This window comes from Bacillus sp. PAMC28571, assembly GCF_014250435.1.
Lineage (GTDB): Bacteria > Bacillota > Bacilli > Bacillales > Bacillaceae > Bacillus > Bacillus safensis.
Window position 1 is genome coordinate 3,623,174 of record NZ_CP060191.1, and the last position, 114,276, is coordinate 3,737,449.

122 protein-coding genes, 7 tRNA genes, 3 rRNA genes, 1 pseudogene and 1 riboswitch (2 of these 134 only partly in view) are annotated in these 114,276 nt (G+C 42.4%); of the genes and pseudogenes, 105 read left to right on the forward strand and 28 right to left on the reverse strand.

Annotated elements, in window-relative coordinates:
* The 45 genes and pseudogenes from rpsG to H7F25_RS18535 all read left to right on the forward strand — a co-directional run.
* Positions 1–460 carry the 3' portion of a 30S ribosomal protein S7 gene (gene rpsG, locus H7F25_RS18325; protein ID WP_008356520.1) on the forward strand. The gene continues 11 nt to the left of window position 1, outside the view, so the window shows 460 of its 471 coding nt (coding positions 12–471); the start codon falls outside the window, past its left edge; it ends in the stop codon at positions 458–460.
* 54 nt (positions 461–514) lie between these two features.
* The gene (fusA, locus tag H7F25_RS18330; protein WP_024425594.1) at positions 515–2,593 is read left to right on the forward strand and encodes an elongation factor G; all 2,079 of its coding nucleotides are present in this window, start codon (positions 515–517) and stop codon (positions 2,591–2,593) included.
* A gap of 118 nt (positions 2,594–2,711) precedes the next feature.
* Positions 2,712–3,902: an elongation factor Tu gene (tuf, locus tag H7F25_RS18335; protein WP_034283892.1), complete on the forward strand. Its 1,191-nt coding sequence runs from the start codon at positions 2,712–2,714 to the stop codon at positions 3,900–3,902.
* Positions 3,903–4,011: 109 nt separating this feature from the next.
* Entirely contained in the window at positions 4,012–4,971 is a 960-nt protein-coding gene (locus H7F25_RS18340; RefSeq protein ID WP_122632212.1) for an alpha/beta fold hydrolase, read from the forward strand.
* A 218-nt stretch (positions 4,972–5,189) separates the two neighbouring features.
* On the forward strand, positions 5,190–5,498 hold the full coding sequence (gene rpsJ, locus H7F25_RS18345) for a 30S ribosomal protein S10 (RefSeq protein WP_003156464.1): 309 nt from the start codon (positions 5,190–5,192) through the stop codon (positions 5,496–5,498).
* A gap of 37 nt (positions 5,499–5,535) precedes the next feature.
* Positions 5,536–6,165 (forward strand): 50S ribosomal protein L3, encoded by a 630-nt coding sequence (gene rplC / locus H7F25_RS18350; RefSeq protein WP_024425597.1) that lies wholly within the window; start codon positions 5,536–5,538, stop codon positions 6,163–6,165.
* Positions 6,166–6,192: 27 nt separating this feature from the next.
* Positions 6,193–6,816 (forward strand): 50S ribosomal protein L4, encoded by a 624-nt coding sequence (gene rplD / locus H7F25_RS18355; RefSeq protein ID WP_024425598.1) that lies wholly within the window; start codon positions 6,193–6,195, stop codon positions 6,814–6,816.
* Positions 6,816–7,103 carry a 50S ribosomal protein L23 gene (rplW, locus tag H7F25_RS18360; protein WP_003217016.1) on the forward strand — a complete coding sequence of 96 codons (288 nt, stop codon included), beginning with the start codon at positions 6,816–6,818 and terminating at the stop codon, positions 7,101–7,103. Before rplD ends, rplW begins: the two co-directional genes overlap by 1 nt.
* A gap of 28 nt (positions 7,104–7,131) precedes the next feature.
* Complete coding sequence (gene rplB / locus H7F25_RS18365; RefSeq protein ID WP_024425599.1) at positions 7,132–7,965, forward strand: 50S ribosomal protein L2; 834 nt, start codon at positions 7,132–7,134, stop codon at positions 7,963–7,965.
* A 57-nt stretch (positions 7,966–8,022) separates the two neighbouring features.
* Positions 8,023–8,301 (forward strand): 30S ribosomal protein S19, encoded by a 279-nt coding sequence (gene rpsS, locus H7F25_RS18370; RefSeq protein ID WP_003216920.1) that lies wholly within the window; start codon positions 8,023–8,025, stop codon positions 8,299–8,301.
* A gap of 17 nt (positions 8,302–8,318) precedes the next feature.
* On the forward strand, positions 8,319–8,660 hold the full coding sequence (gene rplV, locus H7F25_RS18375; protein WP_007496316.1) for a 50S ribosomal protein L22: 342 nt from the start codon (positions 8,319–8,321) through the stop codon (positions 8,658–8,660).
* 3 nt (positions 8,661–8,663) lie between these two features.
* Positions 8,664–9,320 carry a 30S ribosomal protein S3 gene (gene rpsC / locus H7F25_RS18380; protein ID WP_003217241.1) on the forward strand — a complete coding sequence of 219 codons (657 nt, stop codon included), beginning with the start codon at positions 8,664–8,666 and terminating at the stop codon, positions 9,318–9,320.
* A 1-nt stretch (position 9,321) separates the two neighbouring features.
* Positions 9,322–9,756 carry a 50S ribosomal protein L16 gene (gene rplP / locus H7F25_RS18385; protein WP_003156478.1) on the forward strand — a complete coding sequence of 145 codons (435 nt, stop codon included), beginning with the start codon at positions 9,322–9,324 and terminating at the stop codon, positions 9,754–9,756.
* Entirely contained in the window at positions 9,746–9,946 is a 201-nt protein-coding gene (gene rpmC, locus H7F25_RS18390; protein WP_003217155.1) for a 50S ribosomal protein L29, read from the forward strand. The genes rplP and rpmC overlap by 11 nt, the downstream gene beginning before the upstream one ends.
* Before the next feature lie 25 nt (positions 9,947–9,971).
* Complete coding sequence (gene rpsQ / locus H7F25_RS18395) at positions 9,972–10,235, forward strand: 30S ribosomal protein S17 (protein WP_003216906.1); 264 nt, start codon at positions 9,972–9,974, stop codon at positions 10,233–10,235.
* Between the two features lie 39 nt (positions 10,236–10,274).
* Positions 10,275–10,643, forward strand: coding sequence for a 50S ribosomal protein L14 (gene rplN / locus H7F25_RS18400; RefSeq protein WP_003216882.1), 369 nt, complete (start codon positions 10,275–10,277; stop codon positions 10,641–10,643).
* A gap of 35 nt (positions 10,644–10,678) precedes the next feature.
* Positions 10,679–10,990: a 50S ribosomal protein L24 gene (gene rplX, locus H7F25_RS18405; protein ID WP_008356538.1), complete on the forward strand. Its 312-nt coding sequence runs from the start codon at positions 10,679–10,681 to the stop codon at positions 10,988–10,990.
* Positions 10,991–11,015: 25 nt separating this feature from the next.
* Complete coding sequence (gene rplE, locus H7F25_RS18410) at positions 11,016–11,555, forward strand: 50S ribosomal protein L5 (RefSeq protein WP_024425600.1); 540 nt, start codon at positions 11,016–11,018, stop codon at positions 11,553–11,555.
* 22 nt (positions 11,556–11,577) lie between these two features.
* On the forward strand, positions 11,578–11,763 hold the full coding sequence (gene rpsN / locus H7F25_RS18415) for a 30S ribosomal protein S14 (RefSeq protein ID WP_008356542.1): 186 nt from the start codon (positions 11,578–11,580) through the stop codon (positions 11,761–11,763).
* 31 nt (positions 11,764–11,794) lie between these two features.
* Entirely contained in the window at positions 11,795–12,193 is a 399-nt protein-coding gene (gene rpsH, locus H7F25_RS18420; RefSeq protein WP_007496327.1) for a 30S ribosomal protein S8, read from the forward strand.
* A gap of 31 nt (positions 12,194–12,224) precedes the next feature.
* Positions 12,225–12,761, forward strand: coding sequence for a 50S ribosomal protein L6 (rplF, locus tag H7F25_RS18425; RefSeq protein WP_024425602.1), 537 nt, complete (start codon positions 12,225–12,227; stop codon positions 12,759–12,761).
* 32 nt (positions 12,762–12,793) lie between these two features.
* Entirely contained in the window at positions 12,794–13,156 is a 363-nt protein-coding gene (gene rplR, locus H7F25_RS18430; protein ID WP_008356544.1) for a 50S ribosomal protein L18, read from the forward strand.
* Positions 13,157–13,180: 24 nt separating this feature from the next.
* Positions 13,181–13,681 carry a 30S ribosomal protein S5 gene (rpsE, locus tag H7F25_RS18435; RefSeq protein WP_007496332.1) on the forward strand — a complete coding sequence of 167 codons (501 nt, stop codon included), beginning with the start codon at positions 13,181–13,183 and terminating at the stop codon, positions 13,679–13,681.
* A gap of 13 nt (positions 13,682–13,694) precedes the next feature.
* Complete coding sequence (gene rpmD, locus H7F25_RS18440; RefSeq protein WP_003217067.1) at positions 13,695–13,877, forward strand: 50S ribosomal protein L30; 183 nt, start codon at positions 13,695–13,697, stop codon at positions 13,875–13,877.
* 30 nt (positions 13,878–13,907) lie between these two features.
* Positions 13,908–14,348, forward strand: a complete 441-nt coding sequence (gene rplO / locus H7F25_RS18445; protein ID WP_003216888.1) for a 50S ribosomal protein L15 — start codon at positions 13,908–13,910, stop codon at positions 14,346–14,348.
* A 1-nt stretch (position 14,349) separates the two neighbouring features.
* Positions 14,350–15,642 carry a preprotein translocase subunit SecY gene (gene secY / locus H7F25_RS18450; RefSeq protein WP_007496334.1) on the forward strand — a complete coding sequence of 431 codons (1,293 nt, stop codon included), beginning with the start codon at positions 14,350–14,352 and terminating at the stop codon, positions 15,640–15,642.
* A 55-nt stretch (positions 15,643–15,697) separates the two neighbouring features.
* Positions 15,698–16,351 (forward strand): adenylate kinase, encoded by a 654-nt coding sequence (locus H7F25_RS18455; protein WP_024425604.1) that lies wholly within the window; start codon positions 15,698–15,700, stop codon positions 16,349–16,351.
* Positions 16,348–17,094, forward strand: a complete 747-nt coding sequence (gene map, locus H7F25_RS18460) for a type I methionyl aminopeptidase (protein ID WP_003217210.1) — start codon at positions 16,348–16,350, stop codon at positions 17,092–17,094. Before H7F25_RS18455 ends, map begins: the two co-directional genes overlap by 4 nt.
* Positions 17,095–17,121: 27 nt before the next feature.
* Positions 17,122–17,428: pseudogene (locus tag H7F25_RS19425) on the forward strand (RNA-binding protein).
* Positions 17,406–17,624 (forward strand): translation initiation factor IF-1, encoded by a 219-nt coding sequence (gene infA, locus H7F25_RS18465; protein WP_003217190.1) that lies wholly within the window; start codon positions 17,406–17,408, stop codon positions 17,622–17,624. The pseudogene H7F25_RS19425 and the gene infA overlap by 23 nt, the downstream one beginning before the upstream one ends.
* A gap of 31 nt (positions 17,625–17,655) precedes the next feature.
* Positions 17,656–17,769, forward strand: a complete 114-nt coding sequence (rpmJ, locus tag H7F25_RS18470; RefSeq protein WP_003156543.1) for a 50S ribosomal protein L36 — start codon at positions 17,656–17,658, stop codon at positions 17,767–17,769.
* Positions 17,770–17,790: 21 nt separating this feature from the next.
* Positions 17,791–18,156: a 30S ribosomal protein S13 gene (gene rpsM / locus H7F25_RS18475; RefSeq protein ID WP_003217023.1), complete on the forward strand. Its 366-nt coding sequence runs from the start codon at positions 17,791–17,793 to the stop codon at positions 18,154–18,156.
* Between the two features lie 20 nt (positions 18,157–18,176).
* Complete coding sequence (gene rpsK, locus H7F25_RS18480; protein WP_003217231.1) at positions 18,177–18,572, forward strand: 30S ribosomal protein S11; 396 nt, start codon at positions 18,177–18,179, stop codon at positions 18,570–18,572.
* A 175-nt stretch (positions 18,573–18,747) separates the two neighbouring features.
* The gene (locus H7F25_RS18485; RefSeq protein WP_003217009.1) at positions 18,748–19,692 is read left to right on the forward strand and encodes a DNA-directed RNA polymerase subunit alpha; all 945 of its coding nucleotides are present in this window, start codon (positions 18,748–18,750) and stop codon (positions 19,690–19,692) included.
* A 75-nt stretch (positions 19,693–19,767) separates the two neighbouring features.
* Positions 19,768–20,130 (forward strand): 50S ribosomal protein L17, encoded by a 363-nt coding sequence (rplQ, locus tag H7F25_RS18490; RefSeq protein WP_003216944.1) that lies wholly within the window; start codon positions 19,768–19,770, stop codon positions 20,128–20,130.
* 126 nt (positions 20,131–20,256) lie between these two features.
* Positions 20,257–21,099, forward strand: coding sequence for an energy-coupling factor ABC transporter ATP-binding protein (locus tag H7F25_RS18495; protein ID WP_008356549.1), 843 nt, complete (start codon positions 20,257–20,259; stop codon positions 21,097–21,099).
* Positions 21,075–21,944: an energy-coupling factor ABC transporter ATP-binding protein gene (locus H7F25_RS18500; protein WP_024425606.1), complete on the forward strand. Its 870-nt coding sequence runs from the start codon at positions 21,075–21,077 to the stop codon at positions 21,942–21,944. Before H7F25_RS18495 ends, H7F25_RS18500 begins: the two co-directional genes overlap by 25 nt.
* The gene (locus H7F25_RS18505) at positions 21,941–22,738 is read left to right on the forward strand and encodes an energy-coupling factor transporter transmembrane component T family protein (RefSeq protein ID WP_024425607.1); all 798 of its coding nucleotides are present in this window, start codon (positions 21,941–21,943) and stop codon (positions 22,736–22,738) included. Before H7F25_RS18500 ends, H7F25_RS18505 begins: the two co-directional genes overlap by 4 nt.
* Positions 22,739–22,749: 11 nt before the next feature.
* Positions 22,750–23,493: a tRNA pseudouridine(38-40) synthase TruA gene (gene truA, locus H7F25_RS18510; protein WP_133745009.1), complete on the forward strand. Its 744-nt coding sequence runs from the start codon at positions 22,750–22,752 to the stop codon at positions 23,491–23,493.
* Positions 23,494–23,658: 165 nt separating this feature from the next.
* Complete coding sequence (gene rplM, locus H7F25_RS18515; protein ID WP_003217042.1) at positions 23,659–24,096, forward strand: 50S ribosomal protein L13; 438 nt, start codon at positions 23,659–23,661, stop codon at positions 24,094–24,096.
* Between the two features lie 20 nt (positions 24,097–24,116).
* Positions 24,117–24,509, forward strand: a complete 393-nt coding sequence (gene rpsI, locus H7F25_RS18520; RefSeq protein ID WP_007496354.1) for a 30S ribosomal protein S9 — start codon at positions 24,117–24,119, stop codon at positions 24,507–24,509.
* A 177-nt stretch (positions 24,510–24,686) separates the two neighbouring features.
* Positions 24,687–25,211 (forward strand): GNAT family N-acetyltransferase, encoded by a 525-nt coding sequence (locus H7F25_RS18525; protein WP_185854034.1) that lies wholly within the window; start codon positions 24,687–24,689, stop codon positions 25,209–25,211.
* A gap of 189 nt (positions 25,212–25,400) precedes the next feature.
* Entirely contained in the window at positions 25,401–25,811 is a 411-nt protein-coding gene (locus H7F25_RS18530) for a GNAT family N-acetyltransferase (protein WP_221899241.1), read from the forward strand.
* A gap of 171 nt (positions 25,812–25,982) precedes the next feature.
* On the forward strand, positions 25,983–26,306 hold the full coding sequence (locus tag H7F25_RS19430) for a serine hydrolase (RefSeq protein WP_260627224.1): 324 nt from the start codon (positions 25,983–25,985) through the stop codon (positions 26,304–26,306).
* 14 nt (positions 26,307–26,320) lie between these two features.
* The gene (locus H7F25_RS18535; RefSeq protein ID WP_260627225.1) at positions 26,321–26,998 is read left to right on the forward strand and encodes a serine hydrolase; all 678 of its coding nucleotides are present in this window, start codon (positions 26,321–26,323) and stop codon (positions 26,996–26,998) included.
* Between the two features lie 36 nt (positions 26,999–27,034).
* On the opposite strand, the gene H7F25_RS18540 is transcribed toward H7F25_RS18535, so the two are convergent.
* Complete coding sequence (locus H7F25_RS18540; RefSeq protein WP_044333887.1) at positions 27,035–27,604, reverse strand: DUF4825 domain-containing protein; 570 nt, start codon at positions 27,602–27,604, stop codon at positions 27,035–27,037.
* Positions 27,605–27,756: 152 nt separating this feature from the next.
* On the opposite strand from H7F25_RS18540, the gene H7F25_RS18545 reads away from it, so the two are divergent.
* The 3 genes from H7F25_RS18545 (at position 27,757) to H7F25_RS18555 (ending at position 30,134) form a co-directional block, all read left to right on the forward strand.
* A complete protein-coding gene (locus H7F25_RS18545) occupies positions 27,757–28,200 on the forward strand; it encodes a DUF2521 family protein (RefSeq protein WP_044333888.1) in 444 nt (147 codons plus the stop codon).
* A 58-nt stretch (positions 28,201–28,258) separates the two neighbouring features.
* Positions 28,259–28,972, forward strand: coding sequence for an N-acetylmuramoyl-L-alanine amidase CwlD (cwlD, locus tag H7F25_RS18550; protein ID WP_024425615.1), 714 nt, complete (start codon positions 28,259–28,261; stop codon positions 28,970–28,972).
* A 103-nt stretch (positions 28,973–29,075) separates the two neighbouring features.
* Positions 29,076–30,134, forward strand: a complete 1,059-nt coding sequence (locus H7F25_RS18555) for an Mrp/NBP35 family ATP-binding protein (RefSeq protein ID WP_024425873.1) — start codon at positions 29,076–29,078, stop codon at positions 30,132–30,134.
* Positions 30,135–30,175: 41 nt separating this feature from the next.
* Here H7F25_RS18555 and gerD read toward each other — a convergent pair whose 3' ends face one another.
* Positions 30,176–30,760: a spore germination lipoprotein GerD gene (gerD, locus tag H7F25_RS18560; RefSeq protein ID WP_024425617.1), complete on the reverse strand. Its 585-nt coding sequence runs from the start codon at positions 30,758–30,760 to the stop codon at positions 30,176–30,178.
* A gap of 90 nt (positions 30,761–30,850) precedes the next feature.
* Between gerD and H7F25_RS18565 the strand changes: the two genes are divergently transcribed.
* A complete protein-coding gene (locus H7F25_RS18565) occupies positions 30,851–31,453 on the forward strand; it encodes a KinB-signaling pathway activation protein (RefSeq protein ID WP_185854035.1) in 603 nt (200 codons plus the stop codon).
* Here the strand turns inward: H7F25_RS18565 and pdaB are convergent.
* Positions 31,446–32,210, reverse strand: coding sequence for a polysaccharide deacetylase family sporulation protein PdaB (gene pdaB, locus H7F25_RS18570; protein WP_024425619.1), 765 nt, complete (start codon positions 32,208–32,210; stop codon positions 31,446–31,448). The genes H7F25_RS18565 and pdaB overlap by 8 nt on opposite strands.
* 376 nt (positions 32,211–32,586) lie before the next feature.
* On the opposite strand from pdaB, the gene H7F25_RS18575 reads away from it, so the two are divergent.
* From H7F25_RS18575 to H7F25_RS18605, 7 genes are all read left to right on the forward strand, one after another.
* Positions 32,587–34,135, forward strand: a 16S ribosomal RNA gene (locus tag H7F25_RS18575).
* Positions 34,136–34,317: 182 nt separating this feature from the next.
* Positions 34,318–37,248: ribosomal RNA gene (locus H7F25_RS18580) — 23S ribosomal RNA — on the forward strand.
* Positions 37,249–37,309: 61 nt separating this feature from the next.
* Positions 37,310–37,425: ribosomal RNA gene (gene rrf / locus H7F25_RS18585) — 5S ribosomal RNA — on the forward strand.
* Together the 16S, 23S and 5S rRNA genes with 2 tRNA genes alongside form the textbook arrangement of a ribosomal RNA operon.
* A 42-nt stretch (positions 37,426–37,467) precedes the next feature.
* Positions 37,468–37,542, forward strand: a tRNA-Asn gene (locus H7F25_RS18590).
* A gap of 1 nt (position 37,543) precedes the next feature.
* Positions 37,544–37,616: transfer RNA gene (locus tag H7F25_RS18595), tRNA-Thr, on the forward strand.
* A gap of 355 nt (positions 37,617–37,971) precedes the next feature.
* Positions 37,972–39,411 carry a SulP family inorganic anion transporter gene (locus H7F25_RS18600; RefSeq protein ID WP_185854036.1) on the forward strand — a complete coding sequence of 480 codons (1,440 nt, stop codon included), beginning with the start codon at positions 37,972–37,974 and terminating at the stop codon, positions 39,409–39,411.
* 62 nt (positions 39,412–39,473) lie between these two features.
* Positions 39,474–40,439 (forward strand): bile acid:sodium symporter family protein, encoded by a 966-nt coding sequence (locus tag H7F25_RS18605; RefSeq protein WP_024424456.1) that lies wholly within the window; start codon positions 39,474–39,476, stop codon positions 40,437–40,439.
* 43 nt (positions 40,440–40,482) lie between these two features.
* Here the strand turns inward: H7F25_RS18605 and H7F25_RS18610 are convergent, their stop codons facing one another.
* The 6 genes from H7F25_RS18610 to murQ are packed head-to-tail and all read right to left on the reverse strand — an operon-like array spanning position 40,483 to position 48,212.
* Positions 40,483–41,688, reverse strand: coding sequence for an exo-beta-N-acetylmuramidase NamZ family protein (locus H7F25_RS18610; protein ID WP_395960813.1), 1,206 nt, complete (start codon positions 41,686–41,688; stop codon positions 40,483–40,485).
* A 50-nt stretch (positions 41,689–41,738) separates the two neighbouring features.
* Positions 41,739–43,658, reverse strand: a complete 1,920-nt coding sequence (locus H7F25_RS18615) for a glycoside hydrolase family 3 protein (protein ID WP_185854038.1) — start codon at positions 43,656–43,658, stop codon at positions 41,739–41,741.
* A 13-nt stretch (positions 43,659–43,671) separates the two neighbouring features.
* Positions 43,672–45,027, reverse strand: coding sequence for a penicillin binding protein PBP4B (pbp4b, locus tag H7F25_RS18620; protein ID WP_103132666.1), 1,356 nt, complete (start codon positions 45,025–45,027; stop codon positions 43,672–43,674).
* A gap of 13 nt (positions 45,028–45,040) precedes the next feature.
* Positions 45,041–46,420, reverse strand: coding sequence for a PTS transporter subunit EIIC (locus H7F25_RS18625; RefSeq protein WP_024424453.1), 1,380 nt, complete (start codon positions 46,418–46,420; stop codon positions 45,041–45,043).
* Complete coding sequence (locus H7F25_RS18630; RefSeq protein ID WP_185854039.1) at positions 46,417–47,286, reverse strand: MurR/RpiR family transcriptional regulator; 870 nt, start codon at positions 47,284–47,286, stop codon at positions 46,417–46,419. The genes H7F25_RS18625 and H7F25_RS18630 overlap by 4 nt, the downstream gene beginning before the upstream one ends.
* Before the next feature lie 14 nt (positions 47,287–47,300).
* Positions 47,301–48,212, reverse strand: coding sequence for an N-acetylmuramic acid 6-phosphate etherase (gene murQ / locus H7F25_RS18635; protein WP_024424451.1), 912 nt, complete (start codon positions 48,210–48,212; stop codon positions 47,301–47,303).
* A gap of 220 nt (positions 48,213–48,432) precedes the next feature.
* On the opposite strand from murQ, the gene H7F25_RS18640 reads away from it, so the two are divergent.
* The 12 genes from H7F25_RS18640 (at position 48,433) to glmS (ending at position 57,499) form a co-directional block, all read left to right on the forward strand.
* Positions 48,433–48,507 (forward strand) — tRNA-Glu (locus tag H7F25_RS18640).
* Between the two features lie 6 nt (positions 48,508–48,513).
* A tRNA-Val gene (locus tag H7F25_RS18645) sits at positions 48,514–48,589 on the forward strand.
* Positions 48,590–48,592: 3 nt separating this feature from the next.
* A tRNA-Thr gene (locus H7F25_RS18650) sits at positions 48,593–48,665 on the forward strand.
* Positions 48,666–48,693: 28 nt separating this feature from the next.
* A tRNA-Tyr gene (locus H7F25_RS18655) sits at positions 48,694–48,778 on the forward strand.
* Positions 48,779–48,782: 4 nt separating this feature from the next.
* A tRNA-Gln gene (locus H7F25_RS18660) sits at positions 48,783–48,854 on the forward strand.
* A 136-nt stretch (positions 48,855–48,990) separates the two neighbouring features.
* Positions 48,991–49,902, forward strand: a complete 912-nt coding sequence (gene rocF, locus H7F25_RS18665; RefSeq protein ID WP_185854040.1) for an arginase — start codon at positions 48,991–48,993, stop codon at positions 49,900–49,902.
* Between the two features lie 184 nt (positions 49,903–50,086).
* Entirely contained in the window at positions 50,087–50,650 is a 564-nt protein-coding gene (gene sigW, locus H7F25_RS18670) for an RNA polymerase sigma factor SigW (protein ID WP_024424449.1), read from the forward strand.
* Between the two features lie 14 nt (positions 50,651–50,664).
* Entirely contained in the window at positions 50,665–51,291 is a 627-nt protein-coding gene (gene rsiW, locus H7F25_RS18675; protein ID WP_024424448.1) for an anti-sigma-W factor RsiW, read from the forward strand.
* A gap of 217 nt (positions 51,292–51,508) precedes the next feature.
* A complete protein-coding gene (cdaA, locus tag H7F25_RS18680; RefSeq protein WP_008344027.1) occupies positions 51,509–52,330 on the forward strand; it encodes a diadenylate cyclase CdaA in 822 nt (273 codons plus the stop codon).
* Positions 52,323–53,750 (forward strand): CdaR family protein, encoded by a 1,428-nt coding sequence (locus H7F25_RS18685; protein ID WP_185854041.1) that lies wholly within the window; start codon positions 52,323–52,325, stop codon positions 53,748–53,750. The genes cdaA and H7F25_RS18685 overlap by 8 nt, the downstream gene beginning before the upstream one ends.
* Positions 53,751–53,775: 25 nt before the next feature.
* The gene (gene glmM, locus H7F25_RS18690; protein ID WP_034284242.1) at positions 53,776–55,122 is read left to right on the forward strand and encodes a phosphoglucosamine mutase; all 1,347 of its coding nucleotides are present in this window, start codon (positions 53,776–53,778) and stop codon (positions 55,120–55,122) included.
* Between the two features lie 574 nt (positions 55,123–55,696).
* Positions 55,697–57,499, forward strand: coding sequence for a glutamine--fructose-6-phosphate transaminase (isomerizing) (gene glmS / locus H7F25_RS18695; RefSeq protein ID WP_007498541.1), 1,803 nt, complete (start codon positions 55,697–55,699; stop codon positions 57,497–57,499).
* Positions 57,500–57,556: 57 nt separating this feature from the next.
* On the opposite strand, the gene H7F25_RS18700 is transcribed toward glmS, so the two are convergent.
* Complete coding sequence (locus H7F25_RS18700; protein ID WP_185854042.1) at positions 57,557–60,988, reverse strand: nSTAND3 domain-containing NTPase; 3,432 nt, start codon at positions 60,986–60,988, stop codon at positions 57,557–57,559.
* Between the two features lie 171 nt (positions 60,989–61,159).
* Here H7F25_RS18700 and H7F25_RS18705 point away from each other — a divergent pair, with 171 nt between their 5' ends.
* The 14 genes from H7F25_RS18705 to H7F25_RS18770 all read left to right on the forward strand — a co-directional run bounded on the left by H7F25_RS18705 (position 61,160) and on the right by H7F25_RS18770 (position 72,273).
* On the forward strand, positions 61,160–61,516 hold the full coding sequence (locus H7F25_RS18705) for a DUF2200 domain-containing protein (RefSeq protein ID WP_039176057.1): 357 nt from the start codon (positions 61,160–61,162) through the stop codon (positions 61,514–61,516).
* 162 nt (positions 61,517–61,678) lie between these two features.
* Complete coding sequence (locus H7F25_RS18710; protein WP_185854043.1) at positions 61,679–61,870, forward strand: PLD nuclease N-terminal domain-containing protein; 192 nt, start codon at positions 61,679–61,681, stop codon at positions 61,868–61,870.
* A 15-nt stretch (positions 61,871–61,885) separates the two neighbouring features.
* On the forward strand, positions 61,886–62,803 hold the full coding sequence (locus tag H7F25_RS18715; protein WP_185854044.1) for an ABC transporter ATP-binding protein: 918 nt from the start codon (positions 61,886–61,888) through the stop codon (positions 62,801–62,803).
* Positions 62,800–63,564: an ABC transporter permease gene (locus tag H7F25_RS18720; RefSeq protein WP_076839389.1), complete on the forward strand. Its 765-nt coding sequence runs from the start codon at positions 62,800–62,802 to the stop codon at positions 63,562–63,564. The genes H7F25_RS18715 and H7F25_RS18720 overlap by 4 nt, the downstream gene beginning before the upstream one ends.
* Positions 63,565–63,666: 102 nt before the next feature.
* Positions 63,667–64,059 (forward strand): RidA family protein, encoded by a 393-nt coding sequence (locus H7F25_RS18725; protein ID WP_185854045.1) that lies wholly within the window; start codon positions 63,667–63,669, stop codon positions 64,057–64,059.
* Between the two features lie 231 nt (positions 64,060–64,290).
* Complete coding sequence (locus tag H7F25_RS18730) at positions 64,291–65,013, forward strand: ABC transporter ATP-binding protein (protein WP_185854046.1); 723 nt, start codon at positions 64,291–64,293, stop codon at positions 65,011–65,013.
* Entirely contained in the window at positions 65,006–66,427 is a 1,422-nt protein-coding gene (skfF, locus tag H7F25_RS18735; RefSeq protein WP_172881172.1) for a sporulation killing factor system integral membrane protein, read from the forward strand. Before H7F25_RS18730 ends, skfF begins: the two co-directional genes overlap by 8 nt.
* A gap of 19 nt (positions 66,428–66,446) precedes the next feature.
* Positions 66,447–66,962, forward strand: a complete 516-nt coding sequence (locus tag H7F25_RS18740) for a HEAT repeat domain-containing protein (RefSeq protein WP_122631571.1) — start codon at positions 66,447–66,449, stop codon at positions 66,960–66,962.
* Between the two features lie 157 nt (positions 66,963–67,119).
* The gene (locus H7F25_RS18745; RefSeq protein WP_024427480.1) at positions 67,120–67,320 is read left to right on the forward strand and encodes a hypothetical protein; all 201 of its coding nucleotides are present in this window, start codon (positions 67,120–67,122) and stop codon (positions 67,318–67,320) included.
* Between the two features lie 140 nt (positions 67,321–67,460).
* The gene (locus H7F25_RS18750; protein WP_185854047.1) at positions 67,461–68,588 is read left to right on the forward strand and encodes a DUF418 domain-containing protein; all 1,128 of its coding nucleotides are present in this window, start codon (positions 67,461–67,463) and stop codon (positions 68,586–68,588) included.
* 168 nt (positions 68,589–68,756) lie between these two features.
* Positions 68,757–69,128: a GntR family transcriptional regulator gene (locus H7F25_RS18755; RefSeq protein ID WP_003217079.1), complete on the forward strand. Its 372-nt coding sequence runs from the start codon at positions 68,757–68,759 to the stop codon at positions 69,126–69,128.
* Positions 69,129–69,133: 5 nt separating this feature from the next.
* Positions 69,134–70,009, forward strand: coding sequence for an ABC transporter ATP-binding protein (locus tag H7F25_RS18760; protein WP_133744686.1), 876 nt, complete (start codon positions 69,134–69,136; stop codon positions 70,007–70,009).
* On the forward strand, positions 69,993–70,598 hold the full coding sequence (locus tag H7F25_RS18765) for an ABC-2 transporter permease (RefSeq protein WP_185854048.1): 606 nt from the start codon (positions 69,993–69,995) through the stop codon (positions 70,596–70,598). The genes H7F25_RS18760 and H7F25_RS18765 overlap by 17 nt, the downstream gene beginning before the upstream one ends.
* 286 nt (positions 70,599–70,884) lie before the next feature.
* Positions 70,885–72,273 carry an amino acid permease gene (locus H7F25_RS18770; RefSeq protein WP_034621697.1) on the forward strand — a complete coding sequence of 463 codons (1,389 nt, stop codon included), beginning with the start codon at positions 70,885–70,887 and terminating at the stop codon, positions 72,271–72,273.
* Positions 72,274–72,312: 39 nt separating this feature from the next.
* Here the strand turns inward: H7F25_RS18770 and H7F25_RS18775 are convergent, their stop codons facing one another.
* The 5 genes from H7F25_RS18775 to fabF all read right to left on the reverse strand — a co-directional run bounded on the left by H7F25_RS18775 (position 72,313) and on the right by fabF (position 79,204).
* Positions 72,313–73,194 (reverse strand): glycerophosphodiester phosphodiesterase, encoded by an 882-nt coding sequence (locus H7F25_RS18775; RefSeq protein WP_185854049.1) that lies wholly within the window; start codon positions 73,192–73,194, stop codon positions 72,313–72,315.
* Between the two features lie 92 nt (positions 73,195–73,286).
* Positions 73,287–74,621, reverse strand: coding sequence for a glycerol-3-phosphate transporter (glpT, locus tag H7F25_RS18780; protein ID WP_048238228.1), 1,335 nt, complete (start codon positions 74,619–74,621; stop codon positions 73,287–73,289).
* Between the two features lie 224 nt (positions 74,622–74,845).
* The gene (locus tag H7F25_RS18785) at positions 74,846–75,616 is read right to left on the reverse strand and encodes a SurA N-terminal domain-containing protein (protein ID WP_024424429.1); all 771 of its coding nucleotides are present in this window, start codon (positions 75,614–75,616) and stop codon (positions 74,846–74,848) included.
* 152 nt (positions 75,617–75,768) lie between these two features.
* Positions 75,769–77,832 carry a thioredoxin domain-containing protein gene (locus tag H7F25_RS19480; RefSeq protein WP_185854050.1) on the reverse strand — a complete coding sequence of 688 codons (2,064 nt, stop codon included), beginning with the start codon at positions 77,830–77,832 and terminating at the stop codon, positions 75,769–75,771.
* 139 nt (positions 77,833–77,971) lie between these two features.
* On the reverse strand, positions 77,972–79,204 hold the full coding sequence (gene fabF, locus H7F25_RS18795; RefSeq protein WP_073203570.1) for a beta-ketoacyl-ACP synthase II: 1,233 nt from the start codon (positions 79,202–79,204) through the stop codon (positions 77,972–77,974).
* 103 nt (positions 79,205–79,307) lie between these two features.
* Between fabF and H7F25_RS18800 the strand changes: the two genes are divergently transcribed.
* The gene (locus H7F25_RS18800; protein WP_151863103.1) at positions 79,308–80,144 is read left to right on the forward strand and encodes a helix-turn-helix transcriptional regulator; all 837 of its coding nucleotides are present in this window, start codon (positions 79,308–79,310) and stop codon (positions 80,142–80,144) included.
* A gap of 131 nt (positions 80,145–80,275) precedes the next feature.
* On the opposite strand, the gene H7F25_RS18805 is transcribed toward H7F25_RS18800, so the two are convergent.
* Together H7F25_RS18805 and H7F25_RS18810 are read right to left on the reverse strand one after the other, a co-directional pair.
* On the reverse strand, positions 80,276–80,884 hold the full coding sequence (locus tag H7F25_RS18805) for a transglutaminase-like domain-containing protein (RefSeq protein ID WP_025092498.1): 609 nt from the start codon (positions 80,882–80,884) through the stop codon (positions 80,276–80,278).
* A gap of 40 nt (positions 80,885–80,924) precedes the next feature.
* A complete protein-coding gene (locus H7F25_RS18810) occupies positions 80,925–81,431 on the reverse strand; it encodes a hypothetical protein (RefSeq protein ID WP_073203579.1) in 507 nt (168 codons plus the stop codon).
* 183 nt (positions 81,432–81,614) lie between these two features.
* On the opposite strand from H7F25_RS18810, the gene H7F25_RS18815 reads away from it, so the two are divergent.
* The 7 genes from H7F25_RS18815 (at position 81,615) to H7F25_RS18845 (ending at position 85,691) form a co-directional block, all read left to right on the forward strand.
* Positions 81,615–81,875 (forward strand): metal-sensitive transcriptional regulator, encoded by a 261-nt coding sequence (locus H7F25_RS18815; RefSeq protein ID WP_003217059.1) that lies wholly within the window; start codon positions 81,615–81,617, stop codon positions 81,873–81,875.
* Between the two features lie 124 nt (positions 81,876–81,999).
* Positions 82,000–82,482 (forward strand): DsrE/DsrF/DrsH-like family protein, encoded by a 483-nt coding sequence (locus H7F25_RS18820; protein ID WP_149126054.1) that lies wholly within the window; start codon positions 82,000–82,002, stop codon positions 82,480–82,482.
* Positions 82,483–82,494: 12 nt separating this feature from the next.
* Positions 82,495–82,848, forward strand: coding sequence for a rhodanese-like domain-containing protein (locus H7F25_RS18825; RefSeq protein ID WP_025092501.1), 354 nt, complete (start codon positions 82,495–82,497; stop codon positions 82,846–82,848).
* A 47-nt stretch (positions 82,849–82,895) separates the two neighbouring features.
* Entirely contained in the window at positions 82,896–83,450 is a 555-nt protein-coding gene (locus H7F25_RS18830; protein WP_024424423.1) for a sulfurtransferase TusA family protein, read from the forward strand.
* 14 nt (positions 83,451–83,464) lie between these two features.
* Positions 83,465–84,592 (forward strand): MBL fold metallo-hydrolase, encoded by a 1,128-nt coding sequence (locus H7F25_RS18835; protein WP_149126053.1) that lies wholly within the window; start codon positions 83,465–83,467, stop codon positions 84,590–84,592.
* A 33-nt stretch (positions 84,593–84,625) separates the two neighbouring features.
* Positions 84,626–84,856 (forward strand): sulfurtransferase TusA family protein, encoded by a 231-nt coding sequence (locus H7F25_RS18840; RefSeq protein WP_041106141.1) that lies wholly within the window; start codon positions 84,626–84,628, stop codon positions 84,854–84,856.
* 58 nt (positions 84,857–84,914) lie between these two features.
* Positions 84,915–85,691 (forward strand): sulfite exporter TauE/SafE family protein, encoded by a 777-nt coding sequence (locus H7F25_RS18845; protein ID WP_135033020.1) that lies wholly within the window; start codon positions 84,915–84,917, stop codon positions 85,689–85,691.
* A 35-nt stretch (positions 85,692–85,726) separates the two neighbouring features.
* Here H7F25_RS18845 and H7F25_RS18850 read toward each other — a convergent pair whose 3' ends face one another.
* Complete coding sequence (locus tag H7F25_RS18850; protein ID WP_162860209.1) at positions 85,727–85,903, reverse strand: hypothetical protein; 177 nt, start codon at positions 85,901–85,903, stop codon at positions 85,727–85,729.
* A 144-nt stretch (positions 85,904–86,047) separates the two neighbouring features.
* A complete protein-coding gene (proS, locus tag H7F25_RS18855) occupies positions 86,048–87,481 on the reverse strand; it encodes a proline--tRNA ligase (RefSeq protein ID WP_151040762.1) in 1,434 nt (477 codons plus the stop codon).
* A 388-nt stretch (positions 87,482–87,869) separates the two neighbouring features.
* A riboswitch (purine riboswitch) is annotated at positions 87,870–87,969 on the forward strand.
* A 77-nt stretch (positions 87,970–88,046) separates the two neighbouring features.
* Between proS and H7F25_RS18860 the strand changes: the two genes are divergently transcribed.
* A complete protein-coding gene (locus H7F25_RS18860; protein ID WP_185854051.1) occupies positions 88,047–89,219 on the forward strand; it encodes an MFS transporter in 1,173 nt (390 codons plus the stop codon).
* A 53-nt stretch (positions 89,220–89,272) separates the two neighbouring features.
* On the opposite strand, the gene H7F25_RS18865 is transcribed toward H7F25_RS18860, so the two are convergent.
* Positions 89,273–90,040 carry a GNAT family N-acetyltransferase gene (locus H7F25_RS18865; protein WP_185854052.1) on the reverse strand — a complete coding sequence of 256 codons (768 nt, stop codon included), beginning with the start codon at positions 90,038–90,040 and terminating at the stop codon, positions 89,273–89,275.
* Between the two features lie 201 nt (positions 90,041–90,241).
* Here H7F25_RS18865 and H7F25_RS18870 point away from each other — a divergent pair, with 201 nt between their 5' ends.
* The 7 genes from H7F25_RS18870 (at position 90,242) to H7F25_RS18900 (ending at position 96,034) form a co-directional block, all read left to right on the forward strand.
* Positions 90,242–90,700: a MarR family transcriptional regulator gene (locus H7F25_RS18870; protein WP_024424416.1), complete on the forward strand. Its 459-nt coding sequence runs from the start codon at positions 90,242–90,244 to the stop codon at positions 90,698–90,700.
* 110 nt (positions 90,701–90,810) lie between these two features.
* Entirely contained in the window at positions 90,811–91,041 is a 231-nt protein-coding gene (locus H7F25_RS18875; protein ID WP_029706600.1) for a hypothetical protein, read from the forward strand.
* Positions 91,038–91,499: a 2-thiouracil desulfurase family protein gene (locus H7F25_RS18880; protein WP_125587564.1), complete on the forward strand. Its 462-nt coding sequence runs from the start codon at positions 91,038–91,040 to the stop codon at positions 91,497–91,499. The genes H7F25_RS18875 and H7F25_RS18880 overlap by 4 nt, the downstream gene beginning before the upstream one ends.
* Positions 91,500–91,528: 29 nt before the next feature.
* Complete coding sequence (locus tag H7F25_RS18885; RefSeq protein WP_185854053.1) at positions 91,529–91,945, forward strand: DUF5301 domain-containing protein; 417 nt, start codon at positions 91,529–91,531, stop codon at positions 91,943–91,945.
* 81 nt (positions 91,946–92,026) lie between these two features.
* The gene (locus tag H7F25_RS18890; RefSeq protein WP_034283114.1) at positions 92,027–92,854 is read left to right on the forward strand and encodes an aldo/keto reductase; all 828 of its coding nucleotides are present in this window, start codon (positions 92,027–92,029) and stop codon (positions 92,852–92,854) included.
* Positions 92,855–93,102: 248 nt separating this feature from the next.
* Entirely contained in the window at positions 93,103–94,071 is a 969-nt protein-coding gene (locus H7F25_RS18895) for an oxygen-dependent tRNA uridine(34) hydroxylase TrhO (RefSeq protein ID WP_024424412.1), read from the forward strand.
* Positions 94,072–94,414: 343 nt separating this feature from the next.
* Positions 94,415–96,034, forward strand: coding sequence for a glutamate/serine transporter AimA (locus H7F25_RS18900; protein WP_034283122.1), 1,620 nt, complete (start codon positions 94,415–94,417; stop codon positions 96,032–96,034).
* A gap of 35 nt (positions 96,035–96,069) precedes the next feature.
* On the opposite strand, the gene H7F25_RS18905 is transcribed toward H7F25_RS18900, so the two are convergent.
* A complete protein-coding gene (locus H7F25_RS18905; RefSeq protein WP_024424410.1) occupies positions 96,070–96,270 on the reverse strand; it encodes a hypothetical protein in 201 nt (66 codons plus the stop codon).
* Positions 96,271–96,455: 185 nt separating this feature from the next.
* Here H7F25_RS18905 and licT point away from each other — a divergent pair, with 185 nt between their 5' ends.
* The 4 genes from licT to H7F25_RS18925 all read left to right on the forward strand — a co-directional run bounded on the left by licT (position 96,456) and on the right by H7F25_RS18925 (position 102,183).
* Positions 96,456–97,292: a BglG family transcription antiterminator LicT gene (gene licT / locus H7F25_RS18910; RefSeq protein ID WP_024424409.1), complete on the forward strand. Its 837-nt coding sequence runs from the start codon at positions 96,456–96,458 to the stop codon at positions 97,290–97,292.
* Between the two features lie 235 nt (positions 97,293–97,527).
* The gene (locus H7F25_RS18915) at positions 97,528–99,387 is read left to right on the forward strand and encodes a beta-glucoside-specific PTS transporter subunit IIABC (protein ID WP_044333459.1); all 1,860 of its coding nucleotides are present in this window, start codon (positions 97,528–97,530) and stop codon (positions 99,385–99,387) included.
* Positions 99,388–99,406: 19 nt separating this feature from the next.
* On the forward strand, positions 99,407–100,828 hold the full coding sequence (locus H7F25_RS18920) for a glycoside hydrolase family 1 protein (protein ID WP_041106167.1): 1,422 nt from the start codon (positions 99,407–99,409) through the stop codon (positions 100,826–100,828).
* A gap of 617 nt (positions 100,829–101,445) precedes the next feature.
* The gene (locus H7F25_RS18925; protein ID WP_103132631.1) at positions 101,446–102,183 is read left to right on the forward strand and encodes a hypothetical protein; all 738 of its coding nucleotides are present in this window, start codon (positions 101,446–101,448) and stop codon (positions 102,181–102,183) included.
* 15 nt (positions 102,184–102,198) lie between these two features.
* On the opposite strand, the gene H7F25_RS18930 is transcribed toward H7F25_RS18925, so the two are convergent.
* Complete coding sequence (locus tag H7F25_RS18930) at positions 102,199–102,534, reverse strand: hypothetical protein (protein WP_024424405.1); 336 nt, start codon at positions 102,532–102,534, stop codon at positions 102,199–102,201.
* A 406-nt stretch (positions 102,535–102,940) separates the two neighbouring features.
* Between H7F25_RS18930 and arr the strand changes: the two genes are divergently transcribed.
* Positions 102,941–103,357, forward strand: coding sequence for an NAD(+)--rifampin ADP-ribosyltransferase (gene arr / locus H7F25_RS18935; RefSeq protein ID WP_122631549.1), 417 nt, complete (start codon positions 102,941–102,943; stop codon positions 103,355–103,357).
* Positions 103,358–103,414: 57 nt separating this feature from the next.
* Here arr and H7F25_RS18940 read toward each other — a convergent pair whose 3' ends face one another.
* Genes H7F25_RS18940 through H7F25_RS18965 form a run of 6 tightly spaced genes read right to left on the reverse strand, consistent with a single transcriptional unit; the run spans position 103,415 to position 110,965 of the window.
* A complete protein-coding gene (locus H7F25_RS18940; RefSeq protein ID WP_122631548.1) occupies positions 103,415–105,334 on the reverse strand; it encodes a BglG family transcription antiterminator in 1,920 nt (639 codons plus the stop codon).
* Positions 105,331–106,215: an ROK family protein gene (locus H7F25_RS18945; RefSeq protein ID WP_185854054.1), complete on the reverse strand. Its 885-nt coding sequence runs from the start codon at positions 106,213–106,215 to the stop codon at positions 105,331–105,333. The genes H7F25_RS18940 and H7F25_RS18945 overlap by 4 nt, the downstream gene beginning before the upstream one ends.
* Before the next feature lie 56 nt (positions 106,216–106,271).
* A complete protein-coding gene (mngB, locus tag H7F25_RS18950) occupies positions 106,272–108,935 on the reverse strand; it encodes a mannosylglycerate hydrolase (RefSeq protein WP_185854055.1) in 2,664 nt (887 codons plus the stop codon).
* Positions 108,936–108,963: 28 nt separating this feature from the next.
* A complete protein-coding gene (locus H7F25_RS18955) occupies positions 108,964–110,082 on the reverse strand; it encodes a PTS fructose transporter subunit IIC (protein ID WP_024424401.1) in 1,119 nt (372 codons plus the stop codon).
* A gap of 35 nt (positions 110,083–110,117) precedes the next feature.
* A complete protein-coding gene (locus tag H7F25_RS18960; RefSeq protein WP_024424400.1) occupies positions 110,118–110,447 on the reverse strand; it encodes a PTS fructose transporter subunit IIB in 330 nt (109 codons plus the stop codon).
* Positions 110,444–110,965 carry a PTS sugar transporter subunit IIA gene (locus H7F25_RS18965; protein ID WP_226340863.1) on the reverse strand — a complete coding sequence of 174 codons (522 nt, stop codon included), beginning with the start codon at positions 110,963–110,965 and terminating at the stop codon, positions 110,444–110,446. The genes H7F25_RS18960 and H7F25_RS18965 overlap by 4 nt, the downstream gene beginning before the upstream one ends.
* A gap of 179 nt (positions 110,966–111,144) precedes the next feature.
* On the opposite strand from H7F25_RS18965, the gene H7F25_RS18970 reads away from it, so the two are divergent.
* On the forward strand, positions 111,145–113,811 hold the full coding sequence (locus H7F25_RS18970; protein WP_103132628.1) for a S8 family peptidase: 2,667 nt from the start codon (positions 111,145–111,147) through the stop codon (positions 113,809–113,811).
* Between the two features lie 107 nt (positions 113,812–113,918).
* Positions 113,919–114,276, forward strand: partial view of an Ig-like domain-containing protein gene (locus tag H7F25_RS18975; protein ID WP_024427435.1) — the 5' portion only. The gene runs 125 nt beyond the window's last position; 358 of the gene's 483 nt are visible here — the first part of the coding sequence; the start codon lies at positions 113,919–113,921; its stop codon lies off the right edge, out of view.

A 114,276-nucleotide genomic window follows, 5' to 3' on the forward strand; every position in this document is an offset into this window, starting at 1 on the left:
AGGTCCTGTAGCAAAAAGAGACGTATTGCCAGATCCAATTTACAATTCTAAACTTGTATCTCGTTTGATCAACAAAATGATGATCGACGGTAAAAGAGGAAAAGCACAAACAATTCTCTACAAGTCATTTGATATCATCAAAGAACGTACTGGTAATGAAGCGATGGAGGTTTTCGAACAAGCCTTGAAAAACATCATGCCAGTTCTTGAAGTTAAAGCACGTCGTGTAGGTGGAGCTAACTACCAAGTTCCTGTAGAAGTTCGCCCAGACCGTCGTACTACTTTAGGTCTTCGCTGGTTAGTAAACTACGCTCGTCTTCGTGGAGAAAAAACGATGGAAGAGCGTCTTGCTAACGAAATCCTTGACGCAGCTAACAACACTGGTGCAGCTGTTAAGAAACGTGAAGATACACACAAAATGGCAGAAGCGAACAAAGCATTCGCTCACTACCGCTGGTAGGATTTATACCAAACTAAAAAAACTATTCCCTAATGAGGAAGGAGAAATTACCCAATGGCAAGAGAGTTCTCCTTAGACAAAACTCGTAATATTGGTATCATGGCTCACATCGATGCCGGTAAAACGACAACGACTGAGCGTATCTTATACTACACTGGTCGTATCCATAAAATTGGTGAAACTCACGAAGGAGCTTCACAAATGGACTGGATGGAGCAGGAGCAAGAACGTGGTATTACAATCACTTCTGCTGCTACTACAGCACAATGGAAAGGTTACCGTGTAAACATCATCGATACACCAGGACACGTAGACTTCACTGTTGAAGTTGAACGTTCTTTACGTGTACTTGATGGTGCGGTTGCTGTTCTTGATGCACAATCAGGTGTAGAGCCACAAACTGAAACAGTTTGGCGCCAAGCAACAACTTACGGAGTACCTCGTATCGTATTCGTTAACAAAATGGATAAAACCGGTGCGGACTTCCTTTACTCTGTAAGCACATTAAGAGATCGTCTTCAAGCGAACGCTCATGCAATTCAATTGCCGATCGGCGCTGAAGATCAATTCGAAGGAATCATCGACCTTGTAGAAAACGTAGCATACTTCTACGAAGATGATCTTGGAACTCGCTCTGATGCTAAAGAAATCCCTGCTGAGTATAAAGACAAAGCTGAAGAGCTTCGCAGCAGCCTAATTGAAGCTGTCGCTGAGCTTGATGAAGAGCTTATGGAAAAATACCTTGAGGGTGAAGAAATCACAATTCCTGAATTGAAAGCTGCAATCCGTAAAGGAACATTGAATGTTGAATTCTACCCAGTTCTTGTTGGATCTGCTTTCAAAAACAAAGGTGTTCAGCTTGTACTTGACGCTGTGCTTGACTACCTTCCTGCACCAACTGATGTTGCTGCAATCAAAGGTATCCTGCCAGATTCAAATGAAGAGGTTGTTCGTGAGTCTACTGATGACGCACCATTCGCAGCTCTTGCATTTAAAGTTATGACTGACCCTTATGTTGGGAAACTAACTTTCTTCCGCGTATACTCTGGAACACTTGATTCTGGTTCATACGTGAAGAACTCTTCTAAGAACAAGCGTGAACGTGTTGGACGTATCCTTCAAATGCACGCAAACAGCCGTGAAGAAATCTCTACTGTATATGCAGGGGATATCGCAGCAGCTGTAGGTCTTAAAGATACTTCTACTGGTGACACTCTTTGTGACGAGAAAAATCTTGTTATCCTTGAGTCTATGGAATTCCCAGAGCCAGTAATCGATGTAGCTATCGAGCCTAAATCTAAGGCTGACCAAGATAAAATGAGTATCGCTTTAGCTAAACTAGCTGAAGAGGATCCAACATTCCGTACACAAACAAACCCTGAAACTGGTCAAACGATCATCTCTGGTATGGGTGAGCTTCACCTTGATATCATTGTTGACCGTATGAAGCGTGAGTTCAAGGTTGAAGCTAACGTAGGTGCTCCTCAGGTTGCGTACCGTGAAACATTCCGTTCTGGTGCAAAAGTTGAAGGTAAATTCGTACGTCAGTCTGGTGGACGCGGTCAGTTCGGACACGTTTGGATCGAGTTCGAACCAAACGAAGAAGGCGCAGGATTCGAGTTTGAAAATGCAATCGTCGGTGGGGTTGTTCCACGTGAATACATCCCAGCAATTCAAGCGGGTCTTGAAGATTCACTTGAAAATGGTGTATTAGCTGGATTCCCATTAATCGACATCAAAGCAAAATTATTTGATGGATCTTACCACGATGTTGACTCTAACGAAATGGCGTTCAAAATTGCTGCATCTATGGCATTGAAAAATGCTGTCAGCAAATGTAACCCAGTTCTACTTGAGCCAATGATGAAAGTGGAAGTTGTTATCCCAGAAGAATACATGGGAGACATCATGGGTGATATCACATCTCGTCGTGGACGTGTAGAAGGTATGGAAGCTCGCGGTAACGCTCAAGTTGTTCGCGCTATGGTTCCACTTTCTGAAATGTTCGGATATGCTACTGCACTCCGTTCTAACACACAAGGACGCGGTACTTTCACTATGCACATGGATCACTACGAAGAAGTGCCTAAGAGCATCAGTGAAGAAATCATCAAAAAAAATAAAGGTGAATAATTGATTTTGCCTTTAAACTAAAGTATAACTACTATTGAAGATCAGAAAGTGAGAGGTAACTCTTCACTTTCTATCACTCTATACCAAATACAATGAACCTTTAAGGAGGATTTTTAGAATGGCTAAAGAAAAATTCGACCGTTCCAAATCGCATGCTAACATTGGTACAATTGGACACGTTGACCATGGTAAAACAACTCTAACTGCTGCTATCTCAACAGTTCTTCATAAGAAATCTGGTAAAGGTACAGCTATGGCTTATGACCAAATCGATGGTGCTCCAGAAGAGCGCGAGCGTGGAATCACAATCTCAACTGCACACGTTGAGTATGAAACTGAAACTCGTCACTATGCACACGTAGACTGCCCAGGACACGCTGACTATGTTAAAAACATGATCACTGGTGCTGCTCAAATGGACGGCGCGATCTTAGTAGTATCTGCTGCTGATGGTCCAATGCCACAAACACGTGAGCACATCCTACTTTCTCGTAACGTAGGTGTACCATACATCGTAGTATTCCTTAACAAATGTGACATGGTTGACGATGAAGAGTTACTTGAACTTGTTGAAATGGAAGTTCGTGACCTTCTTTCTGACTATGACTTCCCTGGTGACGATGTACCAGTTATCAAAGGTTCTGCTCTTAAAGCTCTTGAAGGAGATGCTGATTACGAAGCAAAAATCTTTGAACTTATGGATGCGGTTGATGAGTACATCCCAACTCCAGAGCGTGACACTGAGAAGCCATTCATGATGCCAGTTGAGGACGTATTCTCAATCACTGGTCGTGGAACAGTTGCTACTGGTCGTGTTGAGCGTGGACAAGTTAAAGTCGGTGACGAAGTTGAAATCATCGGTCTTCAAGAAGAAAACGGTAAAACAACTGTTACAGGTGTTGAAATGTTCCGTAAACTTCTTGACTATGCTGAAGCTGGTGACAACATCGGTGCACTACTTCGTGGTGTATCTCGTGAAGATATCCAACGTGGTCAAGTACTTGCTAAACCAGGTACAATCACTCCACACAGCCGTTTCAAAGCTGAAGTTTATGTACTTTCTAAAGAAGAGGGTGGACGTCATACTCCATTCTTCGCTAACTACCGTCCGCAGTTCTACTTCCGTACAACTGACGTAACTGGTATCGTACATCTTCCAGAAGGTACTGAAATGGTAATGCCTGGCGATAACACTGAGATGGAAGTTGAACTTATCTCTACTATCGCTATCGAAGAAGGAACTCGTTTCTCTATCCGTGAGGGTGGACGTACTGTAGGTTCTGGTGTCGTTTCAACTATCATTAAGTAATAAACATACAAAAGAGACTCCTTGCAAAAGGGTCTCTTTTTTTGCTTTTCCAGATCAGAACGGCTACTATAAGCTATAGAATCTAAATGGAACCGAGAGGATCGCTGGAATGGCAAAGACATATTTGAAAAAATGGTCGATCGGTGGAATTGACCAATGGATTAGCATGAAAGAAGATCAGACGAGTGAAACGAAGCCTGTACTTTTATTTTTACACGGTGGGCCCGGCTCAGCTCAAATCAGTTATATTGATTCCTTTCTCGAGGAACTTGACCAAGACTTTACAGTTGTCCATTGGGATCAGCGTGGCGCAGGACTTTCCTATCAAGAGAATCTTCCCGATGCATCGATGACCATTCAGCAATTTATTGAAGACACGATTGAATTGACAGAGAAGATCCTATCTTATCTAGGTCATTCAAAATTGTATATCGCAGGATACTCGTGGGGATCATTAATTGCCATACAAGCAGTACATAAGCGTCCGGATCTTTATCATGCTTATTATGGGATTAGTCAGGTAGTAGATGTGTTAAAGGAAGATATCGTATCGTACGAGCTCCTTTTGAAGAAATACCATCGCAATCGGCTGTTTGCTGGGTGTCTGCGATTACTGACGCCTCCCCCATGGAAACGGACATCAGCTCATGCCTTATTTTCTCTATATAAAGAGTTTGCGAGCGTAGGTCTCACACATAGATGGAAGCCGGTTTTTCAAATACTAAAAGGGTTTCTTTTTAGTAAGCAATATCAGCTGAAAGATAAATGGAAGTTCATAAAAGGGCAGAAGTTTAGTCAAGACAAATTATGGGATCAGCTCATGAATGAGAGTATTCAATACCGAGTTTCTACTATATTAATACCGTGCTACTTTCTCATTGGCGATCACGACATGATTACACCAGCTGCTGTATCAAAACCATATGTTGATCAATTAAAAGCACCAATCAAAGAATGGTTTACCTTTAAAGACTCTGCACATTCTCCGCATATCGAAGAGCCAGATGAATTTATACGTATCATAAGAAAGACTGCTATACATCATCTTCAGGGAAAGCTTGATTTATAGGCTGAATCCCTGTATAATATGAAAAGTGTGCAAATCATAAATTTATCCGATTTATTATTGCAACACGCAGGCCAATTTGGTACAATAGTGCATGTTGGTCTTTGACTGCGATGAAGTGAGAGGTTGCTGACACACCCGGCCGCTTTGCCATGGCGAGGTGATCAGGTTTTTCTCACGGAGAACTGTCTAACGTAAGTAGGCGAAAAGGAGGGAAAATAATGGCAAAACAAAAAATTCGTATTCGTTTAAAAGCATATGATCATAGAATTCTTGATCAATCTGCTGAGAAGATTGTTGAAACGGCTAAGCGTTCTGGTGCTAGTGTATCTGGTCCAATCCCGCTTCCAACTGAAAAATCAGTTTACACAATCCTTCGTGCGGTGCATAAGTACAAAGATTCTCGTGAGCAATTTGAGATGCGTACTCACAAACGTCTAATCGACATCGTGAATCCAACTCCGCAAACAGTTGATGCACTTATGCGTTTAGATTTACCATCTGGTGTAGATATCGAAATCAAACTTTAATTCAAATAGAAAACACATATTATAGGAGGTGTGACTAATGACCAAAGGAATCTTAGGTAGAAAAATTGGTATGACGCAAGTATTCGCAGAAAACGGTGATCTTATCCCTGTAACTGTTGTTGAGGCTGCTGCTAACGTTGTTCTTCAAAAGAAGACTGTTGACACGGATGGCTATGAAGCAATCCAAATCGGTTTTGATGACAAACGTGAAAAGCTTTCTAACAAACCAGAGAAAGGCCACGTTGCTAAAGCGGAAACTGCTCCTAAGCGCTTCGTAAAAGAATTACGCGGTGCGGAGTTAGATGCGTATGAAGTTGGTCAGGAAGTCAAAGTTGATATTTTCGCAAATGGAGATATCGTAGATGTAACAGGAACATCAAAAGGTAAAGGATTCCAAGGGGCTATCAAACGCCACGGACAATCACGCGGACCAATGACTCACGGTTCACGTTACCACCGTCGTCCTGGTTCAATGGGACCTGTTGATCCAAACCGTGTATTCAAAGGTAAACTTCTTCCAGGTCGTATGGGCGGAGAGCAAATCACTGTCCAAAATCTTGAGATCGTTAAAGTTGATGCAGAACGCAATCTTCTATTGATCAAAGGAAACGTACCAGGAGCTAAAAAATCTCTAGTAACTGTAAAGAGTGCAGTTAAATCTAAATAACTCTCTTAGGAAAGGAGGAAACAAGTCATGCCAAAAGTAGCATTATATAACCAAAACGGTTCTACTAACGGTGAAATCGAATTAAACGCTTCTGTGTTTGGAATCGAGCCAAACGAAAGCGTAGTATTCGATGCTATTCTTATGCAAAGAGCTTCCTTACGTCAAGGAACTCACAAAGTAAAAACTCGTTCTGAAGTACGTGGCGGAGGTCGTAAGCCTTGGAGACAGAAGGGTACAGGTCGTGCTCGTCAAGGTTCTATCCGTTCACCACAATGGCGCGGAGGCGGTATCGTATTCGGTCCAACACCACGCAGTTATTCTTATAAATTACCTAAAAAAGTTCGCCGCTTGGCTATCAAGTCAGTATTGTCTTCTAAAGTAATCGACAACAACATCATCGTTCTTGAAGATCTGACTCTTGATGCAGTGAAAACGAAAGAATTCGCAGGCATCCTTAAAGGATTATCTGTTGAGAAGAAAGCGTTGATCGTCACTGCGGATGCAAACGAAACAGTTGCTTTATCTGCTCGTAACATCCCTGGAGTAACAGTTGTTGAAGCTAACGGTATCAACGTTCTTGACGTTGTCAACCACGACAAACTTCTGATCACTAAAGCAGCGGTTGAAAAAGTAGAGGAGGGACTTGCATAATGAAAGATCCTCGTGATGTTCTAAAGCGCCCTATCATTACTGAACGTTCTGCTGATCTAATGACAGAGAAGAAGTACACGTTCGAAGTTGATGTCAGAGCTAACAAAACAGAAGTGAAAGACGCTGTTGAAGAAATCTTTGGAGTGAAAGTTGAGAAAGTCAACGTTCAAAACTACAAAGGAAAATCAAAACGCGTTGGACGCTACACTGGTATGACTAGCCGTCGCAGAAAAGCGATCGTGAAATTAACTGCTGACAGCAAAGAAATCGAAATTTTTGAAGCGTAAATCTTAAAAAGAAGGAGGGAAATTCAAAATGGCGATTAAAAAGTATAAACCAACCAGTAATGGTCGTCGTGGCATGACTACTTCAGATTTTGCTGAAATCACGACTGACAAACCAGAAAAATCGTTGCTTGCACCGCTACACAAAAAAGGCGGACGTAACAACCAAGGTAGATTAACTGTTCGTCATCAAGGTGGCGGTCACAAACGTCAATACCGTATCATCGACTTTAAGCGTGATAAAGACGGTATACCTGGACGCGTTGCTACAATCGAGTATGATCCAAACCGTTCAGCTAACATCGCTCTTGTAAACTATGCAGATGGTGAGAAACGTTACATTCTTGCTCCGAAAGGAATCCAAGTTGGTACTGAAGTTACTTCTGGACCAGAAGCTGACATCAAACCAGGTAATGCTCTTCCACTTATCAACATCCCAGTTGGTACAGTTGTGCATAACATTGAATTAAAACCAGGTAAAGGTGGACAATTAGTTCGTTCTGCTGGTACTTCTGCTCAAGTTCTAGGTAAAGAAGGTAAATACGTTCTTGTACGTTTGAACTCAGGAGAAGTTCGCATGATTCTTTCTGCTTGCCGTGCGACTATCGGTCAAGTTGGAAACGAGCAACACGAATTAATCAACATCGGTAAAGCTGGACGTTCTCGCTGGAAAGGCGTACGCCCAACAGTTCGTGGTTCTGTAATGAACCCTAACGATCACCCACACGGTGGTGGTGAAGGACGCGCTCCAATCGGACGTAAATCACCAATGTCTCCATGGGGTAAACCGACTCTTGGATTCAAGACTCGTAAGAAAACCAACAAGTCTGATAAATTCATTGTACGTCGTCGTAAAAACAAGTAACGGGGTTGTCTACGGTTCATTTAGGACCGTAGTTCAATCACGAAGGGAGGTTCCACAATGGCTCGCAGCTTAAAAAAAGGACCATTTGTTGATGATCATTTGATGGCTAAAGTCGAGAAATTGAATGAAACTGACAAAAAGCAAGTCGTAAAAACTTGGTCTCGTCGTTCTACAATTTTCCCACAATTCATCGGTCACACAATCGCTGTCTATGACGGACGCAAACATGTACCTGTTTTCATTTCTGAAGATATGGTAGGTCACAAATTGGGCGAATTCGCACCAAGCCGTACTTACAAAGGTCATGCTAGTGACGATAAAAAAACAAGACGCTAATGAGAGGAGGCTTTTAAATGCAAGCTAAAGCTGTCGCAAGAACAGTCCGTATTGCTCCTCGTAAAGCACGTCTAGTAATGGACCTGATCCGAGGTAAGCAAGTAGGAGAAGCAGTTTCTATCTTAAACCTTACACCTAAGGCTGCTTCACCAATTATTGAAAAAGTATTAAAATCTGCTATCGCAAACGCTGAGCACAACTACGAGTTGGACGCTAACAGCCTAGTGATTACTCAAGCATTCGTTGACGAAGGTCCAACACTTAAGAGATTCCGTCCACGTGCTATGGGTCGTGCGAGCGCAATTAACAAACGTACTAGCCACATTACAATCGTTGTATCAGAAAAGAAGGAGGGATAATCCGTGGGTCAAAAGGTAAATCCAGTAGGTCTTCGTATTGGCGTCATTCGTGATTGGGAATCTAAATGGTTCGCAGGAAAAGATTACGCTGACTTCTTACATGAAGACTTGAAAATCCGTGAATTCATCAGCAAGCGTTTGTCTGACGCGTCTGTTTCTAAAGTAGAAATCGAACGTGCTGCAAACCGCGTAAATATCACAATCCACACGGCTAAACCAGGTATGGTAATTGGTAAAGGCGGATCTGAAGTTGAAGCACTTCGTAAAGCTCTTAACAGCCTAACTGGCAAACGTGTACACATCAACATTCTTGAAATCAAGAGAGCAGATCTTGATGCTCAGCTAGTTGCTGAAAACATCGCTCGTCAACTTGAAAACCGTATTTCATTCCGTCGTGCACAAAAACAAACAATCCAACGCACAATGCGTGCTGGAGCACAAGGAATCAAAACAATGGTTTCTGGTCGTCTTGGCGGTGCAGATATTGCTCGTTCTGAATATTACAGTGAAGGTACTGTTCCATTGCACACACTTCGTGCTGACATCGACTATGCTACTGCTGAAGCTGACACTACTTATGGTAAGCTTGGCGTAAAAGTATGGATCTATCGTGGAGAAGTCCTTCCAACTAAGAAGAATACTGCGGAAGGAGGAAAATAATATGTTATTGCCAAAACGCGTGAAGTATCGCAGAGAACATCGTGGAAAAATGCGTGGTCGTGCAAAAGGCGGTACTGAAGTACATTTCGGTGAGTACGGTATCCAGGCTCTTGAAGCTTCTTGGATCACAAACCGTCAAATCGAAGCTGCTCGTATTGCTATGACTCGTTACATGAAACGTGGCGGTAAAGTTTGGATTAAAATTTTCCCTTCTAAGCCATACACAGCTAAACCTCTAGAGGTCCGCATGGGTTCCGGTAAAGGTGCTCCAGAAGGATGGGTAGCTGTAGTAAAACCGGGCAAAGTTTTATTTGAAATTTCTGGTGTGTCTGAAGAAGTTGCTCGTGAAGCTCTTCGTCTTGCATCTCACAAATTGCCAATTAAAACGAAGTTCGTAAAACGTGAAGAAATTGGTGGTGAATCAAATGAAAGCTAATGAAATTCGTGACCTTACCACTGCTGAAATTGAACAAAAAGTAAAGTCTCTTAAAGAAGAACTTTTCAATCTTCGTTTCCAATTAGCGACTGGGCAGCTTGAAAACACTGCTCGCATTCGTGAAGTGCGTAAATCAATCGCACGCATGAAAACTGTGATTCGTCAAAGAGAAATCGCTGCTAATAAATAATAATTAGAGGGGAGGCCCCGCAAACATGAGCGAACGTAACCAACGTAAAGTGTATCAAGGTCGTGTTGTTTCTGACAAAATGGATAAAACCATCACTGTTGTAGTTGAAACATACAAAAAGCATTCACTTTATGGCAAACGTGTAAGATACTCTAAAAAGTTCAAAGCACATGATGAAAACAACCAAGCAAAAATCGGAGACATCGTAAAGGTCATGGAAACTCGTCCTTTATCTGCGACTAAACGCTTTCGTCTAGTTGAAGTTGTCGAAGAAGCCGTTATTATCTAATAAAGTTCGGATTTCTTTTTCCGAAAGGAGGTAACATTAATGATTCAACAGGAGACTCGTTTAAAAGTAGCTGACAACTCTGGCGCACGCGAAGTACTAACGATTAAAGTTCTTGGTGGCTCTGGACGTAAAACGGCTAACATCGGTGATGTCATTGTTTGTACGGTTAAACAAGCAACACCTGGAGGCGTTGTCAAAAAAGGTGAAGTTGTGAAAGCAGTTATCGTTCGTACTAAGAGCGGAGCTCGCAGAAACGATGGATCTTACATCAGTTTCGACGAAAATGCATGTGTCATCATCCGTGACGACAAGAGCCCACGTGGAACTCGTATCTTCGGACCAGTAGCACGTGAACTTCGTGAAAACAACTATATGAAAATTGTTTCTCTAGCACCAGAAGTACTTTAATGAATACAATCCGCGACTCAAGGAGGTGCGATTAAATGCATGTTAAAAAGGGCGATAAAGTAGTGGTTATCTCTGGTAAAGATAAAGGTAAACAAGGTGTCATCCTTGCTGCTTTCCCTAAAAAGGAACGTGTTTTAGTAGAAGGTATTAACCTTGTGAAAAAACACTCTAAACCAACCCAAGCTAACCCTCAAGGCGGAATTTCTGAACAAGAAGCGCCGATCCACGTATCAAACGTAATGCCGCTTGATCCTAAAACGGGTGAAGTGACACGTGTTGGGTATAAAGTTGAGGACGGAAAGAAAGTCCGTGTAGCGAAAAAATCTGGGCAAGTTCTAGATAAATAGTAAATAAGGAAGGGAGGTCTTTCTCATGAACCGCCTTAAAGAAAAGTATGTAAAAGAAATTACACCTGCATTAGTTTCTAAATTTGAATACACTTCAGTAATGCAAGTGCCAAAAATCGAAAAAATCGTGATCAACATGGGTGTTGGTGACGCTGTTCAAAACGCTAAAGCAATCGATACTGCTGTTGAAGAATTAACGTTTATCGCTGGTCAAAAACCTGTCGTTACTCGTGCGAAGAAGTCTATTGCTGGATTCCGTCTACGTGAAGGAATGCCAATCGGTGCGAAAGTAACACTTCGCGGAGAGCGCATGTATGATTTCCTTGATAAACTTATTTCTGTGTCTTTACCACGTGTACGTGACTTCCGCGGGATTTCTAAGAAATCTTTCGACGGTCGTGGAAACTACACGCTTGGTATTAAAGAACAGTTAATCTTCCCAGAAATTGATTACGATAAAGTAACAAAGGTCCGCGGTATGGATATCGTTATCGTTACTACTGCCAATACGGACGAAGAAGCACGTGAGTTATTAACTCAAGTAGGTATGCCGTTCCAGAAATAATCAATGAAAGGGAGGCGAAATCGTGGCTAAAAAGTCTATGATTGCGAAACAACAACGCAAACAAAAGTTTAAAGTTCAAGAGTATACGCGCTGCGAACGTTGTGGACGTCCACATTCAGTTATTCGTAAGTTTAAACTTTGCCGTATTTGTTTCCGCGAACTTGCATATAAAGGACAAATTCCTGGCGTTAAAAAAGCCAGCTGGTAATCCCCATAAATGGGAAGGAGGTTATTAAATAATGGTTATGACAGATCCGATTGCAGATTTGCTGACTCGTATTCGCAATGCGAACATGGTACGTCATGAGAAGCTAGAAGTACCGGCTTCAAAAATCAAAAGAGAAATTGCTGAAATCTTAAAGCGTGAAGGTTTTATCCGTGACGTTGAGTACGTCGAAGACAGCAAACAAGGAATTATCCGTTTGTTCCTTAAATACGGCCAAAACAACGAACGTGTTATCACTGGTCTTAAAAGAATCAGTAAACCTGGTTTACGCGTATATGCGAAATCAAATGAAGTACCACGTGTACTTAACGGACTTGGAATCGCAATTATTTCTACATCACAAGGTGTTTTATCGGACAAAGAAGCCCGTGCTAAACAAGCTGGTGGAGAAGTACTTGCTTACGTATGGTAAAAAAAGTTTAAGATGAATGGAGGTGCTTGGTATGTCTCGTATAGGTAAAAAACTAATCGAGATCCCTTCAGGAGTAACTGTGACAAACAACGATAACACAGTGACAGTAAAGGGACCAAAAGGTGAACTAACTCGTGCATTTCACCCTGATATGGAAATTAAAATTGAGGACAACGTCTTAACTGTAAGCCGTCCGTCTGAAAATAAAGAACACCGTGCATTACATGGTACAACACGTAGCTTGATTGCAAACATGGTTGAAGGTGTATCTAAAGGTTTCGAAAGAGGTTTAGAACTTATCGGTGTCGGTTACCGTGCAGCTAAATCTGGAAACAAACTTGTTCTTAACGTTGGATACTCTCATCCAGTTGAAATCGTTCCTGAGGCTGGAGTTGAAATCGAAGTTCCATCTCAAACGAAAGTAATCATTAAAGGTATCGATAAAGAGCGTGTAGGAGCTCTAGCTTCTAACATCCGCGCTGTCCGTGCTCCAGAGCCTTACAAAGGTAAAGGAATTCGTTACGAAGGTGAATTCGTTCGCCGTAAAGAAGGAAAAACTGGTAAGTAAGATCGCTTAAAGTGAAGAAAGGAGTGACTCGGATGATTACGAAAACTAGCAAAAACGCTACTCGTCTTAAAAGACATGCTCGTGTTCGTGCGAAACTTTCAGGTACTGCTGAAAGACCTCGCCTTAACGTTTTCCGTTCTAACAAGAATATCTACGCTCAAGTAATTGATGATGTTAACGGTGTAACACTTGTAAGTGCTTCTACTCTTGATAAAGAGTTAAAGATCGAGAATAGTTCTGACACTGCAGCTGCTACAAAAGTTGGCGAACTTGTTGCAAAACGTGCTGTTGAAAAAGGAATCTCTAACGTGGTATTTGACCGCGGAGGATACCTATATCATGGACGTGTAAAAGCTCTAGCTGAAGCTGCTCGTGAGGCTGGACTTAAATTTTAATAAAAGAAGGAGGGACACATCCGAATGAGTCGTATTGACCCAAGCAAATTAGAGTTAGAAGAACGCTTAGTTACGGTTAACCGCGTAGCGAAAGTTGTTAAAGGTGGACGTCGTTTCCGTTTTGCAGCTTTAGTTGTTGTCGGTGACAAAAACGGTCATGTAGGTTTCGGTACTGGTAAAGCACAAGAAGTACCAGAAGCGATCCGCAAAGCTGTTGAAGATGCGAAAAAGAATTTAATTGAAGTACCAATGGTTGGAACTACAATTCCACATGAAATCATCGGTCGATTCGGTGCAGGAAACGTTCTATTGAAGCCTGCTTCAGAAGGTACAGGAGTTATCGCTGGAGGCCCAGTGCGTGCGGTACTTGAGCTTGCTGGTCTAGCTGATATCCTTTCTAAATCTCTAGGTTCTAATACACCGATCAACATGATCCGCGCAACACTTCAAGGTTTAAGTGAGCTTAAACGTGCTGAAGATGTAGCGAAGCTTCGTGGAAAATCTGTAGAAGACCTGTTAGGATAAGGAGGGAACAATAATGGCAAATAAATTAGAAATTACCCTCAAACGCAGTGTAATCGGTCGCCCTGAAGATCAGCGTGTCACTGTTCGTACTCTTGGTCTTAAGAAAACAAACCAAACAGTCGTACATGAAGACAATGCAGCGATCCGCGGCATGATTAACAAGGTGTCTCATTTAGTTTCTGTTAAAGAACAATAAAACATTTTTAATCGATAAGGAGGTGCCCAAATGAAACTTCATGAATTGAAGCCTTCAGAAGGTTCACGTAAAGTACGCAACCGTGTTGGTCGTGGTATTGGATCAGGTAACGGTAAAACTTCTGGTAAAGGTCATAAAGGTCAAAACGCTCGTTCTGGCGGCGGTGTACGCCCTGGTTTCGAAGGTGGTCAGATGCCTTTATTCCAACGCCTTCCAAAACGTGGTTTTACAAACATCAACCGTAAAGATTACGCGGTAATCAACTTAGACAGATTAAACAGTTTTGACGAAGGAACGGAAGTAACTCCTGAACTTCTTCTAGAGACTGGTGCAATAAGCAAGTTAAAAGCAGGAGTAAAAATTCTTGGCAACGGTAAATTAGAAAAAAAATTAACTGTAAAAGCCAATAAATTCTCTGCTTCTGCGAAAGAAGCGATTGAAGCTGCTGGCGGTACAGCCGAGGTGATCTAACTTGTTTAAGACAATCTCCAATTTTATGCGCGTGAAAGATATACGGAATAAGATTATATTCACACTTTTAATGTTAGTCGTCTTTCGTATAGGTGCTTTCATCCCTGTGCCTAATGTGAACGCCGAAGTTCTCCAGGCACAGGATCAAATGAGTGTTTTCGGAATCCTCAACACGTTTGGGGGCGGGGCACTTTTCCAATTCTCCATTCTTGCAATGGGGATTATGCCGTATATCACTGCTTCGATCATCATTCAGCTCTTGCAGATGGATGTTGTTCCGAAGTTTACTGAGTGGTCAAAGCAAGGAGAGGTTGGCCGCCGAAAATTAGCACAATTCACAAGGTATTTTACAATTGTTCTAGGATTTATCCAGGCGCTAGGAATGTCATATGGATTCAACAATATGGCAGGAGGCATGCTGATTGAAAACCCTGGTGTTTCAACGTATCTCTTAATTGCGGTCGTACTCACTGCGGGAACAGCATTTTTAATGTGGCTGGGTGAGCAGATTACTGCTCACGGTGTTGGTAATGGTATTTCGATTATTATCTTTGCCGGTATCATCGCTGGTATCCCTCAAACATTAAAACAAGTGTACGCTCAACAATTTGTAGGTGGAGATGGACAGCTGTTCATGCAAATCCTTAAAATTGCCCTTATTGTCATTGCCATTCTTGTCATTGTTATCGGTGTTATTTACATTCAAATGGCAGTGAGAAAGATTGCAATTCAATATTCAAAAGGAACTGGCCGTGCACAAATGTCTGCTAGCCAAGCAACGCACCTTCCATTGAAAGTGAATCCAGCAGGGGTGATTCCAGTTATCTTTGCCGTTTCTTTCATTATTACTCCGCAGACGATCGCATCGTTCTTCGGAACCAATAATGTGACAACTTGGATAACCAACAACTTTGACTATACTAAGCCAATCGGTATGACGATTTATGTAGCACTGATTGTTGCTTTCACATATTTTTATGCCTTTGTCCAAGTCAATCCTGAACAAATGGCTGAAAATCTGCAAAAGCAGGGTGGCTATATCCCGGGAGTTCGTCCAGGGAAAATGACTCAAGATAGAATTACGAGCATTTTGTACCGACTCACGTTTGTGGGCGCCATTTTCTTAGCCGTGATTTCAATACTTCCTATCTTTTTCATTCAATTCGCTGGATTACCTTCCGCTGCACAAATTGGCGGCACAAGTCTTCTCATTGTTGTAGGTGTTGCACTTGAAACAATGAAACAGCTTGAAAGCCAATTAGTGAAACGAAATTACCGTGGATTTATGAAATAAAACAGAGGGCTGGGCAGCTGCCCAACCTCTCTAAGTAAGGAAGGGGAAATCCGAAATGAACTTAGTCTTAATGGGGCTTCCGGGTGCTGGTAAAGGCACTCAGGCAGAACGAATTGTTGATGATTATGGGATCCCTCATATCTCAACAGGAGATATGTTCCGCGCTGCTATGAAAGAGGAGACACAACTTGGGCTCGAAGCAAAATCCTTTATCGATAAAGGAGAGCTTGTTCCTGATGAGGTCACAATCGGTATTGTTAGAGAAAGACTTGGCAAAAATGATTGTGAACAAGGTTTTCTTCTGGACGGATTTCCGCGAACAGTCGCTCAGGCTGAAGCTTTAGAAGAAATTCTAAAGGACCTTGGCAGAACGATTGATTATGTCATTAATATTAAAGTCGATAAAGATGCTTTGATGGAGCGTCTGACTGGCCGAAGAATTTGCAAAAATTGCGGAGCAACATATCATTTAGTATTCAATCCACCTGCGAAAGAAAATGTTTGCGACAAGTGCGGAGGCGAGCTTTATCAACGTGCAGATGATAATGCAGAAACCGTTTCGACTAGACTTGAAGTAAACTTAAAGCAGACTGAACCTTTACTGAACTTCTATTCAGAAAAAGGATATCTTGCAAACATTGATGGTGCGAAGCACATTAACGATGTATATGCAGATATCAAGGACCTGCTTGGAGGATTAAATAAATGATTATCTGTAAAACTCCTCGCGAGCTTGAGATTATGAGAGAAGCTGGACGTATTGTCGCACTGACTCATGAAGAGCTGAAGAAACACATAAAACCAGGTATTTCGACAAAAGAATTGGATCAAATTGCCGAACGTTTTATTACAAAGCAGGGTGCAATCCCATCTTTTAAAGGGTATAATGGTTTTCGCGGGAGCATTTGCGTTTCGGTGAATGAAGAACTCGTTCACGGTATTCCTGGTAAACGGGTTTTACGTGATGGTGACATCATTAGTATCGATATTGGCGCAAAGTTAAATGGCTATCATGGTGACTCTGCTTGGACTTATCCAGTTGGGGTAATCAGTGATGAAGACCGCAAACTACTGGAAGTCACAGAGGAATCTCTATATAAAGGCTTACAGGAAGCAAAGCCAGGCGAACGTCTGTCGAACATTTCCCATGCCATACAAACGTATGTTGAAAATGAGAATTTTTCAGTTGTTAGAGAATATGTTGGACATGGGGTCGGACAGGATCTTCATGAGGACCCTCAAATTCCTCATTATGGTCCGCCCAACAAAGGCCCGCGGCTAAAACCTGGAATGGTGTTGGCCATCGAACCGATGGTGAACGCAGGCAGCCGATATGTGAAAACATTGGCTGATAACTGGACGGTTGTAACGGTTGATGGGAAAAAGTGTGCTCACTTTGAGCATACGATTGCGATTACAGATACAGGTTTTGATATACTGACTAAGATTTAGGTCTTCACTGAAGCCTTTCAGGCCCAAATCGGGCAGGTTGTCTGTATAGTCCAAAGAAAGAACAAGATCAGTATACAGGTGTCATCGGCATATTCGTTGACTGCCATGTACTAATCGCAGACGGAGAAAAGCGTAAATTTCATTCTCCTAAGAAAAAATATCAATCATATAACCTTTTATGATTGCGTATCTCCGGAAGTTCAGAACAGTATATTCAAAACAGGTCGGGTGATAGATGAACAATTGAGAGATTCTCATTTGGACATTTGTCAGAGAGCAAGTTACTGATTTGAAGAAGGGAGAACACTTGAATGGCGAAAGACGATGTAATTGAAGTGGAAGGTACTGTAGCAGAAACTTTGCCAAACGCAATGTTCAAAGTTGAACTAGAGAATGGTCATACAGTTTTGGCTCATGTATCAGGAAAAATCCGTATGCACTTCATTCGCATTTTACCTGGAGACAAAGTTACGGTAGAATTATCTCCATATGACTTAACTCGTGGTAGAATTACGTACCGTTACAAATAAAGCAACTCCGGAAGAAGGAGGTTGGAAACACATGAAAGTGAGACCATCTGTTAAACCTATCTGTGAAAAATGTAAAGTGATTCGCAGAAAAGGAAAAGTAATGGTGATCTGTGAAAACCCAAAACATAAACAAAAACAAGGCTAATAACAAGGAGGTGCCCAAATCATGGCTCGTATTGCTGGTGTAGATATTCCACGTGATAAGCGTGTTGTCATTTCTTTAACATATGTTTTTGGAATTGGTCGTACGACTGCGCAACAAGTCCTTAAAGAAGCAGGTGTTTCTGAAGACACTCGCGTTCGCGATCTAACTGAAGACGAACTTGGTAAAATCCGTGATATCATTGACAAACTTAAAGTAGAAGGTGACCTTCGTCGTGAAGTTTCACTTAACATTAAGCGTCTAATTGAAATCGGAAGCTACCGCGGAATCCGTCATCGTAGAGGACTTCCTGTTCGTGGACAAAACACAAAAAACAACGCGCGTACTCGTAAAGGTCCGCGTCGTACTGTAGCTAACAAGAAAAAATAAGTAAAGGAGGTAGTTAAAGAATGGCTGCTGCTCGTAAACAAAATACGCGTAAACGTCGCGTGAAAAAGAATATTGAAGCTGGAATCGCTCATATCCGTTCCACTTTCAACAACACGATTGTAACGATTACTGATGTTCATGGAAACGCAATTTCTTGGTCAAGTGCTGGTGCATTAGGATTCAGAGGTTCTCGTAAATCTACTCCTTTCGCTGCACAAATGGCTGCTGAAACAGCTGCTAAAGGTTCTATCGAACACGGTCTTAAAACACTTGAAGTAACTGTTAAAGGTCCTGGTTCTGGTCGTGAAGCTGCAATTCGTGCGCTTCAAGCTGCAGGTCTTGAAGTTACTGCAATTAGAGACGTAACTCCAGTTCCTCATAACGGATGCCGTCCACCAAAACGTCGCCGCGTGTAATTTGTTTGTATAGATTTTGTGTCCCTGTCAATAATGGGTTATGATACAGTTATTTATGAGACGAATACACGACTCGTTGCCTGAGCACATACGGGACTAAACAATGAGGAATTTCGGATGGAATCTCATATGATTCTATTCGAGGTTTCGACGTTTTGAAGGAGGGTTTTATTAGATGATCGAAATTGAAAAACCAAAAATCGAAACGGTTGAAATCAGCGACGATGCCAAGTATGGCAAGTTTGTCGTAGAGCCACTTGAGCGTGGATATGGTACCACTTTAGGGAACTCCCTTCGTCGTATCCTTTTATCCTCACTTCCTGGTGCAGCTGTAACATCGATCCAGATAGATGGTGTCTTACACGAATTCTCAACGATCGAAGGCGTGGTTGAAGATGTTACAACGATTATCTTAAACATTAAAAAGCTTGCACTCAAAATCTACTCTGAAGAAGAGAAGACGCTTGAAATTGATGTACAAGATGAAGGTACTGTAACAGCTGCTGATATTACACACGACAGCGATATTGAAATCTTAAATCCAGATCTTCACATCGCAACTCTTGGCAAGAATGCGAGCTTCCGTGTTCGCTTAACTGCACAAAGAGGTCGCGGGTATAATCCTGCTGATGCAAACAAAAGAGACGATCAGCCAATCGGTGTGATTCCGATCGACTCAATCTATACACCTGTATCTCGTGTGACTTATCAAGTGGAGAACACCCGTGTTGGGCAAATCACAAACTATGATAAATTAACACTAGATGTATGGACTGATGGAAGCACAGGACCGAAAGAAGCGATCGCTCTAGGTTCTAAGATTTTAACTGAACACCTGAATATTTTCGTTGGGTTAACTGACGAAGCTCAGCATGCTGAAATCATGGTTGAGAAAGAAGAAGACCAAAAAGAAAAAGTGCTTGAAATGACAATTGAAGAGCTTGATCTTTCTGTTCGTTCTTACAACTGTTTGAAGCGTGCGGGTATTAACACTGTTCAAGAGCTTGCTAACAAGACAGAAGAGGATATGATGAAAGTTCGTAACCTTGGACGTAAATCTCTTGAAGAAGTGAAAGCGAAACTAGAAGAACTTGGACTGGGTCTTCGTAAAGACGATTGACTAGTTTCATTGTGAACTAGGATTTTCGTGTGTTTTTTATTCATACAGCATCTCTAATTAAGGAGGGGACATCACATGGCATACAGAAAGCTAGGACGCACTAGTGCACAACGTAAAGCAATGCTTCGTGACCTAACGACTGATTTGATCATCAACGAACGCATCGAAACAACTGAAACACGTGCGAAAGAACTTCGCTCTGTAGTTGAAAAAATGATCACTCTTGGCAAACGCGGAGATCTTCATGCTCGCCGTCAAGCTGCAGCTTACATTCGTAATGAAGTAGCTAACGCTGAAACAAACCAAGATGCACTTCAAAAATTATTCGCTGACGTTGCAACTCGCTACGAAGATCGCCAAGGTGGATACACTCGTATCATGAAGCTTGGACCTCGTCGCGGCGATGGCGCACCAATGGCTGTCATTGAATTAGTTTAATCACATATCGTGTATCTAAGAAAGGGCGGGACAGTTCATAACTGGATCTATGCCCTTTTTTAGGTACTACGGCTTTTTTTAGGAATAAGCAAAGAAGAGGTTGAGCTGAGAGGAGGTCCGGTAGAGATGGGGAAGACATTAATTGACGTAAAGGACATTGTATTTCGTTATCACAAGGACGCGGACAAGCCCGCTTTAGATCAAGTGTCACTGCATGTGAATCAAAATGAATGGCTCGCCATTGTTGGTCATAACGGTTCAGGTAAATCCACACTTGCCCGTGTGCTGAATGGGCTCATTTTACCGGATGCTGGTACGGTCAAGGTTGGAGAGATTGAGCTCAAAGAAGAAAGTGTTTGGGATATTCGCAAAAAGGTCGGAATGGTCTTTCAAAACCCAGATAACCAATTTGTGGGCTCAACAGTTCGTGATGATGTGGCTTTTGGTTTAGAAAATAACGGGGTTGAGCGGGAATTGATGATAGAACGTGTAGATTGGGCTGTCAAACAGGTCAATATGCAGGAGTTTCTTGATCAAGAGCCGCACCATCTATCAGGCGGGCAGAAGCAGAGAGTCGCCATTGCAGGTGTGCTTGCCGCAAGCCCTGACATCATGATCTTGGATGAAGCAACATCAATGCTTGATCCGATTGGCCGTGAAGAAGTGTTAGAAACTGTTAGACTACTGAAGGAACAAGGAACCGTCACAGTCATTTCCATCACACATGATTTAGACGAGGCTGCCAAGGCAGACCGCGTCATTGTGATGAATGGCGGGAAGAAATTTGCCGAGGGAACGCCAGAGGAAGTATTTGAACTAGATGAACAGCTGGTTCAGATTGGACTTGATCTGCCATTCTCTTATCGATTGAGCAAGCAATTGAAGCAGCAAGGTGTGCCGCTTGCAAATGCCCATTTGACACAAGAAGGATTGGTGAAAGAGCTATGGACATTACGATCAAAGAATTAGAGCATCGTTATCAAATGAAAACGCCGTTTGAGCGTCTCGCTTTGTATGATGTCAATGCTTCCATCAAAGAGGGCAGCTATGTCGCTGTCATTGGTCATACGGGCTCTGGCAAGTCTACATTGCTGCAGCATTTAAATGGATTGCTCAAACCAACGAAGGGGAGCATTGCGCTTGGAGAGACCATTTTACAAGCCAATAAAAAGCAGAAGGATATGAAACCTCTCCGGAAAAAGGTAGGCATCGTGTTTCAGTTTCCTGAACATCAGCTCTTTGAGGAAACCATCCTCAAGGATATCTGCTTTGGTCCAATGAACTTCGGTGTCCCTCAAGAGAAGGCAGAAGCGAAGGCGAAGGAGATGCTGAAACTGGTGGGTCTTCCTGAATCCCTATTATCTCGATCTCCCTTTGAACTAAGCGGCGGTCAAATGAGACGTGTGGCAATTGCAGGCGTTTTAGCGATGGAGCCAGAAGTGCTTGTGCTTGATGAGCCGACTGCTGGGCTGGATCCACGCGGACGGAAGGAAATCATGGACATGTTCTATGACCTTCATCAAAAGGCAAACCTTACCACGATCCTGGTCACACATAGTATGGAGGATGCCGCTCATTATGCGGATCAAATGATTGTGATGCATAAAGGGACAGTGAAGGCGACAGGCACGCCGAGAGAGTTGTTTGCTAATCGTACAGACATGTCTTCGTTTGGTCTCGACCTCCCAGAAACGATTAAATTCCAGCAGACTGTAGAAGAAAAGCTTGGTATTACGTTTCCAAGGCCGCTTCTGACCATGGATGAGATGGCAGAAGCCTTAACAGCTCTTTATCAGGAGGACACGACATCATGATGGATAGTATGATTATCGGCAAATATGTGCCAGGCTCATCCTTTGTCCATCGTCTTGATCCAAGGACAAAGCTGTTATCAATTTTCTTTTTTGTCTTTATTGTCTTTTTTGCTAATAATTACATCACTTACGGGCTGTTAGGTGTCTTTACCATTCTTGTGGTGATGGTTTCTCAGGTGCCGCTATACTTTATTCTCAAGGGAATGAAGCCGATCCTATGGATTGTCCTGTTTACCTTTATTCTGCATATTTTCATGACAAAGGATGGCGCCTTGCTATTCCACTTTGGTTTTCTGAATATTTATGAAGAAGGTCTAAAGCAGGGGATCTTCATTTCACTCCGTTTTGTCTATCTCATTATGATGACGACACTTCTTACGTTAACCACAACGCCTATAGAAGTGACAGACGGGATGGAAAAACTGCTGCACCCATTCCGTAAAATCAAACTGCCTGTTCATGAACTTGCTCTCATGATGTCCATCTCTCTTCGGTTTATTCCGACGTTATTAGAAGAGACGGATAAAATCATGAAGGCACAAATGGCACGAGGCGTTGATTTTACAAGCGGACCTTTAAAGGATCGCCTGAAAGCTATCGTTCCTTTGCTTGTTCCGCTTTTCGTCAGTGCGTTTAAGCGTGCAGAGGAACTGGCGACCGCGATGGAAGCGAGAGGCTACCGCGGGGGAGAAGGACGGACGAAATACCGTCAGCTTGTCTGGGGCATGAAGGACACGTTCACGCTGCTTCTATTCATCCTGTTAACAGCACTCCTTGTGCTGCTTAGAAATTAGGTGATTCCTAGATGAAGGTCAAATGTACCGTATCCTACGATGGGACACATTTTAAAGGCTATCAGGTGCAGCCAGGGCAGCGAACCGTTCAGACAGAGATAGAGTCTGCCCTGGCAAGAATGCACAAACAGGATGAACTGATTCCGATTGTGGCTTCCGGCCGGACGGACAGCGGTGTTCATGCAAAGGGACAGGTCATCCATTTTGAGACCCCGCTCTCGATCCCGATGGAGAGATGGCCTTTTGCCCTCAACAGCCTGCTGCCGGGTGATATCCGTGTTCTAAAGGCTGAGGAGGTCGATGATTCGTTTCATGCCAGATTTGGTGTTGTTTCGAAGGAGTACCGTTATAAGGTCTCAACAGAAACCCACCAAAATGTGTTCACGAGACAGTATGCCTGCCACTATCCTTACCGGCTGGACATCGATAAAATGAGAGAAGCCGCAGAGCACCTGATTGGGACACATGACTTTACAAGCTTTTGTGCGGCCAATACAGAGGTTCAGGACAAGGTGAGGGATATTTATGCCCTCGAGTGGAGAAACGTCTCAGACGGGCTTGAAATGCGTGTGAGAGGGAATGGTTTTTTATACAACATGGTGCGGATTATCGCTGGAACGTTGCTTGAAATCGGTTCTGGTAAATTTCACCCTGAGGAGATAAAAGCCATGCTTGCCGCCCGAAATCGCGAAGCGGCAGGCAAGACTGCGCCTAGTCACGGACTGTATTTATGGGAAGTTTTCTATGACAACTAAACCAGGTGTAACATGTTCTTGACACAGGAAGCAGAAAGTTATAAGATATCATATGGTATGTATTTCAACCCCACAAATAAGCCCCGGAAGACTTATCTGTGTTTTGAAATAGAACGTAGCATTTGATTCAAGGAAAATTCATTGATTTATTTAGGAGGGAAACTCATGCGTACAACACCAATGGCGAACGCAAGCACAATTGAGCGCAAATGGCTAGTTGTTGATGCGGCAGGCAAGACTCTAGGTCGTCTTTCTACTGAAGTAGCATCACTTTTGCGCGGTAAGCACAAACCAACTTATACACCACACGTTGATACAGGTGATCATGTGATCATCATCAATGCTGAGAAAATCGAATTAACTGGCAAGAAATTGACGGACAAAATTTACTACCGTCACACGATGCACCCAGGTGGTTTGAAACAAAGAACTGCTCTTGAGATGCGTACAAACTACCCTGAAAAAATGTTGGAGCTTGCTATCAAAGGTATGCTTCCAAAGGGTCCACTAGGTCGTCAAATGTTCAAAAAATTAAATGTGTACCGTGGTTCTGAGCATCCACATCAAGCACAACAACCTGAAGTTTACGAACTTCGCGGTTAATTATAAGGGAGGTTAACAATTTGGCACAGGTTCAATATTACGGTACAGGTCGTCGTAAAAGTTCTGTAGCGCGCGTTCGCTTAGTTCCAGGTGAAGGCCGTATCGTCGTTAATAATCGTGAAATTACTGAATACATTCCATTCGCTGCTTTAATCGAAGACGTGAAACAGCCTTTGAACATCACAGAAACAGCTAACAGCTACGATGTTCTTGTAAATGTTCACGGTGGTGGATTCTCTGGTCAAGCTGGAGCAATTCGTCACGGTATCTCTCGTGCTCTTCTAGAAGTAGATCCTGAGTACCGTACACCACTTAAACGTGCTGGACTTCTTACTCGTGACTCTCGTATGAAAGAGCGTAAGAAATACGGTCTTAAAGGCGCTCGTCGCGCACCTCAGTTCTCAAAACGTTAATCAATTTTATATTGTATGGACGTTTTACAAAGGTTTGTTACAGACAAACCTTATAAAAAAAGCATCAGCATCCTGCTGGTGCTTTTTTATTTGTGTTTTTTTCTGTATGGAAACATATAAAATAGGATTATAACAAGGTTTCTGTTTAAAAAACGAAGTCTATGGAGGGGGTGTCATATGAATCTAACAACAGAAAGGTGTATCATTCGCTCATTTGCTGAGGATGATTGGCAGGATGTCTATGCATATACTTCTGATCCGGAAGTGATGAAGTATATTCCGGAAGGTGTTTTTTCTAAAGAAAATGCGCAGGAATTTGTTAAAAATAATCGTCTTAAAACAGCCAAGAATTTTGCTGTTCTATTAAAAGAAGACCAGATTTGCATCGGGCATATCGTGTTTCATTCTTACTTTGGTGAGCACACTTATGAGATTGGCTGGGTTTTCAATCCTGCCTATCAAAACAAGGGATATGCATCAGAAGCGGCTTATGCTGTCCTGCATCATGGTTTTCACACACTAAACTTACATCGGATCATTGCCACTTGTCAGCCTGAAAATGTGCCATCGTGGAGAGTGATGGAGAAATTGGGGATGAGGAGAGAGGGGTATTTTAAACAGTGTATACCCCAAGGAAATGAGTGGTGGGATGAGTTTTACTATGCCCTCCTACAAGAGGAATGGTTCGAGAAGAGAGCTTGATCAGTTTTCATGATATGAAGTACTTTGATGAAAAAGCAGCTGATCAAATTTTTATATGAGAACGCTCTTAACTGGTATTTTAGTAAGTGAAAAACAGTCTTCCATCTATCATAGGAGGTGCTTTCATTGAATTTAAATCAATTGACATTTAGAGAAGCTGTGCAAGAAGATCTCGACAAAATCGTCTTCATGCTTTCAGATGATAAGTTAGGTCAAAAGAGAGAGCGTTACACTCGCCCATTATTAGAAAGCTATATCAAAGCCTTTCAATCAATCGATGCTGATCCAAATATTGAACTCATTGTTGCGTGTGACCAGAAAGAAGCAGTTGGTGTTCTTCAGTTAACCATGACGCCATTTCTTACACATCAAGGGGGATGGAGAGCATCCATTGAAGGAGTTCGTACGGCTTCGACCTATAGAGGAAAAGGAGTCGGCTCGCTGCTTATAAAGTGGGCCATTCAACGCGCAAGCGACCGCGGCTGTCATATGGTCCAGCTGACAACAGACAAACAGAGGCCAGAAGCACGCCATTTTTATGAGAAATTAGGATTTGCAGCCACTCATGAAGGAATGAAGCTGCATTTGCCCCATGAATAAGGACATCATGAAGCGGAGGATTCACAAACCTCTGCCTTTTTTGTGCCTTTATTTGAAATATTTGTTATATTAAACATGTAAATCCTCTGTTATTTGGAAAGGAGAAACATGTTACTCAAAACCGGTCTAATTGTCATATGTGTGGTCATACTTTACGTGGTGGTTCAAGTCTTGCTGTATAAAAGAGATATGAAGAAAACGAAGGAAGATCTTTTGACATTTGTCACAAAAAACAAAAAGGACGTTTCAGTGACAATCATTGAAAATGATGATGTAATGTTAGAATGGAATGCTGATCAAAAAACACCACTTGCAAGTACGGTGAAATTAGTGGTTTTATTTCATTTCGCTAAAGCTGTATCGAGCCGCACCATCAAGCTAGAGGAAAAAGTGGCATTGTCTGCTATAGAGCGGTTTTATATTGATAGACAGACGGTGGTGCGCACGCGTACTGGCTGGAGGTCAATGATTTTTCTGAGCATGCGACTTTATTAGATGTTGCCAAAGGGATGATGCAATTCAGTTCGAATGCTTGTACGGATTATTTGATTGACCGGCTGGGCTTAGAAAAGATCAATGATCAGATGAAACAAGCAGGTCTTACAGAACATGATGAACTCATGCCGCTGACGCCAATGATTTTGTGGTCCGCTTATGTATCTGATCGTCGGCGGGATGCATTCAAGAAAATGAGCGGTGTATCCGAAGAACAATACAAATCTCTAATGAATGAGATTTTTAATATCATGAAAAATGACCCAGAGCATAAAAAGGCGTTAGAAGAAAAAATGAAAAAAAAGAACTTATTAGGCTGGCGTATTCAATCATTACTGACGCAAAAGTTGACAAAGTCTACAACCAATCAATATGCACATTTTATGAAACGTCTCCAGGATGAGCTGTTAACAATAGAAGAAAAGAGTCTTTTTAGCCAAATCGTACTGGGAGAAACATTGAAAAAGGAAACAGATCAATATCTTTGGTATAAAGGCGGAGCAACATTGTTCGTTTTCACAGGTGCTTTATATCGAAGAACAGATACATCCTCTATATCCATTTCTCTTTTTATCAATGATCCGAAAGCGAACAATTCTCACTGGATTGGGGGAGTATTCAACGAATTTATGCTTACTGCAGCAGTGGATCAAAACTTTCGACAACGATTGATACAGGCTTTCAATACATAAACATCAAAAAACAGAGGGAAACATCCCTCTGTTTTATTATTTCTGCATTGGAAACGCTTTGTATACATCTTGGCGTTTCTTTTTTGACTTCACAACTCCATCAACCAGTTCCTTTTGCCAAAGCGCAGTATCGTCTTTGTACTTTTTAAAAGGGTGAGGGAGCTCTTTTTCTAGCTGTTTTCTTTTAAACGTGACGGACGGCTCGTCTTTAGAGCTCATGTTAAGTGTCACTTGCTCTACGTTATCGACAAGAATAAAAAGTGCGATGGCGTTGTATAAATACGTTTTTTCGATCGTATCCTTTTGATCAAACCAGAAGGCGTCAAACTGTTCTTCTGTATAGCCTGCATTTTCTTTTACTCCATACGTGACGTCTAATGCTTTTCCATCGATGATTTCAAATTCACGTATTACGCCTCCAGGAAGATCTGATAAGATTTCACGAATGGCTGAATTGTCACCGAGATACGTGTTTTTGTGTGTTGAAAGTTGTTTTAAGGATATGTCTTCTATTCCTTTTATATCGCTCTTTTTCTCTGTGGCTTGACTGCTGCATGCAGATAAGACGACTGTTAATAGCAGCAGGATATACATCCATTTCTTCATTGATTTTGCCCCTTTATTGTTCTTTCTATATGTAAATGTCTATTTTATCACAATTTTCCATTCCGATCGTTCACAGGCCGTCATTTCCATTTACTGAACTGCATGTTTTGTTCAAACCAACGAACAATACAAAGAAAAAAGGAGTTCAGTCCATGGCAGAAGTGCTTTCATTTTATCAACTAAAAACAAAAAGAGATGTCACGCTTGAAAAGAAGCTTTTGCGTACATTGTCTCTTCAACAAGTAACGGCCGCTTCTGAGAAATTCACAAAGAAGCTGTTTCCATTTGCAGATGATCCAGCTGGGATTATGAGTGATGGCTGTATCGATTTCGCCATTGAAGCTTTTTTAGCTGGCGGGAGATACGGTGAGTCGAGTAAATACGGGGAATCGTTCGACGATATCAAAAAACGGTCCTCCCAGGAGGAAGCTGAGCTGATTGAAGAGCTCGCAGGATGCTTGCAATCGTGGGGGAATATGTTCCGTATGGAGCGGAAGATGTCATGTTTATATCCATTTGCGAAAGATTTTTTAAGCATGTGGTGGCAGGAAGGCTTTCGTGAATCAGAAAAAAGACACAAGCTTCGGCTGCACTAAGCATATTTCCAGCCCTTGTCCCATATCTATAAAATAATGGTGTATGGGAGGGACAGGGATGAAAAGAAAGCTGAAGTGGACAGGGTTTTTAATCGGGTTTATTGTCCTCTTATTCTTATTCAGGTTTCAATTTCTAAATGATGATTCTTGGAAATCGTGGAATTTGCCTCTAAGCGGGAAGATCATCTATTTAGATCCGGGTCACGGCGGTCCAGATGGCGGGGCTGTAGGAGGAGAGCTGCTTGAGAAAGAGATTGCGCTAGATGTATCCATGAAGATACGTGACTATTTGCAGGAGCAGGGAGCACTTGTTCTCATGACCCGAGAGGATGATTCTGATTTATCATCAAAGAATACAAAGGGTTATGCCCGGAAGAAAGCGGAGGATTTAAGGAACCGCGTTAAAGTTATCAATGAATCTGAAGCGGACCTCTATTTAAGCATTCATTTAAATGCGATACCATCGAACAAATGGAGCGGAGCGCAGACGTTTTTTTACGGAAAGTATGAAGAGAATGAAAAGGCGGCGAAGTTCATTCAAGATGAATTACGCAGAAATCTTGAAAACACAGATCGAAAAGCGAAGCGGATCAACGGCATTTATTTAATGCAAAATGTCACAAAGCCAGGAGCTCTTGTGGAAATTGGATTTCTCTCCAATCCGAAAGAGGCTGGCCAGCTGGCAACACCTAAATATCAGGATCAAATTGCTGCCTCTATTTATAAAGGGATTTTAAGATATTTAACAGAGCAAAAAGAGCCGCCTGAATAAGGGGCTTTTTCCTTTTGATCGCAGGCAAACAGGACAGACATTGTAAGGATATGTATGATATACTTGGATTGTAAACGAATTCAATAAAGGGTGAGGTTCTGCTATGATCGGACAAGATGATGTGAGAAAACTAGTTGGGAAGATGGACGAACCTTTCCTTCATATACCGCTTGGTGAGCTGGATGCCATCAAGGAAATCAGCCTAAAGCCTGAGAAAGAGCATGTGAGCCTGAAGGTGGCTATTGCCAAAACAGGCACTGCTGAGCAGATGAAGCTGCAGCAAGACATCGTACAAGCCTTGAAAGCAGCTGGCGCTAACACAGTAGGACTTCGTTTTGAGGAACTTCCTCAGGAAACACTTGAAAAGTTTATGCCATCACAAGATGAGGAAGAAACCCTGCTTAACTCCAAAAATCCGCCTGAGTTCTTAGCGATTGCGAGTGGAAAGGGCGGCGTTGGTAAATCAACGGTTTCTGTTAACCTTGCTGTAGCGCTTGCTCGTCTAGGGAAAAAAGTCGGGCTGATTGATGCTGATATTTATGGCTTTAGTGTACCGGATATGATGGGAATCACTGTCAGACCAACAGTTAAAGGGGAAAAAATTATTCCTGTGGAGCGCTTTGGTGTCAAAGTGATTTCAATGGGCTTTTTTGTTGAAGAAAATGCACCGGTTATTTGGAGAGGACCGATGCTTGGAAAAATGTTAAATAACTTCTTCCACGAAGTTGAGTGGGGAGAATTAGATTACTTACTATTAGACCTTCCGCCTGGAACGGGAGATGTAGCGCTTGATATTCATACAATGCTGCCTAGCTGTAAAGAAATCATTGTCACTACACCGCATCCAACGGCTGCCTTCGTTGCAGCAAGAGCAGGCGCAATGGCACTGCAAACAGATCATGAGGTGCTCGGGGTCGTTGAGAATATGAGTTATTATGAAAGCAAAAAAACAGGTGAAAAGGAATACGTCTTTGGAAAAGGCGGCGGGGACAAGCTGGCTGAAGAGCTGCGTGTATCAGTCCTTGGCCAAATTCCTTTAAGACAGCCTGATTGGAATGAGGATGATTTCGCGCCTTCTGTCTATGATGCAAGTCATCCTACAGGAGAAGTGTATCAACACATTGCGAATAAAGTCATTGAACAATTAGCAGTGAAAGCATAATGAAAGCCCGAGTGGATGAATGCCACTCGGGTGATGTTTAACTAATCGCTTCCTTCGCTATCTTTCGAGCCGGAATCACTGCCGCTTTCAGATGCTGCCTTTTTGAGCTCATCTTCGAATTTCTTCTTATAAAGAGGGCTGCTCAATGTTTCCGTAATGACTTTTTCTAAGTGCTTTCTAAACTCTTTGCTTTTTACAAGTTCACCGTATTTCTTTTCCATCTCAGGATCTTTGAGAATATCCATCATCAGCTGTTGATAGTCAGGATCCTTCATTAACTGTTTTAACATTCTTTCATGCTGTTGCTGCATGGATTTTGCGAAAGTCTCGGCAAATTTAGAATCCTCAAAGACCTTCTTCCAGAACTCTTTGCCTTTATCAGAAGTCAGTGTTTTCTCTATCGTTTTTTTCACAGTTTGTTCATCCATTACCAAAGCTTCATTCATTGCCTCGTCATTTAATAACTGTTGAATGGCCTTTTTACCGTCATCTGTCTTTAATATATCGACGACCATTTTTTTTGTTTCGTCATAGTCCATATTAGATGAGGATTGGGTTTTGGGAGCACAAGCTGTTAGAGATAAAAGAAGAAAACAGCTCATTATACGCAAGATGCCTTTTGACATACTGTGGCTCCTTTCGTTACATGTCTTACTTTTAATATGAATGTTTCACGTAAATTTATACATAACAAAAATAGGGGTTGGATCAATTCAATGAAAAGTCGGGATTTAGTTCGTTTTTTCTTCTCTGTGCTAGCTGTTGGAGCGGTCATTACAAGCGTGGTAGGCTTTGCGCTGGAGTGGGGGAAATATCAGAAGCTTTTTATATCGTTTGAATTTCTAGAGATCGCATCTGTGTTATTTTGGTTCATTGGTGTAGGGATGATCTTTAGTGTAATTAGCCAGATGGGGTTTGTTGTTTTTTTGACAGTGCACCGATTTGCATTAGAGATTTTTCGGTCGCATTCTTTATGGAATACCATTCAGCTGTTTCTTGTGATTTTTGTGCTGTTTGATTTAGCTTACTTGCGATTTTTGTTTTTCGGGGAAAATGAATCGTTTTTTCCATACTTGTGGCTGCCTTTATTTATCGGTGTGTTTGCATTGATCGTGGCTTACTTTAAACAGCAGCAGTCCTCTAAGAAAACATTTGTTTCTGCAATGTTTCTCATGGTCGTCATCACGTCGTTAGAATGGTTCCCGGCGCTTAGAGTCAATGAAGAGGACTGGCTGTATTTAATGCTATTCCCGCTATTAGGCTGTAATGCGTTTCAGCTGTTAGCGATGCCGCGGTTTTCAAAAGCGAAAGCTACTTAACTTCTGATGACTTTGTTTTCGTATTGGAGATCAGTTCGCCAACCGTCACATTTTTTAAATGCTTTTCTTTTATTTGTTTCAAAATAGCGGGTAAGGCTTGAGCGGTTTGGGTTGCTGAATCTGAGGCGTGAAGGAGAACAATGTCTCCGCTTTTCATTCGATCATTTACATTCTGAACAATCTGGTCGACACCCGGATTCAGCCAATCCTGTGAATTGATGCTGTAATGAACAACGGTATAACCGTACTGTGTGGCTATTTTTAGTGCTGTTTCGTTAAACTGTCCAGTTGGCGGTCTTAATAGTTGAATGTCATCTAGTCCAAGCTTTTGAAATGTATTTTGTGCACGGACAAGATCTTGCTTGATCTCACTATCCTCAAGCTGGCTATAATTTTTATAAGCATAGCCGAGGCTTCCAATTTGATGGCCGTCCTCCCTAATTTGTTTCACGATATCAGGATGACGCTCAGCCCAAGAAGCAGACAGAAAGAAGGTGGCGTTCTTTATACCGTACTCTCGAAGGACATTTAAAATAGGAACAGCCTTCTCATCTCCCCAGCCAATATTAAAAGTGAGAGAGACGTGCTTTGATGAAGTTTCGCCTTTATAAATGGCTCGGGGTCCATGTTCAGTTTTAAATACCGACAGCGGCGGTGCCTTTTGTACATAAAAAAAGGTTGCAGCTGCAAGGGCTGCTACAAGAATAATGACAACTTGCTTCAGCCGTTTAATAGGCAACACATATAATCGACTCAATTCAAACACTCCTGCCTTGTCCAAGATTGTTACTTGATTGTATGCAGGACAAGGGTTTAAGATGCTTAATAAAACTATTTCAAAAAAAAGTTTTGAAAAGGCGTTGACCAAGAGAATGCTTTCGTGATATATTATTAATCGTCGCTGACACACAGTGACAAACACAAAACGCTTCGGGAAATAAACTTGAAAAAAGTTGTTGACATAAGATGAAGCGAAATGTTATATTATTAAAGCCGCTAAGAACGGCGGAGATGATCTTTGAAAACTAAACAAGACAAAACGTACCTGTTAATTCGAGTTTTTATAAAAAATCCTATGATACTTCATAGGTAGTCAGTCAAACTGGCGAAAAGCAAAACTTCGGTTTTGTACTTTTTCGGAGAGTTTGATCCTGGCTCAGGACGAACGCTGGCGGCGTGCCTAATACATGCAAGTCGAGCGGACAGAAGGGAGCTTGCTCCCGGATGTTAGCGGCGGACGGGTGAGTAACACGTGGGTAACCTGCCTGTAAGACTGGGATAACTCCGGGAAACCGGAGCTAATACCGGATAGTTCCTTGAACCGCATGGTTCAAGGATGAAAGACGGTTTCGGCTGTCACTTACAGATGGACCCGCGGCGCATTAGCTAGTTGGTGGGGTAATGGCTCACCAAGGCGACGATGCGTAGCCGACCTGAGAGGGTGATCGGCCACACTGGGACTGAGACACGGCCCAGACTCCTACGGGAGGCAGCAGTAGGGAATCTTCCGCAATGGACGAAAGTCTGACGGAGCAACGCCGCGTGAGTGATGAAGGTTTTCGGATCGTAAAGCTCTGTTGTTAGGGAAGAACAAGTGCGAGAGTAACTGCTCGCACCTTGACGGTACCTAACCAGAAAGCCACGGCTAACTACGTGCCAGCAGCCGCGGTAATACGTAGGTGGCAAGCGTTGTCCGGAATTATTGGGCGTAAAGGGCTCGCAGGCGGTTTCTTAAGTCTGATGTGAAAGCCCCCGGCTCAACCGGGGAGGGTCATTGGAAACTGGGAAACTTGAGTGCAGAAGAGGAGAGTGGAATTCCACGTGTAGCGGTGAAATGCGTAGAGATGTGGAGGAACACCAGTGGCGAAGGCGACTCTCTGGTCTGTAACTGACGCTGAGGAGCGAAAGCGTGGGGAGCGAACAGGATTAGATACCCTGGTAGTCCACGCCGTAAACGATGAGTGCTAAGTGTTAGGGGGTTTCCGCCCCTTAGTGCTGCAGCTAACGCATTAAGCACTCCGCCTGGGGAGTACGGTCGCAAGACTGAAACTCAAAGGAATTGACGGGGGCCCGCACAAGCGGTGGAGCATGTGGTTTAATTCGAAGCAACGCGAAGAACCTTACCAGGTCTTGACATCCTCTGACAACCCTAGAGATAGGGCTTTCCCTTCGGGGACAGAGTGACAGGTGGTGCATGGTTGTCGTCAGCTCGTGTCGTGAGATGTTGGGTTAAGTCCCGCAACGAGCGCAACCCTTGATCTTAGTTGCCAGCATTCAGTTGGGCACTCTAAGGTGACTGCCGGTGACAAACCGGAGGAAGGTGGGGATGACGTCAAATCATCATGCCCCTTATGACCTGGGCTACACACGTGCTACAATGGACAGAACAAAGGGCTGCAAGACCGCAAGGTTTAGCCAATCCCATAAATCTGTTCTCAGTTCGGATCGCAGTCTGCAACTCGACTGCGTGAAGCTGGAATCGCTAGTAATCGCGGATCAGCATGCCGCGGTGAATACGTTCCCGGGCCTTGTACACACCGCCCGTCACACCACGAGAGTTTGCAACACCCGAAGTCGGTGAGGTAACCTTTATGGAGCCAGCCGCCGAAGGTGGGGCAGATGATTGGGGTGAAGTCGTAACAAGGTAGCCGTATCGGAAGGTGCGGCTGGATCACCTCCTTTCTAAGGATATATGGAGCAGCGTACGTTTTCGTCTTGTTTAGTTTTGAAGGATCATTCCTTCAAAACATGTCTCTAGCGAGACAGGATTGTTCTTTGAAAACTAGATAACAATAAGTAATACATTCACATTGAATGCAATGCAAAGTTCATCACACATAGTGATTCTTTCTAAAGTAAGAAATGGTTAAGTTAGAAAGGGCGCACGGTGGATGCCTTGGCACTAGGAGCCGATGAAGGACGGGACGAACACCGATATGCTTCGGGGAGCTGTAAGCAAGCTTTGATCCGGAGATTTCCGAATGGGGAAACCCACTGCTCGTAATGGAGTAGTATCCATACTTGAATACATAGAGTATGAGAAGGCATACCCGGGGAACTGAAACATCTAAGTACCCGGAGGAAGAGAAAGCAAATGCGATTCCCTGAGTAGCGGCGAGCGAAACGGGAACAGCCCAAACCAAGAGGCTTGCCTCTTGGGGTTGTAGGACACTCTATACGGAGTTACAAAGGAATGATATAAGCGAAGAGGTCTGGAAAGGCCCGCCAAAGAAGGTAACAGCCCTGTAACTGAAATGTCATTCTCTCCAGAGTGGATCCTGAGTACGGCGGAACACGTGAAATTCCGTCGGAATCCGGGAGGACCATCTCCCAAGGCTAAATACTCCCTAGTGACCGATAGTGAACCAGTACCGTGAGGGAAAGGTGAAAAGCACCCCGGAAGGGGAGTGAAATAGATCCTGAAACCGTGTGCCTACAAGTAGTCAGAGCCCGTTAACGGGTGATGGCGTGCCTTTTGTAGAATGAACCGGCGAGTTACGATCCCGTGCAAGGTTAAGCAGAAGATGCGGAGCCGCAGCGAAAGCGAGTCTGAATAGGGCGCATGAGTACGTGGTCGTAGACCCGAAACCAGGTGATCTACCCATGTCCAGGGTGAAGTTCAGGTAACACTGAATGGAGGCCCGAACCCACGCACGTTGAAAAGTGCGGGGATGAGGTGTGGGTAGGGGTGAAATGCCAATCGAACCTGGAGATAGCTGGTTCTCTCCGAAATAGCTTTAGGGCTAGCCTCAAGGTAAGAGTCTCGGAGGTAGAGCACTGATTGGACTAGGGGCCCCTACCGGGTTACCGAATTCAGTCAAACTCCGAATGCCGATGACTTATCCTTGGGAGTCAGACTGCGAGTGATAAGATCCGTAGTCGAAAGGGAAACAGCCCAGACCGCCAGCTAAGGTCCCAAAGTATACGTTAAGTGGAAAAGGATGTGGAGTTGCTTAGACAACCAGGATGTTGGCTTAGAAGCAGCCACCATTTAAAGAGTGCGTAATAGCTCACTGGTCGAGTGACTCTGCGCCGAAAATGTACCGGGGCTAAACGTATCACCGAAGCTGCGGACTGTTCTTACGAACAGTGGTAGGAGAGCGTTCTAAGGGCTGTGAAGCCAGACCGGAAGGACTGGTGGAGCGCTTAGAAGTGAGAATGCCGGTATGAGTAGCGAAAGACGGGTGAGAATCCCGTCCACCGAATGCCTAAGGTTTCCTGAGGAAGGCTCGTCCGCTCAGGGTTAGTCGGGACCTAAGCCGAGGCCGAAAGGCGTAGGCGATGGACAACAGGTTGATATTCCTGTACCACCTCCTCACCATTTGAGCAATGGGGGGACGCAGGAGGATAGGGTAAGCGCGGTATTGGATATCCGCGTCCAAGCAGTTAGGCTGGGAAATAGGCAAATCCGTTTCCCATAAAGGCTGAGCTGTGATGGCGAGCGAAATTTAGTAGCGAAGTTCCTGATTCCACACTGCCAAGAAAAGCCTCTAGCGAGGTGAGAGGTGCCCGTACCGCAAACCGACACAGGTAGGCGAGGAGAGAATCCTAAGGTGATCGAGAGAACTCTCGTTAAGGAACTCGGCAAAATGACCCCGTAACTTCGGGAGAAGGGGTGCTTCTTAGGGTGTTAAAGCCCCGAGAAGCCGCAGTGAATAGGCCCAGGCGACTGTTTAGCAAAAACACAGGTCTCTGCGAAGCCGTAAGGCGAAGTATAGGGGCTGACGCCTGCCCGGTGCTGGAAGGTTAAGAGGAGCGCTTAGCGTAAGCGAAGGTGCGAATTGAAGCCCCAGTAAACGGCGGCCGTAACTATAACGGTCCTAAGGTAGCGAAATTCCTTGTCGGGTAAGTTCCGACCCGCACGAAAGGCGCAACGATCTGGGCACTGTCTCAACGAGAGACTCGGTGAAATTATAGTACCTGTGAAGATGCAGGTTACCCGCGACAGGACGGAAAGACCCCGTGGAGCTTTACTGCAGCCTGATATTGAATGTTGGTACAGCTTGTACAGGATAGGTAGGAGCCTTGGAAACCGGAGCGCTAGCTTCGGTGGAGGCATCGGTGGGATACTACCCTGGCTGTATTGACCTTCTAACCCGCTGTCCTTATCGGGCAGGGAGACAGTGTCAGGTGGGCAGTTTGACTGGGGCGGTCGCCTCCTAAAATGTAACGGAGGCGCCCAAAGGTTCCCTCAGAATGGTTGGAAATCATTCGCAGAGTGTAAAGGCACAAGGGAGCTTGACTGCGAGACCTACAAGTCGAGCAGGGACGAAAGTCGGGCTTAGTGATCCGGTGGTTCCGCATGGAAGGGCCATCGCTCAACGGATAAAAGCTACCCCGGGGATAACAGGCTTATCTCCCCCAAGAGTCCACATCGACGGGGAGGTTTGGCACCTCGATGTCGGCTCATCGCATCCTGGGGCTGTAGTCGGTCCCAAGGGTTGGGCTGTTCGCCCATTAAAGCGGTACGCGAGCTGGGTTCAGAACGTCGTGAGACAGTTCGGTCCCTATCCGTCGCGGGCGCAGGAAATTTGAGAGGAGCTGTCCTTAGTACGAGAGGACCGGGATGGACGCACCGCTGGTGTACCAGTTGTTCTGCCAAGGGCATCGCTGGGTAGCTATGTGCGGACGGGATAAGTGCTGAAAGCATCTAAGCATGAAGCCCCCCTCAAGATGAGATTTCCCATTCCGCAAGGAAGTAAGATCCCTGAAAGATGATCAGGTTGATAGGTCTGAGGTGGAAGCGTGGTGACACGTGGAGCTGACAGATACTAATAGATCGAGGACTTAACCTATATTCTATTGTGAAGCATGAACATTGTTATCTAGTTTTGAGAGAACATTCTCTCCATCAGGTTTGGTGGCGATAGCGAAGAGGTCACACCCGTTCCCATACCGAACACGGAAGTTAAGCTCTTCAGCGCCGATGGTAGTTGGGGGTTTCCCCCTGTGAGAGTAGGACGCCGCCAAGCTTTTTGTTTATATCCTTCCAATGGAAGAAGTTACTTTATCATTCCGCAGTAGCTCAGTGGTAGAGCTATCGGCTGTTAACCGATCGGTCGTAGGTTCGAGTCCTACCTGCGGAGCCATGCTTCCATAGCTCAGTAGGTAGAGCACTTCCATGGTAAGGAAGAGGTCAGCGGTTCGAGCCCGCTTGGAAGCTTTCCTCTATATGTTGATATGACAAGGTTTCTCGATGATGAGAAGGCTTTTTTTGTTTGTTTACATATATATTGAACTGCTCGATGATCAGTAGACTGATGACATTAGGAAAAAGAATAAAACGGCTTGCACAGAAGTGTTGCATCGATTTTTTGCTTATCTCCTTCTTTTTGTTCTTGATTCTTCATTCTCTTTCTTTTATTCTTACTAAAGTGATATCCTCTATATTAAAAGACTCTGTACGTTCCTCTTTTCCCCCGAAAGTGAAGTATCGTTTGTTTTTCCTTTCTTTATCTCCAGGTATAGTTGATCTTCTTTTTCCATGTACGGTATGTATATAAAAAGGAGTAGATGGTTTGAAAGATTTATTTGTAAAGCAAGAATGGTTTGGATATGTACGTCAGGACGTGCTTGCGGGTATATTAGTCGCACTGGCTTTAATTCCTGAGGCAATTGCGTTTTCGATTATTGCGGGCGTTGATCCGAAGGTCGGCTTGTATGCATCGTTTTGTATTGCGATTGTGATTTCGTTTGTTGGTGGACGCCCAGGCATGATTTCGGCTGCAACAGGGGCTATGGCACTCGTCATGGTTAACTTGGTCGCTGATCATGGGTTGCAATATTTGTTTGCAGCTACGATTTTGACAGGTTTGATTCAAATTGTGTTTGGATTGTGCCGAGTGTCTCGTTTGATGAAATTTATTCCGAGGTCCGTCATGGTTGGCTTTGTTAATGCGTTGGCTATTATGATCTTCATGGCTCAGCTTCCACATTTCGTTGGGGAATCAATGGCCATGTATATGATGACAGGGGGCGCCTTGCTGATCATTTATTTATTGCCTATGGTGATAAAGGTGATACCTTCCCCACTCATTGCCATTATTGTAATGACGATATTGGCCGTATTTGGACATATTGATGTTAGAACAGTTGGAGATATGGGAGAGCTTCCTAGTTCTTTGCCTGTTTTTCTGATACCTCAAGTTCCGTTTAACTGGGAAACACTTGCTATCATTTTTCCTTATTCTTTAGCACTTGCGATGGTTGGTTTACTTGAGTCTCTTTTAACCGCACAGATTGTCGATGATATGACAGAGACGTCTAGTAATAAGAACAAGGAAGCGAGAGGTCAAGGGATTGCCAATGTGGTTGCGGGATTCTTTGGTGGTATGGCTGGCTGTGCGATGATTGGCCAATCTGTGATTAATACGAAGGCAGGAGGACGAGGCCGGCTTTCTACCTTTGTAGCGGGTGCTTTTTTAATGGTGCTGATTTTTGTACTAGGTGATGTCGTGATTCAAATTCCGATGGCTGCTCTAGTGGCTGTGATGTTCATGGTTTCCATTGGCACATTTGATTGGAGTTCCTTTCAGCAGCTAAAAAAGAATCCGAAAACAGATTCTATTGTGATGGTTGTCACGGTCGTGACGGTGGTGTTGACTCATGATTTATCAAAAGGCGTTTTTGCAGGTGTACTGCTTAGTGCGGTATTCTTTGTCGCAAAGATATCGAAGCTTCATATTACGTCTAAAGAAAGCCAGGCAGGTACTTGGGAATATCGAGTTAAAGGACAAATTTTCTTTGCTTCTGTCACTGATTTGATCCAAGCTTTCCATCAGGGGAAAGAACTCCAATCTGTTGTGATTGATTTGTCTGAAGCACGTATATGGGATGAATCAGGCGTAGCAGCGATAGAACGTATAAAGGAAAGGTATCAAGCAAATGGCGTCCAGGTGGACGTAGTTGGAATGGATACATCAAGTCAAAAGCTTGTGAAACAAGTGAATGGTTCTTAAAAAGGCCTTTCTGTCTGTTACAATAGAAAAGGTAAGAAAGTGAAGGGATGGAGGTGGCCGGCATGCTTGTGCGTTTGAATCAAGTGCTCGGCCGGATGATGCCGCTCATTACACCTTTTAGTGTGTTACTCGGTGTTTTGTTGGCGGCCTATTTAAAGGATTTTACGTTTTTGGTGCCATGGGTATTTGCTGTGATGACCTTTGCAGGGAGTTTGTCTTCTACTTTTTCGGCTTTAAAGCATACGGTGATGCACCCATTGCCTTTGATTTTATCGTTTATGATTTTACACGTGTTGATGCCTCTTTATGCTTGGTCAGCGGGACATCTCATATTTGCGGGTGATGCCATGACGATCACCGGTTTGACACTTGCAATGGTGATTCCCACAGGAGTTTCTAGTTTAATATGGGCGGCAATGTATAAGGGGAATGTTGGGTTAACGTTATCCATTATTTTAATTGATACATTGCTTTCGCCATTGATTGTGCCAGCCAGTTTGTCACTTTTAGCCGGTACACAGGTTCATATGGACATGGTCGCGATCATGAAAGGGCTGTTTGGGATGGTGGTGCTTCCATCTATTTTAGGCATGCTCGTTCGTCACTATGCAAAGCCTGCTGTGACGAAAATGATCAGTCAGACACTGTCACCTTTTTCAAAAATAGGCTTGTTTGTAGTGGTGTCGATTAACAGTTCTGTTGTTGCGCCATACTTGCGTGAACTGGATGCCGCATTTTTTAGCAAGGCAGCGACTGTGTTTCTCATTGCGATGAGCGGATATGCGTTTGCATGGTTGATTGGAAAGACGATGAAATGTACTCAAGGAGAGATTGTGGCCATCGTGTATACGGGCGGTATGAGAAACATTAGTGCGGGGGCTGTGCTTGCCATTAGCTTTTTCCCGCCTGCTGTCGCTGTTCCTGTGGTGATCGGCATGCTGTTTCAGCAAGTGCTTGCTGCCTTGTTTGGTTTCTTACTCAATCGTTTTGAGCTGAAAGCACCTGCTGTGACCAAATCTTTCTCATGAAAAAAACCTCCATCCTTTGATAGATGGAGGTTTTTTCTGTGATTTAATAGATGAGATATTTTTTTCGCTTCTTTTCGAATGTTTTGAGGTCGTGATGATAGCGTTTCATAATGTGTTTGACGGAAGTTCCTTTATTGATCTCTTCTTTCATCCAGCCATTCCCAATGAGTTTATCAAAGCTGCCTGTTTGAAGGAACTGAAAGTCATTAGGGTATAAATCATGTATTGCTTTGATAATGGATAACCCCGTTTTCACCGCTTCGAAGGATGAGCGGTCTGTGACGTATAATTGCACACCATGAGATAGTGTACCGGCATGTTTAGAAAATGTAGGGGTGAATGACACAGTTCTAAATTGAACGCCTTTTAGTTTTAGCTGATTTAAGTGATCTGCCAGCTCGCTGCTATTGATATATGGTGCACCAATGAGCTCAAATGGTTTAGTCGTTCCTCTGCCTTCAGAGACATTTGTGCCTTCAATTAATCCTGTGGCAGGATATACAAAGGTACTATCCACTGTTGGCATGTTAGGAGAAGGAAGGACGAACGGCAGCTTTGTGTCATCAAATGTCATGGACCGCTTCCAATTTTTCATTTTTACGACTGTTACATCAGCATTGATATGAAACTCTTTGTTAAACAGTTTTGCAAGTTCACCAGTGGTCATTCCATGTCTTAATGGGATTGGATAGAGCCCTACAAATGAGGCGTGTTCAGGCTCTAAAACAGGTCCTTCTACTTTTAGTCCGCCAATGGGATTTGGGCGGTCTAGGACAACAAAGGGAATGTTGTTTTCCTTAGCAGCTTCCATCGCATAGGCCATTGTGTAAATATAGGTGTAATAACGAGCACCAACGTCTTGAATATCAAACAGCAGGATATCTACATTTTTCAGCATTTCAGGAGTTGGTTTTCTTGTTTTTCCATAAAGAGAGTAAACAGGAAGACCTGTTTTTTCATCGGTATAGGATTCGACGCCTTCTCCTGCTTGTGCATCGCCGCGTACGCCGTGTTCAGGTCCATATAAAGCAGTGAGCTTGATATTTGGATGTTCAAATAGGAGATCGACACTGCTTTTCATATTTGCATCAATGCCAGTCGGGTTGGTAATGAGACCAACTCTTTTCCCTTTTAGCCATGAAAGGTTGCTTGAGAGAAGTGTTTCGATCCCTGTTTTGACTGTTGCTTTTTTTCCTTTTGTATCTGTTCGTTCTTCTGCGGGAGAGGCGGCGGTCAATGTGCTCATCATGAGAAAGCTTGCGAGTATGAAACTGACTGTTTTCTTCAAGAGAATCCCTCCTATTTGAACTGTTTCCCTTTCAAGTTGAGGCCATAGCCGAATGGGTAAAGGGTTTGATTTGGATGAGTGACAGATGGGATATCAACTGGCAGTTTCCCTTTAGGTGATGCAGCTCCAAATATCACTTCTAGTCCAGCAGGAATATTTGGCTGATTGAATTGTCCGTTTGAGTAGCCTTTAAAACCGTACACAGCTAGTAAGGCATCAGCTTCTTCAAAATTTGCCACATCATAAGGGTTTCTAAGACTCATGATGACCATTTTTTTGTTTTGTGCTGCTGCTTCTTTCATGACAGCACGAGGGAAGGCAGTTGCCCATTTTTTCGGGTCCTGGACATTGTCATCAATTACGCCGTCATTCACAGCTGGGTCATTTTGGACAACGTAAGAGCCCGTGATGACATAGTCAGCTTCTTGAATCAGTTTGGCTGTATCTTTGGTGAACGTTTTATCCGCAAAAGCATATGACTGGATGCGTACAGGCTTGATCTTTTTTTGTTTCATGAGAGATTTGACTGTGACAGACATTGCTTTAGTCTGATCTTCGTAAGGTGCCATGACCACGATTTTGTCATTCTTTTTAGGCTTGAAAGGTAAGGTCTTTTTGTTGTTTTTAAGCAGGGTGATTCCTTCACGTGCCATTTTTTGTTCTGCTTTAAGGTGCGACTTTTTCCCGACGACTTGAGTGGCTTTTTTGATTTTTTTCTCAAGACTGATTGGTTTTTTGGAGGAAATAATGCCGCGTTTGATTTTCAATTGAAGAATTTTTTCGACAGATTCGTTAATCTGCGACATCGGAATCTCTTTCTTTAAAATCGCTTGTTTGACAGCATTGAATACATTCTCTAGGTTTTTCTCTGTTTTTAATGAGGTGACTGGTGCTGGCATGAGAGCTATGTCGACCCCTGCTTTAATGGCCATCACTACGGCTTCTTCCTGTCCGAAATTATCTGCAATCGCTTTCATATTTAGAGCGTCTGTCACAACAACACCTTGAAAGCCCATCTCTTCTTTTAATAAGTTTGTGATAACTTTTTTTGATAAGGTTGCTGGAACCATGATGTCCTCGCCATCTTTTTTGCTTCGATACGTTGTGTCATCAATGGCAGGAAATTGCACATGAGCGGTCATGACCATATCTGCACCAGCATTGATCGCTTGTTGGAACGGATACAGCTCAACCTTTCTTAAACGATCTAGATCATGCTCTACGAGCGGCAAGCCGTAGTGACTATCGACGGCTGTATCACCATGTCCCGGGAAATGTTTTAGTGTGGAAATGGTCTTTTCCTTTTGAAGTCCTTTCATGGTTTGAAGGCCAAGTCTAGAGACAAGAGCAGGATCAGAGCTAAAGGAACGGACACCAATGACGGGGTTGTTTGGGTTATTATTCACATCAAGCACAGGAGAGAAGTTTGTATTGATGCCTAAGGCGTTTAATTCTTTTCCGATGATTTTTCCTGTGTCATATGCATTTTTTTTGCTTCTAGAGGCACCAATCGACATATTTCCTGGGAAATGTGTTCCCTTTTGTAACCTTGTGACGATTCCGCCTTCTTGATCAATGGAAATGAGTAAAGGAATGTTTGGTGATGCTTTTTGAAATTCATGGGTGAGTTTCACGGTTTGTTTTGTATCAACGACATTCTCAGCAAATAAGATGACACCGCCTAGATGATATTTTTCTACAAGATGAGATACTTCGTTATTCATCTTTGTGAAGCCTGTAGGTGCGGATTCATCTTTTGTTTGCCAATTGCGAAAGTCCGGCATGAGCATTTGACCTATCTTTTCATCCAGTGACATGTCTTGAACCATTTGTTTAGCAGTTGGCAGAGAGGCAGAGCTAACCTTTTCCGTTGGAATGGAAGAGGTTAGCAGAGCTAAAACCAGTGCAGCGGGGAAGAGAGCTTTCAACATCGAATTCCTCCTTTTACTGAAAAGATTCGTAGATTGCGGTCATGATGCTTCCATAAGTACCAGTTGGGAATAGGTCGCCTTCAAATTGATTAGGATTTGTTTCTGGTGAAACAACGGGTGAATGTTTCTTATTCGTCAGCAACACGACACCTAAATTGTGTTTAGGATCAATCAACGTCATTGTGCCGGTCCAGCCAGTATGCCCATAGGCTTCGTTACTTGCATATTTTCCAAACATCCATTCCATGTCAGTATGACCGTTTTTTCGCCAGCCTAGCCCGTAAGTTGGGTTCGTATCAGATGAGGCTGTAAAGAGATCGATAGAAGCCTGATCAAAAATGGTTGTTTTTCCATAGCCTCCTTTATTAAGCATCAGTTGAAGCAGCACGGCCATATCTGAGGTATTCGAGAAAAGTCCAGCGTGGCCGGAGATACCCGCCATTGAGTAATATGCTTTCTCGTCGTGTACTTCACCTAGCAGGGTGTACCGTCGGATGTTTTCAAAATCGATGACACCGTCTCGTGAATTGCCTAAACGTTCAGTTGCTGCAAAATGTTTCGGCTTGAACCCTTTTTGCAGCGGATTGAACATTGTATGTTTGAGACCTAGCGGCCGATAAATCGTTGACTCGACATATTGATCAAGAGGCATGCCTGTTTTTTTCTCGATGATCATGCCTAGCAGCATGTAATCAATGTCACTATAAATGTGCTGGGTACCTGGCTTGTATTGCAGCGGTACCTTTGGCAGCCATTTCATCGTTGTTTTTCTGTCTTGAGAGAAAAAAGAGCCAGCTGATTCTTTGCTATAAAATAAGACACTGGAAGGGAGACCCGCAGAATGGGTGAGAAGATCTTTTACCCGAAGCTGGTCTTTACCGGTTACCTTTGCATCAGGTTCATCCTGAAAATCTGGAAGGATGGTCTGTATTTTTTCGCTGACATCAAGTTTTTTCTCGTAGACAAGCTTTTGCAGGGCATAGTTGGTCGCATACATTTTTGTATTGGATGCCAAATCGAATAGTGTATCTTTTTTCATTTTTTTATACGATTTGAGTTCTGTTGTGCCATCATATTTTTGCCGGTAGCCATAGGCTTTTTGATGAACGATCTTTCCGTCCTTGATAATGATGAGAGCGGCTCCTGGAAATCCTGCTTTGATGTCATTTTGAATCATTTGATCAACCTTCCTCAGCTGCCTGGAAGAAACACCTACTTGTTCCGGTCGTTTTGCTTTTTTTAAGACGGGATATTCTTCATGAGCTGTTTTAGACAAAGACGATACAGGATGGGAGCTAGTTGCAAATGTTTGTACTGGTAACCCAAGGAGCATGAGCAGACATGTGATCAAAAGAAAACATTTCTTCAAGGTCTAGACCTCCTTATTGATTGTGATCCTCGAATTCAACAGCCATATCATCATGAAACCCAAATAAGTATGTGAAGAAAAATCCAGCAACATATGCGATGAATAGTCCAATTAAGTAAAGAAGCATTTGATGTGTGTGAACAATAAAGGTTAATGGAAGACCGGATACTCCGATGGCTTTCGTCGCAATTTGGAAGTAGGCTTGAAATGCGCCGCCGATTCCTGCACCAAGACAAGCGGTGAGAAATGGTCGTCCCAGCGGGAGTGTGACACCAAAAATGAGTGGTTCGCCAATGCCCAGCATCCCTGAAGGAAGTCCACCAGCAATGGCTCTTTTGAGCTTTTTCTTTTTTGTTTTCATATAAATGGCGAATGCAGCGCCTACCTGTCCTGCACCGCCCATAGCGAGAATTGGCAGAAGCGGGTCATCTCCAATTGAATTGATGAGTTCCATATGAATCGGTGTCAGCCCTTGGTGAAGTCCTGTTACAACAAGTGGGAGGAAGGTAGCACCAAGAACAAATCCTGCGAAAATTCCGCCCATATTCAATAGATAAGTCAGTCCTGAGGTGATGGCATCAGATATAAATCCGCCGACTGGCATGAAGACAACGTACGTGAAAATACCTGTAATGAGTAGTGTGATGGTTGGTGTGACGATGATATCAAGTGATTGCGGGACGAAGCGTCTAATTCGGGTTTCCACAAGTGCCATAAAGATGGCGGCTAGAAGAACACCGATGAGTCCGCCTCTGCCTGGTAGAATGTTTGTGCCAAATAACATAATGTCTGCGGAGGCTGGGTTAATAATAAGGATACCAGCTAATGCGCCTAATGCAGGAGAGCCTCCAAATTCCTTTGCGGCATTTGTCCCGACTAATATCCCGAGATAAGCGAAAAGGCCAGAACCGATAACCGTTAAAATAATCGCAGCTTGAGATTTTTCGTCAAGCCAGCCTGCTTGCACGATTGCTTTTGTTATCCCGGTAATCAGACCTGAGGCAACTAGTGCCGGAATGATTGGGATGAAAATGCTGGCAATCCGACGTAAGAACAGCTTGAACGGGGTGCGGTTCTTTTGTGAAATGGCTTGCTTGTTTTTTTGTGCTTCGTTGTTTAAATCATAAGAGCCAGAGGCATTTAGCAGCTCTTCAAACGCACTTGATACTTGGTTGACAACGCCAGTGCCTAAAATGATTTGAAGCGTTTCTGCTTCGACGACGCCAATGACGCCATCGAGTTCTTTGATTGCTGTGACGTGAACTTTTTCATTGTCCATCGGTGTAATTCGGAGCCTTGTCATACAATGTGTATGGGAAGAGATATTTTCAGAACCACCACAGAGTGAAAGAATGTCTTTCGCCAACTGCTGATATTTCTTTTGATGACTCATGTTGAATCCCCCTTTGATTTTCGTTTCATGGAGCGGATGGCATGTCTTGTTTTGTCAATATATTGGGCTGTCTCTTCATATTGACGAGAAGCTAAACTGAGGAACAAGACATCAATTAAGTAGAGCTGTGCCATTCTAGAGGAAGTGGCAGCACTGCGAAAAGGTGCTTCATTGGAACCGGACGTCGATAGGTGAACATCACATAAGGCAGAAACGCTTGTATGACCTGGATGTGTTAAAGCAATGGTTTTCACCTGATTGTCTTTTGCGAGCTGAAGGGCTTGAATGATGTCTATCGTTTCTCCTGAAAAGGAGATCCCAAACACAATGTCATTCTCTCCTGCATTTGCGATGACGGTAGATGCAATGTGCATGTCAGTGAAGGCTGTTGCTGCATAGTTAATTCTGAGAAATTTCTGCTGGGCATCAGCTGCGACGATGCCAGATGCACCAACACCGATAAAATGAATTTGGTTTGCATGCAGCAGTAATTGAACAGCCTTTTCTAAAGCATCTGCATTTAAAATAGAAGCGGTGTCCTTAATCGATTGAATCGAGTTTCCTGCTGTTTTTTGAATAATGGATTGAAGCGGTTCATCTTGTTCGATATCTCTGTAGCCTTGTTTATCGTCATGCATCAAGTCTCCAGCGATCCGCATTTTTAAATCTTGATAGCCATCCAGCCCGAGAGATTTACAAAGGCGGATGACTGCAGAGCTGCTTGCGCCAGCTGCCTGACTAATTTCATGTACTGTGCTTTTAATGACTTTGTCAGGATGGGCAAGGATATAGTCTGCAATGATTTTTTCAGATTGGGGAAGCTTTGATTTGATTGTGTGTAGTAGGGTAAGTCCACCTGCTGACATGAGCTCTGCCTCCTTTAGGATTGATAACGTGAGATCGCTTTGTCAATATGGCCATTCGTTTTGTTGAGTAAATCTTTGGCTGTTTTCTTGTCTGTGTTTGTTTGGAGCATGACGATGGCCGTTTTGACTTCTAAGTCTGCTGCTTCAAGAGTCTTCACGGCTTGTTCGTAGGAAGCATTTGTCACATGTTGAATGATGGTGATGGCGCGTTCTTTTAATTTATGATTGCTGACTTTTACATCAACCATCAAGTTTTCATATACTTTGCCTTGTCTGATCATGACTGAGGTGGAAAGCATATTTAAAATCATTTTATGAGCGGATGCTGCTTTCATTCTTGTTGACCCAGTGATGGCTTCTGGTCCTACAATAACCTCAATGGCGCAATCTGCAAGCTCGCTAATTTCTGCTTGTTCATTGCAGCTGAGTGCTACTGTTTTAGCTCCAATTGACTTTGCGTAGTTTAAAGCGCCGATGATATAAGGTGTCCTGCCGCTTGCGGCAATACCGACGACTGTATCTTTTGATGTCAGGTGGATGTGTACTAAATCCTGTTTGCCGGCATCTTCACTGTCTTCCACATCTTCGGCAGCTTGAGAAAAAGCTGAGTCTCCGCCTGCCATGATGCCAACAATGACATCAGGTGAGACGCTATAGGTTGGCGGACATTCGACAGCATCCATTACGCCAATTCTGCCGCTTGTTCCGGCGCCTAAATAAACGAGTCGGCCTCCATTTGAGATGGATTCATAAGCAAAGTCACTTGCTGTTTTGACATGTGGAAGTACAAGGTTGACTGCTTGAGCGACCTTCATATCTTCTTCATTGATCATCTGGAGTATTTCAAGCGGATCTGCTTGAGAAATTCCCATTGTGTTTGGGTTTCTTGATTCTGTTGTCAAAGAACGCAGTTGAGATGGCTGCATGTGACATACCTCCTTATTTCTTCATTTTCAGTATATTGAGTATGATATGAAATTTCAATATTATATTTGAATATTGAAATTATATTTCAGTCAAATTGTTGAACGAATAGGGAGTAAATAGTTAGAAAATAAAAAAAATAAAAATCCCCTTTACAAAAGGGGGACAACCTGTATATAATAACTTTTGTCAGCTTCACGGAAACAACAAACTTGACAAACTGGCCCGTTGGTCAAGCGGTTAAGACACCGCCCTTTCACGGCGGTAACACGGGTTCGAATCCCGTACGGGTCACCATGATGTGGAGGATTAGCTCAGCTGGGAGAGCATCTGCCTTACAAGCAGAGGGTCGGCGGTTCGAGCCCGTCATCCTCCACCATATGCCGGTGTAGCTCAACTGGTAGAGCAACTGACTTGTAATCAGTAGGTTGGGGGTTCAAGTCCTCTTGCCGGCACTGTTTTTTCTTTATCAATTCCATATGTGGAGGGGTAGCGAAGTGGCTAAACGCGGCGGACTGTAAATCCGCTCCCTCCGGGTTCGGCGGTTCGAATCCGTCCCCCTCCACCATTTTTGGGCTATAGCCAAGCGGTAAGGCAACGGACTTTGACTCCGTCATGCGTTGGTTCGAATCCAGCTAGCCCAGTTAAGACACCTTTTTGAAAAAGGTGTCTTTTTTTATGTTGGCAGAGGGACTGTATAACTATTCAAAATGTTGTCGAGTTGAGTCAGAAGGCATCAAGAAAGTAAAATGTAAGCATGAACGGAAAGGGGATGTACATATGGGAGAGCAAAAGAAGGTCACGATTATTGGAGTTCCAATGGACTTGGGTCAAACGAGAAGGGGCGTCGATATGGGCCCGAGTGCGATTCGTTGTGCAGGCGTAAAAGAAAAATTGGAAACGCTCTCATTTGATGTGGAGGATCTTGGAGATATTCCAGTTGAACAAAGAGATGATGAGAAAGGTTTATATACAAGTGAAAAGCTAAAAAATTTGACGGAGAATGCTGGTGCGAATCAGCTGCTTGCTGAGAAGGTTGACAGTATTGTGCAATCTGGTTCGTTTCCGCTCATTTTAGGCGGTGATCACAGCATTGCGATTGGCACACTTGCTGGGGTAGCCAAGCATTATGAAAACTTAGGGGTCATTTGGTATGATGCACACGGGGATTTGAATACGGAGGAAACCTCTCCTTCTGGAAATATTCATGGCATGCCGCTTGCTGTCAGTCTCGGTTTTGGGCATGCTGATTTAACGAACATTGGCGGTTATTCGCCTAAATTGAAGCCTGAAAATGTCGTTATAATTGGTGCTCGATCTTTAGATGAAGGAGAGCGGGCATTGATTCGAAAGAAAGGCATTAAAGTGTATACGATGCATGAAATTGATCGTTTAGGGATGACAAGGGTGATGGAGGAAGCGATTGCGTATCTAAAGGAGAGAACAGATGGTGTCCATCTGTCGCTTGATTTAGATGGATTAGATCCAGCGGAATGCCCTGGTGTAGGTACTCCGGTAGCAGGCGGCATTAGTTACCGGGAGAGTCATCTCGCAATGGAGCTTTTAGAGGAGGCGGGTATTTTAACGTCTGCTGAATTTGTTGAAGTAAATCCGGTTTTAGATGAGAAAAACAAAACTGCTGAAGCGGCAGTTGCGTTAATTGGTTCATTAATGGGTGAAAAGCTATTGTAGAGCGGGACTTGTTCCCGTTCTTTTTTTGTTTTGGGAAAATTTAAGGATATGTTAAGGTTTTTACCGGTTGATAAGCGTAACACACTGTCAAAAATTTGTTACACTATTTTTTAGAGGAGAATGAAACCTTTTGGAAAGAGGTTCGTATACATAAAGACCGGTGAAGGCAGAGGTTGAATATACTATGGACACAATGATTAAAAAGAGAATTAAGCAAGTGAAAAAAGGCGACCAGAACGCATTTGCAGACATCGTAGACCTGTATAAAGACAAAATTTATCAGCTGTGCTACCGTATGCTTGGGAATGCACATGAAGCGGAGGATATTGCGCAGGAGGCGTTTATTCGTGCTTATGTGAATATCGAAAGCTTTGATGTGAATCGCAAGTTTTCCACGTGGCTGTACCGCATTGCAACCAACCTGACCATCGACCGTATTCGTAAAAAAAAGCCGGATTATTATTTAGATGCAGAGGTGGCAGGAACAGAAGGATTAAATATGTATTCTCAAATTGCTGCTGATGGCATTTTGCCAGAGGATGAGGTGGTGTCTCTTGAATTATCGAGTACCATTCAGCAAAAAATTTTAAGATTACCCGATAAATATCGTTCGGTCATCGTATTAAAGTATATTGATGAACTCTCTTTAAAAGAAATTAGTGAGATTCTGAATATACCAGTTGGTACGGTGAAAACGAGAATACACAGGGGTAGAGAGGCTCTCCGGAAACAGTTGAGAGACCTTTGAGTGAGGTGATTTTGATGAGCTGTCAGGATAGAATCGTCCAGCTTATGCATCAGTATTTAGACGGGGACATTGAGCCCCAAGACGAAAAAGAATTAAAAAGCCATCTGCAATCGTGTGAGGAGTGCCGTACTCATTTTCAACAAATTGAGAAATCCATCGCGCTAGTGCAGAGTACATCTCATATAGAAGCACCATCTGATTTCACTGCAAAGGTGATGGCAGGTCTTCCAAAGGAGAAAAAGCGTGTGTCGGTTCAAAGATGGATCAAAGCTCACCCGCTGATGGTAGCCGCTGCCCTCTTTCTCATTTTAATGGGAGGCAGTCTGTTCACGAGCTGGAATACCGATCATAATTTCAGTGTGTCAAAGCAGCCGAACCTCGTCGTTGAAAATGATACAGTGACCGTACCTAAAGGGGAAACCGTAAAGGGTGATGTCACTGTCAAAAATGGCAAGCTGATTGTAGAAGGCAAGGTTGATGGAAATGTCACCGTCGTCAATGGGGAACAGTTGACTGCTTCTGCCGGACAAGTCACTGGTCAAATTAATGAAATTAATGAAGTGTTTGATTGGATCTGGTACAAAATGAAATCAACAGCACAAAACGTAATGCGGGTCATTGGGCCAGAGGAGCAAAAGTAACACAATCGGCTTAAAGAGCAGTCTCTAAGGGGGCTGCTCTTTTTCTATACATTGGCGGGATTCACGCATACTAGCAACTCAGCCAGATATGGCAACTATTTTCCTTGCTGAAACAAAATGTGGTATAATAGCCACGCTATGTATTGATACATAGGCTATTTTTATATTAAAAAATGCATCAAACGAAGAATAACTGAAAATTCTGGAGGACGAGGAAATGGCTTTAGGGGATATTCCTTTTTTGCAGTACCTCGGTAATGCTGTTGATATTCTCGTTGTTTGGTATGTGATATATAAATTAATGATGGTCATCCGCGGAACAAAAGCGGTTCAGCTTTTAAAGGGAATTGTGGTCATTGTTCTCGTCAGGATGGGAAGTGCGTATCTCGGTCTTAACACACTTCAATGGCTGATGGATCAAGCGATTACGTGGGGATTCCTTGCGATCATTATTATTTTTCAGCCAGAGCTAAGGAGAGCGCTTGAGCAGCTTGGGCGCGGCCGTTTCTTCTCAAGAAGCGGGACACCTGTAGAGGAACAGCAGCAGAAAACGATCGAGGCAATTACAAAAGCAATTAACTATATGGCGAAACGCAGAATCGGCGCACTGCTGACAATTGAGCGCGATACCGGAATGAATGATTACATAGAGACAGGAATTCCTTTGAATGCAAAGGTGAGTTCAGAGCTGCTCATTAATATTTTCATTCCGAATACACCGCTTCATGACGGTGCTGTCATTATGAAGCGGGATGAGATTGCAGCTGCAGCTTGCTATTTACCGCTGTCAGAAAGCCCTTTTATCTCTAAGGAGCTGGGGACGCGTCATAGGGCGGCAGTCGGAATTAGTGAAGTGACAGACAGCTTAACTGTCATCGTTTCTGAGGAAACTGGCGGTATTTCTGTTGCAAGGAATGGTGATCTCCACCGAGAATTGACAGAAGAAGCGCTTGAAGAAATGCTGATTGCTGAATTTAGTAAGAACAGCAAAGATGCTTCCTCGACCAAATGGTATTGGAGGGGCAAGAAAAATGGATAAGATTTTGAATAATCGCTGGGCCGTTAAGCTTCTTGCATTGGTCTTCGCTTTATTGCTGTATGGTGCAGTCAATTCAGCGCAAGCGCCCACGCCGAAAAAAATCGGTGAATCCTTTTTCCCAACATCGACGACAGATGAAGCAACTTTAACCGACATTCCTGTTAAAGCGTATTATGATGACGAGAAGTACGTCGTCACTGGTGTGCCGCAGACAGTCAATGTCACGATTAAAGGATCAACTAGTGCTGTGAAAACAGCAAGACAAACAAAGAATTTTGAAATTTACGCAGACATGCAGAACTTATCGACAGGTACACATAAAGTGGAGCTGAAGGCAAGAGATGTATCGAAGGGACTCACACTATCGATTAATCCATCTGTGACGACTGTGACGATACAAGAAAAAACAACAGCTGAATTTCCTGTTGAAACCGAGTTTTATAATCAAAATAAAATCAAAGACGGCTATTCACCTGAACAGCCCATTGTGAATCCGAAAAAGGTCACAGTTACTGGTTCAAAGGACGTCATCGACAAAATTTCTGTCATTAAAGCTTTTGTGAACTTAGAAGATGTCGATCAGCAAATTGAAAAAGAAGCGAAGCTCACTGTGTATGATAGCAGCGGGAATGAGCTGCCAGTTGAAGTAAGTCCGTCCGTGGTGGATATTACGGTCCCAATCTCGAGTCCAAGCAAAAAGGTTCCTTTTAAAATTGAGCGGACGGGCAGCTTGCCAGAAGGGATCAGCATCTCAAGCATTGAGACAAGCCCGAGTGAGGTCACAGTGTACGGCTCTCAAAAGGTGCTGGATGCCCTTGATTTTATTGATGGCGTCAAGCTGGACCTAAGCAAGATCAAAGATGATACGGAGATTGATGCCGATATTCCCCTGCCAGATGGTGTGAAAAAGGTATCACCCGAAACCGTTAAGATCAAAGTGAAGGTTGCAACAGCTGAAGAAAAAAAGATCGATAATGTACCGATTTCTATCGTGGGTTTGAGCAAGGATCTCACTTCTGATTTTGTGAGCCCCTCTTCTGGACGGCTCACGTTAACAGCAAAGGGATCAAAGAGTGCGATTGATAAACTAAAGGCTTCAGATGTTGAAGCCTATATCAATGCAGGGGACTTGAACGAAGGAACCCATGAGGTCAAAGTTCAAGTAAATGGTCCTCAAAATGTGACTTGGACATTATCGAGATCAAAGGTCAAAGTGAAACTCACTTCTACTGATACAGAGGATCAGCCGGCTTCGACGAATGATCGGAAGGATCAAAAAGATCAACAAGATCCATCAACTGATGACGATGATCAGGGTGAGAAGAGTAAAGAAGAATCCACGCAAGATAAAGCAAAGAAAGAATCGAGTCAAAGACAGCGGGTCAAAGAAGATAAAAAAGAGGACGAAGCGTCCTCTTGAATGGTAAAAAAGGAGCGATTGAAACATGGGCAAGTACTTTGGAACTGATGGTGTAAGGGGTGTAGCGAATAGCGAATTAACGCCAGAGCTCGCATTTAAAGTTGGGAGATTTGGCGGCTATGTGCTCACGAAGGATAAAGAACGTCCAAAGGTACTCGTTGGTCGAGACACACGTGTATCTGGTCATATGTTAGAAGGAGCGCTTGTTGCAGGCTTACTTTCAATTGGAGCTGAAGTGATGCGTCTAGGTGTGATCTCAACACCTGGTGTGTCTTATTTAACGAAGGCAATGGATGCTGAAGCGGGTGTCATGATTTCTGCTTCACACAATCCAGTTCAAGACAACGGCATTAAATTCTTTGGCGGTGACGGCTTTAAGCTGTCAGATGAACAGGAAAACGAAATTGAACAGCTGATGGATCAGCCAGTCGATCAATTACCACGCCCAGTTGGAGCCGATCTTGGAACGGTGAACGACTACTTTGAAGGCGGTCAGAAATACCTGCAATTCTTAAAGCAGACAGCGGACGAGGATTTTACAGGTATTCACGTGGCGCTTGACTGTGCACACGGTGCAACCTCTTCTCTAGCGACACATTTATTTGCAGATTTAGATGCTGATGTGTCTACAATGGGAACATCTCCAAACGGATTGAATATCAATGATGGTGTAGGCTCCACTCATCCAGAAGCACTTTCTGCTTTTGTGAAGGAGAAGGGTGCAGATATTGGTCTTGCGTTTGATGGTGACGGTGACCGTTTAATTGCAGTCGATGAAAAAGGTGATATCGTAGACGGCGATCAAATTATGTACATATGTGCACGTTATTTGAAGGATGAAGGCCGATTAAAGGATGACACCGTCGTGTCAACGGTTATGAGTAACCTTGGTTTCTATAAAGCGCTTGAGAAGCAAGGCATTAAGAGCATTCAAACTGCTGTTGGTGACCGCTATGTGGTCGAAGCGATGAAAAAAGACGGCTATAATGTCGGCGGCGAGCAGTCAGGTCATTTGATTTTCCTTGATTATAATACGACAGGTGATGGCATGCTTTCTGCGATCATGCTTGTGAATACGCTCAAAGCGACAGGAAAAACATTATCAGAGCTTGCAGCGGAAATGGAAAAGTTCCCGCAGCTTTTAGTGAATGTGAAAGTGTCTGATAAATATAAAGTAGAAGAAAATGAAAAAGTAAAAGCGGTGATCCAAGAGGTCGAAAAAGAGATGAATGGTGACGGCCGTATCCTAGTTCGTCCATCGGGGACAGAGCCGCTTGTACGTGTCATGGCAGAGGCGAAAACAAAAGAGCTGTGTAATGAATATGTGGCTCGAATTACAGCTGTTGTGAAAGAAGAAATGGGTATTGAGTAATAGGTGAAGGCAAACCGCTGGTAGCGGTTTGCTTTTTTTCGAATAAACGACATAATTGGATGGATCTATACGAATGATATAAGCGAGGGCAACTTGAAGCTGCCTTCATACATAGGAGAGCACATCGAAGGTAGAACGTGACAAGCCTCATCGCATATAGTGTATGGAGGTCTCACTTTCTCAAATGAAGGGGATCACCCGCTAAATTGTGATTGACGGAGGTCAGACCTTATAGTACAATCATCCTTGTGTTACTGGATTTTTATTCTATCAGGAAAGGCAGGGTAGATGTTCAGAAACTCTCTTATAATTATAGCGCCCGAACTAAGCGATCGGACGAAAAATGCTTAGTTGACGAGGATGGAGGTTATCGAATTTTCGGCGGATGCCTCCCGGCTGATCAAAAAAGAGATCACAGCCGTAAGTGTTTCTTTAAACCAAAGAGGTGACTCTTTGTACAAAGGGAATACACATGATCTCCCAAAATAAACATGTAGAGAGGGACGAAGAAATGTCCCTTCTATTTTAGTAGGCTTTCTTTGTCCCTTTCACATGATCGGGAGGAAGAATATTTATGTGTGGAATCGTAGGTTATATTGGTCAGAATGATGCGAAGGAAATCTTATTAAAAGGTTTAGAGAAGCTTGAGTACCGCGGGTATGACTCAGCAGGTATCGCTGTGGCAAACGAAGATGGCGTGCATGTGTTCAAAGAAAAAGGACGTATCGCTGAGCTTCGTGAAGTCGTGGATGCAAACGTAGCATCTTCAGCAGGAATCGGACATACACGCTGGGCAACACACGGTGTACCAAGCCATCTAAATGCGCATCCGCATCAAAGTGCTTCTGGCCGTTTTACGCTTGTTCATAACGGTGTCATCGAGAACTATGTACAATTGACACGCGAATATTTACAAGACGTCACACTAAAAAGCGACACAGATACAGAGGTTGTTGTTCAAGTCATCGAACAATTTGTAAACAGAGGTCTTGATACAGAGGAAGCTTTCCGTCAAACGCTTCTTCAACTAAAAGGCTCTTACGCGATTGCCCTTTTCGATAACGAAAACAAAGAAACAATCTATGTGGCGAAAAACAAAAGCCCATTATTGGTTGGTTTCGGCGAAGATTTCAACGTTGTGGCTTCTGACGCAATGGCGATGCTTCAAGTAACAAACGAATATGCGGAATTAATGGATAAAGAAATGGTCATTGTCACAAAAGACGAGGTTATTATTAAAAACCTTGACGGTGATATCATGACACGTCCTTCTTATATCGCTGAGCTTGATGCAAGCGACATTGAGAAAGGCACATATCCTCACTACATGTTAAAAGAAACGGATGAACAGCCGCTTGTTATGCGCAAAATCATCCAAGAATATCAAGACGAAAACGGCAAACTGTCAGTCGCTGGCGATATCGCAAGCGCGGTAGCAGAAGCAGACCGCATTTACATTGTGGCTTGCGGAACGAGCTACCATGCTGGTCTTGTCGGTAAACAATACATTGAAGACTGGGCAAAAGTACCTGTAGAAGTCCATGTAGCAAGTGAATTCTCTTACAACATGCCGCTTCTATCGAAAAAGCCGTTGTTCATCTTCCTTTCTCAATCTGGAGAGACTGCGGACAGCCGTGCTGTACTTGTTCAAGTTAAAGAGCTTGGTCATAAAGCATTAACGATCACAAACGTACCAGGATCTACGCTTTCTCGTGAAGCGGACTTCACATTGCTTCTTCATGCAGGACCAGAAATCGCAGTGGCTTCAACAAAAGCCTACACAGCACAAATCGCTGTTCTTGCGATCCTTGCATCTGTTGCAGCTGAATTAAATGGTCAATCTCTTGACTTCGACCTTGTGAAAGAGCTTGGGATTGTCGCAAACGCAATGGAAGCCCTTGTCGATCAAAAGGATGAAATGGAACAAATCGCTCGTGACTTCTTCACAGTGACACGTAACGCATTCTTTATCGGAAGAGGACTTGACTACTATGTGTGCCTTGAAGGTTCACTAAAACTAAAAGAGATCTCTTACATCCAAGCAGAAGGCTTTGCTGGCGGAGAACTCAAACACGGCACAATTGCTTTAATTGAAGAAGGCACACCGGTCATTGCCCTTGCAACGCAAGAGCACGTGAACCTCAGTATTCGCGGTAACGTCAAAGAAGTCGTTGCACGCGGAGCAAACCCATGTGTCATCTCACTAAAAGGCCTAGAAGACGAAGGCGACCGTTTCGTCCTTCCAGCTGTACATCCAGCACTTGCACCACTTGCATCTGTTGTCCCATTACAGCTGATCGCTTACTACGCAGCCCTTCACCGCGGGTGTGATGTGGATAAACCACGTAACCTTGCGAAGAGTGTGACGGTGGAGTAGGGTTAATTTTTATAATGAAACACCCCTTTGAGAATTTGTCAAAGGGGTGTTTTTTGTTTAGGTTACTATTATTTGCGAATAATCACCATTTTCAAAGCGTTTAAGGAGATTTTCAATCTTTTTTATGGATGTTAATGAGTGATTATAAACTCCAAGCTCTTTTAATAAACAGATGTTCTCTATTTTGTAAACTGGCATTTGCCAATTATGTACTTTCCGTTTTATTAAATCACCTTTTAATAAATGAGTAAATGTATTTTGGGGAATCGAAGGTAAATCCCAAAAATCAAAATCAGCTATTCCTAATTTCTCGATAAGATTTTGTTCGTCACTAATACTATATTGTTGCCCGATATGATTAATCTCATCATGCTGATCATATTCCAATAACAATTCCATAGTTGATATAAGTTGTAATACCTTTGATGATTCATCGCCATCCCCTAAGTGCTTCATAAATCGCTTAATGGCAGGTTCAACGTAGAATTGATTAAAATGATATGGTTTTAACTCTTCGAAAAGCCGATATAATATGCTTTCCCACTCACTGTTATAGATGTAGTATTCTCCAAATTCAGGATAAAATAGTTCGGATAATTCTTTTCCATTCTCTAGCTGTATTCGTTTGATTTTTTTTGAATTATCACCCCATATTTCTGGGTAGATTTCTAGTAATTCATCATCATCAACGCTAAAACATATACTCATCGAAAAGCAAGCGACGAATAATGGAATATGAATAAATCGTAACCACTGTTCATCCTCTAATATTAAATGTTCATACACAATATTTTTGAGTGAAGGGTTATCTGCTAAATGGTCACTATAAATATTACTTTTTAAAAATTCTCCTTTTCGGAATAAAGGTTTTTCCCTATACATGAATGAATAAAATGAATCAATACAGAAGTTAATTAAATTTATTAATAATGTGGAATCTCCTTGAGTTAAATGGGTTAACATCTTCATATATAAGTCGCTTTCTCTCTCAGGCACCATTGAACCGTCTTTTTCTAACATTGAAATTAACAAATTCAAGGATTCTTTCGTATTTAGTAATTGGTAGATATAAACTGGTGAATAATTGTCTAATGTGAGAATTAGTTTATCTTTGACTCCATTCGAAAGTTTGCTATTTGATATAAGTTCGATAACTTCATCATTTTCTATTAATGCTTCTTCCTTTCCATACATCCAATCATATGCGTTATATTTTACTGTACTTATGTCATGTTCACTTGAATTATATTCATTTGAAAAATGCCTGTTCATTATTGAATGATCATTATTTATTTTTGTAGGTGAGCGCCCATATAGAAGCTCAATTTCTTTATCCATTTCTATTGAGTATTGAACGCCAAAAAAATCACATAAATCAGGAATGCTATCAATTAATATATCTAATTCTACATCCATGCAGTATTCATCTAAAAAATCTAACTCTGAAAAAATTAATTGTTTTATATTTTTTCTAATTTTTGAGTTAAAAGATTCGTAAAATATTTCGTACTCCTTAGGAAATATTTCTCGAAAACGCTCCATCGCTTTATAATGAAACACACTAAAGGCGTTTTTGTAGTATTTATCTATTAATTTATATCCGTTAAAAGTCATTCCAATATTTGTGCAACTTGCGATATAACCAGGTAAATTGTGTAAATCGTTATATTGATATTCTTTAGGATCATTACTCCCCATATCAATACAGTACTGACTGATTTTATACTCTAAAAATTTATAAAGTCTCGGTTGTTTTTGATTTTGCGTTAGATAAATTCTAAGTAAATCAAAGAATCTATCTAAGCTTCCCTTTTCTTGTTCTAAAATATCAACATTCCATATATTATCGTTTTCTGAAAAACTAGTTGTATAATCATCATAATGTTCTATACAACTTTGTATGATTTGTTCACTAACGTTTGAACTACAAAAAGGTGATATATTCTTAAATAGAAATAATAATTGATTATAGAAGGAGCAGCAAGGCAGTAGTTTTGGAATCCATTGTTCACAATTCTCTTTCAAGAAGTCAAGCAGAAAATCTTGTGCTGATGGGTTAATAAAATATAAAAAGATATCATCATACTCATCATCATAAACTGTCTTGATCATGGTTTCTTCAAGTTCTCTGAGACTCTCACTTAAATTCTTCGTGTCCGTTTCAGTGAAATAATAGTGTAAGGAATTTTTGTAGCAGATTTCAATATCCTCTTGTAATGAGGGGGTCGAAGTAATTAGTAGTAGCAAAGCTACAAACTTTGCTTCATTAGATAAATTATCAAAAATATCTCTCCAAAAATCACTTGGACAATCTAAATAATTTAACAATCGATTTAAGTAATCTTCTGGTGTTTCATAACTTTGAGGTTGTTGATCTAAAAATAGTGATAGTACCCTTGGATTATAATTGTCGTGATATACAATTTCATCTGTATGAAGATGCAAATAGTTAACATGCTCATAATTCAGTTTTGAGTAATAGAGACGACTAAATAAAATACTTGTTTTTTCACTCTCGGTGTATGCTTCCAAGTTGCAAATTAAGGTATAGTTATCAAATATTTTTTTAAGTAAAGGACTTTTATGAATGAGTTGTTGAAGAATATATTCTCTTGTTGTAATAATTAATCTTGTATCATTAGGAAAATTTTCGATATCCTTTATTAACTTAGCTAAGCGTTCTTCTTCTTTTTTATTCTTTTCTTTTTCGATGATACTTCCCCAGTAATCATCTAAAATAAAAACTTGTATTTGGTCTTCATCTAACATACTGTATATATCATCGATTGAGTATACCCATCTAAATCCGTTTAATTGATCTTGATACAAATGGGCTAAAGCTAGAATTTGAGCGATTGTTGTCTTTCCAACACCTGGTTCTCCGGAAAGTATGATAGTTCTGTTAATGTCCCAATTTGTAACTGCTGACCTATAGACTTTTGAAGGTATAAAAGTTTTTGCTGTTTTACAAGCATCTTTTAATCTATAGGCAGACTCTTTATAAATACGACTATGTAAGTATTTTTTTAACAAATGCTCTAGGACATTTGAGTTTGGGATTAAAAGCTTTGGTTGGTTGATTATCACTTTTCTGTAAGTCGGCTGTGAAAGGAGTCTGTTCAATTCAACTCTATCTAATATATCGTGTTCAGTAACGTTGAATTCTTTAAATAAATCAACAATATCTTTTGTTTGTTGTCGTGTTAACTCCATTGATACTCCTAAGATATATCGATCTGGTTTTAATTTACGGATTTTTTGGAGATCCTGCTTTAAAGTTTTCATTAATGGTTTAAAAAATTGCTGACCATAACGTTTAACTTGTATGATGGTTTTAGTTTTACTGTCTGTATAAAATCCATCAATACCTTGATCTCGCCCCTCTTTAAAGGTTCTAAAGGGGACCCTTTCTCTTTGAGACACTACATCACATACCAGCATCTCAAACTCTAATGGTTGAAGTAATGCGTGAAAATCGAAATTAGACAATTTTCTTCTTCCTTTCACATATGATAACGAGTAATTATATCATAATGTATACATATGTGGTTATTATTGTAATATATCTGATGATAAAAGAATGGGCAGAATATAAACGAGAGGTTAACTATCTTCTAATGCATCGAAAAAATACTTAAACAAAGAAAGAGAGAAGAGCACATGACTAAACATAAAGTTTACACAATGAGCTTTGCAAAAGTCTATCCTCTCTATATCGCAAAGGCAGAGAGAAAGGGACGAACGAAGTCTGAAGTTGATACGATTATTTGTTGGTTAACAGGGTACATTCCAGAAGAGCTACAGGAACAGATAGATAAGCAGATAGACATTGAAACCTTCTTTGCTGAGGCTCCTGAGCTTCATCCTTCCCGCAGTTTAATCAAAGGAGTCATCTGTGGTGTACGGGTAGAGGACATTGAGGAAGAAACCATGAAGAACATTCGTTATCTAGATAAGCTGATTGATGAGTTAGCGAAAGGAAAGAAGATGGAAAAGATTTTACGAGGTTCATCATGAGAATAACAAGCAAGCCCAGTGAACTAACCTTCACTGGGCTTTTTTATATCTTATAGATCATTCGACCAATAAAAATAAAATCCATTTGAACGAATTCACTTTTCATGTCGTCAAAAGAAGTAATACCAAAACAAATTGGCGTTTGAAAAAGGAGTGGCGTGGATGGATATGAAGATGATATTACCTCTTATTTTGCTGCAAGCGATGTTGATGGTGATTGGTTTGTTTGATTTGTTGAAAAGAGACCCATCGAGAATCAGAGGAGAGGTGAAATGGGTTTGGGCGTTGGTGATCGTGTTTGTGGCGAGTGCCGGTCCTATTGTATATTTGATTTTTGGTCGTAAATCATCTTAAAAGGGGGGGATTTGCTTGAATATGTTGGAGTGTTATGGGCTGACGAAATCGTATGGCCCGAATAAAGTGTTAAAAGATGTTTCGTTTTCTGTTGGGGAGTTTGGATGTGTTGGCTTTTTAGGAGCCAATGGAGCGGGGAAGACAACGACGATCCGGATTTTGACGGGGCTTGCTCGTCCTACTTCTGGGGTCGTGAAGGTGGCTGGTTTGGATGTCGCAAAGGAGATGGACCAAATCAGTCATGTGATTGGGTATTGTCCGCAGCATCCTGCATTTTATCAGGATATGACGGGGCAGGAGTGGATGCATTGGGTTGGCGGGTTATTTCACTTAGAGAAAAAAATCATTCGCTCCAAAACAGAGGAGCTGTTGAAGCTTTGCCGCATATATGAGGCGAAGGATCGTGCTATTGGCAGCTATAGCGGAGGGATGAAGCAGAGGCTTGCCATTGCGCAGGCGCTTATCAACAGCCCGAAGGTTCTCATCTTGGATGAACCTGTGTCTGCACTTGATCCCATGGGGAGAAAAGACGTTCTGACATTGATTGAGCGTCTGAAACAAGAGCTGTTGATCTTTATGTCGACCCATATTTTAGATGACATTGAACGAGTGGCGGACCATATTATCATGATCAACAGTGGCAAAATTGAGATGTCCTCTTCCATGAAACAGATCAAAGAAGACTATATCCAGCCAGTGATTGAATTTCAATTAGAACAACAGAATACAAAATTATTGGCTTTGTTAAAAGAGAGGGATTGGGTGGAGGAATGCTTTGAGACAGGAGATGCTTATCAGGTGCGAGTGAACGATCAACAAATAGCATTGAAGGAGCTGCCTCGTCTCATCACTGAATCTGGCGGTGTTCTCCTCCATTATCGACTATCTAAGCTGACGCTTGAAGATATTTTCATGAAGGTTGTGAATGCATGATGATGTTGAAAAAGGAATTTAGGGAGTTATTCACTAGCTATAAAATCTTATTTGTTCCTATTATTTTTACGATTTTAATGATCACACAGCCTATTACGCTCAAAATGCTGCCGGATCTTCTATCGAAATCAGCTAATTTACCTGAAGGGTCTACATTTTATATACCAGAGCCTAGTGCAGGAGAGGCTTTGGCGAGTGCATTGAGTAAATTTGATTCGCTAGGTGTGTTTATCCTGATTATGATCGTGATGGGGACGATCGCTGGAGAGCGTGCCTCTGGAGTGACCGCGATGATTATGGTGAAACCGATCAGTCGAACGAGTTATTATGTCTCGAAAATATGTGCCTATGCCTGTTTGACTTTGTTTAGTTTGGTGGTGGCGGTGCTTGCCTCTGTTTATTATGTGGACATTCAATTTGGGCATGTGGATTGGGTCAATGTATTAAAAGGAACACTTCTTTATTATCCAAATTTATTGCTGATTGTGGTATCGACCATTTGTGCTTCGGCGTTCTTTCAACGTTCTGTCACAGCTGGCGGTGTGTCGCTTTTAATCAACCTTATTCTGTTTACCGTTCCTTCATTTTATGAAGAGACATTAGGGAAGTTTGCGCCTAAAGGCGTGACAAGTGCAGCCGAAGAGATGATTCATAAGGGGACTTATTCGGATCAGGCACTTACAAGTTTTCTAGGTGTATCGGTATTGATTGTTTTCTTTTTTCTCATCGGATGTTTTCTTTTTAGAAAACAAGAATTATAGCAGTATCTTCAGGTTTACTTTGAGCATAAAAATCTGAATACGGTTGAAAATTTGATATGATGATAAAAATTGACTGTATTTTCAGAAAAGGGGTTTTTATCAATGAGAACATCATGTAATCCTCAGACCATTCACCCGCCAGTTGCCCCATATACCCATCAAATAGAAACAACTGGACCACAGCGGTGGTTAACTCTATCAGGTCAGGTGGGAATGGAAGCGGATGGGACAATCCCCGAAAGTCCGTTGGAGCAGCTCGAATTAGCATTAGAGAATGTGAAACGAAATATAGAAGCGGCAGATATGGCTGTGGAAGATATAACGAAACTAGTATTTTATCTGGTGGGAGAGTTCGATGCAGAGAGCAGGAAACGAATCATGGGGCAGTTTTTAGGTGATCATCTGCCTTGTATGACGATGATTTATGTGGTGGCATTGGCTTCACCTGCTTTAAAGGTAGAGGTGGATGCTTGGGCGTGTCAGGAGATGGTATAGGGTTAATAGATAAAAGATTGGGATACTGCAACCCAATCTTTTTTTAGTTTGTACATAATCTATTTTCTTTTTCCGTTGTATATAGAATAGATTATCTCATTCCTATTACCTTGTTATTCTCTATATGGTAATATTAGGTTAAGAGATTAGTGGGTCTATTGACATTCGTTTTTTGATTTTATGACACACTATAGATAAGCATACATCACTCTAATCAAAAGGAGAGATTTGATGCCATTCATGGAGGTTCAGAATGTAAGCAAACGATATAGCAATGGTGATGGGATAGAGGATCTTTCATTTTCCATCGAAGCAGGGGAGGTTGTGGCGCTGCTTGGGCCTAATGGTGCTGGGAAGACGACAACGATTCGATGTTTAACGGGTCTATATAAACCAGATGGAGGGGAAATTCTCATAGAGGGTTTCCCGCCTGGTCATGCCCATGTCCAAAAACAAGTAGCTCTTATTCCTGATCAGCCGTATTTGTATCCAGATTTAACGGCTGCTGAACATGTTCAATTCCGTGCTCGTGGATATCATAAAGGCTTAAAACAGATCAAGGAAAAGGTATATGAAGCGTTGAAAGAAGTACATATGGAAAAGAAGATGAATGAACTGTGTGGAAGGCTTTCAAGAGGCCAAAAGCAGCGTGTCGTCTTAGCAGGAGCCATTGTTCAAGATGCCTCCCTTTTTATATTAGATGAACCGACTGTCGGGTTAGATATTCCATCAAAACAGTGGCTGTCGGATTGGCTGAGGCAAAAAAGCAGTCAAGGTGGGTCGGTCTTTGTGTCGACTCATAGTCTGGAGTTTGTCCTTGATACGGCTAGCAGGGTTGTATTGATTCGAGACGGTGCCATCATGAAGAGTTTGGATGTTCCTCAAATAAAGGAAGAACAGGTTGAGTGGAGGGCAGAAGTTATTCAACTTTTGGGGGAGTGGTCAAGTGAATAACACACTCTCCCTTTTATGGATGAAATCTCAAAGGCGCTTGATCAGTAAAAATCAAGAAAAGAAAATGCCTTTTCTGATCTTACTTCTTTTCATAGCGGCAATTGGTTTTCAGCTAAGCGCAGTTTCAAGTATGGGTGATTGGGATACAAGTGCAGCAGGATGGATCATTGTCTGTTTGTTTGTTCTCTATACGGGGTTTGGCTTGTTTACAAATCGGCTGCCTAGTCAAATGAACGATATCATTTGGTTATATGGAAATGGCGCTTCTTTATGGACGGTTGTTATCAGTGTGTGGATGTATCACATTTTTTGGCGAGGGGCACTTCTTATTGTCTCTGCTGTGGCTGCGGATCTACTTCTGTTTTTTATGACGCATCAGTACCCGTTTCTGCTTGGAAAATCACTCATCCTGACAGGGCTGTTATGTTTGGTTGAAACTTGGATGATTGCGATGTCTTGTGCTAGAACCATTCGAGTATACAAGCGTTTGCTCTTAATCAGCTTTTTATTGATGTTTTGCTGCTTTGCAGTGCTCGCTTTGAATCAGTTGATGATGAAACAGCCTTCATTAATGAACATTGCTGATTCTTTGATGTTTCAAGCTGGGCGTATGATCGAAGAGTTCTCCATTCTTTCTGTCTTCATTTTTATTGGAGTGATGTTTCTATCTTTCATGATGATGTACAAGGCTAGTCATCGTTTAGAGATGAAGGAGTCTTTAGTCAAGGAAGCAGTATTTTGGGAGGAATTTGAGGGGAAACATATTCATTCAAGTCCAATCGTTCAAAAAAAGGGCAAGACATGGTGGGGACTTCCGGCATTAACGGGCAGCTGGGCTTTTCTGTGGATTGAATTATTGCTGATAAAAAAGTATATGATTTTCCATGTACTATCTACTATGCTGTTAATTGGTACTTACTATGTCGTCCTTACTTATTTTTCAGATTGGCTGAATCTATTCTTGATCGTCATCGCGGCATCCGTTCTTTTTAGTTCATATTATGCAGGGATTGTAAGACACGCACAAACAGGAGTGCTCTACCTTTTTCCAGGTGCTTTATATCAAAAAATCATTCTGTTAGAGGTGTTTCAAACCTTTTGGCTGTATGCTTTCTACTTGATTTCTCTTTATTTGGTTGAGATTCAGGATGTTTTGTATTGGACCTTATTTGGTGGAGAAGTTTATATATGGTTTTTGGCCATACGGCTCTTTGCCTTTATGCAGCCTCTGAGAAGAGAAAGGAGTTTTGCTTTGGCCGCCTATTATCGATCATTGCTATTTGCGTCTGTGATCAGTGCTATGGTCATGATTAGCATTCATCTCATCACTGATGGCTTGTTGACTACAATTGTATCCCTAGCGGCTGGGGCTGGATTTTATGTGCTTTGTTATCGATACCGTGCGGTTCATTAAAAAGAGGAGTTGATTGTAAATGAAACCAGAAAATAAGCTGTCTCAATCCGTTCAACAATTGGCCAATACAAATGAAGTAACGATCGTTCAAGCAATAGGAGATTTAAGAAAATATGGAAAAGATGCAGTGCCCGTCCTTGTTGAGGCTTTAAAAGAAAAAGGCTCTCTGCGGAACATTGCCGCAGCTGTACTTGGTGAATTTGGAGCAGATGCGGGGGACGCAGCAGAACCGCTAGCTCGGCTATTAGAAAGTGACGAAGAAGATACAAGAATGGCCGCTGCCATGTCACTCATGAGGATTGGGCAGCCTAGCTTGCCATTCCTTCTGGCACTGGCTAAACGTTATGAGGGACCTACTTGTTTCTGGGCATCATGGTGTATCTCTTGGATTGATCCATCAAAAATTGAAAAAAACATGTACGAGTGCTTAAAACAAGAACAAGAAAATCCAACAGGCAGCGTTACTCCTTTTGCTGCTGAGGAAGCATTAGGAAAAATCATCGCCTTTCAGTTAAAAGATAAGGGGGATGAATAGTGGGAACGCAGAAACTCAACTGGCCTGAGCATCTTCCTTGGATTTGCCCTTAAGATCAAAGGAGTTTTTAGGGTCATTGAATAGCTTGGAAAATGGGAGATACCGGCTGGTTAGAAAAACATTCATTTGGTTAGTAAGTATCAAGGAGGAGAGAGTGTTGTTTCAATCAAACAAAGAATTAAAAAGAAACGTCATTTTTTTCGCAGGTGTTGGAGCGGTTTTGCTGATTTTAATGATGCTGAAATGGTTGCCGATTTCTGCAGACTTGGAAATGGCGTTGATTTTATTCGGTTTGGGAATTTTGTTTTATTTGAAGCGTGTGCTGCGGGAAGAAGAAAGTCATAAGTATTTAGTATGATACCTAGAATATAGATTCTAGGTTTTTTTATTAAATTTACCTTAAAACACACTTTTTCACATGGGGATGGAAACCATTTTTTTAAAAGTGTGGTAGGATAAATATGCTTTATCTTTATATTGTCCGAAGGAGCTGTCGAGTTGAAGGGATCTAGGGTTGAGTTGATTGATAGTTTACGTGGTTTTAGTTTATTAGGTATTTTGATTGTGAATATGCTTAATTTTCAATATGATTATGATTTTGAGAAAATGTTTGATTCGAGTTTTTGGGGACAGGAATTCGGTGTATATGTGACGGAAATTTTGTTCCAAGGGTCTTTTTATCCGATCTTTTCCTTTTTGTTTGGGTATTCTTTTATCAAGCTGATTGAATCGACGAAGGCCAAGGGGCTGAATACGAATGCCATTGTCGTTCGCCGTGGTTTTGGTTTGATTGTGCTTGGGATGGTGCATTACATCTTTATTTGGAACGGTGACATTCTTCTCTATTATGGAGCTTGTACGTTTTTCCTAATGATGTTTATAAACAGTCGAATCAAAACAGTGTTTATATGGTCGGGTATTTTAGGTGCCTTATCATTAGTGATTTATCCATCTCTAATGAATTTTATTTACGGAAATTCTGATTTATTAACGAATGTATATGGGAATGGTACATATGGTGATATTGTATTGAGCCGGATTACAATTGAAGATGATATGGTAATCGTCTCCATCATTATGGCAATTGTAACACTTACTCTGACACCAATTTTAAGTCTTCTCTATGCTCCTATCATAATCGGTCCGTTTGCACTGCTTGGCATGGCGATCGGGAAAAAGGGTCATTTGACAGAAGAAGATCGAGGCATGGCTTATCGTAAAGGCTGGGTTTGGATGATTATCATCGGGCTCGTTTTAAAATGTGCGACGTTCATTGATGCTCCTTGGAGTGAATTGGTGATTACGCTGGGTGCCTATGTGCTGACGATTGGGTATATTCAAGCCTTTATTGTTTTCTACTATTCGAAGGCAGCCCAAGGTTTCAAACGCCTGCTTGCAGGGCTTGGCCGTTTGTCTCTCTCAAACTATTTGGCGCAGTCGATTATTTGTACAACGATTTTCTATTCTTATGGACTTGGTCTATTTGGACAATTGGGGTCAATGTTTGGGCTGCTGCTTGCTGTCGGACTGTACACAGCACAGCTGTTCATCAGCTATCTCTATTTGAAAAAATGGAGAAGAGGTCCTGTGGAGTGGCTTATGGGAAAATGGGTATATTGGAAATAAAGCATTTTGTTAAAGAACCGCATGGCTTAAGGGCTGTGCGGTTCTTTATTTTAAAAAAATAAGGAGAACATTTTTAAAATGGTTGAATATTCTTTCAGTGTGTATATAATGTATATATAGTGTATATACAATATTTTGTTCCAACTATCTGAAAAAAGAGGTTTTTATATGCAAATTACGATTTCAAACCATTCTAAGGAGCCTATCTATGAGCAAATTACGAATCAAATCAAATCGATGATTTTAACGGGTGAGCTTGCGGAAGGTGCAGCGCTGCCGTCTATTCGAAAACTGGCGAAGGATTTACAAATTAGCGTGATTACAACAAAGCGAGCGTATGAAGAGTTAGAGAAGGCGGGATTTATTTATTCAATTGTAGGCAAGGGATCATTTGTTGCGGAACAAAACTTAGAAGTGATGAGAGAGAAGAAATTGAAGGTGATCGAGGAACAGCTTGGAGCGGTTGTCACAAACGGGAAAGAATTAGGGTTATCTTTTGATGAATTGCAGCAGTTATTAAAATTCTTATATGAGGAGTGAGATGAGTGGAGCATGTGATTGAATTCAGAGGAGTATCGAAACGATTCAAGGATTTTTCCGTTCAGGATCTTGATTTACAGGTCAAGAAAGGCTTTGTCACAGGGTTTATTGGAGAGAATGGAGCGGGTAAGTCGACTACCATTAAAATGATCATGAATTTGTTAAAGCCCGATTCAGGTGACATCAAGGTTTTTGGATTGGATTATCATACTCATGAAAAAGAGATTAAGGAACGAATCGGATTTGTTTACGATGCCAATGTTTTTTTCCCAGGGTTGAATTTAAAGGACATCAAACGGATTGTGGCTCCTGCTTATAAACGTTGGGATGACCAGCTTTTTAATCAATATATTGAACAGTTTGGTCTGCCGCTGAATAAAGCGATCAAAACATTTTCAAAAGGGATGCAGATGAAGGCGTCACTTGCGATTGCGCTGTCGCATCATGCAGAGCTGATCATCATGGATGAACCAACTGCTGGTTTAGATCCGGTTTTTAGAAGAGAGCTGCTCAGCACGTTACAAGAATTGATGATTGATGGAAATCGGACGATCTTTTTCTCGACGCATGTGACGACTGATTTAGACCGGATTGCGGATTATATTGCGTTTATACAAAATGGAAGATTGGTCTTTCAACAGTCGATTCATGAAGTGGCAGAAAGTTATGCGCTTGTGAAAGGAAGCCTGGAGTTATTGGATCGAGACACAGAAAAGGCGTTTATCCATATTCAGCGTACATCAGCAGGTTTTGAAGCATTATCAGATCGAATTGATGAGGTGAAACTTATTTTTGGGGATGCTGTTGTGATTGAACCGGCGTCGCTTGAGGATATCATGTTTTATTTGAAAGGCGGGGCTGCGCATGTTTCATTTAATTAAGCGTGATGTGATTTTGCAAAAGAAGCAGTTACTTATTTTTATTCCGTTTATCTTATTTTTTATTTTCATGGATGTCCATCCAGTATTGACGTTTATAGTCGCTAGTGTCTTCGTTCCCTTTAACACATATGCGTATGATGAAAAGGCAGAAACGAATATTCTATTAAACTCCTTGCCCTATACACGTAAAGAAATTATCGCATCACGTTATCTTGGGGCCATTTTCTATATGAGTATTGCGATCGTGCTGACAAGTGCTACATTACTTGTGTTTGGGAAGCTGTTTTCGCTGTCAGATATTGCGATTGGCAGCGGGTTGTTTTTATTGTTCGCGGCGTGTACGTTTCCATTATTTTATATCTTAAAGCCTGGTTATATCACAACGGCAGTGATCATTGGCTTTATCGTATTATCAGCTATGGGACCGCCTGTTGTTCTCTATTTAGCAGAGCAATTTAGTGGGCTCACTAATTTTATTATGAATGTATCGATCCCAGTTTTATATACGGGCTCAGCTGTGCTGATTATGCTCTTCTACTTGTTGTCTTGGGGACTTTCTACTGTGATTTACCAGAGGAAAGTGTTTTAGGAAAGCAATTGCCGATGTTCCTATAAATTAACAGTTTGAGCTTAGAAGACCGTGTGAGCGGTCTTTTTTTGAAGATTTTTCTGGTTATTGATTATATCAATATAAAATAATTTGAACTTGATTTTATGTCAGAATATTTTGTTAATAGTGTTTTCCTCAAAAAAACAATTGTTTTTTAAGGGTAGATTTATTATGATAATATACATCGAAAGATTGATGTTTCTCAATCAGAATGAAAATTCTGATTTTTATTTTTTATGTTGTTTGTTGATGAGGGGGAAGAAAAGTGGCTCAAAAGGAACTAAAGAGAGGGTTAAGTGCCCGCCATATTCAAATGATCGCTCTTGGCGGCACAATCGGTGTTGGCTTATTTATGGGGTCAGCGAAGGCCATTCAGTGGACAGGTCCATCCGTTCTTCTAGCTTACGCAGTGTGTGGTATTTTTATCTTTTTTATTATGCGTGCGATGGGAGAAATGTTATATCTTGAGCCGAGTACAGGGTCATTTGCTACATTCGGGCATCAATATATTCATCCGCTTGCAGGGTATATGACGGCTTGGAGTAACTGGTTCCAGTGGGTCATTGTCGGAATGTCTGAAATTATTGCGGTTGGGGCTTATATGAAATATTGGTTCCCAGAGCTGCCTGCGTGGATTCCAGGATTAATTGCGATGATCATTTTAGGAGCGGCCAACTTGATTTCGGTTAAGTCGTTCGGTGAATTTGAATTTTGGTTTGCGATGATCAAAATTGTGACGATTATCTTGATGATTGTTGCAGGTTTAGGCATTATTTTCTTTGGATTTGGAAATGGCGGAACTCCTATTGGGCTGTCTAACCTTTGGGCGCATGGCGGGTTCTTTACAGGTGGGTTTAGCGGATTCCTGTTTGCATTGTCTCTAGTTATTGCTGCTTATCAAGGTGTCGAGCTCATTGGGATTACAGCGGGTGAGGCGCAAAATCCGCAAAAGACGCTGACAAATGCCATCAAAAGTATCATCTGGCGTATTTTGATTTTCTATATCGGTGCGATCTTTGTCATTGTGACGGTGTATCCTTGGGATCAGCTGAATACCCTTGGCAGTCCATTTGTAGCGACGTTTGCGAAGATCGGGATTACAGCAGCAGCTGGTATTATTAACTTTGTTGTCATTACAGCAGCGATGTCCGGCTGTAATAGTGGTATTTTCAGTGCGGGCCGTATGCTTTATACATTAGGTGTGAATGGTCAGGCACCTGCTTTCTTTACGAAAATTTCGAAGAACGGTGTACCGTATTTTGGGACATTCGCTGTGCTGATTGGTTTAGCGATAGGAGTGGTCCTGAATTATGTTTCTCCGCCAAATATTTTCGTCTATGTGTATAGTGCGAGCGTCCTTCCTGGGATGGTGCCTTGGTTTGTCATTTTGATTAGTCATATTGGCTTCAGAAAGGCAAAAGGGGCAGCACTTGATCAGCACCCGTTCAAGATGCCGCTAGCACCGTTTTCTAACTATCTTACAATCGGATTTTTATTAATGGTTCTTGTGTTTATGCTCATTAATCAGGATACGCGTATTTCTCTTATTGTAGCAATTGGGTTCTTGATTTTAGTGGCACTTAGCTTTTTTGTATTTGGGATTGGAAAACGGAAGCCGATTGAAACAGCTTCTTCTGATCAAACGGTGAAATAATCAAAGGCCTTGCGGGATGGACCGCAAGGCTTTTTTTATTTAGAGTGAAGCTTTTACACGGTTAAAGACATCTGGATAGTTGGTGAAAAGACCGGTGACGCCGTATTGCAGAAGACGTGTCATGTCTGCTTCGCTGTTTACCGTATATGGATGAAGGAGGAGTCCGTGGCTTCTGACCTGCTGGACGTTTTCAGGTGTTAATGCTCTAAAATTCGGTCCAACCCCTACAGCGTACGTTTTGATAAAGTCGAGCTGATCGTCTGTGATGGATGTCATTTGGTTTCTGTCTAATAGCTGTACTTTTGGCAGGCGTGGGGCTAATTTCTGAAGCTTTAGCAGGCTGTCTTGACTAAAGGATTGTATGATAACCTGCCCTTTTCTTGTGTGTTTCCCAAGAAGATGATGTTTCTTTAAGGCGGCCAATAGTTTTTCTTCCATTTGCGGATAAAGGTCTGGTTTTTTTGTTTCAATATAATAATTCTCTCGTTTGCCGAAATAGCGCAGCACCTCATCTAATGTAAGGACTCTCTGTCCGATATAGTTGGCATTTTGTCTGTCGGGATTGGCTTCGTTAAACCAGGTACCAGCATCAAGCTGTTTGATTTCAGCAAGTGTGAGGTCTTTGACCCAGCCTGTTCCGTTTGTGGTCCGGTCAACGGTTTCATCATGCATCACGATGAGATGTCCATCCTTTGTCATTTGAAGGTCGAGTTCGAGGTAATCTGCATTCATCTTTGTGGCGAGCTTGTAGGAAGCCAGGGTATGCTCTGGTGCATACCCTGATGCTCCGCGGTGTGCAACGGTTAAGATGCGATCTGGAGATAAAAGGTTTTCATGTGCCGATACGGTGGCCGGCACCCACACAAAAGACAGTAAAGCAAAAGAGAGCAACACGAAAGCAAGTAATCTACTTTTCTTCATATTTTATCCTCCTTTTACGGTAACTGCCTCCATCATAAGAAATAGATGTAAAGAGCATGTTGGGCGGATATGAATCTTTTATGTGATTTTCATTAAGCTTGCTCTACGCGCTTTCCTGTATTCCATGTCATCGCGAGGAAAACAATCGCAAGCACACAAGAACCAACCAGTAAAATGAAGCCTCCTGTCCAGTCATAGTGATCCACGACGACACCCATCATGGCATTGGCAAAGGCAGAGCCGCCAATGTATCCGAAGAAGCCTGTTAGTCCGGCAGCAGTGCCAGCCGCTTTTTTCGGAGCGAGATCAATGGCTTGAAGTCCAATGAGCATAACAGGTCCGTAAATCAAAAAGCCGATGCTGATAAGGGCAATGTTATCGACCATTGGATTGCCTGCAGGGTTTAACCAGTAAACAAGAACGGCAATTAACACCCCGGCCATAAAGAGGACGCCAGCTGGTGCGCGGCGGCTTCTAAAGAAGCGGTCACTGATCCAGCCGCACAATAATGTACCGGGAATGCCTGCATATTCATAAAGAAAATAAGACCAGCGTGAATGCTCTGGTGAAAAGCCTTTTGCTTCTGTTAAGTAGGTCGGCGCCCAGTCAACGACACCGTAACGGACAAAGTACACAAACACGTTGGCAATGGCGATATACCATAGGAATTTATTGTTGAGTACATATTTAAATAAAATCTCTTTCACTGTTAATTCTTTTTCTTGATCCTCATAGTTTTGTGCCGGATAGTCATTTCGATATTCCTCGATTGGCGGAAGACCAGTGGATTGCGGGGTATCCCGTACGAGAAGAATGATCACGAAGGAGACGATAATGGCAATGATGGCAGGGAAGAAAAAGATACTTTTCCACGTTGCAAACAGTACAATTCCTAATGTGATAAGCGGTGCAAGAATCCCCCCGCCGATATTGTGAGCGACGTTCCAAATGGACATTTTCGTACCACGTTCACTAACCGAAAACCAGTGCGCCATCGTACGCCCGCATGGCGGCCACCCCATGCCTTGAAACCAGCCGTTTAAGAACATGAATAAAAACATGATCCATACACTGGATGTGACCCATGGAAATGAGACAAATAGGATATTGATAAGAGCTGATAAAAAGAGTCCGGCAGCTAAAAAGTATCTGGGGTTACAGCGGTCTGAGATCATCCCCATGATGAATTTACTAAAGCCATAAGCAATGGATACGGCTGCGAGTACAAAGCCTAATTCACTTTTCGTGAACCCCTCTTCCTGTAGATATGGAATGGCAAAAGCGAAATTTTTGCGCAGCAAATAGTAGCCCGCATACCCGATAAAGATGCCTAGAAAGACTTGCAGCCGCAGCCGCTTATAGGTCTCGTCTGTTTTGGCATCATCAAGCCTGTCGATATGCGGAGCAGGTTTAAACCATTTGAACATAAAGATCCTCCTTTTGTAGATGTCCGATTGACTGAAGCAAAAGTACGAGAATGGCTTTTGATCCTGTACCTTTTCAGAGACAAAAGAATTGTTAGCGCTTTCTTTTGTACTCCCATCATATCGGATGAAAGAGACGTTTATGATGAGGCTTTTGTCATAAATTTGGAAAAATGGTTCGTGAAGTAACAAAAAAATCCGCACAATGGCGGATTTTTTCTTAGATGTTACAGAGACACATTAATTTTCGCAGATTTCTTTAGCTTTTCAATTTCTTTTTGTACTTCTTTCTGCTTTTCTTGAGATTCTAGCTGTTTTTTAATTTGTGATTTAACCTCTTTGTATTCTGGTGCTTTTTGCTTTTGTTTTTTCATTTGGTCTGCGTATTGGTCATAGTACGCTTTGACGTCTTTCTCAGAGACGGAGGCTGATTTGATTTCTTTGTCGACATATTGGCTGTACTTGATGCTGTCGGCAATGTCGCTTTTCAGCTGATCCAATGTAAGTCCGCTCTTTTTCAGTGCTTCTTCGAATTGAGCGTTGTCTTTAAACTGTTTCTTTTCTTCCTTTAGCTGCTTATCTACTTCTTTGTCAGAGGCTTTGAAGCCCTTCTTCTCAGCATCTTGCAGGATGAGCTCTTGGCCTACAAGCGCATCAATGGTTTGTTTCTTGACTGCTTTCTCGCCTTCTTTAGAAGTTGGGTCTTGCCCGGACTGCTGAAGCTGGCCTTGGATAGTAGATAAGGCGCTATTGTATTCACTGCCTGTGATTTTGTCTTTGTTGACGGTCGCAACGACCTTTTGATCATCGATTTTTTGTGCGTCTAATTTCTTTTGCATCTCTTCCATTTGCTTTTGCTGCTCTTTTTGATCAGCCTGTGTTGTTTCCTTGTTTTTGGCTGAATCGTTTTGCTTATCTTGTTTGGCATCGTTTGACGAGCAGGCTGCAAGCCCAACAGATAACAGACAAGCGATGAGTGTATATGATACCTTTTTCATCATTTTCTCTCCCTTCGGTATGAGAACATCTAGTGCGCATTCTAACCGTTTTAGAGGAAAAATAAAACCGTACAGACGATTTGTTAGCGGATTGACATGTTTTTTATCTGTTTGTCCTCATTTTGTCTTCTCATAGTCATCATATGACAAACTTAATCATGGAATAACTGTTCCATCACTTCATCGATTTGGGTGATCGGCTGGCGGCAGCTGTAGTTTTCGCAAATATACACGGTGGTGCTGCCGTCGATTGTTTTGTAATCTTTTGCAAATGGTGCGAGCTTGGCTAAGTCATTTCCTGTTTCGGCGGTCAAAATGATATCAAATGGCATAAATCGTTTCCGAATCGCCTGTAAAAGCCGTTCTTTTTCCGGATCTCCGTTTTTCCCAAGAATGATGATTTCTCTTTTTGCCGCATATTGACTCAAGAGCCCTTGCAGAAACGCTGTGTGTCCGCTTGGGTAGGAAGAGACATCGACATAAAAGGCTTTGAACATCTGTTCTAATGTTTTCAGCCAGTCTTGACGTCCAGTCATTCTGCTTAGCTTCAGAAGCTGGTGGAGTGCGGTGCTGTTACCAGAAGGCATGGCACCGTCGTACACTTCTTTTTCTCGAACGAGGAGCGCTTCCGCATCTGAACCTGAGAAGAAAAAGCCCCCTTTTCCCTTGTCCCAAAACAGCTCAAACATGTTCTCGGCAATGGCTTTGGCTTTTTCCAGCCAATCTAATTCAAAAGTCGCTTCGTATAAAGACATATACGCTTTTAGCATATGCGCATAATCCTCGATAAAGCCGAGATGCTTCACGTCACCTTCTCTGTAGCGGACCATCAGCCGCTCATGTTGAACAAGATGTGTTTCTAGAAAAGACATCGCCTGCTTCGCCATATGGATCGCTTCCTCTGCATCAAAGACCTTTCCTGCTTTGGCGAGAGCTGCGATCATCAGCGCATTCCAAGATGTAAGCACCTTGTCATCGACAAGCGGCGCGGGTCGCTGCTGTCTGACTGATTGTAAAATATGCCGGGCTTCTTGCAGCTTAGACTGAAGGGTTTTATCGTCGATCGAAAAAGAGGCCTTGATGTCCTCAAAAGAGGTGGAAATGGTATGAGGGATGTTTTCCCCTTCAAAGTTCCCCTCTTCTGTGATGTGATAGACTTCGCAAAATAAAGCGCCAAGCTCCTCCCCTAAATGGGTGATGATCTCATCTTTTGACCAGACGTAATATTGCCCTTCTTTCCCTTCGGAATCTGCATCTATCGCTGAATAAAAGGAGCCACTAGAATTCATCATATCTTGTTTAATAAATTGGATCAGGCGTTGGACGAGTTTTTCATACACAGGTTTTGAGGCGAGCTGATACGCTTCTGTGTAAGCTTCCATCAGCAAGGCATTATCATACAGCATTTTTTCAAAATGCGGCACAAGCCATTTTTCATCCGTCGAATAACGAGAAAAGCCCGACCCAATATGGTCGTATATACCGCCATTTGCCATTCCATCTAACGTTTTCGTGACTGCATACAGCGCATTCTCCTGCCCTGTCCATTCGTAATAGCGCATTAGAAATGAGAGCATATGAGGTGCAGGAAATTTTGGTGCGGAGCCGAATCCGCCATACAGCGTATCAAAGCTGCTCATGAGCTGATAATAGGCTTTGTGAACTGCCTCTTGAGACAGCGTGTTTTCTGTCTGCCCTGCTGCTTTAATCCGCAGATTATTTGTCGCTTTCTCTGCCAATGATTCAATATGATCTCGGTCGTTATGGTACGCATCCAGCAGTTGTGTCAGTGCCTCGATGAAGCCAGGACGCCCGTATGCATTTCTCTTTGGGAAATATGTCCCCGCATAAAAAGGCTTTTGATCCGGCGTGACAAACACGTTGAGCGGCCAGCCGCCTTGCCCCGTCATCATCTGACAAACAGACATATACATCGAGTCGATGTCTGGACGCTCCTCACGATCGACTTTGATGGAAATGAAATGCTCATTTAAGATGTCAGCGACTTGTTGATCTTCGAAGCTTTCGTGTGCCATGACGTGGCACCAGTGACAAGTGGCATAACCGATGCTGACAAGCACAGGTTTATTTTCACGTTTGGCTTTATCGAAAGCTTCTTGCCCCCACGGGTACCAGTGAACTGGGTTGTGGGCGTGCTGAAGGAGGTATGGTGATTTTTCATTGATGAGTGGGTTGGGTGTTTCGTTGTTTGACATGGGTCACCTGCTTTCTAAATGTTTTTAGTATTCTCTTTTCTCCATTTAATATATCAGATTGCTGAGGCTCGTCATCATTTGTCTGTGAGGTGTTCCCAAAATGAAAAAAATCAAGGGCTATAAACCCTTGATAGCTACATCAATCGTAATGCTTTAACAAGATGGCTGAATTATGTCCTCCAAAACCAAAAGAATTGGATAGCCCATATTTCAATGGAAGCTTTCTTGCTTCTAATACAACATCTAAGCTGCAATCTGGATCTTGATTCTCTACATTAATAGTGGGCGGAATCATACCTCGTCTCAAACTTTCCACTAAAGCAATTGCTTCTACTCCGCCGGCAGCACCAAACATGTGCCCAGTCATTGACTTGTTCGCCGTTGTTGGAATTTCACTTGAACGATCACCAAATAATTTCTTAATAGCTAGAACTTCTGAACGATCACCTACTTGTGTACTTGTTGCATGAGCACTAATAACATCGATGTCATCAGTTGATATATTTGCACTTTTCAATGCTTTTTTCATGGCTAAGTAGGCACCCTTACCTTCTGGGTGGGATGCTACCATATGATGAGCGTCTGAACTAGCTCCGTATCCCACTACTTCACATAGTATCGGCGCATCTCTAAGAATCGCGTTTTCTAATGATTCTAATACTAAGATACCTGCGCCTTCACTCATAACAAATCCATCTCTATCTGTGTCGAATGGACGGCTCGCTCGACTTGGGTCTTGGTTTCTAGTAGATAGTGCATGTGCGTTTCCAAAACTAGCCAAGGATATCTGTGAGACGGCAGCTTCTGCTCCTCCGGCAAATATAATATCTGCATCATCATTTCGGATCGCATTGAAAGCTTCGCCAATAGCGGTGTTCCCAATAGAACAAGCTGTGACTGGTGACAATGATGGTCCTTGTGCTCCTAATTTTATGCTGATTTGGGCCGCTGCTGCATTTGAAATCATCATGGGTACAAGGCTGGGGCTTACTCTTGAGGGACCTCGTTTATCTAATACATTGACATGATCAACAAGCGATTGGATTCCCCCGATTCCTGAACCAACATATACGCCTAAACGTTCAAGATCAACTTGATCTAACTGTAATTGCGAATTTTCTAATGCTTGTTCGGCTGCTGCTAAGGCAAACTGACTAAAACGGTCTAATCGTTTTGCTTCTTTTCTTCCCAATATTTCATCTGCATCGAAATCACGAACGATTCCAGCTATTTTTGTTTTATAATCAGTTGTATCAAAAGAATCAATGAGAGATATTCCCGATTGTCCTTTGATTAGTTGATTCCAAAAGCTATTTACATCATTTCCAAGTGGAGAAATAATTCCCATTCCAGTAATGACAACTCTTTTCATGATCATTCCCTCCTTGTTTTTATTAACTTTAGCCATTGTGTTATCCTATTACAAGTTGTTGTTTATCCTAGTATAATTAATAATATTTTAAAGGGAGATCTTCATGAAACCTGAAACAAGACTTCAAGCGTTATCAGAATTTCTAAAAAACCAACGTTCGAAAATTACGCCCCAAATGGTTGGTTTACCTGTAGGAACCCGCAGAAGAACACCAGGACTGAGAAGAGAAGAAGTGGCTCAACTAGCCGGTGTGAGTCTTACCTGGTATACATGGTTAGAGCAAGGGAGAGATATAAAAGTATCGACTTCGGTATTAGATGCGATTTCTCGTGCATTACAATTAAATAACGACGAAAGGAGATATTTGTACGCTTTAGCGTTAGAGGAAGGAGTGAAACAATCCTTTATCATTGAGAATGAGAAGGAAATCAGTCCGGCTTTAGTGAAAATTTTGCAGGAACTTCGTTATTGCCCGACGATTGTATCTGACAGAAGAAGTCAGATTGTTGGGTGGAATCAAGCAGCAGCTAACGTATTTTTGGACTTTGAACAAATCAATCCGGCAGAAAGGAATATCATACGCTTACTATTCGCAAGAAAGGAATTTAAAAGTTTAGCGGTGAATTGGGAGCATTTTGTTAGAGGATATATTGCCATATTTAGAACGTATTATGGCCAATATGTGGCAGATGACTGGTATGAGCAATTTATAGAAGAAATGGAGCAGGCATATCCCGAGTTTCGTAAAATTTGGAATGAAAATGAGATCAGCTATGCACCTGAAGTATTAATTGAATTTCGTCATGCTAAGGCAGGTAAAATGTTGTTTAATCTAACATCATTACAAGTGTATGGGGATACTGATCTAAGATGCAGCGTCTATACTCCAGTTGAGGATACTGAAACGGAGCTTAAGTTAAAACGTTTGATTGAAGGCTAGTTATCGTTTGGATGAAGTTATTGAGTGCATTTAATATAAAATAGATCCCAAGCCATCAGTGACAAGAGGCATAACCGATGCTAACGGTTTATTTTCACGTTTGGCTTTGTCGAAGGTTCTAGGCCCCAAGCCTATATCTTTTCTGGTAAATGGTGTTGATACATCTCAATAGCATCTGTATGTTCTTTTAAAATACTCATTGTTTTTGGATGGGGTCTTACATATATCAAAGGATAGTCGACTTCATCTAATTCTTGTTGGGTATGAAAAGCTAATCTTTCATGATCCAGTGAGAATTGAGCATCAATTCCTGTTTTGTTGCCGCGAGAGTCTAATCGAATCCATTTATTAAGTGATTGCAGAAATACTGCATTTAATGCGTGAATACAATATCCTTTATCTGGCGTATCGAACAACATTAATCGCTGGTAACAGAAACCTGTGGGTATTCCTTGTGAGCGCAATAGAGCAGCTAATAGGTTCGATTTTGCGTAGCAAATTCCCTCTTTATAAGTTAATACCTCTGATGCATGACAAGTCACTCGTTTTGATTGGATATCCCATGTATGGGGAATTTCATCTCTAACAAACTCATAGGCTGCTTTTGCTTTTTCTATTTCTGTCTGCAATGGATTGAAAAGTTCATTTGATTTTGCTCGAATAAGAGGATGAGAATAATCAACTTCAGCTAGTTCACATAAATAATCATCAAAATTTTTAGATTCACATGTCAAGTTCATGATAATGTCCCCTTTTCTCTATACTTTTACCGCAGGAGGTCTATTTCTTCACCAACACATATTGTAAGTTTTCTAATTCAAACATATCAATCAGTTCATCGATCTCTTTAAAATCGATATGTTTTCCAAACCGTTTTTTGCTTAGGTCAATTTCTACGTCCAATTGATCATCCTTTTCTTTCGTTTCGAGTCCATCTACACAAGAATAGATTTCGATGGTTTCTCCTTTTGACAGCTCTTTTTCAATGAATTTAAAAAGTGCACGAAGAGAATGAATGATGTCTAATTCATAAACAAAAGGATGCGTGAATTTGTTTCTTACCGCTTCATAGACGGGATCTAGATAATCAATGTGAATGCCTTCGAAATCCTCTTCTGTTTCAAATACTTCTATCAAAAGTTCTTCTTTTTGATAGGTTTTTGGCTTTTTTTGTTTTTTATCAAACATGTTGATATTGAGTTCAGAGAACGGTTTATAGGTAGGATTTTGACCAATGGTACCAAGCGGCAGTTCTTTGTTTGATCCAATATAATGATGTAAAGTCATGGGCTGTCCTCTTTTCTTCAATGATTTCTCGTTCGTTGATTATTTTCTTTTTATCAATAAATGGTGGAATGTGCAATTCTTTTCACATACGTTCTCTACAAAAGAGAAGAGCAAGTCGTTTGACTAAATACCTCTTAGGGTATACTATCTGTTCATAGAAACAATAGAAAGGGGCACTTGTGAATGGAATATAATCAACAGATGAAGAACCGTCTTCGCCGGATTGAGGGGCAGATTAAAGGGGTTCTTGCGATGATGGAGCAGGGAAAGGATTGCCGCGAGGTGGTGACGCAGCTGTCTGCATCACGCAATGCCATTGATCGTGCAATGGGTGTGATTGTGAGTACAAATCTTGAACAATGTGTCCGTGAAAGCCTTGAACAAGGCAAGGATACGGAGGGGCTTGTGAAAGAAGCGGTTGAGCTATTGGTGAAAAGCCGGTAAGAAATTCTTCAGCCTTTGAAGGTTGACGGATTTTTTTACTTGTTATAATATACCCTTACCGGTATGTGTATATATTTTTTATTTTTTTGTATACCCCCATGGGTAATTGTGAAGGAGGAGCAAGATGGCAGAACAGAAAAAACGCACGACGATTGTGCTATTTAGTGGAGATTATGATAAAGCGATGGCGGCTTACATTATTGCCAATGGTGCAGCAGCCTATGATCATGAGGTGACGATTTTTCATACCTTTTGGGGGCTGAATGCCTTGCGCAAGGATGAGTTGGTGCCAATGAAAAAGGGTTTTTTAGAAAAAATGTTTGGTAAGATGATGCCGCGTGGGGCTGATCGAATGGGCATTTCAAAGATGAATTTTGCTGGAATGGGCCCAAAAATGATTAAGCACGTGATCAAAAAGCACAATGCCATGACCTTGCCGCAGCTCATTGATATGGCGAAGGAACAGGAGATCAACCTCGTAGCATGTACAATGACGATGGACCTTTTAGGGCTGCAGGAGAAAGAATTATTAGATGATATTCAATATGCTGGTGTCGCCGCTTATTTAGCAGAGGCTGAAATTGGGAATGTGAATTTATTTATTTAGTGAGGTGATGAGATGATTCAAACGATTTTGTTCATCCTGGTGATTGGCTTACTTGTGAGCCGTTTCCTGCCGGTTCGAGGTGTGAACCAAATGGATGCAGCTGATATGAAGAAAAAACTGAAAAACCAAGGTCAACAGCTCATTGACGTACGATCTCCAGTAGAATTTCAAACAAACCATATTAAAGGGTTTCGAAACATTCCTTTACCTCAGTTAAAAGAACGAGCTTCTCAGCTTGAGAAAAATGAAGAGATCTACGTGATATGCCAAAGCGGAATGAGAAGTATGCAGGCAGCGAAAATATTGAAGAAGCAAGGATTTACTCATATTACAAACATCAAGGGTGGTATGAATGCTTGGCATTAAGCACGCATAAAAATATACCCCCACCCCTATATAAAGGAGGATATCACATGCAGCAACCAACAGTCATTTTAGATGCAAAAGGATTGGCATGCCCGATGCCGATTGTGAAAACAAAAAAACAAATGAATGAGCTTTTGCCAGGAGATGTACTTGAAGTGCAAGCTACCGATAAAGGATCAGCAGCGGATTTAGCGGCTTGGTCAAAAAGTGCCGGCCATGAGTTTTTAGGAACAAAAGTAGAAGGACAGGTGCTTCATCATTTGATTCGTAAAGGCGGAGCGCAAGAGGAAGAGCCTATGATTTCGGAAATATCTTTGAATGCCTTTCAACAGAAGGTAAAAGAAGATCAATCTCTGTTTATTTTGGATGTACGAGAGCTGGATGAATACGAAGCGGGGCATATCCCAGGAGCTGTTCATATCCCGCTTGGTGAGGTGGAAGATCGTGCAGAGGAGTTAACAAGAGAATCGGACATTTATCTCATCTGTCATTCAGGCAGAAGAAGTGAATTAGCTGCGCAAAAGCTAAAAGAGAAAGGATTTCAACAATTAATCAATGTGGTGCCAGGCATGAATAGCTGGACAGGAGCCATTGAAAAATAGGAGCTGAATAAAACATGACGGTAAAAGCCATGACTGCAGAGCAGTTAACAAAAAAGATCGTGGGCAAAGAGCCGCTCTTTTTGCTAGATGTGCGAAATCAAGCAGATGTGCAGGACTGGAAGATTGAAGGGGAAGCAATCGTTGATTTGAATGTGCCTTATTTTGATCTGCTTGACGGAGTAGAGGACCTTTTACAGCACATTCCTAGTGACCGTGAAGTATTGGTGGTTTGTGCTAAGGAAGGTTCCTCTATCCTGGTGGCGGAGATGCTTTCAGAGGCTGGCGTGCCTGTTCATTATTTGCAGGGCGGCATGAAGGCATGGAGTGAGCATCTAGAGCCAGTGAAAATAGGTGATTTAAGCGGCGGAGGAGAGCTGTATCAATTTGTACGAATGGGCAAAGGGTGTCTGTCCTATATGATCGTGTCCAATGGAGAAGCCGCGGTTGTAGATGCAGCTCGAATGACGGAGATCTATATCGATTTTGCGAAAAAGCATGATGTCTCTGTGACGCATGTGTTGGATACTCACCTTCATGCAGATCATATTTCTGGTGGGAAAAAGTTGGCTGAACAAACGGGTGCCACCTACTGGCTGCCGCCAAAAGATGCAGAAGAGGTAACCTTTGAATATGAACGTCTTGAAGAAGGACAGCGGATAACGATTGGAGCAGCTTCTATTGATATTCAACCCATTTATTCCCCGGGACATACGATCGGCTCAACATCTTTTATCGTAGACAATCAATATCTTCTTTCAGGTGATATTTTGTTTATTGATTCAATTGGAAGACCTGATCTTGCTGGAATGGCGGAGGACTGGGTAGATGATTTGAGAGAGACGCTTTATGAACGGTATATGGTGTTTTCAAAGGAATACATCGTTCTGCCTGCGCACTTCATGACCATCGAAGAAATGAATGAAGACGGCAGTGTTTGGAAGGAGCTCGGCTCACTTTTAAAAGAAAATCATGGGCTCCATATTGAAGATCAACATGTGTTTAGAAAGATGGTGACGGAAGGTCTGCCTGCACAGCCGCATGCCTTTCAAGAGATTCGTCAAGCCAATATGGGGAAGCTGAACCCAGATGTGGAAGCGCAGCGTGAAATGGAAATGGGTCCAAACCGTTGTGCGATTCGGTAATGTCCAATAAAATAAGAGAAGAGGAACAATCAAATGACATCAGATCAAATTTTAGACGTAACAGGGCTCGCATGCCCAATGCCGATTATTCGAACGAAGAAAAAAATGAACGACTTGGCGGAAGGTCAAGTTTTAGAAATACATGCAACAGATAAAGGGGCTAAAGCTGACTTGGCCGCATGGGCGAAGTCAAGCGGACATGAATTGATCACGCAGACAGAAGAAGGTCACGTGCTGAAGTTCTGGATGAGAAAAGGGTCCTAAAGGATGTAGGGGTATCTGCTGAAGATCCCCTTTTCCTTTTGCAAAGGAGGAGACCAGCGTGGATTTTGCATTTTTGATTACTCTTTTTATCATCGGATGTATTGGTTCCTTCTTATCAGGAATGGTGGGGATCGGTGGATCTGTGATCAACTATCCCATGCTGCTTTATATCCCGCCTCTTCTCGGTGTGATGGCACTATCAGCACACGAGGTATCAGGGATTGGCGCCATTCAAGTACTTTTTTCGACGCTGGGTGGTGTACTTGCTTATCGGAAAAGCGGATTTTTACATCGCTCGCTGATTTTATATATGGGAAGCAGTATATTGGCGGGCAGCTTATTAGGCAGTTATGTATCACATTTTATGCCGGAGAAAGGGATGAACCTCGTCTATGGATTACTCGCCATTGTGGCGGTAATTCTCATGCTGATTCCGAAAAAAGGGCAGCGTGCAGACGCAGAGGGAGAAGTCACTTTTCATAAAGGGCTGGCATCAGCTATTGCCTTTGTGATTGGCAGTGTTTCCGGGGTATTAGGTGCAGGCGGAGCATTTATTTTAGTGCCTGTGATGCTGTCTATTTTAAAAATTCCTGTACGGATGACGATTGCGTCGTCACTTGCAATTACGTTTCTTTCTGCGATAGGCGCATCGACTGGAAAGGTATTGACGGGTCAGGTCATGCTTCTTCCTGCTGTTGTGCTGATGGCGGCAAGTTTGATGGCAGCTCCGATTGGTGCGAAGGTCGGTCAGAAAATCAACGCCGTCTACTTGCAATGGGCACTTGCTGTGATGATTACGGCGACAGCGGTCAAAATTTGGCTGGATATTTTATAAAGAAAAGACCAACAAAGCAAACATGTTGGTCTTTTTTATTGGACGTCATCGTGCTCAATATACGTTTCTAGTGCTGGGTGGTACTCTTTTTGATAATGAAGGTTGGGACATGTTTTCACGACTTTGCCTTGCAGGGCATTGGACTTTGAGACTTCTAATGCTGATTTACATTTAGGACAGCGTTCGGCAAAGAATGAGGGCCAGCGTTTCATGTATCACCACTCCAGTTAAAGTCTTAAAAACCGATTATATTAATATGAATTATAGGGGATCATGCAGGTGAGGTCAATGGGTGTTTGGGTCTTTTTAACAAAAAAAGAAGCATCATGAGAGATGCTTCTTTATCGTTCATATTCTTAATAGGCTTTCGCCCAGAACACCATATCAGATGCAGGCTTTCCGCAGCAGACACATGTGTCAGAAATGGTTTCCTGTTCGAATGGAATACAGCGTGAGGTCGCACCTGTTCTTTCCTTAATGTCGTTTTCACAGGCTTCATCACCGCACCACATGGCTTTAATCAATCGGTTTTCTTCCGCAAGAATTTGCTCGATGTCTTCGATTGTGTGGGCGTGTGATGTCTTTTCATGTAATCGTTCCTTCGCTTTTTCGTACATCGTCCGCTGGATGTCTTCAAGCGTTGCTGTGATGGTTTGTTCAAGGGCATCTAACGTGACAGCTTGCTTTTCACCAGTGTCTCGTCTTGCAAGCATCACCTGTCCTTTTTCGATGTCCTTTGGTCCTACTTCTACACGTAGCGGAATACCTTGCATTTCACACTCGTTGAATTTCCAGCCTGGCTGTTTATCGCTTGCGTCGATGTCAGCACGTGCGATACGGGCGAGGCGATCCTTCAATTCGTAGGCATGATCCAGCACCCCTTCTTTATGAGAAGCGATTGGCACGATACGCACTTGGGTTGGCGCAATATTTGGCGGGAGGACAAGCCCTCTGTCATCGCCATGAACCATGATCATAGCGCCAATGATTCTTGTTGTGAAACCCCAAGAGGTTTGCTGGACATGCTCTAGTTTTCCTTCACGGTTTAAGAATTCGATGCCAAATGCTTTGGCAAATCCGTTCCCGAAGAAATGAGAAGTGGCAGTTTGCAGCGCTTTTCCATCATGCATCAAGCTTTCAACCGTATAGGTGAAGCGGGCGCCGGCGAATTTTTCCTTCTCTGTTTTTCTCCCTTTAATGACAGGAATGGCAAGGAGATCTTCGCAAAGAGAAGCGTAAATGTGAAGCATTCTTTCTGTTTCTTCAATCGCTTCTTGCTCAGTCTCATGGCACGTGTGCCCTTCCTGCCATAGAAATTCAAGGGTTCTGAGGAAGGGACGTGTTGTCTTTTCCCAGCGGACGACATTGGCCCATTGGTTATATAGCTTCGGTAAATCGCGGTAGGAATGAATAATGTTTTTGTAATGCTCAGCGAACAGCACTTCAGAGGTCGGTCTGACGCAGAGCCTTTCTTGTAATTCGGATTCACCGCCGTGTGTCACCCACGCCACTTCAGGAGCAAAGCCTTCAATATGATCTTTTTCCTGCTGAAGCAGGCTCTCTGGGATAAAGAGGGGCATATAGACATTCTCATGACCCGTTTCTTTAATCTGGCGGTCAAGTTCGTCGCGAATATTCTCCCAAATTTTAAAGCCGTACGGCTGAATGATCATACTGCCTCTTACGCTTGAATAATCGACGAGCCGCGCCTTTGTGACAACATCTGTATACCACTGGGCAAAGTCGTCTTCCATGCTTGTAATTTTCTCAACAAATTGTTTCTTTGACATTGCAGGTTCCTCCTTTTTAAAAAACAAAAAAGCTGTACTTTAAGTTAGGGACCATTCCTGGTGGTACCACCCTAATTTAAAGCACAGCTTTACACTCAATCATGATAACGGTATGAACCGCTGTATGAAACAGAACTAAATCGGCAGGTTCACTTGAAGATGTCAGTAGGAACTTCTCAGCACCGTTCCCTCTCTGTTAAAGATCGATTCAAGCTACTATTCCAGATCTACGTTGATCCTTGCTCGTTGATTTTTCATCAGTTTACCTGTAAACGGAGGAGAAAGCAAGTTGTTCTGATTCCTTTTACGGCGCCTTTTGTTTAGGTAACAGAATGGCAGTATTTTTCTATTTTTACAGCTTGCGAGTTATGTAAGGCTATGCTAATATATTTGAAGAAAAAAATAGACTTGTATAACCTCAATAATATGGTTTGAGGGTTTCTACCAGGATCCGATAAATCCTGATTACAAAAGCGCGCTTTCCTTTTTTGTAATCAGGGTTTTTTTGTTTGTCTGCACCCTGTATCAAAAGTGAAAGCGATGATATACAGAAGGGATGTTAGACATGAACTGGAGAGTATATTTATTAGCCGTTTCTACTTTTGCGGTTGGATTAGTTGAGCTTGTGGTCGGGGGCATTCTGCCAAGTCTTGCAGAGGATTTGAATGTGTCACTTGCAACAGCCGGACAGCTCATTACGGTATTTGCGATTGTGTATGCCATTTCAGCACCCGTGCTGCTGACCGCTACAGCCAAAATCGAACGAAAGCGCCTTTATTTAATCGCTTTATTGGTGTTTACATTAGGGAATGTGTTCACTTATTTTAGTTCGACCTTTGCCCTTGTCATGATATCAAGGGTGTTGATTGCGATGAGTACAGCGCTTGTTGTGGTGCTATCTTTGACGATTACCGCCAAATTAGTGGAACCAGCGCATCGTGCGAAGGCTTTAGGGCTGATCTTTATAGGAATTAGCTCCTCACTTGTTCTCGGTGTACCGATCGGTATTTTTATTACAGAGAGCTTTGGCTGGAGAGTGATGTTTTTAGGAATCAGTATTCTTTCTGCCATATCGATGGTGCTGATCTATTTTCTATTGGAAAAAATGCCTGTTGAAAAAGTGACGCCTCTTAAAGAGCAGATTCGTTCTTTAGGACATCCGAAAATTTTTAGTGCACACTTGATCAGTTTGTTTATGCTTGCAGGCCATTATATGCTTTATTCTTATTTCACTCCATTTCTGATGGAAGTTCTGCATATGACCCCGTTTTGGATTAGTATTTGTTATTTAATCTTCGGACTTGCGTCGATAGGCGGGAATGGATTTGGCGGCTGGCTGAGTGACAAACTGGGTTCAGGGAAAGCCATTTTGCTTGTGACAATCGCGTTTGCGGTTGTCATGTTTACCATTCCTTATACAGCGGGGGTGTTCGCGCTCTTTATGGTGATGGTTGTCCTTTGGGGTGCGCTCAGCTGGGCACTGACGCCTGCTTTGCAGAGTTATTTGATTCAAACAGATCCTGTTACGTCTGATATTCAGCAAAGTTTAAATACTTCGGCATTGCAAATCGGCATTTCGATTGGATCAGCGGTTGGCGGAGTCATGTTTACGATGACCGGTTCATCTGTTGATCTGGCTAAATTCGGTGCTGTGTTTGTACTGATTGCCTTTAGCTGTGCGGTGATTTCGCTGAAGAGACCGCCGCTTTCTATGGATCGTCAGCATCATGCTGAATAGCTGCCTATCTTTAGGCAGCTTTTTTATGTTCATTTAAAAGGGAAAGTACCTTTCTATTCAAAGACGGCCATTTCGCCGATTGGTTGGAAGCCGGCACGTTGATAAATGTTTTTGCCGTCAGCTGAAGCTTGTAGGATGACACACTTTTGTTTATTCTCTGTCTGGGTCAGAAGATAATGGAACATTTCACTGCCAAGTCCTTTGCCGCGGTGTTCTGCCCTTGTCATGACATCGTAAATACCGTAGCTGGCGTTTGTCTCGAATAATAAGCCTGTTGTGACCGGCTTGTGGTGTTCATACCCCACGAACATGCGAGCTTTTGAGTGCAATGCTTCAATCGAAAAACGCTGGAAATAGTCTTCTAAGGCGGCGGCCTCAGTCGATCCTTTGAATAGTTCAATAAAGATATGTTTGTAATCAAATAGTGTCTGCTCATCAAGTACTTCCTTGATTGTAAGTGATGAGGATGTGACTGGATCAATGTCACCTGTATGCTCAAGCATCATGATGGTATTGCGTTCGACCTCTTGAAGCTGATATTCCTTTAATAAATCAGCCCAATCAGGATGGAGTAAACGGTGATCGACCCATGTGCTGAAGATGAGTTTCTGTGACCGCATGTGTTCAATGGCTGCTTTCACTTTATTTGGATCTTGGATTTGAGCTGATGTTGGTAAGAGCAAATTGAACGTGTCAGTCGATATATGAGTATTTGATAGAACGAAATCGTCCGATGCAAGGAAGGCTCCGTTCACAGCAGAGGAAAACAGATGTATCTTTTCTTCTAACTGGTGAATGGCCATTTGTTGTTCAGGATTCATTTAGATCACCTTTTCATTATGATAAATTGGATGACATCCCCATGATTATAGCATGTGACAGGATGAGGAGAATCTAGTAAAAAAGTGCATATGCAATTTTCAGGTCTGATGTCCTATTATTTTACTCACATCGACATTTCTTTTGACTCCTTTCTTCATTATTAGTACCATTTTATTAACCAGTTAAGAGTGGAGGTTCAGATGGAAACAAAAGAGCAGATTGTATTAAAAGCGATTCAAGATCTGATTATGCATAGGGAAAAGAGACGGAATGATCCAACAGATCCACTGATTACCACGACTGATACACTCAAACAAGAATGGACACTCACACAGCTTCACATTTTATCGATGATTCAAGCCAATCCAAACGAATCAAACAATACATTTCTATCTCAACAGTTAAAACTATCAAAGCCAGCTATTACAAAGGCTGTGAAAAAACTAATTGAAAAAGGCATGGTGGACTATTGCCACCGGCAAGGTGATAAGAAATCTGTCTATTATTCTTTGACAGAGGAAGGCAAGCAATTGGCGGCGCTGCATGATGAACTACATGATAAAGCAGTCACGTCCTATTTAGAATTTCTCCACCAGTTTCATGAAGATGAATTACAAGTGATTGAGCGTTTCTTAAAGGCTTGGAAAGAAAAGATATAGTTAAAAAACCGAAACCATCGCACAAAGGGAGATGATGGTTTCGGTTTTTTATGGTAAAATTAACATATATTGACATTGTTCTTAGCCATGATGAAAGGGAGGGAGCCTTATTGGAGAAAGAAATGATAGAAAATTATAAAAAATACGCATTCATCATGCCATTTGTGGGATTGTTTGTCAGCGTGCTATTATTTGTTTATTTTTTTGGTATTGCAGGACCTGGAGAACCAATTTGGGCTGCTGCTTTGTATTGTGCTCTGCCCTTTTTGGTGAATACGATATGTTTCTTGCCTGTATGTATTTATTTTAAAGTCAGCAAAAAAAGTGAGGAACATACATGATTGTCGTCAGTGCTTGTCTTGCTGGGTTGAAGGTTCGTTATAATGGCAGCCATCGATTAGATCAGCGAATTGAGGAGCTTGTTCAGGAGGGAAAAGCGGTCACAGTTTGTCCTGAGCTGCTTGGCGGCCTTTCCACGCCAAGGCCTCCCGCAGAAATCATTGGCGGAGACGGACATGATGTATTACAGGGCCTCGCCTCTGTGATCGATGTACATGGAAATGATGTCACGGAGATGTATGTAAAAGGCGCGAAGGCCGCGCTGGAACAGGTTCAGTCTCTGAAAGCGACGGCGGTTGTGTTAAAAGAGTACAGCCCTTCCTGCGGCAGCCGGATGATTTATCGCGGAGATTTTAACGGGGGGACAAAAGCTGGAGATGGAGTGACATCCGCCTTGCTTAAACAGCACGGAATTCAGGTATTTTCTGAGGAGGATGATTGGACTTCACTGTTTTTATAGGTGTGGTGTGAATAGAAGGGGGAGTTAGGTTGAAAAAGTGGATGATTGGTTTAGTCGTCATTATTTTATTAGGAATTGGTATTTATTTTCTAATCAATGCAAAAACATACTCTTTTGATGATGTGGCCTCAATTGATCAGAACAAGGTGACTTCGATTCAAATTGAGCATGATAATGAGCGTGTTATGGTTGAAAAGAAAGAGGATATTCAAAAGCTGCTGAAGGAATTTTCGGGTATGAAATTAAAGAAGGTGAATGACTCTAAAAAAGACACAAAAGAGTCTTATTGGATCAGGGTGTTAGAGGATGGCAAAGCGACATACGGATTCATCTTTTACGATCAAGCTTATTTAGAAACATATGATGGTTCTAAAACAAAAAATCGGATCAGCGAATATCAAATCGTTGACGCCAATCAAGTTGATATGGGAAAATATATCAAATAGCTCAGCCAGAATGTCATGCATGATCAATCGAAAATTCGGGTATAGTGCTTGGTAAGTAAAAAGGAAGCGGAGGTTTGTTTGATGAGTGGATTAACAGATACAGTCACATTAGCAAACGGAGTAAAAATGCCGAAGCTAGGCTTTGGTGTATGGCAGGTAAAAGATGGGGATGAGGCTGTAAATGCCGTCAAAGACGCTCTTGAAGCGGGCTACCGCAGCATTGATACAGCAGCCGCCTATCAAAATGAAGAAGGGGTAGGCAAAGCCATTCAGCAATCAGGCATCTCTCGCGATGATCTATTCATTACGACAAAGGTTTGGAATAATGATCAAGGCTATGAATCAACACTCGAAGCCTTTGAAACAAGTATGAACAAGCTGGGGCTAGATGTATTAGACCTTTATTTAATTCATTGGCCTGTTGAAGGCAAATATAAAGAAACATGGAAAGCGCTAGAGAAACTATATAAGGATGGACGCGTTCGAGCGATCGGAGTGTGTAATTTCCATCAGCATCATTTAGAGGATTTATTGGAAGAGGCAGAAGTTGTGCCAATGGTGAATCAAATCGAGCTGCATCCGAAGCTGACGCAGGAGCCTTTACGAGACTACTGCAAATCGAAAGGTATTCATGTTGAGGCGTGGTCGCCATTAGGAAGCGGGAAGCTTCTAAACCATCCTGTTCTTCAGGATATCGCGAAAAAACATGACAAGTCAGTAGCGCAAGTGATCCTTCGCTGGGACTTGCAGCATGGCATTATCACCATTCCAAAATCTGTGACAAAGAGCCGAATCATCGAAAACACACAAGTCTTCGATTTCGAGCTGTCCGCACGTGAGATGGGTGTCATTGATCAGCTCAATGAAGATGAGCGCACAGGTCCAGATCCAGATAACTTTGATTTTTAATCGAAAGAAAAGCACAGGTGCGATGCCTGTGCTTTTTTTGTGCAGTTTTTTGATGTTGAAAGGCCTCAATGATTTGAATGGCGTCGATAATCTTTTCTTTACATAGTCTCCAATCAAACAATCGAATATATGAGAAGAAAGGCCCTTCCGTTTTATGGAATTGAGCCGCCGACATTGCCTTTAGGTATGTATTTCCTGTATGATAAAGAATGGTATGTTTTGATTAAATTTAAGAGGTGTTTATATAGATGGAAAAACAATATCGCGTTTTACTTTACTATCAATATGTCCCCATTGAGGACCCAGAGACGTTTACAGCAGAGCATTTAGCATTCTGTAAGGAGCTTGGTTTGTTAGGCCGTATCCTTGTATCAGCAGAAGGCTTGAACGGAACGGTTTCTGGAACCATTGAGCAAACGGACAAGTACATGCAAGCGTTAAAAGAAGATCCGCGCTTTGCGTCTATGCCGATCAAAATTGACGAAGCAGATGGACATGCGTTTAAGAAAATGCACGTCCGCCACCGGAAGGAACTCGTGAACCTCAGCCTTGAGGATGACGTGAATCCGTTAGAATTAACGGGGAAACATCTTAGCCCGGTCGAATTTTACGAGCAAATGCAATCACCTGATACGGTTGTGATTGATGCACGTAATGATTACGAGTTTGATGTTGGTCACTTTAGAGGGGCAGTCCGTCCTGATATTGAGACATTCCGTGAATTACCTGAGTGGATTCGTGACAATAAAGAGATTCTTGAAGGGAAAAAAATCCTGACTTATTGCACAGGCGGTGTACGCTGTGAGAAATTCTCAGGCTGGTTAAAGCGTGAAGGCTTTGAAGATGTCTCTCAGCTTGACGGCGGAATTGTTACTTACGGAAAAGACCCAGAAGTGCAAGGGAAGCTATGGGACGGTCAATGCTATGTGTTTGATAATCGCTTAACAGTACCAGTGAATCAAACAGAGCATGTGGTTGTCGGAAAAGATTTCTTCACTGGTGAGCCTTGCGAGCGTTATGTGAACTGTGCGAACCCTGCATGTAACCGTAAGATGATTGCCACTGAAGAGAGTGAGCATAAGTATATGCGCAGCTGCAGTCATGAATGCCGCACAAGCGAACGGAACCTGTATGTGAAACAACACAATTTATCTGAAGAAGAAGTACAAGAAAGACTAGCTGTCATTGAAAAAGAACAAGCGATTTCACAAGGATAGAGGGAATCCCCTCTATCCTTTTTTTCTATACATGACGGGGATTAGAAGATAGAGGAAGTCATTTCCTCTATCTTTTTTGTTTTGTTTTTTTCAAAATAAGGGTAAAGGTAGTTATTCAGTCTAATAGATTGAACAGGTGAAAAAGACGCTTTCTTTTGAAATAAGCATGTTCGACTATTTCAGAAAATGAAGAATTGAGAGATAATATAACAGGCGAAAAAATGAACAAAGGTAAAGGTTCAATAGAAGAAATATTTTCCAGTGAAATGAAAAGTGAGCTGCTTTGAAAGAAAGACGCTTGCTTGACACATGCTCTGTATTTTAATCGAAAGGTGTTATGAACATGAATCATTTGCATCGTAGGATGGGAACTTTCGCTTTAATGATGGTAGGTCTTGGCTCAATCATTGGTTCAGGATGGCTCTTCGGTGCTTGGCGTGCAGCTCAAATCGCCGGTCCTGCTGCTATTTTATCCTGGTTGATTGGGATGGTTGTGATTTTATTTATCGCTTTGTCTTATAGTGAACTCGGATCGATGTTTCCTGAGGCAGGCGGAATGGTCAAATATACGCAATATTCACACGGATCTTTTATTGGGTTTATTGCAGCTTGGGCGAACTGGATCGCCATTGTCTCCGTGATACCAGTTGAGGCGGTTGCTTCCGTCCAGTACATGAGCTCTTGGCCTTGGGAATGGGCAAAGTGGACATCTCATTTGGTCACCAAAGGGGTATTGACGACAGAAGGTCTTATGGTTGCCAGTGTGCTTCTTGTGATTTACTTTCTGCTTAATTATTGGACAGTTGGGTTATTTTCAAAAGCAAATACATTCATTACCGTGTTTAAAATTGTCATTCCAGGATTAACAATTGGTGCGCTCTTATTCGTAGGTTTTCATAGTGAGAATTTTACTTCTGGAACAAGTATTGCCCCTAACGGCTGGGCGAGTGTGCTGACAGCGGTTGCGACATCTGGGATTGTGTTTGCCTTCAATGGCTTCCAAAGCCCGATTAATATGGCCGGTGAGGCAAAAAATCCAGGCCGGTCGATTCCAATTGCCATTGTCGGATCGATTTTCATTGCAACTGTGATTTATGTCCTTTTACAAGTCGCCTTTATCGGTGCTGTTGATCCATCTATGATTGTGAACGGATGGGGTCATTTGAATTTCAACTCGCCATTTGCGGACCTTGCCATTGCGCTTGGGATTAACTGGCTTGTTTTGATTTTATATGCGGATGCGTTTGTGTCACCTTCTGGTACAGGAATTACGTATACTGCAACGACGTCTCGGATGATTTATGGAATGGAAAAAAACAAATACATGCCAAGTGTGCTTGGCCGTCTGCACCCTATTTACGGCGTGCCTCGTCCAGCAATGTTTTTTAACTTAGCCGTATCGTTTATCTTTCTGTTTTTATTTAGAGGCTGGGGTGTACTTGCAGAAATTATCTCTGTCGCTACACTCATTTCTTATTTGACTGGACCAGTGACCGTCATGACACTGAGAAAGACAGGGACAGATTTATATCGTCCGCTTCGAATAAAAGGACTCAGCATCATTGCTCCTCTCGGTTTTGTCTTTGCCTCATTGACACTGTATTGGGCAAGATGGCCGTTAACAGGTCAGGTGCTGTTCATTATTCTCATCGGTCTACCTATCTATTTTTACTATCAAGCAAAAGCGAAGTGGAAAGGCTTCGGCCGCAACTTTAAGGCGGGTGCTTGGATGGTTGTGTACCTGCTTGTGATGATGACGATTTCCTGCCTTGGCAGTGACAAATTCGGCGGTTATAACATCATTCATTATGGCTGGGACATGGCACTGATTACAGTGGTAGCTCTGCTATTTTATATGTGGGCACTCAAAAGTGGATATGAAACAGAGTTTTTAGAGGATGCGAAAAAAATCAATGATGAGCTGCGTGCTTCTCAGAAAGAAGCTGCAGCAACCAAAGAATAAAGAAACGGCTGCCTGAACACTCGGGGCAGCCGTTTTTATTTGGATGAAAGGTGCATCACATGCCGTTTCAGCCAAGTGGTGACGCCGCGCAAAACCGCCGCTGTGACAAGTGAAATGAGCACATATCTCCAAAGCTGGCCTAAGCCTTGTCCACTCAGCCAGAACACGATGCCTAGAATGATGAGGGTGAACATGAGCAAGAATAAAAATGATGCAGACCAGAAAAAAGCCTTCACAGAAGGTCACCTCCTCAGGAGTATTGTATGCAGGCAATTGAAGGATCAGACCAGCTATGAAAGGGTAGAATCATGGTGAAATCTATTGCAAAAGTCAGATAAAAACGCCAAGTGATTTGACAGTTGTGTTAAGATGAGAGCATATTTTGAGTAAAGTTGTTGGTCATAGACGGAGGTGTTTGGAAATGCAGATTCAAAAGGTTCTAAACAATAATGTCATTAGTGTCATAGATGAACATGGAAAAGAAATCGTTGTCATGGGCAGAGGCATCGCTTTCCAGCGACGTCCCGGGGACCCGGTGGACGAATCGTTGATTGATAAAGTCTTCCGCCTGGAGGATCATTCCGTTCACGAGCGGATGAAAATGCTGCTTCAAGAGGTTCCGTATGATGTGGTCAAGGTGACCGAAGAAATGATCCAATATGCACATACAAAGCTGAACCGAAGATTAAACGAAAGTCTGCATGTATCGCTGGCAGACCATATTCATTACGCCATCGAACGGCTGAAGAAAAATCATTTGATTGAGAATTCGCTTATTTGGGAGATTAAACGCTTATACAAAGATGAATTTCTTGTGGCAAAGGACTGTCTTGAGATGATTGAAGAGCGTCTTCATATTGAACTGCCGGAGGATGAAGCAGGCTTTATTGCGATGCATATCATTAACGCAGAGCTCAATGAGGATATGAATACGACGGTCAATATCACAAAGGAAGTCAATGCCATTCTCACCATTGTGAAATATCATCTCAACATGGAATTTGATGAAGACTCACTCAACTTTTATCGATTTCTCACGCATTTGCGCTTTTTCGTCCAGCGTCTAATTAACGAAACACTCCTTGTCAGTGAAGATCAAGATTTATATCAACTGATCAAAGTGAAATATCCGAAAGCATACGATTGCGCAAAGAAAATCGCAGAATATGTCTATCAAACCTATCACCGAGATCTCACATCAGAGGAGATGCTGTATCTATCCATTCATTTGAATCGACTGATCAAACGAGAAAAATAAAGATAGATTTTAAAAGAAAGCGTTGACATGAGAAAAGGTGAGTGGTACTATTTGCTCATAAACATAAAAGAATACGGTTTCACAATGATCGTCTTAGAGGATTGTGACTGTTCGGCAGGCAAAACCTAAACGTTCACTGAAAAAGCGCAACAGCAAGCTGCGACTATTTTTGGTGCCCGTTTAGGTTTTTATTTTGCCCAAAAACGTATTTTTTTGAAAAAAAGGGGGTTTTTGCATGAGTTATCGTCAATTAGCAGAAGACATTATTAAACACATTGGTACAGAGAAAAACGTCCATTCATTGGTGCATTGTGCCACAAGGCTTCGCTTCACACTAAATGACAGATCAAAAGCGGATAAAGCGGCCATTGAAAAATTAAATGGCGTCGTTACCGTTATGGAAAGCGGCGGCCAATTTCAAGTGGTCATTGGCAATACCGTACCAGAGGTTTATCGAGAAATTGGAGAGTTTACGAATCTATTAGAGGATTCCACTGCTTCATCTGCAAAATCAGGTGAAGAGAGCACAAGCCTTTTCGGGAAATTCGTCGACATTGTATCGGGGATTTTCACACCACTTCTCGGTGTCATGGCGGGTGCAGGTATTTTAAAAGGTCTATTAGGCATCTGTATCAACGCGAAATGGTTATCTCCTGAAGATACATCGTATCAAATTTTATTTGCTGCATCTGACAGCTTGTTCTACTTCCTGCCATTATTGCTCGCATTCACTTCTGCTAGGAAGTTTAAAGCGAATCCGTTTGTCGCTGTGACGATAGCAGGTGCACTGATTTACCCAACCATTCAAGAATTGTCAAAAGGCGGCGGAGATGTGACATTCTTCGGGATACCAGTCGTCTTAATGTCTTATACATCTACGGTCATCCCAATCATTTTGGCAGTGTTTGTCATGGGATATATCGAACGTTTCTTTAACAAAGTCATTCATGAAAGTGTCAAAAACTTTATTACGCCACTCATTTTACTTGTCACGGTTGTTCCGCTGACACTCATCGTATTCGGACCATTTGGTGTGTATGCAGGGAATGGCATTGCAGCTGTTTTGCTGAAAGTATTCTCCTTTAGTCCTACACTTGCAGGTGCTTTAATTGCGATGGCTTGGCAGATTCTTGTCATCTTCGGTATCCATTGGGGACTTGTGCCAGTGATTTTAAATAATATCGCAGTTCATGGGAAAGATCATATCAAGCCGGCCACTGCGCCAGCTGTATTCTCACAAGCCGGTGCTTCCATCGGTGTTATGCTGAAAACAAAGAATAAAAAACTGAAATCATTGGCTGGATCGACAGCAGTTTCTGCTGTGTTTGGGATCACAGAGCCAGCTGTATACGGGGTCACACTTCGTTTGAAAAAACCATTTATTGCAGCCGTTATCTCTGCTGGGGTCGGCGGTGCGATTATCGGTTATTCACAAAGTATTGCAATTGCGTCAGGCCTTCCAAGTTTACTGACACTGCCGATTTTCTACGGTCAAGGATTTACAGGGTTCATCATCGGTATCTCGGTCTCGTTCGTCCTTTCGATCATCTTAACTTATTTGATTGGATTTAAAGATCCAGTAGATGAAGATGCAACGCCGGCAGCCGCTTCTGCTCCGGTAATTGAAAACGAACATGGGGTCAAAGCCGCTCATGTGAAAAGTCCTTTAAAGGGCGAGGTCATCAAGCTGGAGGAAGTGCAGGATAAGGCATTCTCATCTGGTGCACTAGGAAAGGGCGCAGCCATCATTCCATCAGAAGGAAAGCTGTTTGCACCAGTATCAGGAGTTGTAACAACGGTGTTCCCAACTGGACATGCGTATGGTCTAACCTCAGAAAGCGGAGCAGAGGTACTCATTCACATCGGACTGGATACCGTACAATTAGGCGGAAAGCATTTTACCCCGAAGGTTGCTCAGGGGCAAACCATCACAGAAGGCGAACTGCTTGCTGAGTTTGACATAGAAGCCATCCAAGCTTCAGGCCTGTCAGTCACAACACCTGTCATTATTACCAATTCAGGTGAGTTTAGCGATATCATTGAAACGGAAGAGAAACAAATCACACCAGGCCAATCATTTTTACATCTAGTTTAATCAAAAGGAGGAAGAAATCATGAGATATTCAACACTAGCATCATTTCCAAAAGACTTTTTCTGGGGCGGATCTACTTCCGCCTATCAGGTAGAGGGTGCGTGGAACGAGGATGGCAAGGGGCCTTCTGTCATTGACATGAGAGCAAGTTATCCTGAAGGGACAACGGATTTTAAAGTCGCAAGCGATCACTATCACCGTTATAAAGAGGATGTGAAGATGTTTGCAGAAATGGGCTTGAAGGCTTATCGCTTTTCCATTGCGTGGACACGGATCATTCCAGATGGAGATGGGGAAATCAATCAAAAGGGGATTGAATTCTATCATTCTCTCATCGATGAATTGCGCCGCTATGACATTGAACCAATCGTGACAATGTATCATTTTGACCTGCCTCATGCACTTCAAGTAAAGGGAGGATGGTCTAACCGCGGGACAGTGGATGCGTTTGAACGCTATGCAGAGGTGCTATTCAAGGAGTATGGTCAGAAGGTGAAATATTGGCTGACCATTAATGAACAAAACATGATGATCTTACATGGATCAGCGCTCGGTACACTTGATCCAAATTTAGAAAATCCGAAAAAAGAACTGTACCAGCAGAATCATCATATGCTCGTTGCACAGGCAAAAGCGATGACGCTTTGTCACCAAATGCTGCCTGAAGCGAAAATTGGACCAGCGCCAAACATTGCGCTCATTTATCCGGCTTCTCCAAAGCCTGAAGATGTGCTTGCTGCGGCGAATTACAATGCGATCCGCAACTGGCTTTATCTTGATATGGCGGTGTTCGGGCGTTATAACAACCTGGCTTGGGCGTACATGAAAGAAAAAGACATTCTTCCTGTCATCGAAGAGGGAGATATGGATATTTTGAAAAGCGCGAAGCCAGACTTCATTGCCTTTAACTACTACACCTCACAAACGGTTGAAGCGAGTAAAGGAGATGGCAACGACGAATTTGCACGCGGTGGAGATCAGCATTTGAAATCCGGTGAAGATGGCGTCTACAAAGGCGGCAACAACCCATTCTTAAGCAAAAATGCGTTTGGCTGGGAGATTGACCCTGTCGGCTTCCGTTCAACGATGCGCGAGATTTATGACCGCTATCAGCTGCCGCTTATTATCACGGAAAACGGATTGGGTGCATTCGACAAGTTAGAAGAAGATGGATCAATTCAGGATGATTATCGAATTGATTATTTAGAAAAACATATCGAGCAAATCAAATGGGCAATCACAGACGGCGTCGAGGTATTCGGATACTGCCCGTGGTCAGCCATCGACTTAATCAGCACACATCAAGGATGCTCCAAGCGCTACGGGTTCATCTACGTCAATCGCGACGAATTTGACCTAAAAGACCTTAAAAGAATTCGCAAAAAGAGCTCTTATTGGTATGAAACCTTGATTCAGCAAAATGGAGACAACATCGGGAAATAACGATAAAAAAGCCAATCACCTTATGCGGGTGGCTGGCTTTTTTCGTTCATTTTATTGGAAAGATCATATTGTTCGAGTTGTTCTAACATGATAGCTAGATTGTAACAGCCTAATAAACTGTTTTCTTTTATAATCCGAAGAATATCACAATCCATTTCGCTGTTTAGCCAGTTTGTATAAAAATTGCGGCTATTCTTTTTTATGTGCATTTTGAACTTTTTCGATATAATCTGCTACTTTGTAAAAACCTGATGTCGCTTTCTTTGCATATTTCTTGCCTATTACTTTCGATAAGGATTTTTCTAGATATGTGCCTGACTTGCGAAGAGCCTGAACAGCAAGTTTTTTTGCTATTGTAGTGACGATATTTTTAGTTGGGGCTTCTTTAGATTGTGGTGGGAATATCTTGCCCCATTGTTTAGGAACATATGCATTTCGGCTTGTGTCATTTGTCTACCACAGAAATTTTCACCAAAACGAAGTTCTAAAAAATGATTGCGGACACCGCAACCAAAAAAGGAATTTTCTTAAATCTATCTTAAATCCATTGATACACTCATTTTAATTTGATAACCTTGATTTTGGAATTTAATGCAAAAGGAGGAAATATAAATAAGATGTTCAAAAAAACACTTTTAACCCTAATTACCCTAGCTCTTGTCATATCAATATGGACTCCATTTTCATCAGAAGCATCAGCAGAAACACACTTTATCAATTCACAAGAATTAGAAGCATTAGTAACACCAACAGTTCTACAAAATGAACAAATTACCAAAGAATTAGACGAACTTGAAATGAAAATGGGAGAATACATAGAAAACCTTCCATTTACAGAAAAAGAATTTGAAAGCATGTCAGAGTCAGAACAAAATAAAGTGATAGACCAATATTTCAACAATGAAGAATTTTTAGCTTTAGAAAACCGAATGAAACAACTTGATTCCAAAAGTAGTCAGAGTGAAATCACAACACAAGCACTACCAATATTCTTCGTACCAATCGCAATGACCGTAGGAAGAGTTGCTTTGTGGGCCATAAGATCAAAAGGCGCAAAAGTTGCACTGAAGTATTTGAAGAACAGAATAAAAGGTTTTGGGAAGAACTATCATATCGATTGGTATGTAAAAAATAGAAAAGGAAAAGTCGAGAGTCTCGTAAAAGTGTTCCATAAAAAAGGAAAAAAGAAAATACGAGTATTTGCAGTTGATAACGGAGTCATACCACTAAAACCAGGATCATCAAACTGGTACTGGCATTTTCATGTAGCTCCAAAAATTCAAATACACCATGCTCTTAGAGCATCAGTACCAAGTAAACACAAAGCTGTAAAAGGTAGAACAATACTCCACTAAAAAAGAAAAGCCCTTTTATAAGGGCTTTTCTTTTTTAGCATCGTAATCTTTAATAATTTCAATTGGATCAATTGCATCATCATCTTGTACATATTGCTCTACATAAGGAGTCATCAACTTCTCAAACTGATTTTCATCATCTACTAAAGCAATACAAGTTTCATATCCTTCAAAATCAGATGGGTATAAATTTGCAACAGCACTACCAGTTTTTAAAGCCTGATCTATCGCATTTTTTAATTCCAATAAACCCTTCCTGTTTCCTAAAATCAATGCTTCTCTATGATGAGTTTCTTGAGCATATATATTACACATCTCTAAAACATCATCATCATCCACTTGAATAGACATACAAAAATCACCTCCGAAGTAAAATTTAGTTAATTATATAATTATTGATGCCAGCATGCCAAGACCTCAAACGTCTCATTGGCTACTTTATCTTCATCTTCTTCAATCCTGATCAGATCTTCTTCCTAGGCATCAATACGCTATTTCCCAAACTGCCACCAATTTTTTCTTTCCTTTTCATCCTGTTCCGTTGCAGTTTTTCTTATGGCCTCTAACAGCTTTTTATCTCTTTCAAGAAGACTGATTTGTATGTATTCTTGCTGTTTTTTCAACTTGCTGGAGCTTACACATCTTACTCTCTACTATCATTATACCCCGAATTTATTGAAATTTATAGACTGTTTCTCGCCCATATCTAGCCGTATACTGTTATACGCAAGTCAAAAACGATGAGGGGTGTGGCTGTATGAATGACAAGCAAAAGGTGTTAGATCTCGGGCCATTTTTTCATGGGACAAAAGCGGAATTGAAGATTGGAGATCTGCTTGAACCGCTGCATTTATCCAATTATCAGGATAAAAAATCGAACCATATTTATTTCACCGGAACACTAAACGCGGCCAAATGGGGTGCTGAATTAGCTAGGTCTGATGCGAAAGAAAGAATTTATGTTGTAGAACCGTTAGGCGAGTTTGAAAATGATCCAAATGTGACTGATAAAAGATTTCCCGGCAACCCAACACGTTCTTATCGATCGAAATCTCCGTTGAAAATAGTCGCAGAATTAGGTTCTTGGGAAAGACATTCCGATGAAGAAATCAATCATATGCTGAGCTCCTTAAAAAAATTAAGTGAAGAAGGAAAAAATGTCATCTACGATTGATGATGTATATCTAAATAAAAAGGCCGCCTCATGAATTGGGCGGCCTTTTGTTTGATATTATTGAAACAACGCATCCATCAGCTCATCAAAAGTGTTGGCTTGCTTGAGGGCGCGAATGCGGTCTGGATTGTCTAGTAAATCGACGGCCTGTTCAAAGAATTGGTTCATGCAGGCAGCGTCATCCTTATGAATCGCTAATAAAAAGACAAGTGATACTTGGTCTCCCTGCCAGTCAATCGGCTGTTTTAAATGTGCGATGGCTACAGAGGAGGTGCCTTCATTTGTGATGAGCGGGTGCGGCATGGCAATGCCGCTGCCAAGATAGGTAGACGACATTTGCTCCCGCTCAAGCACCGAGGGCCGAAAAGAAGACGATACTAGCTGATGCGCCTCTAAACGGCTGCATAGTATATCTAATACCTCCTCCTTGCTGCTTAGATCAGCATTCATGAAAGTCAATCGCTCTTGAAAAAACGCCATCAGCTCTTTTGAGGGTGCCCCGTGTCCATTTAATAAATGAATGACTTCATTTACACGCTGTATATCATGATGTTCAAAAAAGGCGCTGACCTGAATGACTGGTTTCCCCTTTGATGTGAGAGGCACGGTTGTGATGATGACGTCACACGGCAAAGAGGAGCTCATGAGATAATCCTGATAGGAATAGAGCTCAACAATGTCAAGCTCGTGCTGAAAGGCTGTCTTCAATTTAATTTCAAGCAGTCTTGCCGTCCCTAAACCAGATCCGCACACGATAATCGCTTTCTTTTTTTGCGAGGTATCGAGCTGACTTCTTTCAAATGAAGCAGCGATATGCAAGGCAACATATGCCGCTTCATCTTCATTTGGCGTCCGCACCAGCTGTAAGGCATTCAGCCCGCTGACAGCCAAATCAAACGGGTATGGATAGGACGTTTTGATCTCATGCAAAAGCGGATTTTGTAATGATACGCCATATTGGATGCGATTTAATAACGGCTTCATATGAAGCATCAAGTCTTGCTGCAGGATGCTGTCATCAGCAAAACGATGACCGCTTATTTTCTCAATGTGCTGTAGAAAGACTGTAACCGCCTGCTGAACTTCCACTGTCGTCTGATGCTGGGCGGCTTCTTTCCACGTTTGATTCGCCAATAGATGCATGACTAAGTAATCTGTTTCATCCTCTGATAAGGTCACACAAAAAGTGTCACTCACCTGCTGTATGATTTTTTGTGCAATTCTCATCAAAACGGGTGATCTTTGTGTACGGGCAGTACTAGCGGATATCCGCTGGTTTTTTCGTGTTTGCTGAATCGCAATGGCTAAGTGAATGACTAAATTTTTTAAGGCAATGTCTTTAATGAGCAATGACTCTTGATGCAGGTTCGTCAACACAATAGATCGAATGGTTTCAAGAGAAATATCAGGAAAATGGAGCTGTTCTCGCTCGGTGATATGAGAGAGAGCAGGCTCTTCTTCAAGAAGTAAGTCTGCATAGCACGTTCTTTTTTGCAGCTCATCTCCTTCAATCTTTAAGCCAAATCCAGGCTTTGATACAAGGGTCATGCCGTAACGGGCTAACAGCTCTCGTCCTTTTTTTAAATCACTGCTGACCGTCATGCGGCTGATAAACAGTTCTTCAGCCAGCTGGTCAATTTTTAAGTAATCTGATTGAAGCAGCAGCTTTCTCATCATAAATCGTACACGCTCTTCTGGCATGACGGGGACAAGAGAGCGGGCAGGAAGTTTTTGCTGATGAAGCCAAAGTAAGAAAGCATCTTGGTCACTCGTTAAAAGAGTATATCCCTTCCCGCGAATCGTTTTAATCATGGCTCCAGTTTCCTTTAAATACTCATTTGCTTCCTTGATTAAATTGCGGATAGAGCGGTCAGATAAGCGAAAAGAGGCAGTGAGCTCCTCCAGCTTCACGAACCCCTTCGTTTCAAATAGCCGCTGAATCAGCTGATAGGTTCGAGGATCTGCCGTCATCATCATTGCGCGGCTCCTTGCGCCTGTAAGGCATCAGTTCCAAGAGCGATGGCGCCCATTAAACCAGATAATCCATCAAAGGATGGTTTTGTGATAATTTCATGTAAAGGCTTTGGCAGCTGCAAATAGCCGTGAAGCCGTTTGTCTGTTTCATCAAGAATAAGCGGCAGCATAGCCGGCTGTTTCATTACGCCTCCACCTAGAATGATGCGTTCTGGTGAAAGGGTGAGCAGCAGGTTAGCAGTCATTTGCCCGAGATAGTAAGCATGAAGTGACCAGGCTGGATGATCCTCTGGCAGCATTTGTGCCAGTGTATGATAGCGTCCTTCTATGGCAGGTCCAGATGCCAGTCCCTCTAAACAGTCATGATGTATAGGGCAGCAGCCTCCATAGGTGTCATGAGGATGCCGCTGAACGGTGATATGACCCATTTCTGGATGCAGCAATCCGTGAATCAGGCGATGTTCAATATAGGCACCGCCGCCTATTCCAGTCCCAACAGTAATATAGACCAAGGAGGCAGGCTTTTCTGCTTCAGTTGAAAAACGGGCTTCTCCGAGTGCTGCACAGTTCACATCGGTATCAAGCTTCATCGGGACCCCGAGGGCTTGTTTTAAGGTAGAGAGGAAAGGGAATTGGCGCCATGCTGTTTTTGGTGTGTCTAAAATCGTCCCATAGCTTAGGCTTTGCTCTTTCACATCGACAGGCCCGAATGCCCCAATTCCAATGGCATCGACACGATGCTTTGTAAAGTAATCGATCACTTGCCGGCATGTTTCATCTGGATTTCCTGTTGCAAAGGAAGTCATGTGTTCAATCGTTCCGTCTGTTGTTCCGTAGCCGCAGACAAATTTTGTTCCGCCTGCTTCAATGCCTCCAATTCGCATGATCAATGCCCTCCATTAAAGAGGGGCGGAATCCAATGGATCCCGCCCCTACATGTTCATTTTTTCTTTACAATGTAGGTTTGTACCTGACAAGGTGTAAGCGGTTCAATGTGTAATGATCCATGTTGTGCTTTGAGTATATGTCCTTCAGGTGTTTCTCCTAAATTCGTTGTTTCTCCGTGTTGTAGAGATGAACTATTGATTGAAGCGGCTGTTTGACGCGTTAAATATGGATTGAAGAGACGAATGACAATGCCTGTTCCATGCTCTTCTTTTTTCAGAGCGCTTAGAATGGCTCCATCTGTCTCAATGTCAAGCAGGCTATAAGTAGATTGTAAGTCTTCTTTTTCATCTCGGAAAGAGAAAATTAAACGACCGTTTAAAAAGTCTGCCCGCTCGTAGCATTGAACAGGGGTGGTGTACCGTTTGGCAAGCTGTGCTAAGTGTCCCTCGCTGACTGCGTCCTTGCTATAGTGCATTCCAAATGAGAATGACAATGCACCTTGCAGCTGAGCGTCAGGTGTATCAACAATTTTTTCCCCAGATGCGCGTCCTGGACGGTAAAGCAGGTTTTCTTTCCCCATTTTTCCGAAACAGCGGAAGAGCGTATATGCAATCGTTGTATAGCCTTCCCCTGTGATCTGATATTCTCTCACGCAGTCGGTCAACAGAGCGGCACCATATGCTTCATCACGAAGTGCGACAAAGGATTGCATCGGTTCAATGGTGATCGGTTTTTCTTCCCAATGTTCATTGTTCCACCATTCTAGCTCTTGCGTCAGCTCTGTTGGGCGTTCGATTGTACCAAACTGTTGATCGCTCAGTGATACGTTTGATGCGATGCCTGTATCAAAAAGAACGCGCAGGCGATGATCTAACGCATGGTTGTCCACATCTACATGAAAACGGATGACAGCATCGTCTTTGTTTAATGCTATCTTCGCTGTGATCGGAAGTGAAGTCGCAGCCAATTGCTTAGAGCGCTCCTCTAGGTCGTAAGGGACAGTGAGCTGAAGCTTGATGGTCAGCTCTTGCTGCAGGCCGCTTTTAGCCACTGAGATGTCTGCTGATGAAAGATCCTTGGATGACACATACAGGTCCTCACGCGGGGGTGAATAGTTGTAAGAATCCCCATCGTCTCCGTTGTCTTCAAAGATCATTTGCTTAGAGAATGTCCGGCCAGTTTGTTTATCTGTGATGTCCAGTGATCCGTTGTCATTTGCCGCTATGCGGTAATACGTATTTTCAATTACGCGTCCTTCAGTTTGTTCCCATAGAGATTCGCTTGATTCATCAAAGACCATGCTCACTTGTGTATAGCCTACTGACGGTAAGTCGATGGCTTCAATCAGCAGCACGGCTTTCCATACTTGCTTTGGCATGTACACTTCTTTACTTGGGTTAAGAGAAATTTGCTGTGCCAGCACATAATCTGTGACATCGGTTTTGCTTTTCACTGTGTACTGAAGCGTTTGTCCATTTGCATCCTTTAACGTAAATGGACGTTCCGTGATAAAGGTTTCGACTTCAATGACTTCAGAACGCTTTGAAGGCAGGGTATTGAACAAGGTGAATGTGATTTCTTGCTCTGTTTGCAGTCGAATAGCGATGAGACGCATGTGTAAGTCCACAAGATTCTCGGCGATTTCCTTTGCCTGTTTGTAGCGGAAGAAGACATCTTGGTTTGTCGTGTCACTATTACAGCCGCCAATGCTGTCATGCGCTGCATTTTCAAACATGAGGTACCAAATATCGCGAACCGTATCATGCGGATAGTCGTGTCCGAGAGAATAGCTGATCGTTAGGATGGGCTCCATCACATTCACGAGATAGTTTTCAATTTGATTGTTTAAGATTTTTAAATCCGCTCGTGTTGAAAAAATAGATTTATGAATCCGCATATGCTTCGCATGAATGAGCTCTCCGTGTAATGTCTCAAAAGATGTCCGCTCTTTTTTCACTGCTGCAATATAATCTTCTAAACTGCTGATTTGATAGTGATGCTCGTCAAGTTCATTGGCTTTTTCTAATAAATCAGGCAGGTTTTTGCGGATCGGTGCTTGGTCAAAGCCATTCGGGAAATAGACATTCTTTGTGGTTGCCTTTGCTTGCAGTGCACCGATTTTTTCAGATAAAAAGGCTTGTAAGTCCTCATCCTTCTCAGGGATATTTCCACCGTAGTAGTAGCCGAATGGCAGATTCACAGCAAAGACTTCACTGCCGTCAGCACCGCGCCAATTGAATTCGGTATGGTTCGTCATATGGTCAGAAACGCCACGCCAAAATGCCGTATCGACAATGCCGAAGCCGCGATAAATTTGAGGCATTTGTGCGGATTGACCGAAGGAATCAGGGACATAGCCGACTTTCATCACGTGGCCGAACTGCTGACAGCGTTCAATCCCATATTGTAGGTTCCGCACAATCGATTCACCTGAAATGACGAGCTGGTCGGTTTGGGTATACCATGGGCCGATGATGAGACGTTTCGCAGTGACAAGCTTTTTGATTCGATTTTCATCCTCTGGCCGCCATTTCAGATAATCATCTAATAAGGAAGCCTGGGCATCGAGCATGAAGTAATGGAACCTTTCATCTGTTTCAAGGGTATCTAAGATGTCCATTACGCTTTTCATTAAGTAAATACGGGAGCGGGAGGTGGTGAAATACCATTCCCGGTCCCAGTGAGTATGTGGAATCACATGTACATTGACAGTCATTGATCAACGACACCTTTCTACGTTCAAATTATCCTTCTAGTACAAGGTCAAAATCGTCTTCTTCTTTCTGCTTTTGGTCATGTTCCGGCGTTTTTGGCTCTTTTTTCTCAGAGAAATTCACAAGCAGATTGGCGCCAATACCGATGACGAGTGCGCCAGTTAGAGCTCCGATTAAATAAGCCCACCAGTTTCCGACTGAGAAGAAGCCGTATAGCCCGCCAATTGGCGGCATGATGTCATGAACTCCTAATAATGCAGCGACCCCGCTTCCAACAGCACATGCCACAACATTGAGCGGAATCAATTTCAAAGGATTGACGAGGGTAAAAGGGATCGCCCCTTCCGTAATACCGATAATGCCCATGACAAGACCGCCTCGTCCTGCTTCTCTAAAGGTTGGTGAGAAGTTGCGTTTTCGAATCAATGTCGCAAGCCCGTATCCAAGCGGTGGAATGACAATCGCAATATTGACGAGAATGGCAGGGAGGTAGACACCTGATAGAAAGAGGGCGTTACCAGCCATCCACGCTGATTTATTCACCGGTCCGCCAAGATCGAAGCCAATCATCGCACCTAAAATGAGAGCGAGTGCGAGTGTGCTTGTTCCATCAGCGACCATACCTTTGATCCATTCAATTAATGCCGTGTTCAAAGCGCCTAATGGGCCGCCCAGAAGAACTGACATAAGAAGTCCGGTTAAGCCAACGGTAATAAGCGGCAGGATGAGCAGAGGGACGAGCCCAGCTGCAGAGCCTTGAATTTGAATTTTTCTTTTCACAAAAAGAGCAACATATCCTGCGAAGAAGCCTGCAATGACGGCACCAATAAATCCAGCATTTGTTGAGCTGGCGAGAGCACCGCCGATAAAGCCGGCTGCAAGACCTGATTTATCCGCAATCGAATAGGCGATAAATCCAGCGAGCAGAACGTTCATTAAGCCAATGCCTGTCCAGCCGACCTGCTCCATTAAATAGGCACCGTGCAGTATGCCGCCAGCATCCTTATAGGTGTTTAAATCTGAAACACCAAACCCTAACCCGACCAGTTTTGCTAAACCAACGATAAGTGAGGCACCGATGATTACAGGAAGAATATAAGAAATACCGGTCATGAGATGGCCTTCAATGACTTTTAATTTTGCTTTCATTTTCTTTGCTCCTTTCTATATGGCATTGCTCATGTTTATTGAGATTCAGACTTTTTCTTTTCAACAAGTGCTACAGCTTTAGTGATAATTTGCTCGGCATTTTTTAGGGCACGTCCGATTTCGACACGTACAGTGGGAATGCCTGAGAAGCGTTCCGCATCGTTGATATGCTGATTTGAGGCAATGATGCAGAGGTCTGCCTGCTGTGCTTCCTCTGCTGTAATGCCGTTGACCTGACCCATAATCCCCTGCTGTTCGATTTTGATCTCGTGTCCGAGCTGTTTACCTGCATTTTCTAACGCTTTGGCTGCCATTGGAGTATGAGCTAACCCTGCTGGACATGAAGTGACACCGACAATTTTCATTGTGTAATCCCCTCTTTCAATTGTTGTTCAATGACTTCGTAATAGTAATCAGCTGTTTGACCTGGTTGAATCTTCTCGATAAAAGCAGGTTCCATTAGACTGGTCGCAATACCTGACAGTAATTTCAGGTGTGTGACATTTGCTTCTTCTAGTGGAACGAGCAGTGTAAATAAATAGCTTGTGGGCAAATCATCGAAGCTTCCCCATTCAATGGGTTGTTCAAGTTCTAAAAAAAGAAGTGAAGCCGTTTGTACAGCGGAGCTTTTTGTATGTGGAATGGCAAAGCCTTGCTGAAGTCCTGTTGAGACTTCGTCTTCGCGTGTCAACAAATCTGCTAATAGCCCCGCCTGATTGTTAGTAATCTGAAGGTCTTCAGCTTTCTCGGAAATGTATTGTAAAATCTCATTCTTTGATCGTCCGTTTACTTGTGTGAAAACATGATCTTTTTGGAACAAGCTGATCCCTTCTCTCTTGTTTGTTAAGCGCTTACAAGTTGATTGTAATGTACTTTTCAGCATGGTTAAATAGCATCATTTTCCGTTTGAAATGGCAAAAAGTTTATGAAGCTATCCGTCTTGCTGACTGAATATCTCAAATCCTAGCTTAAAACGAGTTTAATTATGTAAAAAACAGATTCTACTATATGTATTTCTGTGATATTCTTCCAAGGTATCATAAAAGATAAGGGGGTCTTTTCATGTTCAAAAAGCAGGTCAAATCCTGTGTGATCGTACTCATGGCCATCATTCTATGTATGGCAGCATTACCTGGATACGAGGCAGCAGCTGCCAGTCATGGAACAAGTGTCAATGAAGCCATTGGGTTAAAAAATGGTGAAGTCATCTCAGGTACATTACAGAATGAAAAGGAAGAGTCGTGGTATGAAATCACGCCATCTGCACAAGAGGTGGCAAAACATACACACATGCAAATTTCTGTGAAAAGTAAACAAGTGCTGTCCGTATCGGTCTATCCAAGCAAGGACAGAGCGATGAAGGATGACACATATTCAAGATATCGCGTGGACACAGCGAGCGGAGAGACAGAGATCAACTTCCCGCATGCATGGTCAGGTCCCTATTATGTCAAAGTGCTCTATTTAGGGTCAGAGGAAGACAGCCGTGATGAGGAAGAGGATGCGGCATATACAATCGGATATAAAGGAGCTAATCTTCCGCCTTCTGAACCTGTTTTTCCTGAAGAAGATGAGCCTGAAATCATCATTATTGAGAAAAAGTACGGGCGTGAAATTCTTCAATCGATTCGTACAATCGAAGATAAACGATTCAATGAAACGGCAGAAGGTCGGAAGCTTTCGCGTCTGCTCCAAAAGACAAAGCCGTTTCTCAAATCAAAGCTCATCAAACATCAAAAAGAGCAGCAAAAGGTATACAACCATCTGCTCACATTAAAAACACTGCTAAGTGACGTAGAGAAAAATGGTGCATTTAGTGGTCATATCGTAACAGAAAAAGAACAACAGGCGATCGGCTCCCTTTTTGATATGCTCAAAGAAGCAAGTCCGGCATATTTAAAAAAGGAATTAGAAGCCGTCAGTCAAAAAATTGGCATCGATCAGCTTGAAGGAAAGTCAGTTGGTTATGTATTAGAGAAACAAAAGCTTGTAAAAGAAGAGAAGGTTAAAACGAATAAGATCATTTTTAAATTAAAGGATGGCCAAACACTTCAATCTGCGAAAAAGAAAATGAAAAGCTACGGCATCCAAGAAAACCGTGTGACATCACAGTCAGTTAGTCCTTTATTCAAAGGAATGTATGTCTATGATGTGCCAGCAGGGCAAGAATCAGCTGGAAAGACACTAAAAGCAGGCAAAGCGGTCATCAAAAGCACGGCAAGAAAGCTTTCCAGCATGCCGAATGTTGAATTTGCAGAGCCTGTTCAAACCTATCGTGCGCTAAGCAACGACGCGCAGTATGGTTATCAGTGGCCGCTGAAAAACAGTGCGCAAAACAGCGGGAAAAAAGGCGCTGACGTCAAATTTGAACAAATGAATACACTGATTGGCACAAGCAAAATGAAGCAAACATTAATTGCTGTTGTGGATACAGGTGTAGACAGCCGTTTGACAGATTTAAACGGGACTGTTCGTACAGACTTAGGTGCGAATCTCATTGGACGAAACAAAGATGCGATTGATGACAATGGACACGGTACGCATGTGGCAGGCATCATTGCCGCAAAATCCGATAATCATTACTCAATGGCAGGTCTCAATCAACATACGGGCATCATTCCGGTGAAGGTGCTGGATGCCTATGGCTTTGGCGATACAGAGCATATTGCACTTGGGATCAAGCATGCAGTGGACAAAGGCGCAAAGGTCATCAACATGAGCCTTGGCGGCTACTACAGCAGAGTGATTGAATATGCCATGAATTATGCTGCTCAAAGAAATGTACTAGTCGTCGTGGCAAGTGGAAATGATGGCGTACCAGAAATGGGCTACCCTGCGACATCAAAATACGCAATGGCGGTTGGTGCAAGCAACCGTATGGATATTGCCGCTGAGTTCTCAAGCTATGGCAAAGGACTGAGCATGTCAGCCCCAGGGTCGGATATTCCGAGCCTCATGCCTGATGGGAATGTCTCATACCTTAGCGGGACATCAATGGCGACACCATATGTAGCAGCAGCAGCAGGGTTACTGCTTTCTAAAAATCCATCCTTAAAGCCAAATCAAGTGAGAAATCTTTTGCAAAGTACAGCAGATGACATCTCATTTAAATCTATTGATGGAAAAGACGACGTTTTCTATGATGAAAACGAGGAGCCAATTGTCGATCCGAAAATCCCAGGAATTGATTGGATGACAGGACATGGCAGACTGAATGCATTTGCTGCATTAAGTGCTGTCGAATTGAATGCATCAGTGAACAAAGTGGAAGATCAGCATCAAAAGGTGACAGGTAAAGCAAAAGCCGGTGCTGCTATTTCTGTGTATAGAGGCAAAACGCTGCTTGGAAAAGGCACAGCAGGCAAAAAAGGAACCTTTAGTGTGAAGATTAAGCATCAGAACAAAAACAAGGTCCTTCACATTAAAATGTCAAAAGGAAAGGCCGCTACGACGCTCAAAACCGTCGTGAAAAAAGGCAAAGCACCAGCTAAGCCGAAAGTCAGCAAAGTAACAGTCAAAAGTAAAGCCGTCAAAGGAACTGCGGGTGCAGGCTTGACCATTAAAGTGAAAAACAAATCAAAGAAAGTCATCAAAACAGTCAAAACCAATAGCAAGGGTGCATTTACTGCCCAAATAAAACCACAGAAAGCCAAAACGGTTTTATATGTGACCGCATCAGATGTGAGAAAAAGAGAAAGCAAAGCGGTAAAAGTGGTTGTGAAAAAATAAAAAAAGGACTTCCCTTTTCAAAAAAAGGGAAGTTTTTTTGTTTTATACTGGAAAAATACCAATTAATGTCGATAGTAAAATAGTAGGAAAAAAAGGAGGAATTATCGATGAAAAAAATCATGTTTGCTTTCGTTCTATCATTGCTTCTCGTATTCCCAAGCTTTGCACATGCTGAAGAAACAGGTGCAGTACCAGCATCAGTAGAAGTAACAAGTGTCACAGCAGCCGATAGTGGAATAGTGAATTACGGCTATGGCAGTAAATATCGCGTGGGTTCTTATTATCCAGCTACGTTTAAAGGGACTCTAAAAGATGCAAGCGGAAACCTCATGCCTAATCAGCCGATCAAGCTTTATTTTGAAGCAGCCATCAAATCATATGCTCAAACAGCGACAGGCACAACAGATGAGAATGGACAGTTTTCACTCACGTTTCAAGTTCCAGCAGGTGCAGGCTACCAATCAT

What these genes read in the sequence shown, in the direction of transcription:
- rplV (WP_007496316.1), top strand. Translation starts at nt 8,319, where the DNA reads ATGCAAGCTAAAGCTGTCGCAAGAACAGTCCGTATTGCTCCTCGTAAA.
- sigW (WP_024424449.1), top strand. Translation starts at nt 50,087, where the DNA reads ATGGACACAATGATTAAAAAGAGAATTAAGCAAGTGAAAAAAGGCGAC.
- rpsH (WP_007496327.1), top strand. Translation starts at nt 11,795, where the DNA reads ATGGTTATGACAGATCCGATTGCAGATTTGCTGACTCGTATTCGCAAT.
- H7F25_RS18755 (WP_003217079.1), top strand. Translation starts at nt 68,757, where the DNA reads ATGCAAATTACGATTTCAAACCATTCTAAGGAGCCTATCTATGAGCAA.
- H7F25_RS18940 (WP_122631548.1), bottom strand. Translation starts at nt 105,334, where the DNA reads ATGATGATGACGGCAGATCCTCGAACCTATCAGCTGATTCAGCGGCTA.
- rpsM (WP_003217023.1), top strand. Translation starts at nt 17,791, where the DNA reads ATGGCTCGTATTGCTGGTGTAGATATTCCACGTGATAAGCGTGTTGTC.
- H7F25_RS18915 (WP_044333459.1), top strand. Translation starts at nt 97,528, where the DNA reads ATGAGTTATCGTCAATTAGCAGAAGACATTATTAAACACATTGGTACA.
- H7F25_RS18725 (WP_185854045.1), top strand. Translation starts at nt 63,667, where the DNA reads ATGAGAACATCATGTAATCCTCAGACCATTCACCCGCCAGTTGCCCCA.
- H7F25_RS18610 (WP_395960813.1), bottom strand. Translation starts at nt 41,688, where the DNA reads ATGATGAGCACATTGACCGCCGCCTCTCCCGCAGAAGAACGAACAGAT.
- H7F25_RS18545 (WP_044333888.1), top strand. Translation starts at nt 27,757, where the DNA reads ATGGCAGAAGTGCTTTCATTTTATCAACTAAAAACAAAAAGAGATGTC.
- H7F25_RS18495 (WP_008356549.1), top strand. Translation starts at nt 20,257, where the DNA reads ATGGGGAAGACATTAATTGACGTAAAGGACATTGTATTTCGTTATCAC.
- H7F25_RS18865 (WP_185854052.1), bottom strand. Translation starts at nt 90,040, where the DNA reads ATGAATCCTGAACAACAAATGGCCATTCACCAGTTAGAAGAAAAGATA.
- rplD (WP_024425598.1), top strand. Translation starts at nt 6,193, where the DNA reads ATGCCAAAAGTAGCATTATATAACCAAAACGGTTCTACTAACGGTGAA.
- tuf (WP_034283892.1), top strand. Translation starts at nt 2,712, where the DNA reads ATGGCTAAAGAAAAATTCGACCGTTCCAAATCGCATGCTAACATTGGT.
- H7F25_RS18730 (WP_185854046.1), top strand. Translation starts at nt 64,291, where the DNA reads ATGCCATTCATGGAGGTTCAGAATGTAAGCAAACGATATAGCAATGGT.
- glmS (WP_007498541.1), top strand. Translation starts at nt 55,697, where the DNA reads ATGTGTGGAATCGTAGGTTATATTGGTCAGAATGATGCGAAGGAAATC.
- rplN (WP_003216882.1), top strand. Translation starts at nt 10,275, where the DNA reads ATGATTCAACAGGAGACTCGTTTAAAAGTAGCTGACAACTCTGGCGCA.
- cwlD (WP_024425615.1), top strand. Translation starts at nt 28,259, where the DNA reads ATGAAAAGAAAGCTGAAGTGGACAGGGTTTTTAATCGGGTTTATTGTC.
- H7F25_RS18530 (WP_221899241.1), top strand. Translation starts at nt 25,401, where the DNA reads ATGCTTTCAGATGATAAGTTAGGTCAAAAGAGAGAGCGTTACACTCGC.
- H7F25_RS18890 (WP_034283114.1), top strand. Translation starts at nt 92,027, where the DNA reads ATGAGTGGATTAACAGATACAGTCACATTAGCAAACGGAGTAAAAATG.
- rocF (WP_185854040.1), top strand. Translation starts at nt 48,991, where the DNA reads ATGGGAGAGCAAAAGAAGGTCACGATTATTGGAGTTCCAATGGACTTG.
- H7F25_RS18970 (WP_103132628.1), top strand. Translation starts at nt 111,145, where the DNA reads ATGTTCAAAAAGCAGGTCAAATCCTGTGTGATCGTACTCATGGCCATC.
- H7F25_RS18485 (WP_003217009.1), top strand. Translation starts at nt 18,748, where the DNA reads ATGATCGAAATTGAAAAACCAAAAATCGAAACGGTTGAAATCAGCGAC.
- H7F25_RS18540 (WP_044333887.1), bottom strand. Translation starts at nt 27,604, where the DNA reads ATGAAGAAATGGATGTATATCCTGCTGCTATTAACAGTCGTCTTATCT.
- H7F25_RS18740 (WP_122631571.1), top strand. Translation starts at nt 66,447, where the DNA reads ATGAAACCAGAAAATAAGCTGTCTCAATCCGTTCAACAATTGGCCAAT.
- H7F25_RS18615 (WP_185854038.1), bottom strand. Translation starts at nt 43,658, where the DNA reads ATGTTGAAAGCTCTCTTCCCCGCTGCACTGGTTTTAGCTCTGCTAACC.
- H7F25_RS18815 (WP_003217059.1), top strand. Translation starts at nt 81,615, where the DNA reads ATGGAATATAATCAACAGATGAAGAACCGTCTTCGCCGGATTGAGGGG.
- licT (WP_024424409.1), top strand. Translation starts at nt 96,456, where the DNA reads ATGCAGATTCAAAAGGTTCTAAACAATAATGTCATTAGTGTCATAGAT.
- H7F25_RS18505 (WP_024425607.1), top strand. Translation starts at nt 21,941, where the DNA reads ATGATGGATAGTATGATTATCGGCAAATATGTGCCAGGCTCATCCTTT.
- H7F25_RS18455 (WP_024425604.1), top strand. Translation starts at nt 15,698, where the DNA reads ATGAACTTAGTCTTAATGGGGCTTCCGGGTGCTGGTAAAGGCACTCAG.
- rplQ (WP_003216944.1), top strand. Translation starts at nt 19,768, where the DNA reads ATGGCATACAGAAAGCTAGGACGCACTAGTGCACAACGTAAAGCAATG.
- rpsK (WP_003217231.1), top strand. Translation starts at nt 18,177, where the DNA reads ATGGCTGCTGCTCGTAAACAAAATACGCGTAAACGTCGCGTGAAAAAG.
- truA (WP_133745009.1), top strand. Translation starts at nt 22,750, where the DNA reads ATGAAGGTCAAATGTACCGTATCCTACGATGGGACACATTTTAAAGGC.
- H7F25_RS18820 (WP_149126054.1), top strand. Translation starts at nt 82,000, where the DNA reads ATGGCAGAACAGAAAAAACGCACGACGATTGTGCTATTTAGTGGAGAT.
- H7F25_RS18965 (WP_226340863.1), bottom strand. Translation starts at nt 110,965, where the DNA reads ATGCTGAAAAGTACATTACAATCAACTTGTAAGCGCTTAACAAACAAG.
- rpmJ (WP_003156543.1), top strand. Translation starts at nt 17,656, where the DNA reads ATGAAAGTGAGACCATCTGTTAAACCTATCTGTGAAAAATGTAAAGTG.
- H7F25_RS18720 (WP_076839389.1), top strand. Translation starts at nt 62,800, where the DNA reads ATGATGATGTTGAAAAAGGAATTTAGGGAGTTATTCACTAGCTATAAA.
- arr (WP_122631549.1), top strand. Translation starts at nt 102,941, where the DNA reads ATGAATGACAAGCAAAAGGTGTTAGATCTCGGGCCATTTTTTCATGGG.
- H7F25_RS18710 (WP_185854043.1), top strand. Translation starts at nt 61,679, where the DNA reads ATGGATATGAAGATGATATTACCTCTTATTTTGCTGCAAGCGATGTTG.
- H7F25_RS18525 (WP_185854034.1), top strand. Translation starts at nt 24,687, where the DNA reads ATGAATCTAACAACAGAAAGGTGTATCATTCGCTCATTTGCTGAGGAT.
- H7F25_RS18775 (WP_185854049.1), bottom strand. Translation starts at nt 73,194, where the DNA reads ATGAAGAAAAGTAGATTACTTGCTTTCGTGTTGCTCTCTTTTGCTTTA.
- H7F25_RS18835 (WP_149126053.1), top strand. Translation starts at nt 83,465, where the DNA reads ATGACGGTAAAAGCCATGACTGCAGAGCAGTTAACAAAAAAGATCGTG.
- glpT (WP_048238228.1), bottom strand. Translation starts at nt 74,621, where the DNA reads ATGTTCAAATGGTTTAAACCTGCTCCGCATATCGACAGGCTTGATGAT.
- H7F25_RS18860 (WP_185854051.1), top strand. Translation starts at nt 88,047, where the DNA reads ATGAACTGGAGAGTATATTTATTAGCCGTTTCTACTTTTGCGGTTGGA.
- infA (WP_003217190.1), top strand. Translation starts at nt 17,406, where the DNA reads ATGGCGAAAGACGATGTAATTGAAGTGGAAGGTACTGTAGCAGAAACT.
- H7F25_RS18810 (WP_073203579.1), bottom strand. Translation starts at nt 81,431, where the DNA reads ATGACTTTACATCATTATATTGGATCAAACAAAGAACTGCCGCTTGGT.
- proS (WP_151040762.1), bottom strand. Translation starts at nt 87,481, where the DNA reads ATGTCAAAGAAACAATTTGTTGAGAAAATTACAAGCATGGAAGACGAC.
- rplB (WP_024425599.1), top strand. Translation starts at nt 7,132, where the DNA reads ATGGCGATTAAAAAGTATAAACCAACCAGTAATGGTCGTCGTGGCATG.
- H7F25_RS18895 (WP_024424412.1), top strand. Translation starts at nt 93,103, where the DNA reads ATGGAAAAACAATATCGCGTTTTACTTTACTATCAATATGTCCCCATT.
- H7F25_RS18900 (WP_034283122.1), top strand. Translation starts at nt 94,415, where the DNA reads ATGAATCATTTGCATCGTAGGATGGGAACTTTCGCTTTAATGATGGTA.
- rplP (WP_003156478.1), top strand. Translation starts at nt 9,322, where the DNA reads ATGTTATTGCCAAAACGCGTGAAGTATCGCAGAGAACATCGTGGAAAA.
- H7F25_RS18785 (WP_024424429.1), bottom strand. Translation starts at nt 75,616, where the DNA reads ATGAAAAAGGTATCATATACACTCATCGCTTGTCTGTTATCTGTTGGG.
- H7F25_RS18500 (WP_024425606.1), top strand. Translation starts at nt 21,075, where the DNA reads ATGGACATTACGATCAAAGAATTAGAGCATCGTTATCAAATGAAAACG.
- H7F25_RS18765 (WP_185854048.1), top strand. Translation starts at nt 69,993, where the DNA reads ATGTTTCATTTAATTAAGCGTGATGTGATTTTGCAAAAGAAGCAGTTA.
- rplM (WP_003217042.1), top strand. Translation starts at nt 23,659, where the DNA reads ATGCGTACAACACCAATGGCGAACGCAAGCACAATTGAGCGCAAATGG.
- glmM (WP_034284242.1), top strand. Translation starts at nt 53,776, where the DNA reads ATGGGCAAGTACTTTGGAACTGATGGTGTAAGGGGTGTAGCGAATAGC.
- rplE (WP_024425600.1), top strand. Translation starts at nt 11,016, where the DNA reads ATGAACCGCCTTAAAGAAAAGTATGTAAAAGAAATTACACCTGCATTA.
- H7F25_RS18555 (WP_024425873.1), top strand. Translation starts at nt 29,076, where the DNA reads ATGATCGGACAAGATGATGTGAGAAAACTAGTTGGGAAGATGGACGAA.
- rpsE (WP_007496332.1), top strand. Translation starts at nt 13,181, where the DNA reads ATGAGTCGTATTGACCCAAGCAAATTAGAGTTAGAAGAACGCTTAGTT.
- mngB (WP_185854055.1), bottom strand. Translation starts at nt 108,935, where the DNA reads ATGACTGTCAATGTACATGTGATTCCACATACTCACTGGGACCGGGAA.
- fabF (WP_073203570.1), bottom strand. Translation starts at nt 79,204, where the DNA reads ATGAAAAGAGTTGTCATTACTGGAATGGGAATTATTTCTCCACTTGGA.
- rpmC (WP_003217155.1), top strand. Translation starts at nt 9,746, where the DNA reads ATGAAAGCTAATGAAATTCGTGACCTTACCACTGCTGAAATTGAACAA.
- rplO (WP_003216888.1), top strand. Translation starts at nt 13,908, where the DNA reads ATGAAACTTCATGAATTGAAGCCTTCAGAAGGTTCACGTAAAGTACGC.
- rplC (WP_024425597.1), top strand. Translation starts at nt 5,536, where the DNA reads ATGACCAAAGGAATCTTAGGTAGAAAAATTGGTATGACGCAAGTATTC.
- H7F25_RS18825 (WP_025092501.1), top strand. Translation starts at nt 82,495, where the DNA reads ATGATTCAAACGATTTTGTTCATCCTGGTGATTGGCTTACTTGTGAGC.
- rplW (WP_003217016.1), top strand. Translation starts at nt 6,816, where the DNA reads ATGAAAGATCCTCGTGATGTTCTAAAGCGCCCTATCATTACTGAACGT.
- rpsJ (WP_003156464.1), top strand. Translation starts at nt 5,190, where the DNA reads ATGGCAAAACAAAAAATTCGTATTCGTTTAAAAGCATATGATCATAGA.
- H7F25_RS18565 (WP_185854035.1), top strand. Translation starts at nt 30,851, where the DNA reads ATGAAAAGTCGGGATTTAGTTCGTTTTTTCTTCTCTGTGCTAGCTGTT.
- rsiW (WP_024424448.1), top strand. Translation starts at nt 50,665, where the DNA reads ATGAGCTGTCAGGATAGAATCGTCCAGCTTATGCATCAGTATTTAGAC.
- rplX (WP_008356538.1), top strand. Translation starts at nt 10,679, where the DNA reads ATGCATGTTAAAAAGGGCGATAAAGTAGTGGTTATCTCTGGTAAAGAT.
- H7F25_RS18925 (WP_103132631.1), top strand. Translation starts at nt 101,446, where the DNA reads ATGTTCAAAAAAACACTTTTAACCCTAATTACCCTAGCTCTTGTCATA.
- H7F25_RS18880 (WP_125587564.1), top strand. Translation starts at nt 91,038, where the DNA reads ATGATTGTCGTCAGTGCTTGTCTTGCTGGGTTGAAGGTTCGTTATAAT.
- rpsQ (WP_003216906.1), top strand. Translation starts at nt 9,972, where the DNA reads ATGAGCGAACGTAACCAACGTAAAGTGTATCAAGGTCGTGTTGTTTCT.
- map (WP_003217210.1), top strand. Translation starts at nt 16,348, where the DNA reads ATGATTATCTGTAAAACTCCTCGCGAGCTTGAGATTATGAGAGAAGCT.
- gerD (WP_024425617.1), bottom strand. Translation starts at nt 30,760, where the DNA reads ATGTCAAAAGGCATCTTGCGTATAATGAGCTGTTTTCTTCTTTTATCT.
- fusA (WP_024425594.1), top strand. Translation starts at nt 515, where the DNA reads ATGGCAAGAGAGTTCTCCTTAGACAAAACTCGTAATATTGGTATCATG.
- H7F25_RS18945 (WP_185854054.1), bottom strand. Translation starts at nt 106,215, where the DNA reads ATGCGAATTGGAGGCATTGAAGCAGGCGGAACAAAATTTGTCTGCGGC.
- H7F25_RS18930 (WP_024424405.1), bottom strand. Translation starts at nt 102,534, where the DNA reads ATGTCTATTCAAGTGGATGATGATGATGTTTTAGAGATGTGTAATATA.
- H7F25_RS19480 (WP_185854050.1), bottom strand. Translation starts at nt 77,832, where the DNA reads ATGTCAAACAACGAAACACCCAACCCACTCATCAATGAAAAATCACCA.
- rplR (WP_008356544.1), top strand. Translation starts at nt 12,794, where the DNA reads ATGATTACGAAAACTAGCAAAAACGCTACTCGTCTTAAAAGACATGCT.
- H7F25_RS18870 (WP_024424416.1), top strand. Translation starts at nt 90,242, where the DNA reads ATGGAAACAAAAGAGCAGATTGTATTAAAAGCGATTCAAGATCTGATT.
- rplF (WP_024425602.1), top strand. Translation starts at nt 12,225, where the DNA reads ATGTCTCGTATAGGTAAAAAACTAATCGAGATCCCTTCAGGAGTAACT.
- H7F25_RS18920 (WP_041106167.1), top strand. Translation starts at nt 99,407, where the DNA reads ATGAGATATTCAACACTAGCATCATTTCCAAAAGACTTTTTCTGGGGC.
- rpmD (WP_003217067.1), top strand. Translation starts at nt 13,695, where the DNA reads ATGGCAAATAAATTAGAAATTACCCTCAAACGCAGTGTAATCGGTCGC.
- H7F25_RS18625 (WP_024424453.1), bottom strand. Translation starts at nt 46,420, where the DNA reads ATGAGTCATCAAAAGAAATATCAGCAGTTGGCGAAAGACATTCTTTCA.
- cdaA (WP_008344027.1), top strand. Translation starts at nt 51,509, where the DNA reads ATGGCTTTAGGGGATATTCCTTTTTTGCAGTACCTCGGTAATGCTGTT.
- H7F25_RS18630 (WP_185854039.1), bottom strand. Translation starts at nt 47,286, where the DNA reads ATGTCAGCAGGTGGACTTACCCTACTACACACAATCAAATCAAAGCTT.
- H7F25_RS18705 (WP_039176057.1), top strand. Translation starts at nt 61,160, where the DNA reads ATGACTAAACATAAAGTTTACACAATGAGCTTTGCAAAAGTCTATCCT.
- H7F25_RS18830 (WP_024424423.1), top strand. Translation starts at nt 82,896, where the DNA reads ATGCAGCAACCAACAGTCATTTTAGATGCAAAAGGATTGGCATGCCCG.
- H7F25_RS18805 (WP_025092498.1), bottom strand. Translation starts at nt 80,884, where the DNA reads ATGAACTTGACATGTGAATCTAAAAATTTTGATGATTATTTATGTGAA.
- H7F25_RS18535 (WP_260627225.1), top strand. Translation starts at nt 26,321, where the DNA reads ATGATGCAATTCAGTTCGAATGCTTGTACGGATTATTTGATTGACCGG.
- H7F25_RS18605 (WP_024424456.1), top strand. Translation starts at nt 39,474, where the DNA reads ATGCTTGTGCGTTTGAATCAAGTGCTCGGCCGGATGATGCCGCTCATT.
- H7F25_RS18955 (WP_024424401.1), bottom strand. Translation starts at nt 110,082, where the DNA reads ATGAAAGCAAAATTAAAAGTCATTGAAGGCCATCTCATGACCGGTATT.
- H7F25_RS18800 (WP_151863103.1), top strand. Translation starts at nt 79,308, where the DNA reads ATGAAACCTGAAACAAGACTTCAAGCGTTATCAGAATTTCTAAAAAAC.
- H7F25_RS18340 (WP_122632212.1), top strand. Translation starts at nt 4,012, where the DNA reads ATGGCAAAGACATATTTGAAAAAATGGTCGATCGGTGGAATTGACCAA.
- rpsS (WP_003216920.1), top strand. Translation starts at nt 8,023, where the DNA reads ATGGCTCGCAGCTTAAAAAAAGGACCATTTGTTGATGATCATTTGATG.
- H7F25_RS18840 (WP_041106141.1), top strand. Translation starts at nt 84,626, where the DNA reads ATGACATCAGATCAAATTTTAGACGTAACAGGGCTCGCATGCCCAATG.
- H7F25_RS18685 (WP_185854041.1), top strand. Translation starts at nt 52,323, where the DNA reads ATGGATAAGATTTTGAATAATCGCTGGGCCGTTAAGCTTCTTGCATTG.
- H7F25_RS18960 (WP_024424400.1), bottom strand. Translation starts at nt 110,447, where the DNA reads ATGAAAATTGTCGGTGTCACTTCATGTCCAGCAGGGTTAGCTCATACT.
- murQ (WP_024424451.1), bottom strand. Translation starts at nt 48,212, where the DNA reads ATGCAGCCATCTCAACTGCGTTCTTTGACAACAGAATCAAGAAACCCA.
- H7F25_RS18850 (WP_162860209.1), bottom strand. Translation starts at nt 85,903, where the DNA reads ATGAAACGCTGGCCCTCATTCTTTGCCGAACGCTGTCCTAAATGTAAA.